Raw genomic sequence first — 112,808 nt, 5'->3', positions numbered from 1 at the left:
CTCGACGCGATGCTGCGCCGACACGGTCTCGTCCCGTCGTGGCATCACCGACTGGTCGATGTCGAGTCCTTGACTGCCGGACATCTCGGATCCATCGGCGATGACGGTCGACTGCTGGGCGCAACTCGATGCGCCGATGCGCTCGGTCTCGACTACGACGCCGGTCAGACCCACACCGCTGAGGGCGATGCACTTCTCGCGCTGCGGATCTATCGCAAGGTGGTGCCGTCATGATCGACATCTTCGTCGCCCGCGGAACCGGAAACGCACGCGGACCACTGAGCGACATGTGCGGGCTCGTGACGCGCAAGCTCAACCCTCAGAAGTTCCGACTCGGCGAGGTCGACTACCCAGCGACCATTGGCCGGATCGGCGCGTCGGACGGCAAGGGATTCCCGCTCGACGTCTGCGTCGACATCGGTGTCCGTGACCTCGCGTGGCGGGTGCGCAAGTCGCCGAACCGTGTTGGTCTGATCTCGTACAGCCTCGGCGGCATCGTGGTCTCACGATTCCTCGAGGGTGTCGAGCGCGGCGACTTCCGCAACGAGAACGGCACCAAGCTCGACGTCGCGTTCGTCGTCAACATCGCCAACCCCTCACGCGCACCGGGTGACTCGATCGTGCCCGCGCCAGGGTTCGGCCTGCACTCGTCGCACGGGAAATGGCCGGCGAGCACCGTCGTCTACGAGCTGGCCAACCCGCGCGACATGATCTGCTCGACCGATCGGTTCAGCCCGGCTCGGCGGATCGCAGCAGGACTGTCCCCGTATGCAGCGTTGCAGCTCAACGAGTCCGATCCGTTCAAGAGTATCGATGCGCTGCAGTCGACGGACTGGCTCGCCCGTCTCCGCGGCGGTTCGTACACCGCAGCGGCCGCCGGTCTGCTCGGCTACCTCGTGCCCTACGGCAACCCCGGTCGCACACAGCACACGTGCTACGGCGTCGAGAACGTGCCCGGCACCAACGTCACGTGGACGGATTGGGCTGCGGCTGAGATCAATCGGGGGTGGGGCCGATGACCGCGGTGACCGTCACGGTGCCGGTGGTCGGACACAAGCCGGAAGGTATGGAAGACGCCGAAGCGTATGCCAGGGCTGCCACCAATCTGCGCGGCAACTATCAGGTCGGCGGCTCGAACATGCGAGCCGCGGTAGCCCTCCTGCTCGACCGCGTTTGCATCGCTCTCGACAGCAACCCCGGCGCGTCAGACTCGGACGTGAACGAGGGCTCGGTGGTGCGCGAGTTCATCAGGCAACGCCACGAGTACGTCGTAGCCGCGCGTAACAGCAACGGATCGGATGCTGACTATTTCCGGTGGCAGGGCCACATGGAAGCTCGTCGGCAACTCGCCCAACAGCTCGGTCTCCCATACGAGTTCGAGGTACGACCATGACCACGAACGACAGCCTCTCTTGGATCCGCGACACGTACAACGTCCCCGCCGAGATCGAGCAGCGCGTCCGATTCACCGGCTACTCAGTCCCGGTCGAAGGGCGCATCATCGGTGCGCAATCGGGCCACCTGCACGTCTTGTTCGACACCGAACCGGGCGTCGTCGCAATGCATCCGACATGGAAGGTCGAATACCTCGGTACGGCGGAGGTGTCCCGATGACCCCCGCGGAGCTCGCGGCGATCGAAGACCGAGCAAGCAAGGTCGACTACCTCGAGCCGTGTCCGAACGGGTGCGGGTGCAAGTACCTGGACGACGCCGACCGTTACGACTGTGCATGCTCCGGACCGTGCTGCACTGACGAGTGGGACGTTGATACCGACATGCTGCGGCGTCCTGAACTCGGAGAACGTATGCACGACATCGAAACCCTGTTGGCTGCGGTGCGGGAACGGGACAACACCATCGCACGAGTACGGGCACTGCACTACATGATCCGCGTCGGCAACAACCAGCCAGTTCGGTTCAAAGCGTGTGGGCATTGCGGTCGGTCATGGCCGTGCGCCACGATCGCCGCCCTCGAAGAACAGGAGGCGCAATGAGTGAGCACATTGTTGACACTGCCGAAGCGCTGATTCGCAAGGCTATGCCAGGTGAATGGTCAGTCGCATACAAGGACGGTGTTCGATACGTCATCGGCTACGAGACGCGCATTGTCGGGGAGATTTTCCAAGCGGACGATGCGGAGTTCATTGCATGGTGCCGAACTGGGGTGCCCGCTCTTATCGCACAGATCCGGTCTCTCGAATCCCGCGCTGCCCTCGACCCACAGGAGACCCCATGAGCACCGAAGTTGGGCTGAAGTGCAAGCACTGCGGTGTCGAGATTGCACCGCACGCCAACGGGCAAGGATGGTTCCACCCCGGCAACTTCCGCGGGAAGAACACGTGCGAGATCGAGCCGTACGGGTACAGCGCTGCTCCCCATGGTGAACCGTGCTCGTTTCCTTGTCGTGGTGTCGAGCCTGGGCTGTCGGGGGTGGTGGTGTGACCACCGAACGCGAGATGCTCGATCTCGTCCATCAACGCTATGCCCAGGCATTCAATGGCACCAGCCCCCGCTACGTAGTTGCCGAGCATGTGCAGTTCAACCCGACGTGGGCCACGCGCTGCCTCGACGCGGTCGTCGCAGACATGTGGCCTTCCGAAGGATTCGCCATGCACGGCATCGAAATCAAATGCAGCCGAGGCGATCTCAAGCGCGAGCTGGATCATCCCGAGAAGGCCGCGACGTTCTCGGAGCATCTCGACTACTTCTGGCTGGCGATCTCCGAGCTGAAGGTTACGAACAACCTGACGGTCCCTGATCAATGGGGAATCCTCATTATCCGATCGGGGAAGCTGTGCGTGAAGCGGCAAGCGCGCCGATTGCGGCCGAAATTGACTGGCTATCAGGAGCGTGATCCGTTGCCGCGGAACGTTCAGGTGGCAATGCTGCGTGCCACCCGCAAGACGTACGAGGCACGGTCAATGGCTGCTTCGGGGGTGATGTTGTGAGTACACCGAACCCCGATTTGGCAGTTGGCGGCAAGGTCACCTTTATCGGTGAACCACGCCGCCCGTACATAGTCCGGGCAACCTCCGAGAACTTCGCAGTCCTGACACGTCAGGCAGATTTCAAGCCTAAAGGCGTCCACTTCTACTGCATCATCGACTGGCGCAAATCAGTCCGGGGCCCATGCAACCTCATCGGCAATGGCTGGGACACGACCACGGATGAATCATGCGAGGAACTGTGCGCTGAACTCGAAACGGGCAGCGTCGAAGTCAGTCGCCGCAACCAAATCGCACTCGACATACAGGCGGTCCGATCGTGAGCACACCGAACCCCACGCACATCGACACCGAGCGTGGTCACCTTCGGGAAGAGCTACGTGCACGAGTGATCGACGGGCTACATGAGATGGGATGGACGCAGAGGGATCTCGCGGGCCGACTGAAGATCACAGAGAAGCATCTCTCGCGGGTGTTGGTAGGCCGTGCTGATGCCTCGATCGAGATGTGGGATCGAATCCTTCAGGCGGTGAACCGATGAACCTCACAAACATCATCGCGGCCGTCATCCGCAGCGGCATGTACGAGCAGCTCCCCGACGTGATCGCTGCGCATGTGGTGTCGAAGCTGACGGACGCCGGCTACAGCATCGTGCCCACGTCAGAGGCGAACGAACCGAAGCGCATTCGTGACGGCATCCACCAATTGGTCGAGGAATCATGCTTCGGCCTGTACGGCGACTACGGCCCGGTGGTCATCGAAGGTAGCGCAGTCGCAGAACTGCTCGACGCTGCTGCCGCTGAGGGGACACCAATGACTGAAAACAGGATGCGTTCGAACCACGACGTATACAGGGTCACCCCTGAGGGTGGCTACTCGGACACCCCATGCTTCTGCCCCGCAAGCCAGAACCACCCTGTAGGGCGCGAAGGGGGTGTTGATCGTGGCTGAACTACGAGACGGACACCCACCCGTGCCGGGACCGGACTATTGGAACTGGCGATGCCTTCGATGCAGCCTGCCTGTGGCCGACCGCCGGAGTTGGTGGCAGCGACGCAAGATCAGGGCCGCCGAGGGGGAGAAGCCGTGAGCGCTATCGATCTCGATGCAGCCCAATTCCTCGCCGACGCCGCGACGCCCGGTCCGTGGACTGCCACACCGCCAATCAAGGCCGACGACCCGTTCGGCAACTACTGGGGCGTCGGCACTGCGGTCGACGGCATGCTCGAACGATTCACCGCCGACGTCGCGCCACATCTCAACGCCGAGAACGACGCTCGGTTTGCGGCCCGAGCACGCGAGTTGGTGCCGGCTCTGATCGCACGAGTTCGCGAGCTGGAGTCCGGCCTCGACCCCGAGAAGGTCGAGGATCAACTGGTTCTGGAGTCGTTCGAGGCCAAGGACGGGAGCATCGACGTCAAGATCGTCACGAACGGTGAGGACGCCGAGCGGGTGATGCTGGCGATCTCGGACTCGATGGGCGAGATGCTCGACACCTACGAGGCCACGAACTACGTCGAGTTCACCGTCAGTAAGCGGGGCCGCCCGACGTTCGTCACCACCATTCGACGGTTCGGGAAACCAACGCCGCACGAGCTGCGACAGCAGGCCGAGGCGGAGCGGGACGAGTGGCGCGCGAGGGCGGAAGCGGCCGAGGCTGCGATGGAGGTGGCGCAGTGATCCTCTATGTCATTTCCGGTCTCGCGATCGCGGTGGCGAGCTATGGCGTCTATCGAGCACTGCAGGAGCCAGACGCGGATCGCGCTCGGGGCTACCCAACTGGGTCCTTCGAGCGCCGAATACTCGAAGGAAGGCAGTAATGGGACTGCCGTGGATACGGCTCGACACAACAATGGCCGATCACCCGAAGATCCTCGCACTCGTCGGGCAGAAGGCATTTCAAGCGATCACGTTGCACACCTTCGCGATGACCTATTCGGGCAAACATGGGACAGACGGCTTCATCCCGCGTGAAGCGCTGCCAATGCTGCACGGCCGCCTTTCGGATGCAAAGAAGCTCGTCAGCGTCGGACTGTGGACGGAAGAGACCGGCGGTTGGTCTATCCACGGGTGGGACGAATACCAGGTTTCGGACGACGAGGCGAAGAAACGCAAAGAAAAAGCAAAGGCTGCGGCCGAAGAACGGTGGAGAAAGGAGCGTGTTCGCCGTGGGTTACAAGCGGACAACACACACGGTATACGCCGTGAATTGGCCTGAACTGGATGTAATCAAAGTCGGTTATTCCTGCAATCAGAGGTGGAGAAACTTTCTGGCACGGGGCGCTCGCCTCGTTCAGATAGTCGAGTTTGCAACGGCCGCCGAGGCTCGTCGATTCGAGTCCGCAACCGACAGTGCGCTCGCCTCGATTTCGTCACGCGCATTTGCATCGTCGCAGCAGGCGGCACCATTCCCAGGGGTCGCAGGTGGTGGCTGGTCGGAGTGCTACTCGATTCCGAATGGAACGACAGCCGAGGGCATTTTACGGCAGTGCAACGAAGAATTGGACCGTGCGTCTCAGTCCACCGAGCAATGCTCGCGAGCATTGCTACCTAGCAGTGCTCGATGCAATGCAACATGCATGTGCACGTACGTAACGGACGGTACTAACGAAGAAATCCAAGACGGAAATCTCTTTGTCGAACCTAAGGGACGCGCACGCGGGTCTCGAGCAGATTCTTCGTCCGTGGTGGTAGCGAAATGACGCAATCCACAACCGTCCTGGTGATCGTCGACCCGACGCACCCCGGTCGTCCGCCGCTCACGATGAACCAATGGCGCAACGCGCACCATCACGTGCAGACCGCGGCGAAGCATCGCAACTACACGCTCGTACGTGCCGCCCTCGGGCCCTCAGCGCCTCGCTACGGCCGCGTGAAGGTCTCGATCACGCAGTGGGCACCAACCAACCGCAAACGGGACGCTGACGGGCTCTCGGCCTTCCGCAAGGACGTTCTCGACGCGCTCGTGCACTACGGCGTGATCGTCGACGACAACTCGAAGTACGTCGTCGACGGCGGGAATCTGCCCAAGGTCGACAAGAGCAACCCGCGGATCGAGATCCGTATCGACGAATTGGAGGCACGAGCATGAGCGAGAACCCGATCGAGAACCTCTTCGACGGCATCGAGTTCGCCAAGGCGGCGGTTCAGCGCGGACCGGCGCATGCAGATCGCAGGATGGACACCGCCCAAGCTGACGCGAATCGAACGCTTGGGCCGCAAGATTCGCCGGGTGCGGTACGAGACCCGCGACCGTCTGCAGCACGCGTGGGGCGCGCTCAAGGGCGAGAGGTGTGAGTGGTGAGCGACGAGATCGAGGCGCTCAAGGCGATGCAGACATGGTCGAACCCGATGCTCCCGCCGGTGTTCCCGGCACGGGAGCCCGAAATGCAGTTCCCTCCACAGCTTGGCCCGACCGTCGTCGACCTGCTCAACGACGCAATTGCCAGGAAGTGGCGCGAGGCGGGGATGAAGGTTCCGCCGAACCCCTTCCCGAGCGTCCCTCAACCATCCACCACGCCGCCGATGTGGGCACAGGATCCGACGCGATCGCGCCGGCCGAGGCGGAACCGAAACCAACCGACGAGGCAGGTGATCGCATGAAGACCTGGAGTGAAATGACCTACGACGAGCAGCGAAATGCGTTGGGGCTCTGGCAGCCGACGCCCGGGTTCCATTTCCAGCGGTTCGCGCGTTCGGTCGGCGCTGCATTCGGCCGACTAGCGGTCTCGTATCGAGAGCTGATGGGCGCACACACCGTTGACGTGAAGACGGCGTACGACCGAGCGTCGGACTACGCGCTCGCCGGATCGAAGGAGGCGAAATGAGCGACGTAGTGCAGGTGGTAGTTCCGGGCCCGCCGATGGTCGATGGCGAGCGTAAGCCGTATTCGGTTGCCGAGCACATCGAGAACGTGATCATCGCGTTCAACGAGGCGCGCGAGCGCGTCTGCGACCGCATCCTCGCCGAGGCCGAGGATCGATTGGCCGAGCGTCGGGATGCGCTCGAGGGGACGCCCGAGATCGAAGAGCACGACGAGCGGATGTCGGCACTGAGGGAGGACCGATGAGTAACGAACATATCTGCGCCGCAACGTCGGTCGACCCGCGCGTAGGCCGTCATCACGAAGCCGTTCGCTGTGAACTGCCCGAAGGCCACGCGGGCGGCCATCGCAGTTCGATTCCGCAGGAGCCTTATCCGCCGATGCTGCTGGGATGGACGACGGCAGTCCCGATCGGCAAATTGGCCGCGAAATGGCGCGAAGAAAGCGAAGGGCTCGCTGATGCGGGATACCAATGCGCCCTGATCAATTGCGCCGACGAGCTCGCATTGGCGCTGAGTGAAGCGCGTCAGCGCCTCGGCATCTCGATTGACTCGGAGGTATCGCTATGACCTGTGCAGCAGTGGTGATCGACCCACGCGAGGGGCATCGAGGCGAGAGTGCGCGTTGCGAGTTGCCGTTCGACCATCTCGGGCATCATCGCGCAGCCGATCTCACCACGGGGCAGATCTGGCTCGGGGACGCGGGCGGGGTGCATTGGCCCGGCCCGTGCTCGGAACCCGTGGCTTCCCGCCGACCACGACCATGGTGGAGGTTCTGGTGACCGACCACCACCTGCTCATCCCGAGGTTCGTCCTCACTGCGATGAGTGACACGCTGCGCAAGATCCCCGCTCTGGCAATCGATGTCGAGATCACCGCAACGCGGCAGGATCGACTCGGCACTCGTCAGGGCGGGGGAGGGTCACCGCGCGAGAAGGTCTACCCGCTGCCGTTCGACGAGGCCGGGTCGGAGGCGAAGTGGATCCTGCACAACGTGCTCACGACGTGGGTCAGACACGTCTGCGAGTACCGACAGAGCGAGTTCATCCCGGTGGGTTACACGCACTGGCGTCGGTACATCGGACCCATGCGCGAGCACGAGCGCGTCGTTCCGCCGGGCTACAACGCCGACACGCCCGCATGTCTGGCGAAGTGGCTCGATGCGCACCTGATCTCGCTCGCGATGACCGAGGGGTGCGAGGAAGCGCCGCACGAGATCAAGGACGCGTACGAGCAGGCGTTCGCGTGCACCGATCGTCCGCCTCGTGAGAGGTTCGCCGCCGTGACCGACAGCAAGATCGAGCGGGCGAAACGTCAGCGACTCAACCAGGCGGGAATCGTCGCTCTTGCAGTGGAATTGGGAGGCGATTGGAAAGGGCTGAACAAGAAGCGGTTCGAGACCCTGCTCGCCGCATCCATGATCCAGCCGGTGCCAGGGCCGTGGCGGCAGGATTGGCCGGCGCTGTACGTCGTGGGCGAGGTATTCGATGCGCACGAGAAGTACCCATCGAGAAAGCGAAATCGGGAGAAGATGAGCGCATGAACGTCACCGAGTTTCTCGAAGCGCGCTTCGACGAGGACGAGCAGTACGTGCAAGAGCTGCTCGAGCACGAAGGGCGGGAGGCTGCCGAGGGGCGGATCACGATTCGCAGGTGGCTTCCGGCGGTGCCTGGTATGAAGCACGCCGATCCGTGGCCGTTTCCGCAGGCACCGAAACGACTGCTCGAGGAGATCCGCGCGAAGCGCGCCGTTATCGCCGCACTTCAAGATCTACCCGCGTTCGATCCCGGGAATGACTCGACCGACGGACCGAGGCTGGCAGAGAAGGTTCTCTGCGCATTGGCTCAGCCGTACGCCGGTCACGACGACTTCGACCCGGACTGGACGAGGACGGTGCTGTATGGGTAATTGCGCGCCGAACGCTTAAGTGCCCACCCGTTTGCTACGCTAACGCGCAGCGAGAGTGGTGACCATTCCCCATCGCTGCTCAATCTCCTCGATCCAGCGTCAAGCCTCCTGCCATCTGGAATCTCCAGGAGAAGCAACCCATGATGCCCACGCGCTAGGTTACGACTGCGCTGGGTCGAGGTAGCCCGTCCATCTGCGCACACAGCTTGCGAGATGGCGATTCACAACTGAATAGGGTCGATGGTCCGTGCGTTGCTTCGGGCGGTTTGGTCACCGCTGCTGTGCGTCGCGGAACTAAGCGCGAGCGTGACTGCTACGCCATTGACCACATGAAGTTCTCCTGTAGTCCAGCGGCCTAAGACGCTGTGATCCGCACGGTTCGAGTCCGGCCATAACGGCAAGCGGCCCCGGCACGGTAACGGTGGTTCGAATCCACCCAGGAGAGCAACTGCAGGTGCACCAGTATGGCAAGGGGTGCATTCAACGACAGGACGGCCCCAGTGTCCTGCGCCTGCCCCGATCATTCACGAGGAGGCGATCGTGCTCGATTGGCTGATCTACAACCTCACCCGAATCATCGTGCGTCTCACAGTGATGCGCCGATAGATGGCAGGGCTGACCACCACTGAGCGCGGTTATGGCTGGTCGCACGAGAAGGTCAGGGCTCAGCTCATGGCCGACCACGTGGACGGTTCACCGTGCTGGTGGTGTGGCCTTCCCGTGTTCCGCGAGAAGACGGCGAACTGGGATGGCGAGTCGCTACACGCTGACCACTCGGAAGAGCGAGCGCGTGATGGTGGTGACGCTGACCGCCTGCTCCATGGCATCTGCAACAAGCAGCGTGGTGGTGGCTCACGTGATGACCAGAGGCCCGCTGTCACTGGCGTGGCCATGGATGAGCGCATGCCCGACGTCGTGGTCTCGCCCGAGGATGAGTCGCTCGACATCGGTACGACGTGGTTCGACTGGCCAGAGATGGCGTGAGAGGAACTCCAATGGAGTGGATGGACTGGCAGATCACCACCGCTGCACAAGCAGAGAGCGAGAAGCTCTTTGTCGCATCAGTGGGCAGGCAGCAGGGTAAGACCGAGATAGGTGTCGAGATAGCCAGGCGTGCAGCCAATCGTGGTGATCGTGTGCTGTATCTGTCGGCACAACTACTCTGTGCCCGTACTGCCCTGCGAAAGCTCTACTCAGCACAGGTCGATGATCGGCCAGAGTCGATCAAGCGCTACGTCCAGTCACCTCCATGGATGAGCGTCGAGTTGAATCACGGCGGTTTCGTCAGGTTCGCCTCGTACCAATCACGCATCGACCTGCTGGGTTACGACCGCATCGTCGCCGACGACTTCGCCGTCCCCGTCGAGTGGGTGCTATCGCGTGTCCATCGAGAGACGTCGGTGTTGCTCCTGCCTCTCGGCCGTCACATGCCTGTCGGTCTCGATGGCCTGTGGTTCGGCATCGAGCATGACGCAGACCCGACAGACGAGACCTTGTGGGCAGATGCCATTCCAGGTCTGGGCACGACCATGACGCTCGATGGGGTGCGGCGGATGCAACAAGCGATGAGCGCAGACTTGTTCGCTGATGAGGTGCTCAACCGACGAGCGCCTTCCCTGGCTCCAGTGTGACGGAGATACCCCTAGCGGGTATGCGCGCATAACGCCTGGTCAGGGCCACCCCCTCGGATATTACAGAGGGGGGAGGGGTACTCCCGACTGCCGGAGTCGGGATGCTTTTTTACAGGCGGGTCTCAAACCCTCGAGCGAGATAGGGGGTGAGCGTCGCCGTGATGGACGAAGTCGACGCACTCGACTACCCCGGTCGCGCTCTCTACGACGCTCTGCACCGCGCCACCGATTCGTACGACATCACCTCGCTGACGATCGAGGCGGCTCGGGTCAAGGATCGGCTCGACAAGCTCGACCTTGTCCTGCGCGGCGACATCGACACCTGGGCCGTGCTCGTCCATGATCTGCGCACCCAGGACTACGAGCTGCGCATCAACAACGCGGCGGCCGAAGCGCGCCAACAGGCCTCGGTGCTGCGGCAACTGATCTCCGAGATCCGCAAGCAGCAGAACGGGAGCGCAGAGCCGCCGAAGGGCGACGAGGACGGGCTCGATGATCTGTGAGGAGTTCCCCACCCTCGAAGGGCGGCAGGAACCGCACGACGAATCGGTATTCCCCGGAGATCTGACCCACGCCGACAAGGCAATCGAGCTCGCTCGCCGAGCCGGTGCCATCTCGATGCCGTGGCAGAAGCGCTCACAGCACGCGATCCTCTCGATGACCCCCGCCGGCCGGTGGACGCACCCCGACTGCTGCCTGATCATCCCGCGCCAGAACGGCAAGTCGGAGATCCTGATTCTCCGCTGCCTGTACGGGCTGTTCAAGCTCGGCGAGACGATCCTCTACACCGCGCAGCGCTGGAAGACCGCGCGAGACGCCTGGAAACGGCTGATGTCGATCATCAAGTCGCGGTCCTGGCTCAGTAAGCGCGTCACGCGGTCGACCTGCTCGCAGGGCGAGGGTGTCATCGAGATCAACGGTGGCGCAGGCGAGCCCGATGGGGCATCGATCTCGTTCGGTACGCGGTCGAACGACACCGGGCGAGGGTTGACCAAGGTCGATCTGATCATCTACGACGAGGCCTACAACCTCACCGACGGTGAGATCTCGGCGATGTCGTTCACTCAGATGGCCGCAGGCAACCCGCAGACCATCTACGCCTCCAGCGCGGTGAACAAGGACGAGCACCCGAACGGCGCAGTGCTGGCCGCTGTGCGAGTTCGAGGCCTGGCTCGTGAACCGGAGCTGTATTTCGCCGAGTACATGGCACCCGAGGGAATGCCGCACGACTCCGAGGAGACGTGGAAGTACGCCAACCCGTCGTACGGCGTGGTCCAGACGGCCGACAAGATCCGCAAGATCATGCGCGGGCTGTCGACACCGGCCGGGCGCAAGGGATTCGGCGTCGAAGCGCTCGGCCGCGGCGATTGGCCGGTGGCCGACACGGTGCCGAAATGGTCGGTGATCGATCAGGACCAATGGAACGACCTGAAGGTGTTCGAGCGGCCCGAATTCGTCGGCCCGAAAGCGATCGGCGTCGATCGCACGATGGATCGCGCACTGTGGTGCATTGCTGCCGCACAGCGCACCACCGCGGGCCGAATCCACGTCGAGGTCGGCTACTTCCGGCCGTCGACGCAGGCGGGAATGGTCGAGAATCTGACCTCGCTCGTTGGGATCTGGGATCCGTGCGCAACCGGCACCGACGGTAAGTCGCCGTCAACCGTCCTCGAACCGCTACTCGCGGCACCGGGCACCGATATCGAACTGTCCAAGTCGAACACCGGTCAGATCGCGGTTGCCTGCACAGGAATGCTCGACGACATCGAGTCAGGGATGCTCTCGATCGCCGATCAACCCGCTCTGGACGCATCCGCAGAGGGTGCGGTCAAACGCGAACTGCCGGGCGGCGATTGGGTCTGGTCGAAGCGCGGTGAGGCGCAGATCGCGCCGCTGAATGCCATCACGCACGCCCGGTGGGCGCTTCTGACGTACGAGTCCCGATGGTCCGGCCCGCCTGTCATGCCCGCATACGAGCGTCGAGAGCTCGTCAGTTCCACGACGTCGTGGAGTTCCTACGACACAGACGACTTCGACGCCCTGGCGGCCGGATTCTGAGAGGCGGTGAGTCGTGGCCGAGGCCAAGATCGTTCCTCCGCAGTACGAAACAGGCTACGTCCGCGACGGCATCACCGACCTCGAGCAGTGGAACTACGACGAGGAACTGCCGGAACTGCAGTGGCCCCAGTGCAATCGGATCTACTACCGAATGACGCACGAGGACGGCCGTGTCGCCTCGGTCATGCAGGCGATCGGTCTACCGGTCCGCCGGACGAACTGGTGGATCGAGCCGAACGGCGCTCGTGACGAAGTCGTGGAAGACGTCGCGATGAACCTCGGACTGCCGATTCTCGGCACCGAGCCGACGTCGTTGCCGCGTACGCGCGGTCGATTCTCGTGGTCGCAGCACCTGCAATGGGCGCTGCTCATGCTGCCGTACGGGCACAGCTACTTCGAGCAGGTCTACACGTTCGACGAGACGACCAAGCGGTTGCGACTCCGCAAGCTGGGCCCTCGGCCGCAGCGGACGATCTCGAAGTTCAACGTTGCGCTCGACGGTGGCTTGGAATCGATCAAGCAGTACGCCCCAGCCAGCACGGACCTGGTCACGTACGGCATCGCAGGCGTCGAGATTCCGGTCTCGCGCCTCGTGGCGTACGTGCGTGATCCCGAGCCGGGCGACTGGAAGGGCACTTCGATGCTGCGGCCGGCGTACAAGCACTGGCTGCTCAAGGATGACCTGATCCGGCTGCAGGCCGCGACCGCTCGACGAAACGGCATGGGAATGCCGGTCGGCACTGCAGCGAACAAGGACGATGCCGAGGTCAAGCATATGCAAGACCTCTCGTCGAACGCCCGCGGCGGCATGAAGTCCGGAATCGGCCTGGCCCCCGGGCAGACGTTCGAGTTCAAAGGCGTCGAGGGCAACCTGCCGGACATGCAGGCAGCGATCAACTACCACGATCGCTCGATCGCGCTGGCCGGTCTCGCTCACTTCCTCAATCTCGACGGCCGCGGTGGCTCTCATGCACTCGCGAGCGTCCAGGAGGACACGTTCACGCAGTCGGTGCAGACCTTCGGCGAGTCGATCCGTGACACGGCGAACTCGCACATCGTCGAGGATCTGGTCGATCTGAACTTCGGACCGGACGAGGTCGCGCCGCGAATCGTGTTCGACGAGATCGGTTCTCGGCAGGATGCCACTGCCGCCGCACTCGGAATCCTGGTCCAGAACGGACTGCTCGAGGCAGACGAGGCGCTGCGCGTATCGCTACGGCAGAAGTTCGGGCTCACCCCGCCCGATCCGAACGACGAGACGGCACCTGCCGTCACCCTGGTCGAAGGAGGTTCCGAAGAGTGAACCCGTTCCTGCGTAACCCACGCGCATTCACGAAGACTCCCGTCCGCGCCGAGCGTCCGGAGCCCAAGACGGACGGCAGTGGCACAACGGCCACGCTCCGTCTGTACGACCCGATTGATGGTTGGGGCGAGTTCTGGGGGATCTCGGCCAAGGAGTTCACGGCCGCCCTCGACGAGTTGCCCGACACCGTCGACGAAATCCGCCTGCTAATCAATTCGCCTGGCGGCGAGGTGTACGAGGCCCTGGCGATCCTGAATTCGCTGCGCGCACATCAGGCCCGAGTCGTGGCGGTCGTCGAGGGCATCGCCGCCTCGGCCGCCTCGTTCATCGCGGCCGGTGTGGACGAGCTCCACATCATGGAGAACGCGCAGTTCTTCGTACACAAGGCAATCGGCGTCTGCGTCGGCAACGGCGAGGACATGACCAAGATGTCCACCGATCTCGATCACCACGATCGCAACATCGCGTCCATCTATGCGCGCAAGGCGGGTGGGTCGGTCGAAGACTGGCTGACCGTCATGAGCGCCGAAACCTATTACTCGGCCGACGAGGCCAAGGCTGCGGGCCTGGCCGATTCGGTGATCGGTGCGGACGCGGACAGCGACGGCGGCGAGGCCGCAGTGGCGAACGCCCGCAATCGATTCGACCTGTCGGCCTTCGCGAACGCGAGCCGACCCACGAACTCCTCTGCCATCGAGGCCGGGGATACCCGAAAGGAGGCCACTATGGCCAATCTCAAGGAAGGCCTCGCTGAGCGGTTCGGTTTCGATCCCGACGCCGACGACGAGACCGTGCTCCAGGCTGTGGACGAAGCTCTGGCCGAACAGACTTCGGACACTCCCACCACCACACCCGCCGCCGACGCAACGCCCGACCAGCTCGCCGCTGTCGCTGCGAAGTTCGGCCTGACGTTGGTGAACTCCACACAGGCCCAGACGCTGGAAGACCTCACCACGTTCCGCAACGACCAGCTCAAGCGGGACCGAGAGTCGTTCATCGACAACGCGATCAGCGAGGGGCGGTTCGCGCCGGCCGTCCGTGATACCTGGCTCGACGCGTACGAGAAGAACCCCGAGGGCACTCGAGCCATCGTCGACTCGCTGCCGAAGAACACGATCCCGGTGTTCGAGTCCGGCCACGGCCAGGAAGACGGCGAGATCACCGACAGCGTCGAAGAAGACCCCAAGTTCAAGCAGTGGATGGAGGCCTGACATGTCCGCAGTCGTACAGGTAACACAGGGCGGTCCGAAGACCGAGATCCCCGGCGAGGTCATCCTCGGCGGCAAGCTCGTCGAGGGCCGCGACAGCGGCCGCGTCTTCATCGCCACCGCAGCCAGCGTGCGGGTTCTCGGCGTGTCGATCACCGACGGCCAGGCTCCCGAAACCGCCCAGGGCGGAACGACGTTCGACTCGATCGGGCGACCGGTCGTCAACGCGATGCCGATCCCGACCGTCGTCGCGGTCGCGTATACAGGAACCGAGGTGAAGATCGAGTACTCGGCTGCGGCCAAGTACGGCGAATTCCTCGTCTCCACCGGTGCAGGCAAGGTCGGCCCGGCCGGCGCGACGCCCGACGCACGCACCCTGGTCGGCAAGTGCACCCAACGAGCAGGAGTCGCGGCCAACGCCGTCGGCCTCATGCGCATCCTCTGACAACTCGACAAGACAGGAAGTATTCACATGGCACCACGTACTGTCGTGAGTTCGTCGGACGGCGCAGCAATGACCGTCGCGGACTTCATGGCCAATCCGCTGTTCATTCCGACCAAGCTCAAGAAGCTGCTCGCGAACCAGTTCATCGCCGAGGCGCTTCTGCGCGACGGCGGAGCGAACGTCTCGGGCGTCTTCGCCTACCGCGAGGGTGACCCCTCGTTCCTGCTCGACGACATCGACGATCTCGCAGAGTTCGCCGAGATCACGGTCAGCACCGCTGCTCGCGGCATCCCGAAGGTCGTGTTCTCGACCAAGAAGGGAAAGGGCATCCGCGTCACACTCGACATGAAGCGGAAGAACCAGGTCGACGACGTCAACAAGCAGATTACCGCGCTGAAGAACTCCTTCATCCGCACGAACGACCGCTCCATCAAGGCGCTGTTCGAGTCCATCCCGTCGTTCCCGGTGTCGACCGCCTGGGACGTAGTGAACAGTCGGCCGCGGCGCGACATCGCCGACGGGATCTACGAGATCGGCAAGGCTGCACCGACAGTCGACCAGGGCGGCAGCGAGGACGAGGGGTACGAGTTCCAGGCGAACACCATCGTCATGAACCCCGCACTCGAGCCGATCCTGCTCGATAACGACGACCTGCTGAAGGTCTACCGGGGCAACATCGCCGACCAGAACATCGCGTACCGCGGTGCACTGGGCGATCGCATCGGCAACCTCGACATCATCCGCTCGCGCGCATGGCCGATGGACAAGGTGCTGCTCCTCGAGCGCAAGACCATCGGGTTCTACGGCGACGCCCGGCCGCTCACGATCACGGAGCTCTACCCGGAGGGCAACGGCCCCAATGGTGGACCGCGTGAGACCTGGCGCTCCGACGCGACCCAGGAACGCGGCGCAGCACTCGACCAGCCGCAGGCCGGTCTCTGGCTGACGGGAGTGACCACGCCGTGAGTGAGTACAAGCTGATCGCACTGCGCTTCGATCAGATCATCAAGCGCAGCCCCGACGGTCGCCCGGTCGAGGTGATCAAGCATCGCTTCGGTTCGATCGTCACCGACCTCGACGAGGTCGAGGCCGAACGACTCCTCAAGGCTGGCGCGATCGTTCCGACAGGGGACGACGAGGACGTCGACGAGGTTCCCGAGCAGACCGAGGCCGAGCGTCAGGCCGCACTCGACGCGCAGCGCGCAGCCGAAGAGGCCGCGAAGCTCAAGGCCGCCAACGGTTCTGCCGGGCAGCGACCCAAGGCGACTGCCACCGAGGCGGTGTGGGAGAAGCATGCAGCATCGCGCGGCGTGCAGACCCAGGGCCTGACCAAGGACCAGCTCATCGCGGCGGTCGACAAGCTCGACCAGAAGTAGCGGACGGGGGTGCGACATGGCCGCATTCGCGACGCCGGATGACATCTCGACCGGCTGGCGCACCCTCACCGCCGCCGAGGAGGTCGACGTCGTCAGCAAGATCGCCGCTGTCACGCAGTGGATCACCGACAAGAAGCCCGATCTCGCAGACGGCCACCCGCAAGCCAAGTACGTCGTGGTCGACGTCGTTCGCGCCGCACTGACGAACGCGAAATACGCCGGCCATACGCAGTACTCCCGAACGGTCGGCGGGGTGACCCGGTCGGGCACGCTCGTCGACCCGGGCGGCTCGCTGGTGATCACCGATTTCCACAAGCAGCTCCTGGGAATCTCGCTGGCGATCATGCCGCAGTATCACTTTGGGGACTGCTGATGGACGAGCTCGGCAATCAGACCGTCAAGGTCGTCGATCGAGTCCGTGGCAAGCGGGGCGTGATGACCGAGGTGGCCACAGCCGAATATCCCGGCTGCTCGGTTCAGCCTGCATCCTCGACCGAGGGTGTTCCGCTGGAGCGATCCGAGCAGTGGATCCTGTTCGCGCCGCCAGGCTTTCCCGAGTCGACCGAGAACGTTCTCGCTGTCGACGGTATCGGGGAGCGCTTGCATGTCGACGGCGATCTCCAGACGTGGTTCGACGAGGACGGCATCGCCGACCATGTCTGGGGAACGCTCGTGGAATGGAAAGGGGGAGTGGCCAATGGCTGACCCGAAACCCGGCACCTTCCGCTACACCTCGCGCGACGAGAAGGCAGTCATGCGATCGAGGGCCGTGCGATCGGCAACGAGCAGGGGAGCGGACCGCGGCATCGCTGCATTCCGCGCCGCTGCTCGCGTACCGGGCGGAACCGGCCAGCTCTCGGCCATGGTCCGCAAGGAGCCGGCCGTCGGCCGCGACGGACGACCGGGACACCGGATCGTTGCTTACTCGCCCGGCAACCTGTCCGCCCTGTTCGGCACCAAGCGATCCAAGAAGGTCCGCGCGGTCGCCGCTGCAGTCCAGGCAATCAAACTAGGGGGTCGCTGATGGTCGTCGAACTCGACGAGACGCTCTACCCGAACATCGAGGACGTCCTGATGTCGTTCCTGTCGCCGCTCGCTGACACCGACACGGAACCGCCGATCGCCGACGACGGCATCGGGATTCAGATCAACCGTGTCGGCGGTAGCGACGATGGCATCACGGACTACCCACGCGTGAGCGTCATCTGCCACCACCCGGACCCGCGTGGTGCGTCAAAGCTGGCGCGGCAGGTCCAGCAGCGATTGAAGAACATCGCGGGCATCGACATCGAAGTCGACGACGAACCGAAACCGGTCTGCGTCGACTTCTGCCGGACGGACACCCCGCCCGAGTCCGAACCGTACGAAAACCCCGACCAGCGGCGAGAGATCGCCTTCTATGTCCTGGGATTGCAGCGACCTCGCTCGTAATCGATCACCCCCCTCTTCCGGCCCATCGCTGTTGCTGTGGGCCATTTTTCATGCCTTAAGGAGGCACCATGCCCAGCAGAGTCGGTCAACTCGAGGTCGCCCGTCACCAGCGCGAACTCATCATCAATCCCAACGAAGCACACGTGTTCGGAATGCCGATGACCGTACCGGTGATCGAGAACATCACCGCAGGCGCACAGTCTGCGCTCGCAGAACTTCCCGAAGGTGCGTACGACTTCGGGTTGCTCAGCAAGGACGACGCCATCACGCTCTCTCGCGAGATGGAGAAGTCCGACATCAACGCGATCGGCTACTCCAACCCGGTGAAGTCCGACTTCACCTCGGATGTTTCGGGCATCAACTTCACCGGCCTGGAGACCAACCGCCACAACATCGAGAACAACCTCGGTGTCGATCTGTCGGCGATGCTGGCCGACGCGGTCACCGGTGAGGTCGCGTTCGACCAGCCGACCGTTGCGCAGATCCGCCAGCAGCGGTACCTGCTGATCTCGAAGGCGAACTCGGGCGTCGACACGATCTACTACGCCCGACTGTTCCTCGCAGGTGAGGTCACCGAGATGGGCGAGCAGACCATCACCGATGGCGAAGGCTCGCTCACGTGGCCGACCGTCGTCAACGGCATGGTCGATACCGAGTACGGAGCATCCATCCGCCACTACTTCGGCGGCCCCGGCTGGGATCGAGTGCTCGAGGATGCCGGATTCACGAAGGCGGTAGTGACCCCTTGACGCCCCTGCTACCGGGGATCGACCTGTTCCCCGGTAGCGACGTGTTCCCCGGCTGAGCGGCGGAGGGGGCGCGGGGGCGATCTCGACCGCTCATCCATCAGGTTTACAGCGAGAAGGAAACGTCGATGCAGTTCACGAAGCGACTTTGGAAGAACAAGCCGGACAACACCACGTCGATCGACGCTGCGAATCTGAATCGTTTCGAGGACGCGCTCGTGACAGCGGCAGAGGAGTTGGGGACGAAGGCGAACGCGCAAGCGGTGGCCACCGCGCTCGCCGAGAAGATCGACGGAGCGGTCGCTGACACTCGCTATGCCCCGGTCGACGATCCCCGTTTCGATGCGATCGGCTCGCCCATCACGGTTGTGGACAACGGCAACGGGACCCTCACCATCGACGACGGCGGGTCGGGTGCGTTGGTCGACAACGGCGACGGCACAGCCACCCTGACGATCTGAGGAGCCTGCCATGACATCGATTACCTTCCCTACCAAAGCAGGCGCAGACGGCGCGTACGCGTCCAAGTCCGTCAAGGTCCGCGAACTCGCGTCCCGGATGAACCGTCCCGGCCGCAGCCTCTACTCGGGTGTCACGTACCTGGCGAACTCGACCGAGCCCACCGGCATGACCGAGGTCGCCTACGGCGGCAATCAGGCCAGGTTCCGTGTCGGGTCCGCCCTCACCGATCTCGGCGGGTTGTGGGCACCGTTGATCAATGGGTCGACGGCATCGCCCGGGACCAGCCCGTCCGGTTTCACCGCCGAAGTCATCCACGCCGCCACACGTTTCGTGTGGCGTCTCGGCTACGGATCGTCCCACCACGTCTACGTCGACGACCAGCCGGTCACTGCGTCACCGCAGCCGAACAACAGCGCCGGATACACGTACGTCTCGCTGACATTCCCCGATGCCACCCCGCGCCGGATCCGCATCGAATGCGTCACCGGAACACTCCTCGCCGGGGCGTACACCACCGCAGCGAACACCTTCCATGCACCACCCCCGCGCGCATTCCAGGCCGCGCTCATCGGTGACTCGTGGGCGCAGCAGGGCATCGCCGAGCACCTGTCGATGGTCTGCGGCTGGAACGTCCAGAACCTCGGCCAGGCCGGCACCGGGTACCTCGCCGACGGGGGCGGTGCCGGTGGCTCGCTCGGGCACACGGCCTTCGGCAGCACGCAGCGGAGGGCAGCGTTGGCTGCTCTCGGCCCGCTGAACCTGATCATGGATCTCGGTTCGACGAACGACACCCCGTTCACTCCAGCGAACATCGTCACCGCGGCGACCGCGCATTGGGCTGCGGTCGCAACGGACCGACCTGGTGTCCCGCTGGTCGTCATCGGCCCGGAACCGGCCCGCGGCGGCGCGGAGGCGACAGCGATCAACACCGCACTCAAAGCGGCGGCGGTCGCCCATCCCGCGGTCGCGGCGTACATCGACTGGCGGACCCTGTCCACCCTCACCGGCACCGGGAAGACGACCGCGAAGACCGGCGACGGCCTGTGCGACTTCTACATGGGTGCCGACGATCTACATCCGATCCCGGACGGATACCTGTATCTCGCTCGCGAACTCTCCGGCCTCATCGGCCCTGTCCTCGTGGAGGCATGACCATGGCCGCATTCAACATCCTCACCAAAGACGGTGCGGACGATCTCTACGCGCCGCAGCGGTACACCCCGCCGATCTCGATCAAGTCGGTTCCCGCTGTCCTCGACTCGTCGTGGGGATACCAGCACGCGGCGTACACGCAGGACAACGTCGTCACCCTGAACGACGGCACGCAGTTCTGGATCGGCATCAACGCGTCCAAGAAAGCTGTGATCTCCAAGCGCAACGTCGATCTCGGCACCGACTGGTCGACACCGTTCGACCTATCGACCATTCCCGGTGACCCGTTTCAGCCGCTCGTCGCGGACTCGCACAACACGTTCGCGATCGGCGTCGACATCAACGGCCGTGTCATCGCCGCAGGCAACATGCACGAGAATCCGCTGCGCTGCGCGTACACCACGAACCCCAACGACCTGACCGCGTGGACGACAATCGCGCCGACGGACGGCACGCAGGATCAGTGCACGTACGTCTCGTTTTTCACCGCGAAGAACGGCACGCTGTACCGGTACTGGCGCGACGGTGCGGCCACGCAGGGCAACGTGTTCTACGACCGGTGGAACCCTGTCACTCTGGCGTTCGAGAATCAGGTCACCTTCATGAACGGCGTCGTGTCCGGGGAGGGTCCGTACCCGTGGCGTGTCGCAATCTCTCGCGCAGGCAAGTGGGGCGTGGCGTTCTGCTGGCGCGGCGAAGCGGGGGCCGACACCAACAACGATCTCTGCTACGTCGAGACCAGCGACAACGGCGCGACGTGGCGGCGGGCGGACGGCTCGGTCCAGCCGCTCCCGATCACACACGCCAATGCACAGATCATCCTCCCGGCGAAAACCGGGTGGGGGCTGCTCAACCAGGGTGGCTGCGACTTCGACATCAACGAGCGAATCAACATCGGCGTCCAGTTGTACGACACCAACGGCAAGACGCAGATTCACAACGTGCACTGGACCGGCACGGCCTTCGCCAACGACAAGCTCACCAACCTGGACGAGACCGTCGTCCAGGCAGGGCAGACGACACTAGACCTGGTCACTGCACGCCCACAGGTGGTGTGTACCGACGCCGGGCGCACTCTCGTGATCACTCGCTCCCGTGGGAACGGCTACGGCAACCGGCCCATCTGTATCGACGCCACCCCAGGCGCAGGAAACAACACCTTCCCGATCCTCGATATGGACCTCGAAGAGTGGGAGCCCGCGATCGACTCGCGGGCTCTGCGCTCTCGAAATGTGCTGACGATGTTCGTCGGCTCGATCCTGTCCCCAGCGAACTCTCGTCGATCGTGGGAGCGGCAGTGGGGAGGCATCCTGACGATCGCCCTGGACAAGATCGACGAGCTGGCTACCAAGCGGGCGAAGCTCCCGACGATCCAGACTCTGCGGACGTACTACGTCGGCCCCGAGGTGACACTGACCAAGACTGCGGACGCGAACGAGATCACGTTCGGCGTCCCGCAGATCTCCCGCCAGCAGATGGGACCGGGCGCGAAGTTCTTCATGCGCTGGTCCGCGCGCATGGCCCTGGTATCTCCCACGGCCAATGGCACGTACTACTTCAACGAGCAGCCCGACCCTGGGGCAACGACCGAGAACACCTACAAGGTGGGCGAGGTCTACTTCCAGGCTGGCATGTATGCGGGGGTGGCAACGCCGTGGGTGCCTCTTGTGGGCACGCCGTACCGCATCGACGGGATCGACCGTGATACCCGCCTGATCATGCGCGGTGCGGCGAACAACGCGGCGGGCATCAAGTTCGGCGCGTGGACGGTTGAAATCGGCGTGCTGGACGCCTGATCTCAGACCTGGCGCTCAATGATCATGAAGTCCGGGAGGGGTTGCTGGTGAACGAACTCGAACGGGATTGAGCCGACCAACTCGCGGTCGATCCGGAGTTCCACTGAGTAGCGTGCTGCGACGTGGAACACCGGGTTCATCCACCACTTGAACATGGTCGGCATCAGGCCGGAGGGGTGCTCGGGGTGCGCACTCGGGTAGGGCTCGTCGCTCATCAGGTTGACGGTGGCTCGAGTAACCATTCGGCGGCGACCCTGAGGCTCGACAGGCACGATACGAACCTCGGTCGGGTGCCGTCGGCCGGCATCCTCCTTGCGCCAATGGAACGCGCCGAGAATAGCCAGATTGGTTGGCATTGGCAAGGCCGCAGTAGTGGCCATTGCCGTCAGGCCACCGCTCTTGACGGAGAATGTCTGAGACTCGTGCTCGTCGAACCAGCTGGCTAGGAACATGTATTCCAGCCGCGGGTTGATGCACGGGCCGAAGCGGGCTGGGGTGGATTCGGGCGAGTCGTACTTCGATCGGAACCACTCGGCCGCCTTCTCGATCGATCGATCCGGGGCGTCGTCGGCCTTCCATACATCGAGTGCGACGGTGTAGACGAACGCCTCCGCTTCGATGTCCGACACGGTCGGAAACGGCACGCCGTTCAGGCGCAGAAAAGTGACTGCGGCAAACCACGCCGTCCGCTTGTTGCCATCGGTGAAGTACTGAGTGCTGGCAATCCCGTGCGCGTACGCGGCGGCTTTGGTCCATAGGTCCGGAAAGGTCTCGTATCCACCGAAGCCTGATTGTGGGCGCGCTGCGTTCTGTTCGACACCGGATCGACTCTGCACACCAACACCGCCCTCTTGCATGGCGTTGATTGTGATGAGCTGTTCTACGGTGAGGTACTTGACCACTACTTCAGTCGTTCGGCGAGCGAAGCCCACCGAGTCGATTCAATGGCAAACGCGATGTTGAACTCATCGTCGGTGGCGAACGCGGCGGAGTCGCGGTCGCCCGAGCGTGGCTCGGTCCGCTGTTCGTCGTCGGTACGCACTTTCCCCATGTCCGCAGGGTAGACGAATGCGGGGATTCCGTCATTCGACAGGGTGTGCGAACCCGCCCATAACACCAAGACTGTCAGCGACTTAGCCGCGTTCGACCCAGATGTTGGGCGGCGGCAGGATCACCTTCGTCACTTGAAGTGTCCTTGGAAATCTCACTCCCGCAGTGAACTTGAGTGGGTCCGCGCCATCAACGTAGTACTCGAAGTCGTAGGCGTCGGGGTGCGTGCTGTCGGGTTCTTCGACACTGCGGATCTTGTGGACCTCGAACTGCCGCGGCCCCCGTCCGTCGTTGGACTCTGTGGTCCAGATCAGAATGTGGTCGTTGACTTCGATCTCACTGGGGTCTACCTGTTTTGTCTCCATGCGGCGACGCTACCGACGGTGGGTCGGATCCTCTGTACAGTTTCGGGCCGATTCATTCGTCCGAATGACTCCCGCCACCCCGCACTTAACACGAAGTCTGTTCGGCTACCGGGCACGGCCGTCGAAGCTCCCGTCGCCGCATTCGGGTCCGGGCGGGGGAGTGAGGATCGTTGCGCCGCACTGTCGGCAGCAATGCGTGCGGTGGTGACCGTGCTCGGCATCGCAGACCTGCGACCCGACGAGCACGCGACCACCGCCTAGTTCGTGCCCAGCAGGGCAATGACTAGGCGCAGGTTCAGCCCATCGATCGCCGATCCGGTACAGCTCCACGACGCCTCCCGAACGTAGTCGCGGGACACGGACCAGGCTTCCCTTCCTGACCGCGTCCCGCTCCCACAATCTAACAGAACTCGAACACCTGTGCGATTCGCATGGGTGTTTTCTCATGCCCGAAAGCGGGCTCACAGATCCCCAACCGAAAGGGGGCTCGCCGTGCTCCGTGAATGGATATGGCGGCTACTCGGCACTCCGCCCGGAGTTGCCGAGCTCGAGATCAAACAGGAGGAATTCATGTCCGCAGTAGACGACGCAATCACCCGGCTTTCGACCGTGATCGGTACCGCCGTGACCCAGCTCCGCGAGGTCAAGGCGAACGCCGAGGCTGTCGTGGCCAACGACGCCACCGAGGATGCCGCTCAGGCCGCGACCCTCGATCTGGAGGCCGCGAACAAGATCGGCGCAGTCGCCGACGCGCTCGAGGCAGCCCTCGCCGCGCCCGCAACCGAGACCGGCAGCGAAGCCGGCACCGGAACGGAGACCGGCGAGACCGGCACCGGGGGCGAATCCACCCTCTGACGCATTCGCGTCACTCACACCACCGGGCAGGCGGAGATCGGCGGTCGACCGCCTGCCCGGTGTTCCAGACCGCCACGACGGCCGCCAACACAGAAGGAGGCTCCCCAATGGGAACCACGAAGACGGAAACCATGAAGACGTTCGACCACGCGAGCAAGTTCACTCCGACCGATCTGGTCGCACCGGACGGCCGCGAGTTCACCGCCGGATCACTTCCGGAGTACAACGAGCTTGTCGCCCAGGGCTACTCGGTCGCACCGGCAGCCGAGGCACCGGCGCAGACCGACGAGGCGACGACGCAGCCCGACCCCGCGCCGCTTACGTCTGCGACACCGGCCGAGACCGACGAGGCGAAGGCGCTCGTGGCCGACCCTGCCGCGGTGTCGACCGATGCCACCACGGCGGAGCCGGTCGCAGATGCGACGCCGGCCACCGGCAAGGCGTCCGCTCGTCGTGACGGCGGTGCCAAGTGAGCGACTCCGCAGACGTCCGCAGCATCGCCAGCAAAGGCACGGTTCGCCAGTACGGCACCGACGCCCGCTCGGCCAAGGAACCGTTCGTGTTCAGCCTGCCCGGCAGTCCCGAGTTCTCGGTGCCCGAGCCCGACGCCGGAACCGTGATGGACATCGAAGAGGCGAAGACCTCGCGGCAGGTGCTCAAGCTGTTCCTCGGTGAGTCGTACCCCGAACTCGAAGAGCACCTCGAGCCGCAGCACCCCGACGTCCTCGTCGAGCTCGCGCGTGACGTGTCCCGTCACTTCGGCCTGTTCGACATCGAGGCCGCAGGAAACCGTGCTGATCGTCGTCGGCGAGCCAGTCGCCGATAGCAGCACCCGACGAAAGCGGGCCGGCAGCAGATGGATTCGTTCTTCCGAACTCTGATCCACGAAGCCGTCGGCCCGTTCTTCGTCACCCTCGATGACGCGCCGGACATCGTCATCGACGTCCCGAACCCGGCCGACGTTCGGGATCTCGACGTCGTGGTGTCACTGACGGACCAGCTCGACATCCTGGTCGGCGAGGACATGGCCGACCACCTCTCGGATCTGCACTCGGATCGACCGATCTCAGAGCTCGCCGATCTGGTCGACGACATACGCGAACACTTCGGCCTGCTGGTTCCGCCAACTCTCGGGTGGGGCGAGCTGATCGACGAGCTCGACAAGTACGGCGCGGACATCGAGCGGGATCTGATGGACATCCCGAACGCACCGCGACTGTACGACTGGGTGCGAGACCACCGAAACACACCGTGGGACCAACTCTTTCGTCTGCTGTCGAGGATGCCCGAGGGCGGCTGGTACATCGCTGCCATTGGCAGCGACGTCGATCGAGCCGAGAAGATGCTCGAACTCGAATCCAAGGGCGAGGTACCGAAACCGTCGTCGCGACCGTCACTGGTCGGCTGGACTGCCGAGCGCGAGAAGCAAACCGAGATGGTCGAGACTCTGCGCCGCATCGAGCACGCCACCTGGGGCGCATCACAAAAGTTCAAGGGTAAGGGCGGCCGACCGCCGAAGAATCTCGCGCGGCCGCTCACCGGCCGATCGCGTGCCGAAGAGCTGCGGTCGTTCCGCGACCACGACGAGATCGGCGCGCAGGTGCTCGGCAGTCGATACAAGCCTCTTCTGGCCTGACCTTTCGTAGGAGGTGCGTGCTTGTGACGAGTCTGCAGGGCGGCGAAACCTTCATCAACGTCCTCCCGTCCATGGACGGGTACTTCAAACGCGTCTCGGCGGCCATCAAGCGTCACCCGGTCACGCAGAAGATCGACGTCGAGCTCGACCGAAAGTCGTTGGCCAAGGCGCGCTCCGATATGGACAAGGCGAGCCGCGACGCGGCCGCCGCACGCAAGAAGGAAGCCGCGGCGGCAGGGTCCGTCATCGCAGCCGAGAAGCAACTGCTGGCACTTCGTCGGCGCGGTGTCACCGACGCCGGCCGCCTCGCAGCAGCCGAGGGCAAGGTGGCCAGGGCGAAGCGCGACAGTCGTGCGGCGGCCGCCGCGCTCAACGCCGCTGAGTCGAAGCGGTCGACTGCGAGCACCCGTGTCACGCGCATCGAAACCAAGCTCGACAACCGGCGTGCAGAAGCCGATAGCGAGTCCTTTCTTCAGCGCATGGGTGGAAAGTTCGGTCGAGGCGGTGAGACCGCGGGCGCTCAGTTCGTCGGCGGATTCAGCAAGGCCGTGGGGTCGAATGCAGGCAACGACGAGGGCCGCAGTTTCCTGTCGGGCTTCGTATCCGCGATCGGCACCGGTATGCGCGCGACGATCGCAGGGTTCACCGTGGCCAGCAGCGCCGCGAACTCACTCATCAGGAACATCAGCACAACCGCGATGGTCATCGGACTCGCGGCGCGAGCTGCACGCTCGTTCAGTGTCGGCATGCTCGCCAGCGCTGTCGCCGTCCAAGCGATCTCCGGAGCGGGCCTCGTCAAGCTCGCCGGCGTCCTGAAACTTGCAGCGCGAGCAGCAAGTTTGCTGGCTCGCGACATCGGCAGGGTCACCGCTGCCCTTCTGGTGATGATGGCAGTAGCCAGGGTGGTCGGGGTTCTTACGCGGCTCGGTCGCGCTCTCGGAATGGTCACCGTCGGTTCCGCGGTAGCCCTCGGCGCAGTCGCGGCACTCGGCTCGGTCGTTGGCAACTTTGTCGCGGGACCCATGGTTCAGGGCCTCACAGCTATTGCGGCTGCCATGGGCACTGTCGCGGCAGCCGCCGCAGGCATCCTCGGCCCGGCAATCGCTGTCGCAGGACTGGCGTTCGCGGGCCTGTCCGCCGGGGCGAAGGCGTGGACCGATGCGCAGAAGTCTGCCGCCGGTACCGCCTCGAAGAGCGCATCGGCGTTCAAGGCGATCGAAAATGCCAAGAAAGCGCAGGTGCGCACCGCCGAGCAGGGCAACCGTCAGATAGTCGATGCCGAAGAGCAGGTCGTCGACGCGCAGAAGGAGGTCAAGCGCGCCCAGGAGGACGTCAACGACGCCCGCAAAGAGGCGAGCCGCGAAGCCGAGGGCTACGCCCGCACGCTCAAGGGAATCGCTCTCGACGAGGAAGGCGCATCGCTGGCACTTGCGGAGGCGCGCGAGAACTTGCGAGAGACCCTGGCGAGCTCCGACTCGACTGCGACCGACAAGTGGCGGGCCGACCTCGGCGTCCGCGAAGCACAGCAGGCGTTCGATGAGATCAAGGCATCCAGCGCCGAACAGCGGGACGAGATCGCCGACGCCCAGAGCAAGGGCATCGAAGGCTCTGACCGCGTGGTCGATGCGAAAGAGCGCGAGGCCGACGCAGAGAAGCAGCTCCAGGATGCGAAGGAGAGCCTTGCCCAGACGCAGAAGGATGTGGCGCAGGCCAACATCGATGCCGCCGAGGCGGTAGCCGACGCGTACGAGAGCCTGGCCGAGTCGCAGCAGTCGTCGGCCGCAGCAGCGGATCCGTTCGCCGCGATGATCGGCGAGCGACTCGCGCCACTCCTGCAGGCCTTCAAGGGGCTGCGCGAGGAGATCACCGACCGATTCAGTGGGGCGATGATCGGCTCGTTCGGCAAGCTCGGCGGACTGATCGGTGCGCTGCAGCCACGCCTGATGGGTCTGGCGGGAACTCTTGGACTCATCGGATCGCAGATCGTCGACTCGATCAGTGGGCCCGCCGCGATGGCGGGTTGGGATCGGATGATCGATGGGTCCAACCGCTTCTTCCAGGGGCTCACCGATGGCGAGAGCGGCCTGGGCTCGGTCTTCTCGGGCCTGATCAGCGTGCTCGGCACGGCAGCGGACACGTTCGCCAACACCGGTGCGTCGCTGAACGATTGGCTGCTCAAGATCGGCGACCGGCTCAAGGGCATCACCGCGGACGATCTGCGCGGCTCGCTCGACAGAGTTCGGCAGGTCTTCGAGAACATCGGTGCCGTAATCGGACCGCTGTTCACGCTGTTCCGTGAGTTCGGGGCAGAAGCGGCATCCGGTCTGGCACCGGGATTCTCGGCGGTCGGTCAGGCCATCACGGATTCACTTCCCGGCCTGATGTCGATGGCGCAGGTGCTGATGCCTGCGCTCGGTGCGGCACTGGCCAATCTCGCGCCGATCCTCCCGGCTCTAGTCGCGGCATTCACTCCATGGGCCGAAATTCTCGCGATCCTGGCTCCGATCCTGGCTACGGTCGTCACTCAACTCGCCCCGATGGCTCCGCTACTTCTGGCGGTCGTGACCGCGGTGAAGCTGATGGGGCTCGCGCTGACCATCTGGAACGCTGCGATGTTCGGTGCTTCGGTGGCTCAGGGCATCTTCGCTGCAGCGACCGGTCGATCGGCGGCCTCGTTGGGTGCCAACACGATCGCGCTCGCCGCGCATCGTGTAGCTCTCATCGCCGGAACGGTTGCGCAGACGGCATGGAATGCCGTGATGAATTCCAGCATCGTCACAGCGGTACGTGCCGCGGCGGCGTGGGTCGCAGGCAGGGCGATCATGGTCGCTACATCGGTGGCGACCGGTATTGCAACTGCAGCACAATGGGCGCTCAATGCGGCCCTAACAGCTAATCCAATCGGGCTGATCATCGCCCTTCTGGCGGGCCTCGTCGCTGCAGTTGTCCTCGCCTACAAGAACTCCGAAACATTCCGGAGCATCGTGCAGGCGGCGTGGCAGGGCATCCAGGACGTCGTGTCGTGGGCGTGGGAGCACGTGATCCAGCCGGTTCTCGGCTTCTTCATGGACAAGCTCCGTGAAGCCGGGGCGGTCGTGTCGTGGCTGTACGACAATATTGTCAAGCCGTACTTCGAGTTCATCGGCTCGGTTATCTCTACCGTCGTCGACGGCGCGATGAGTGCATTCGACGCCTTCATGGGTGGACTGCAGAAGGTCGGCGACTTCGTGAAGTCGATCGCCAGTGGCATCGAATCGGCGTGGAACTCCGTGCGCGGATACCTCGCCAAGCCGGTCAATTTCATGATCGACACGGTGTTCAACAACGGAATCCTCAAGGCTTGGAATGCCATTGCGGGATTCCTGCCCGGTATCGAGCCGATGATGCCGCTCGCGACCATTCCCGAGTTCGCGAAGGGTGGTCAACTTCGCGGACCTGGAACCGGCACGTCGGACGACATCCTCATGTGGGGATCGAACGACGAGCATATGGTCACCGCGAAAGAGGTCGATCGCGCAGGCGGACACAACGTCGTGTACGCGATCCGCGACATGATCGCCCGCGGAATCCCGTTCACCTGGGACAACGGCCAAATCGTGCGCAAGCTGGGTCGGGACAACCTCGATCGCTACGGTGCCGAGGTTGCGGCCAAGGGCATCGGCAATGCCGATCCCGCGGGCATGTTCCAGCAACTGCTCCCGAAGTACAAGGACGGCGGCGAGATCCGTGCCGGGGCTCCATGGGAGAAGGCGCTCGAGGGTGGCCACGAGTTCGCGCAAGCGCACCACGGCGACCCGTACGTCTGGGGCGAGTGGGACTGCTCGGCATTCATGTCGCGCGTGGGCGACAAGGTGCTCGGCGGAACCGGAAACAAGAACTGGTTCACCGGTAGCTTTCCGGGCACTCAGCCATGGGTGAAGGGCCTCGGTCAGGGCATGTCCGTGGGTGTTCACGACAACCCCGGCGGACCTGGCGGCGGGCACGCTGCGGGCACTCTGTCGGCGGCAGGACCGTACCCGACCACGAATATCGAATCGGGCGGCAGTCCGTCGATGGTCAAGTACGGCATCGGCGCTGCCGGCGCGGATTCCGCTCAGTTCTCGGGTGTGACACCCGGGCAGTATCACCTCGCCATCGGCGCGGACGGCTCGTTCGAGTCCGGTGGGGTGACAGCAGGCGGCGGACCGACCGCGCAGAACAAGGAATCGTTTCTGCAGTCGAAGATCGCCGACGTCATGAACAAGGCGCTCAATCCGATCAAGGACACGATCGCCTCGGCCATCGGCTCGCCTCCGCCCGAGTACCTCGGCATCCCACCGAAGTACCTCGATGTGGGTCGCGACAAGGCGTCGGGCTTCCTCGCGGAGACCGCGGGCAAACTCGGCGACAAGCTGTCCGAGGCGTGGGACAAGGCCAAGGACATCGGCAACGTGCTCACCGGCGGCCTGTTCCGTGACCGCGGTGGATGGATCCCCAACGGCCGCTCGCTCGTCAACAACGAGACGGGTCGGCCCGAGGCGATCCTGAACTGGGACCAGGTCATGGCGCTGCGCGACCTGTTCACCGGCGGCACACCGGCACCGGCTCAAACGCCGCCGCCGGCCGACTCTTCCACCGGTGGATATGTCGACACGGCTCCGAACGCGTTCGACGTGGACTGGCTCGGCGTCGGCGGACAGATCGGTTCGTCGCTGCTCGCGGAGTGGGGCAACGACTTCCTCGGAATGCTCGGGTTCTCCGATCAGTTCAAGGGACTCAGCCTCGTCGACGAGAAAGGGAGGGGGACCGGCGAACGCACCGATACCTCGTACGGGATCACCACGGGGCAGGAGTCCGCAGCGCCCGCTGCGACATCGACCCCTGCCGCACCGTCGAGCACCGCCACGCCGGAGCCCGCTAAGGCTGAGGAGCCGTCGACGGACAACTCCGTCGTCGGCAAGGTCAAAGCCGCGTTCAAGCCGTACGGCTGGGACACGGGCGAGCAGTGGGCTGCGGCCGACTGGATCATCGGCAAGGAATCGAGCTGGAATCCGCTGGCACGCAACCCCGAGTCGGGTGCGTTCAGCCTGTTCCAGTTCCTTGGGTCGACCAAGGATCAGTACCTGCCGGACGAAAACCCGGACCCGTACATCCAAGGTCAGGCCGGCGCGAAGTACATCAAGGACCGCTACGGCGATCCGCTCGCCGCGAAGTCGTTCTGGGAGAAGAACAACTGGTACGACCAGGGCGGACGAGCGACCGGCAAGGGCTTCATGCTCAAGAACGTCATCCACCCCGAGCGGGTTCTCTCGCCTCGGCAGACGGAAGCGTTCGAGCAGTTGGTGCCCATGCTCGATCAGATGCAACTCGCGACCACCGCGCCCGGCGATGTCCTGTCGCAATCCAGCAGGGAATCGCTCGAGTACGCACCCGTCAGCAACGGCGCTGTGTACAACGTCAACGGGAAGGTGGATCGAGGAACCATGCAGGAGTTGGGGATTCACGAGCGTGCGGAATCTCGGAAGTACACCTCGAGGCGGCGGTGACGTCGATGCGCGAGTCGATCGCAATTCGGCGCACCGGCGGTGCGTGGTGGCCGCTCGGCGGGCCGGGGCACACCGATCGAGACGCGTGGATCATCCACGGTCTCAACGGAGTGTTCTCGGCCGCGCCGCGCACCCCGACTCGCACCTCACGGGCGTATCAGATCGGCTCGACACCCCGAATGACCAAGATCGAGGAACGCCTGGTCGATTTCAAGGTTCGCCTCGAAGGTCGCACCAGGGCAGATCTCGAAGAGCTCTACGCCGAATGGAACAACACCTGGGAGTTCGAGCAGGATCTCGAATTCCGTACCAAGTCAGAAGTGTTCGGCGATCGCGTACTCAGGCTGCGTCTCGATCGTGAGATGCAGCCTGACGTCACCTCGTTCAACATGCAATCCACCCGCATGGAGATCGAGATGGTCACCGTCGCCTGCTGGCCGTTCCTGGGCTCGGACGCGGTCACGATCGAGAAGGACTTCGGCGTCGGTACGACCAACCTGACGTTCCCCATCGACAACCCCACAGACGTACCGCTGTGGATGGAATGGGGCGGCTCGCCGTTCACGGCACTGCAGCTTCCCGACGCCCTGTCGGGTCGCATGGTGCCGATACCGGCGCAGGCCGACGTCTGGAAAGTGCGCACACGCAAAACCTTCGAGACGTTGTCGTCCGCCACCGATGGAACGAATGAGTGGGCCAAGATGCGCGGCGTCTCGTTCATGTACGAGATCCCAAAGCGCACAACGACGCCGGTGAATCTGCCTGTGGCGATCACCGCGTCGGCACCGGGCAAGATCCGCGCGATCATGCGTCGCAACCACGAAATGCCTTGGGGGTGATCCGTGAGTCGTGATCTCGACGAAGGCCTGCAGATCATCGACCAACGGTTCGCCGAAGACGAGGCCGCAACCAGCGCGCGGCCTCGAATTCACGTCCGCGACAAGTCTCTCGCCTACATCGACGACGTCGTAGGCGAGAACGCGTACTCGTGGGAGGACATCTGCAACGACGCGGGCGAGGCGTGGGTCGACATCCCCGCTGAAGACGACATCGCTCAGTGGTTCCTCGAGCAACCGGTCGATGCGGACATCTTCCTCGTCTTCGAGACGAAGTGGAAGCGCGAGACCTACAAGGTGTTCGACATCGACACCGAGGTCGACGAGAACGGCATCGAGGTAGTCCGGCCGATCGCCCTGCACATCTTCGATGAGACCAAGCATCTGCAGTGCTGGCCGAACACCATGAGCACGATCCTCGTTCAGGTGCCGAAGGTGGACCTGCAGGCAGGCAACGCGATCGGCGTGATCAAGGGGTACGCCCATCGGAACCTCTGGCGCGAACAGGCCCTGTTCTGGATTCCCGGATTCGACATCTGGTCACCGGGCAACTGGCGTCTCAACTTCCGCAATGCCGAATGGCCGATGGTCATGCTGCCACTTCTCGAAAGCGAGAAGCTCTCGGAGTGGACGTGCCTGGGCGCGCGCATGGACAACTTCTACGACCTGGTCAAGCCCACGCTCGAAGGCGCGGGCCTCCAGCTCACAGCGAAGCTCTGGCTCCCCGGCGATCCGCAGCCCGCGCCGAACCACATGACGCTCGACCGTCCGACCATCTGCTTCAATGTTATTCAGCGACGCCCGGCGTCGGGCATCACCGGCACGATCCTGGATCCACTCCTCGATCTGATCCGAATGATCCTGCCTGACGGCACGAGCGAGACGGTCACGATCGCGGACCCGAACACCGATCCGGCCAGCATCGACGGCACCACGCCGTGGGTTATCTGGCGTAAGGATCAGCACCTCGGTTTGCGCTCAAAGATGAGTATTCACAAACCAATTGAGCATACAATTACCTCAGGGGGCAAATCGCCCGACGCTATCAACCAGGGTTCGAAGCTCATCAGCAACATCCTCCTGGGCATGCTCGGCCAGCTGATCGGCATGCCGTGGTTGACGCTCGGCATCTTCGACAAGGCGGTCGAGGACATCATCCTCGCCTGGGCGCTGTTCACCGACTTCAACCGCAAGGCGGCCATGGGCCGATACGCGCACAAGTCGGGATTCGAGGGCGGCGGGGGAGTGGCGGTCTCGCCGTCGGGGCTGCAGGTCGGCCGCGTCGGCCTGTTCAAGGCGCGCGGATACGTCAGTTTCGCAGCCGAGGTCGACGACGGTTCGCCGTACAGCGTTGGCCGTCATGTCGACACGGGACAGCACTGCGGGTTCGAGATCGGCAACAAGATCTGGCTCTCGAACATCGCGTCGGTCAAACAGACCGGCTCGCGCACCGAAGCGAACCCTTGGGAGATCCGCGTCGGCGACTACCGCGCGGCCGAGCCGCCCGGGACTACTGCGCTGCGGCATCTCGAAACATTCTCTGGCGCACTGCGTCAGCACGCCAGCTCGATCTAAGGAGTCCATGTGGTCGACATCGAAGCAGTACTGCGCGACGAAGGTCTGCACCCGCTCGCGTGGGTGTTCATGCACCCGGCATCGCACGGCGAGGATTCGCCGCCGATGAAGTTCGAGCCCGACCAGATGAACTCGCTCGGCCGCCACCTCGAGCGCCTCGGATTCGAGCAGGTTCGGGAGTCGCTGGACCGATACGACCCGCCGAAGTCCGGACCGATCCATCCCCACAACCCGGGCAAGTGGACGGCCAAGACCCGGCCCGAGCCGACGGTCACGGCAGATCCGCTGGCGCAGGCCAGGGCGAAGCTCGACGAGCTCACACCCGCCGATCGAGCGGCGTTGGTCCAGGACGTACTCACGTCGTACGCCGGGCCCGAGCCAGAACTGGAGGTAACCGAATGACCAGGTATCTGCCCGTCGAATTCGGGTTCTACGTGACCTCGACGTTCGCGCCGCGGTGGGGAACATTCCACTGGGGCAACGACTACGGACGCCAGGGCGGGTCCGGCGGCCGACCGATCTACGCCGCGCAGGGCGGCACCGTCACCAAGGCGGGTCCGGCGTCGGGGTTCGGGCAGTGGATCAACATCGACCACTCGGCCGCCGACGGATCGGGACTGACTGTCTACGGGCACATCATCCCCGAGGTCCGTGTCGGGCAGCGCGTCGAAGCCGGTCAGCGAATCGGGTACATCAACCCCGATTCGACGACCAACGGCGGCACCCGCGAGAAGCCGATAGCTCCGCATCTGCATTTCGAGGTACACCGTGCTGTGTGGTCGAACCCCGGCCCTGACCGACTCGACCCCACTCCATGGCTCGCGGGCGCTCTGTGGCCCGGTCAGCCTGCACCGCCGCCCGTGCCAGTCCCGGCCGTCACCGACGACGATGCTCTGTGGTCGGAGATTCTCACGCAACTGATCGGAGCACGACGATGACGCTGTACGGAATCGACGTCAGCAACCACCAGAAGAACTTCGACTTCGCTGCAGCCAAGCGCGAGGGCTTCTCGTTCGCCACGCACAAGGTGACCGAGGGGACTGGCTACCGAGACCCGTACTGGCCGCGCGCCAAAGAGCAGATGGCCGAGCACTTTCCCGGCCGCAACGCCGGATATGTCTTCTGCAAGGTCGATGCCGATCCGCAGCGAGAAGCCGATGCCTACTTCGCGCACGGCGGCACATCACTCGTCCAGATCGACTACGAGGACATGGACCGCGCCGGGTCCGCTCAGGATCTCGCCAAGCGGGTACAGGCGTTCCTCGACCGCGGCGCTCGCCTCCTGCCGGTCTACATCCCGAGGTGGTACTGGTCGAGCCGAATGAAGTCGTTCGACCTGTCATGGCTTCCCGCTCCCTTGTGGAACTCGCACTACGTCGGAGGCTCGGACTATGCGTCGAAGCTGTACCCGGGCGACGACTGGCGCGGACCCGACGGTCGTCAGGGATGGCTTCCGTTCGGGAACAAGGACGTCGCGTTCCTGCAGTTTTCCGAACAGGGTCGGGTTGCCGGCCAATCGATCGACGTCAACGCATTCCGCGGTGACGACTCTCAGCTCGCTGCGCTGTTCGGCGCGGCCACACCAGAATCGGAGTTCGACGTGAGTGACGCATCCGCAGTGGCAGGACAGTTCTTCGGTCCCGAAGGTAAGGGGTTCGACATCCTCGGCCACGCCGTCGAGACCGACCCTGCACGCAACCGATTCCTCACCGAGGCGATTGCCGTCATCCTCACCCAGCTCACAGGTGGGCCGAATTTCGAGGGCTGGGAGCAGCTCGGCGACGGCAAGGACTCCGCTGTCCCACGCCGAACCATCGTCGACGGCATGGCGCACATCAAGCGTCAGAACGACGAGATCCTCGCACTCCTGAAGGGCGGCAAGTGATGACACTTCTCGCGAAGCTGCGCGCGTACGAGCCGATCCGGCTGTACGTCTACCCACTACTGGTCATTCTCGTCGGAATTCTGGTGACGCGCGGTGTCATCGACGGAGCCACTGCTGACCTGGTCCGCGGACTCCTGGAGGCGTTGGCAGTCGGCGTCCTCGGCGTCAGCGCGGCGGAGGCTGCACGCGCTCAGGTGACGCCCGAGGCCAAGGTGATCGAGCTCGGCACCGCGGTCGCAGCCGATGCGATCGACGCCGTCAGGAACGGTCGCGAGGTCGACGTGCAGGCGATCCTGCGAGCTGCGCGCGAGGCCGGGACGTACTTCGGTAATCGCGGCGAACACCAGGCGGGTTGATGCCGCGCAAGCTGATCCCCAAGCCGATCCACCTGGGGGAGACGGCGACCGCGTGGATCAAGTTCACCATTCTGTGGACGGTCACCCTCCGCGGACTCGACTATCTCAGCGGAGTTACCGGCCCCGTTGCGAGCCTCGGAGTCGTGGAACGTGCAGCACCACTATGGCTGTGGGGGGCAATCCTGCTTGCCTCCTGCGTGGTCGCCGTCAGTGGGACCTTTTCGGGTATGCGGTCACTGCTCATCGTCGGCCACCTCGCGGCCGGACTGACGATGATGGCCCTCGGGTTCGGGCAGCTCCTGGTGGTGGTAGGTCCGGACGGAATCTCCGGCTACCGCACCGGTGCCGGAATCATGGGCGGAGGAATCTTGCATATGGTGATCGCATTCTCCGCGTGGTCTCAGGTGATCGTCGAGAAAATGGTGGCCGACGATGCCACCTCCTGAAGTCCCGCAGCATGTCTACGAGAATCCCATTGTCATCTACGCCTTCATCGCGCTCGCTCTGGCGACAATCGCAGTTCTGTTTTCCCGGAAGGTTCAAGAACTGCTGGGCCCCTTCGGCCGGTGGATCAGTGAACGCCAACTGCGCCAGCTTGAGCGCCGCCGCAAATCGCTGGAAGCCCAGGGGCATCTGGACGACCTGCGTTTTCAGCAACAGGAAGTGCGAATTGCATTCCTGGAGAACGAACTCAAGGAAGAGCGAGCCGAGAAGGCGCAGTACGCCGACCAGGCCAGAGAGCTCTCGCGCCAGTTGGCGGATGTCCAGCGGCAACTCGACGCACTCAAGGACGAAGTGGCCGCCACTCGGCGCGCAGTTGAGGGCCGCTCACAGTAGGGGAGGTGACCACAGTTGACCTCACCCGACAATTCCACAGGGGCACAGCCGAACACCGGATGGTCCGATGTCAGCGAGATGGCGACGGACTTCACCAACAACGGCTTGATCGGGCTGATGTTCGGCGGGTTCGCGCGTGGGCTCAACGGGTTCATCTCCTCGCTGGTCTTCGGCCTGAAGGGCATCACTGGTGGTCTGATCGACCTGACGGGCGCACTCAAGGCGACGGACCAGAAGGCCGATACTGCAATCAACACCGCGACGGGTGCGGCGCAGACCGTGGTGCAGGTACAGAAAGTTGTCACGCAGAAGCTCGAAGTATTCGACATACGAAGTTCCACACCGGGATACGTGGCGATCAACGGCACGGAGTGGCCGTCGATTCCGCATTCGGATCTGAAGATGATGCCCGCCGATGTAAACATCACACAGCACCGGCACGGTGAGAACAACCAAACTGGGGCCAGCGCCTTCACCGACTACGACACTATCGGCTCGGTCGCGGTCCGCATGACTCGGCTGCCCGAGAAGCTACTACCCGCCAATCAGCAGTGGTTCGCGTTCATTCGCATTCCGATCGATATAGCGCTGTCCGGATTGAACTTCTACGCCAGAGGCGCTCCGACCGACCTCTACACGCGGGTCTTCTCGGTCTCGCCCACTGGGGACATGACTGCCCTGACACCGGAGAGTCCGAATCTCGCGAGCTTGCTCACGAGTGCCTCGCACACCTCCACTCCGACGAACTTTGCGGATGCGATTGTCGAGGCAGGTACTTGGGTCGCGGTCCGCTTCCGTGCTGTGGGAACGGTGTACCTCGCTGGCACCGAAAACTTCACACCGGAGCGACCGCAGGGCTTCTACCCGCGACAGATCAGCGCCACGACGGCCATCTCGTCCGCGACTGCCGCACCCGACTCGATTCCCGAATCGTCTCTGACGTGGCCGGTGTATCCGTCGGGCTTCGTGGTTTACGTCGCGGTCGGCAACAACATCGTTGTGGCGCAGGCGAAGCGATACCACTCGGACAATTTCGACCGCGATGATGCGGGCGGGCTGTTCGGGATCGGCGGCAAGTGGTCGGTGTCGGGCGCTCTCGGGATCCGCTCCAACGAAGTCGCCTTCACGGACACCAACGACGGCAACGCAACCGCGCTGTGGTCGAGTCCATTGACCACCGACAAACAGGTTCACACGATTCACGTCGGGTCGATTCCGGCCGTCGAGACGCCGAACGCGTGGGCACGGGTGCTGTTTCGGTGCACGCAGAACCGATCGTCGGGTCTCGCCTTGGGTTGGCGGCAAGGAAGTATCCAGCTCCAGGTCATCACCAATGGCGGCGGGTACGCACCGGCGGTGACCATCACCGCAGTGGTGAACTTGGGCGACGAGATCACCGTGCAGCAGGGCGAAATCGTCGACGACGTCTTCTATCCCGAGCGCGTACTCGTTTTCCACAAAGGCATCGAAGTGATCCGTACGAACATCGCGTCGAGCACCGTGCCGTACGGCCCACAGCGGCGGTTCGCGGGCGTCGGGGTGTCACGGACGCCGTTCCAGAACAGCCCGCGCATCGCGGACTGGCTGTCCTACGACGTCCCTGATACGGAGCTGGTCGCATGAGCGATGCGGTCGTGTTCCTGACGTTCGACCGCTTCGTCGAGCTGCTAGAGCACAACAAGGCCAACGCTCGGAACAACGACATCTGGGTGCTGACCGAGAAGGACGGCGTCCAGATCGTCCCGGACCAGAACACGACCGAGCTGATGTCGCCGCGGTCGTGGCCGATGTACATCTGCCGAGCCGAGGCGGTCAACGCGCACATCTCGTACGACAGCGAGAAGGCCAGTGACGCGGTCGACGGGCTGTATGCAGCGCTCGACCACATCAACTGGGCCATCAACCTGCAAGTTCATCCAGTCAAGACCATCGTCCGGTTCGCGATCAACGCCTGGCGACGATAGACCCGCCCCGCCTCACTCCGAGGCGGGGCGTTTCGTCTTTCAGTGGGGGAGCCGGTGGCGAGCGGCGAACTCGCGCAGGAGCTCCACCTCGTCGTCGTCGAGCGCAGCATGGCGGCCGCGGGGGTCGAGCGAGATCTCGGCGTCGCGGAGGAGTGCGGCGAGGTCGTACTCGCTGGGGTCGATGTCGAGAGCGCGAACGATGAGCGTGTGAGTCATGGCGTGCCTTTCGGGTCGGACGGAGAAATCTTTCGTTAGGCGAAGCAAGTAGGTGAGTCACCACAACTCGGGGTGCGACGCTGGGGGTGAGAGGTAGATAGTTCGTTGCGCGTGCGAACTAGACGTCCTCGGGTCCAGCCGGGCCGGGGCCGGGTTTCCCCGGCCCCTCGGGCTCAGTTGGTGCAGTAGAAGCTCTGGGGCGGGGTGCCGGCGTCCAGCTTTCCTCTGCACCACTTGCAGTTGTAGTCGTGGTCGATGCGGCCCATGATCCCCTCGGCCTCTTCGATCAGGAGGGGGAGTTCGGCGGCGGAGGCGAGGGCCAGCGCGGTGATCGCGTGCTCCCAGGCTCCAAGTTCTACGTTCCGGTGCATCTCGATTGCGGCCTCGAGGTGGCTGGTGATGATCTGGTGGTTGGTGGTCATTTTCTTCTCCCTCGTTGTGGTGTACCTAAATACTAGCACGCTAGTAACTCACGCACAACCCCTGGGGGAGAAAAGATTTCAGAAAATTCGGTCGGTCTCGGAACTTGGTCGTTCCGCTAACTAACTACTTCACAGTCGACCCTTGGCTCCGCCGCGCTTGAGCTGAGACAGTCGCTGCTGGGAGAGTCCCGAGTCCTCCATCATCGCCGATGCGGACAGCCCCGAATCGAATCCGGCTGCGACCGTCTCGGCGCGCTCCATGTCCAACTCGGCGATCTGGGCCGTCAGCTTCTCGCGCTTGTCGCGAAGGCGGCGAAGATTACTACGGATCTCGGTCTCGTCCATGCGGTGATACTAGCGCACTAGTGAACCGTCATGCTTCGCACAGGACAGTCGTACCGCTAACTAACTATCTACCCTCACGCTCGAACCCAGCGGGCACGAAACCGTGCCCGCTGGAGGATCTTTACAGACCGACGCTGTCCGCTCCGAACGCAGCCTGCTCCTCGGTGTAGCCGCTGAAGACAAGCTGATCGATCAAGCCCTGACGCGAGAAGCCACTGATGTCCAGGTAGGTCTCGGCGCTCTTCGCTGCCTGTTCGTTGAAGTCGGGCGCGATCTTGTCCACCGCGTATGCCGCGTCCTCTTCCGAGAAGTCACCGAACACCAGCTGGTCGATCAGTCCCTGGCGGGAGAACGCACTGACATCCAGGTAGGTCTCAGCCGACCGCACTGCATTACGCTGCGAGACTGTCTCAGCGGGTGCCGCGGGGGCCGGGGCTGCCGTCTCGACTTCTTCGACCGGCTCAACGGCAGCCGGCGGAGCAGCAGGGGCGGGCTGCGGAGCTGCGGAGGCTTCCGCGGGTGCGACCGGAGCGGCTGATGTCGTTGTCGACGTAGCCGTTGTCTCGGTGTCGGAGTCGCCGCCGCCGCCTGCTATTCCGATGACGACGAACAGCGCGATCACGGCACCGACGATCCACGGCCACTTGCGCTTTTTCTTTACCGGTGCCGCAGGCGGTTGCTGCCCGTAGGGCTGCTGGCCATACGGCTGACCCTGGGGAGCGCCGTACGGCTGCTGGCCGTAGGGCTGATTCGGGTCGTTGGGGTTGGTCACGAGGTCTCCATGTGTTCGAGTGAGTGGTCGTTCGGATTTCTTATCAGACTTTCGGGTATGAATGTTTCATTCGCCCCATACCGGACTGATCACGCGGCGACGTCCGAGGCGGTGTCGTCCTGCCGCGCAGCATCTCGCCACCTCCGCACCGTCCGGTCGTTGGTGCCCACACGCCGTGCGATCTCGCGCATCGACAGACCGCCCGATTCGATCAGTCGCAGAACCTCGGCTCGCTGCATATCGGGCACCGGCTCCGCCTCTTCGGACTCACCGCGCCGTCCGAGTCGAACGGTCAGGTGCGTGACCCACAGCAGGAACACCGGGGGAGTGAGCGCGACACCAACGGAGATCCAAGAGCCCGGCGTCAGCCATGCGTGTATCCCGTTGCCCGCGATCGACGCTAGCGCCGACGCGGCCAGCAATGACCACGCGGTGCGATCGCCGCCGAGCGCGACTACTGCCACGGTGCCGACAACGATGGTGCCGTCGATCATCACCGGCCAGAGGTACGCCTCTGGGCCGAGACCGGCGATGCGTGCGAGATCCGCAAGAGCGATGTACGAGATCGCGAAGCAGACGAGGGACAGGAAGACGGTGCCGCGGCGTGCCGTCGTCAGAGCTGTGGATATGGACATGGGTTCTCCCGGAACCGGACGCCGGCCAGCGACGTCGAAGTGGGTATGGATGCAGAGGAGCGAGCCGCGATCGTCGACGAGGGGTTCGACCCGGACGATCCGGCGGTGGTGGAGGCGATGCTGTGGGTGCGCGTGTTGCTTGCCCAGATCGGATGTATCTGTGACCGTGGGCAAATTGTGGGCAAGACCAGCAATCGAACTATTGCAGGACTGGAAATAGTTGGCCCTGAGCTGGGCGAATGTTGGTGGGGCGGGCGGGGCTCGAACCCGCGACCAATGGATTATGAGTCCACGGCTCTAACCGACTGAGCTACCGCCCCATGCCCGTACCAGGTACGAGCCTGCAGAATCGTACAGAATCACGCCGCCTGGTCGGTGCATCGGGGCAGCTATTTCGCTCGGACCTGCACCGGGACGCCGTTGAGGATCGCGTTCGCCGAGACGGCGTCGACGCGGCTCGGGTCGGTGATGTCGTTGACGCTGGGGCCGGTCACCGTCGTGGCAACAGACAGCTCCACGCCGGGTCGCTGATGTCCGAACCCGTGCGGCATGCTCACCACACCCGGCATCATCTTCTCCGACGCCGCCACCTCGATGTCGACGGTCCCGGCGGCGGAGGTCACCGACACCATCGCCCCGTCCTCGATGCCGCGATGTTCCAAGTCGTCCGGGTGAGCGAGAAGCTGATGTCGCGCTTTGCCTTTGGTGAGCCGGGCGGTGTTGTGCATCCACGAGTTGTTACTACGTAGGTGTCGTCGACCGATCAGCAACAGTTCATCGCCGGTCGCAACGGCGCTCGAATGCATCAGGTCCACCAACGCGGGAAGTTCGGCAACAACGATGTCCTGGATCAGCTGCACCCGCTTGTCCCGCGTTTTCAGCTTCTGAGGGAAGCCTGGCCGCAATGGTCCGAGATCGACACCATGTGGGTTGGCCCGAAGCTTTTTGAGCGACAACCCTTTTCGTTGGCTGCGGAGCAGGATGTCCAGCGTGCGGGCGGGGGACAGCCGCAGGCGTGCCTCGCTGATCGCGCTCTTCGGAGTCAATCGTGACTTCAGTCGGCCGACCGTCGAACCGGCCATCCGGCTCTTGTAGCGGAGCGACAGATCCCGGAAGATCTCCCAATCATGCTTTGCGCCAGCCTTCTTGGACAGCACCGCAGGCATGTACTTGGCAGTGTTGTGTACCGCGAAGGAGTTGAAGATCAGGTCGTAGTGGTCGCGTTCGAGAGACATCGTCGGCGGCAGAATCACGTGCGCGTGACGCGAGGTCTCGTTTATGTAGAAGTCGAACGACACCATGAAATCTAGACCCGCGAACGCGTCGTTCAGGGTGGTGCCGCCGGGCATCGACAACACCGGATTGCCGGACAGGATCGCCATCGCGCGGATCTGGTCCTTGCCCTCGGTGGTGATCTCGTCGACGAGCGTCGAACAGGGGTATTCGCCCGCAAACTCGGGCAGGTCTCGAACACGGCTGCGCCACTTGTCGAAATGGCCGCGGCCGACGATGCCCTGCTTGATCAGATCGATCGCGGGATCGGTCACCATGGCACCGCCAGGTCGATCGAGATTGCCCGTGATGATGTTCAGTACCTGAATCGCCCACTGGCACACGGTGCCGAACTGCTGGGTCGAGACCCCCATTCGGCCGTACGCCACTGCGGACTTCGCCGAGGCGAAATCACGTGCCAGGGTCGAGATCTCTTCCGCAGCAATCCCAACGACCGGAGCGACGGATTCCGGTGTGAATTCGGCGACGAGATCCGCGAGCCGATCGGCCCCGTCGATGTAGTCGGCCACGCTCACAGTGCGATCGGCGACGATGATGTGGATCATCGCGAGCAGCAGCAGTGCGTCGGTGCCGGGGCGAACGAACAAGTGTGTGTCCGCGATGTCCGCGGTCTCGGTCCTGCGTGGATCGACCACGACCAGGCGGCCGCCCCGTTTACGCAGTGCCCGTGCTCTCTTGGCGAAATCGGGGACGGTCATCATGCTGCCGTTCGACGCCATCGGGTTGCCGCCGAGGACGAGGAAGAAGTCGGTTCGATCGATGTCCGGGATCGGCAGCAGCAGTTGGTGCCCGTACAGCAGGTGATCGACGAGCTGATGCGGGAGTTGATCCAACGAGGTGGCGGAGTATCGATTACGCGTCCGCAGGAGCGAGGTGAAGGGAATGCCGTGCGTCATCGCACCCATCGAATGCACGTTGGGGTTGCCCTGATAGATGCCGACGGCATTGCGGCCGTGCTTCTTGCGCGTCGAGATCAGACCGTCGATCACGAGGTCGTATGCCTCGTCCCAGCCGATCTTCTCCCACTTCTCACCCACACGTTTGACCGGCATGGTGAGTCGATCGGTATCGGCGTGCAGGTCGATCAGCGACAGAGCCTTCGGGCAGATGTGGCCACGCGAGAGAGGGTCCTTCTCGTCACCGCGGATGGACGTCACCGCATCGTTCTCCACCGTGAACTCGAGCCCACAGATCGCTTCGCACAGATTGCACGATCCATACACAACCGACATCGCATTCCTCCCACTCATGTGCTGCGAGCGTAGCCCGGCGGGGGACCGGGGCACCGTCATCGACCGACAATTAGGCTCGTGAATCGTGACCACCCTCGATCTCACGTCCTCCTGGCCCGTCGACCATGTCAGTGCAGCAGTCGTCACCGACTCCGGAGTTCGTGAAGAGGTCGGCGACACCGATCGCGTCTACGAGCTGGCCTCGGTCACCAAACTGCTCAGTGCGTACGCGGTTCTCGTCGCCGTCGAGGAAGGCGCGGTGGAGCTCGATCAACCCGCAGGGCCGGAAGGGTCGACGGTTCGGCATCTGCTGGCGCACGCGTCGGGACTGGCGTTCGGCGACCGAACAGTCCATGCACCGGCCGGTACCAAGCGGATCTACTCGAGCGCCGGCTTCGAGGTGCTGGCCGAACTGATCGAAACCGAGGCGGGCATCGCCTTCCCCGACTACTTGGACGAGGCAGTGTGCGGGCCGCTGCAGATGCCGAACACCGCGCTACCGGGCTCGGCAGGCCACGGTGCCACCTCCACCCTGGCGGACCTGAAGAATTTCGCTGCGGAGTTGTTGGAACCCACGCTCCTCGCGCCGCAGACACTGGCGTCGGCGACCGCTGTGCAGTTCCCTGGCCTCAACGGAATCGTGCCCGGGTACGGATCGCACAAGCCGTGCGACTGGGGACTCGGGTTCGAGCTGCGCGGCGAGAAGGCCCCGCACTGGACCGGAAGCACCAACTCTTCGGCCACGTTCGGTCACTTCGGTCAGGCCGGAACGTTCCTGTGGGTGGACCCGTCCGTGCGGACCGCGTGCGTGGTGTTGACCGACCGGGCCTTCGGAGACTGGGCGAAACCGCTGTGGCCCGAACTGTCCGACGCCGTCCTGGCAGGGTGAATACCGACCGTTCACAGATTGCACTGGCGCAACAGGGGTAACTCGGGGCACACTAGTACACATACGTGTTGATTCACTGCAGCCAGCCGAAGCATGTCGAGGTCGTTGGGGAAGACGTCCCTCGTCGAAGCTGGAGGTAGTGCAATGCGTGGATCGAACCAATTCGCAGATGCGACGTCGGGTGTCGTGTACATCCACTCGTCGCCCGCTGCGCTGTGCCCGCACGTCGAATGGGCGTTGACCGACGCCCTCGATTGCCGTGCGAATTTGAAGTGGTCGGTGCAGCCGGCCTCCGACGGGCAGCTGCGCGCCACCACCGACTGGATCGGCCCGGTCGGCACCGGGGCGACCCTCGTCGGCATCCTGCGCTCGTGGCAGATGCTGCGCTTCGAGGTGACCGAGGACCCCAGCGAAGGCGTCGACGGCGAACGGTTCTCGCACGTTCCCGGTCTGGGGCTGTGGCGCGGATCGACGAGCGCGAACGGTGACGTGGTGCTCGGCGAGATGCGACTGCGCGCCCTCATGGAGAACAACCAGGGCAACCTCACCGCGGCCGTGGAGCACGCTCTCGGCACGGACTGGGACGCCGCCCTCGAGCCGTTCCGCACCGGTGGTGCCGGAGCCGAAGTGACGTGGTTGAGCCGCAACGTCGGCTAGTCGTGAGAGTTGCTGGGGGTTCGGTGTCGCGGTAGTTTGCGTCCGTGCCTGGGGTAGGCATGTGGGAACGACCGTGGAGTGGTGAGTTCGATGTTGTCGACCGGAAAAGTGATTCGATTCGACGAGTTCAAGGGGTACGGATTCGTGGCGCCGGACGAGGGCGGCGAGGACGTGTTCATCCACGTCAACGATCTGGATTTCGACAAGAGGCTGTTGGCACCGGGGGTTCGTGTCGAATACGTCGCCGTCGACGGCGATCGAGGACTCAAGGCCACTCAGGTGCAGATCATCGACGGTCCGGCATCGACCGCGCTGGTCACCCGACGCAAGCCCGACGTGCCGTTCCACGACGTTCCGATCAGCGAACACGAGCAGCTCGAAGACGTCATCTGCGACGTGCTCTCCGAGGCGGACTTCACTGCCGAAGTGACCGAGGCACTGCTGACGTCCAACGGAACCGTGACGGCAGCGCAGATCCTCGACATCCGATCAGCGATGCTGCGAGTGGCTCACGACCACAAGTGGATCGAGAACTGACGCTGTAGTTCGCCCGCCCGCTCGGGCCCGTTCGGTTCCGGATGAATGTGGCTTTGTTGCACTCAGAGCGCCTCGGAGCCGCATTGATCCCAACCGGGGGCGGTGCCTTGGGTCAGGGCCGCAGGCGAAGCCGAGCGATCAGAGTGGAATGTTCTTGTGGTTGCCGCGTGCCGCAGGCGCGGCCGCGAGAGCCTTGGCTACGGTGCTGCGGGTCTTGCTCGGCTCGATGACCTCGTCGACGACTCCGATGGCCACGGCACGCTCGACGCCACCGGCGATGCTTTCGTGCTCGACGGTGAGGCGATCGTGCAGTGCCTCACGCTCCTCCTCGGGAGCAGCTGCGAGCGCCTTCTTGTGCAGGATGCCGACGGCGGCCTTCGCGCCCATCACGGCGACCTCGGAGCCGGGCCAGGCGTAGACGGCGGTGGCACCGAGTGCGCGGGCGTTCATGGCGATGTACGCGCCGCCGTAGATCTTGCGCGTCACCAGCGTGACGCGGGGGACGGTGGCTTCGGCGAAGGCGTGCAACAGCTTTGCTCCGCGGCGTACGACGCCTTCCCATTCCATGCTGACCCCGGGTAGGTATCCGGGAACATCGACGACCACGATGAGCGGGATGCCGAATGCGTCGCACAACCGGACGAAACGGGCTGCCTTCTCGGCGCTTTCGGAGTTGAGGCAACCGCCGAGGCGAATGGGGTTGTTGGCGATGACGCCGACGGTGCGGCCGCTGATACGGCCGAGGCCGATGACGATGCTGCGGGCCCAGCCGCCCTGGAACTCCTCGAAGGTCGATTCGCCTTCGACGTTGTCCAGCAGCTCGTGGACAATCGGGTGCACATCGTATGCGCGACGGTTGGATTCGGGCATCAGCGCCCGGAGGTCGGTGTCTCCGTGCTCGGCGGCGGCGATGTCGAATTCGCCCTGTTCGCAGAACATGGACACCAGACGGCGGGCGCGGGTGAACGCGTCCATCTCGCTGTCGGCGACGATGTGGCACACGCCGGACTTCTTGTGGTGGGTGTCGGGGCCGCCGAGCGAGGCCATGTCGACCTGCTCACCGGTGACGCTGCGGACGACGTCGGGACCGGTGACGAACACGCGTCCCTCGGGAGCCATGATGACGACGTCGGTCAACGCAGGACCGTACGCGGCGCCTCCGGCTGCGAAGCCGAGGACGACGGAAACTTGGGGTACGAGTCCGGACGCTCGAACCATGGCCTCGAACACGAGTCCGACGGCGTGAAGAGCTTCGACGCCCTCGGCGAGGCGAGCGCCTCCGGAGTGCCAGACGCCGACGATCGGAGCGCGCTGCTCGATGGCCGTGTCGATGGCGGCGACGATGTGCTTGCAGCCGTCCACGCCCATGGCACCGCCCATGACGGTGGCGTCGGAGCAGTACGCGATGGTGTGGACGCCGTCGATCTCACCGGACGCCGCCAGGATGCCGGACTTGTCCCGATCGTGCAGGGGCACAGTGGTTCCGGCGTCGAACAGACTCTCGAGGCGGGCGAGTGGATCGCGGGGATCGGTGGATGTACCGGATCGTGTGACAGGGGCCAGAATGGTCATCGCTTGTCCTTCTTCAGGGCCCCTGGGGGGCGAGGCCCGAACCGGGGCCGTTCCCTGGGAACGGCCCCAGCCCGGATCATGCACTGCGAGAGCGAGATTCGCTGAGTCGAAGAAACGACTCAGTGCATCACGCCTTTCCGAAGGCGAGCGCTACGTTGTGCCCACCGAATCCGAACGAGTTGTTGATCGCGTAATCGATCTGTCCGACGCGGGGCTCGCCCTTGACGACGTCGAGATCGATCTCGGGATCCTGATTCTCCAAATTCAGTGTGGGAGGGATGATTCCCTCGCGCACTGCCAGCACCGTCAGAACCGACTCGAGAGCGCCGACGGCACCGATCGAGTGGCCCAGAGCGGATTTCGGTGCGTACACCGCTGCGTGATTGCCGACGGCCTTGTTGATCGCCAGCGCCTCGGCGGTGTCTCCGATGGGAGTTGCCGTTGCGTGGGCGTTCACGTGGGTGATGTCGGACTTCTGCAGACCTGCGGTCTCGATCGCACGCTGCATAGCGCGCGCGGCACCCTTGCCCTCCGGGTCGGGAGCCACGAGGTGGAACCCGTCGGAGGTGATTCCGGCACCGAGCAGGCGGGCGTGGATCGTTGCGCCGCGTGCCTTGGCGTGCTCCTCGGTCTCGATGACCATGAGCGCACCCGCTTCACCGAAGACGAAGCCGTCACGATCCTTGTCGAACGGACGTGACGCACCCTTCGGGTTGTCGTTGTTGGTGCTCATCGCCCGCATCATGGAGAAGCTGGCGATCGGAACCGCGTCGATGTAACCCTCGACGCCGCCGGTGACCACCATGTCCGCGTCGCCCATCACGATCATCCGCCACGCGTGTGCGATGGCTTCCGATCCCGAGGAGCAGGCGGAGACGGGGGTGATGACGCCGGCCTGTGCTTTGAGCTCGAGTCCGACGACCGCTGCGGGGCCGTTCGGCATGACCATCTGAACGGCGAGCGGAGACACCTTGCGGTAGCCGCCGGCCTTCATCTTGTCGTTGGCGTCGATCAGTGAATCGCCGCCACCGAGACCGGTACCGATCGACACACCGAGGCGAAGGGGATCGACGTCGGGAGTACCGGCGTTCTTCCAGACCTCACGACCGAGGACGGTGGCCAGCTGCTCCACGTAGCTCAAGCGACGAATCTCGACCCGCGAGAGCAGGCTCTGCGGGTTCACCGCGAGGTGGCCGCCGATCCGCACGGGCAGGTCGTACTCGGCGACGAAATCGTCTTCCAGCGTTGCGATTCCGCTGTCGCCGTTCAGCAGACCCTTCCACGTGGCATCGACGTCACCCGCGAGTGACGTGGTCGCAGCGAGGCTGGTGACGACGACACTGGGGAAGCGTCCGTTGGCGGTGGATGGGTTGGTCATGGGTCGAGTCACTCGCTCGCGGAGTCGTCGAGCTTGGCCTTGATAGCTTCTGCGGCTTCGGGGTTCTCCGCTTCGAGCTTCTGGATGTAGTTCACGGCGTCACCGACGGTGCGCAGACCTGCGAGGTCCTCGTCGGGGATCTTCACGCCGTACTTGTCTTCGGTCTGCACTGCGATCTCGACCATGGAGAGCGAGTCGATGTCGAGGTCGTCCACGAAGGACTTCTCGACGGTCACCTCGGACGGTTCGATGCCCGTGACCTCCTCGATGATCTCTGCAAGTCCGGCGATGAGGTCTTCCTGGCTGGCCACTGTTGTGGGTCCCTTCTCTTCTGTGTCGAACGCCGAAGACATGTGCTTCGAGACGCGATTGTGCATTTCTGCCACTCGGGGAGTGGAAGTTCGATCCGCAGTGCTGTGACTGCGGAGGTGTGGCCGAGCTAACCGAGCTCGGCCAATGCGGGGATGTCCGCCGGTGTCTTCAGGGCGAGATTGGCAACGCCGCGCAGTTCACGCTTTGCGATGCCGACCAGTGCGCCTGCCGGGGGCAGCTCCGCAAGTCCGGTGACCTGCGCAGTGCGCAGGTAGGCGCTGCACAGATCCCATCGCACGGGGCGAGTGACCTGGGCAGCAAGCTTGTTCAGAGCGTCGGCACCCGAGGCCACCGGCTGACCGTCCGAGTTGGACAGCAGCGTTCGCGTCGGCTCAGACGGAGTGATCGCGGCAGCGGCTGCGGCAACGGTGTCGCCCGCAGACGCCATGAACTTGGTGTGGAATGCGCCTGCGACCGGCAGTGCGCGAACCCGAGCCTTCTCGGGCGCGCTCTCGGCCAACTCGGCAAGTTTGGTGAGCAGTCCGGCTGCGACGATCTGGCCTGCAGCGTTGACGTTGGCCGGAGCGAGATCGAGTTCTTCGAGTCGGGCCAGGACGGCAGCTTCGTCGCCGCCGAGCACGGCGGACATCCCGGTCGGTTCGAGTGCGCACGCCTTGGCCATTGCTGCGCCACGGACGGCAGCGAGTGACACGGCGTCGTCGGAGGAGATGACGCCGGCGATCGCAGCGGCGGCGAGTTCGCCCACCGAGTGTCCGGCGATGATGGCGTCCTCGGGGAACAGGCCGCGCGATGCGATCTCTTCGAATGCGAGCAAGGCCGACGCCACGACCAGGGGCTGGGTCACCGCGGTGTCGGTGATCTCCTCGGCGGTGGCAGTGGTGCCGAGGCGAACGAGGTCGAGACCGGAGGCCTTCGACCACAACGCGAGTCGGTCTGCCGCGCCTGGCAATTCGAGCCAAGGCAGCAGCATGCCGGGAGTCTGGGAGCCCTGACCGGGCGCAAGCAACGCAATCACAGGGTTAAGAGAACACCGTCGGGTGCCTGATGAGTGATGTCGCGCTCGATGAACTCTCGACAAGCAATTTGTGGGAACCCTACAAATTGCCTCGTGGGGATGCGCCATCGCCGGAGGGTGGTTCGGTGTTACGTGACTACTTCTCCGAATGTGACCTGTGTTACATATGGGGCAGGATGTCGCGGTTCGTGATGCGTTCGAGCCAACCTACCTACCGTTGCCGCGACCCTGAGCACGTACGCGTCACGCGGGTGAGTGGGGTCGCGACCGGTGACCTCTGCGATGCGCTTGAGCCGATACCGGACGGTATTTGGATGAACAAACAGCTGCCGTGCGCAGGTTTCCACGGCACCGCCACAGTCGAGATACGCATCGAGGGTGTCGGCCAATCCCGAACCTGCCGCCGCCAACGGAACGACCACGTGATCGTTCAACGCCGATATCGCTGCACCGTCGTTGAGCAGTGCGCGTTCGGGCAACAACTCACCTGCGTGCACCGGACGCGGCGCACCTCGCCAACCCGCCACGGCCTGCATCCCGGCGAAGGCCTCCACCGCGCTCGAGTGCGCCGCGCCGAGAGTGCGAGTGGTCGGGCCGATGACGACGGGTCCGTCCGAGAAGTTCTGCAGCATGTCGTCGATGAACGCGCGATGCGTGGCAGTGTCGTCGAGTTGACCGCTGACCACCATCACCAGCCGCGTTCCCTGCACCACGGCAAGTGCCGCACGGCCGTGCTTCTGCGCAACGGCGTGCACGGTTCCGACCACCGAGACGCCTCGATCCTCTGGAGGAGTGCCGACCAGCACCGTCGCAGGCGCAGTGGCGTCCCAGTTCAACGTGGCGGCGCGCGAAAGCATGTCCGAGCCGGTGTCTCCCCGCACGACGGCGTCGACCACGAGGGCCTCGAGGCGCGTGTCCCAGGCTCCGCGGGACTCGGCGGCGCTGGCGTAGACCGAGGCGGCTGCGAAACCGAGCTCGCGCCCGTACCGCAGCACGGCCTCGGTCAGGGCCACCAGCTGCTGGTCGTTACGGGCCAACGCCGGGAGCCATTGCTCGAAGAACTCCATCGCCACCCGCACCATGTCGACGGTCTGGCGCAGAGTGAGGCGTCGGGCAAGGTCTTGGGGGATGACCTGAAATGCGTCGAGGCTGAAGCGAATATCGCTGTTGGGGTTCTTCAACCATTCGAGGAAGTTGTCGACGGCTGTCTGAATCAACAACTGGACGCTGGCACGCTGGGCGGCGTCGAGATCACCGAAGAACGGCAGCTGGCCCTGCATCGTGGTGACGGCCTCGGTCGAGAGTCGGCCGGAGAACTGCTTGACGCGACGCAGCAGGGCATCGGGCAGTGGATCGCGTTTCTGGCGCGAGGGAGCGAGTGAGGCGACCGGAAGGTGCACTTCGTTGTCCGACGTCAGGGAATCGCGGGTCAATGACTCGCGCAACGCTTCACGGTAGGCGTCGCGTCGGGACACATCGCGTGCGGACGCACTGTCCGGTGAACCGGGCTTCGCATCGGACATAAGGAGAACCTACGCCCGACCCCCGCACACATCGCGATGGACGTGCTTCGCGACGTGGGACGGGGGTCGGTCGATCAAGGGTGGAACCTACGCGGAACCGGTATCGGCGAACGAGGTCGGAGCCGCGGTGACGTCGTCGATCTTGTACTTCTCCGCAGCCTCGACGGCCTTGGACTTGTCGATCTCACCGGATGCGGCGAGGGCGGACAACGTGGCGACGACGATCGACTCGGCGTCGACGTTGAACACCCGACGCGCGGCCGGACGGGTATCGGAGAACCCGAAGCCGTCGGTGCCGAGGGTGACGTAGTCGCCCGGAACCCACTGCCGGATCTGGTCCGGAACCGCCCGCATCCAATCCGAGGACGCGACGACCGGTCCGTTCGCGTCGGCCAGCGCCGAGGTGACGAACGGAACGCGCTTGTCGGCACCGGGGTTGCGCAGCGACTCTCGTTCGGCGTCGACGCCGTCGCGGCGCAGTTCGCCCCACGAGGTCACCGACCAGACGGCCGACCGCACACCCCACTCCTCGAACAGCAGCTCGCGCGCCTTGCGGGCCGAGACCATGCCGACGCCCGACGCCAACAGCTGGGCCTCGGGTCCGTCGCCCTCCTGTGGAGCTGCGAACCGGTAGATGCCCCTGAGCAGACCCTCGATGTCGAGGTTCTCCGGCTCGGCCGGCTGCACGTACGGCTCGTTGTAGAGGGTGATGTAGTAGAAGATGTTCTCGCCGCCGAAGCCTTCCACGCCTTCGGTGCCTCCGTACATCCGTCGCAGACCGTCCTTGACGATGTGTGCGATTTCGTACGAGAACGCCGGGTCGTAGGCCACGGCCGCCGGGTTGGTCGACGCCAACAGCAGCGAATGACCGTCGGCGTGCTGCAGACCCTCACCGGTGAGCGTGGTGCGACCTGCGGTGGCACCGAGGACGAATCCGCGAGCCATCTGGTCTGCCGCTGCCCACAGGCCGTCGCCGGTGCGCTGGAATCCGAACATCGAGTAGAAGATGTACAGCGGGATCATGACCTCGCCGTGCGTGGCGTACGAGGTGCCGACAGCAGTGAACGACGCCGTCGAACCTGCCTCGTTGATGCCCTCGTGCAGGATCTGGCCGACCGAGCTCTCCTTGTAGGCGAGCATCAGCTCCGAGTCCACCGACGTGTACAGCTGGCCGTTGCGGTTGTAGATCTTCAGCGACGGGAACCACGAGTCCATACCGAACGTGCGGGCCTCGTCGGGGATGATCGGCACGATTCGGTGGCCGATCTCCTTGTCTCGCAACAGCTCCTTCATGACACGCACGAGCGCCATGGTGGTGGCGACTTCCTGCTTGCCGGAGCCCTTGCGCAGCGTCTTGTACGTGTCGTCGCTCGGCTGCGGCAGCGGCTTGACGTTCACGCGCCGCTCGGGGACGAATCCGCCGAGCTTGTTGCGACGATCGAGCATGTACTGGATCTCGGGAGCGTCCGCACCGGGGTGGTAGTACGGCGGCATGTACGGATCCTTCTCGAGCTCCTCGTCGGAGATCGGGATGTGCTGGATGTCGCGGAACGTCTTGAGATCGTCGAGCGTCAGCTTCTTCATCTGGTGCGTGGCATTGCGACCCTCGAAGTGCTTGCCGAGGGTGTAGCCCTTGATGGTGTGCGCCAGGATGACCGTCGGCTGGCCCTTGTGCGACATCGCGGCCGCGTAGGCAGCGTGCACCTTGCGGTAGTCGTGGCCGCCCCGCTTGAGGTTCCAGATCTGATCGTCGGTGAGGTCCTTGACCAATTCCTTGGTGCGGGGATCGCGGCCGAAGAAGTTGTCGCGGACGTAGCTGCCGTCGTTGGCCTTGTACGTCTGGAAGTCACCGTCGGGCGTGGTGTTCATCAGGTTGACGAGCGCGCCGTCGCGGTCTGCGTGCAGCAACGCGTCCCACTCGCGTCCCCAGACGACCTTGATGACGTTCCAGCCGGCACCGCGGAAGAACGACTCGAGCTCCTGGATGATCTTGCCGTTGCCGCGGACCGGGCCGTCGAGGCGCTGCAGGTTGCAGTTGACGACGAACGTGAGGTTGTCGAGGCCCTCGGTGGCGGCCACGTGCGCGAGTCCACGCGATTCCGGCTCGTCCATCTCGCCGTCACCCAGGTACGCCCAGACGTGCTGATCGGTGGTGTCCTTGATGCCGCGGTCGTTGAGGTAGTGATTGAACCGAGCCTGGTAGATGGCGTTCATCGGGCCGAGACCCATCGATACCGTCGGGAACTCCCAGAAATCCTGCATCAGACGCGGGTGCGGGTACGACGGCAGTCCGCCGCCCTCGGTCTCATGGCTGGCTTCCTGGCGGAAGCCGTCCATGCGCTCGGCCGGGATGCGGCCTTCGAGGAAGGCGCGGGCGTAGATACCGGGGGAGGCGTGACCCTGGATGAAGATGTGGTCGCCGCCGCCCGGGTGGTCCTTGCCCCGGAAGAAGTGGTTGAAGCCGACCTCGTAAAGAGCAGCCGACGAGGCGTACGTGGAGATGTGGCCGCCGACGCCGACGCCGGGACGCTGCGCGCGGTGCACCATGATCGCGGCGTTCCAGCGAATCCAGGCACGGTAGCGGCGTTCCATCGACTCGTCACCGGGGAACCAGGGCTCGTTCTCGGTGGGAATGGTGTTGACGTAATCCGTCGACGTCAGCGACGGCAGCGCTACGCGGCGCTCACCGGCGCGCTCGAGCAACCTGAGCATCAGGTAGCGAGCGCGGTTGGGGCCGGACCTCTCCAGCAAGCCGTCGAACGACTCGATCCATTCGTTGGTCTCGTCGTTGTCGATATCGGGCAGGTATGACGCGACACCCTCGCGGATGACGCGGACCCGTCCGTCCGAGCCCTGTTTTCCTGCAGACGATGTGTTCTGCCGTTCGCCGCTGTTCACTTCGGACAACGTGTGCACTCCTCAATGTGGCGGACGCTCGGTGTGGCGCCCGGTCCCTGTAGCCCGCCCCTGTGACGGCGGTCTACTTTCCTCGTTCTCGTGATTCCTCCCCAATCCTGCCGCATCTCGTCGGTTCTGGTAGTACAGAGGTCCAATACCCACCAGTAGAAATTTATGTACTCAATTTCGGCGCGGTCAGCTTGCGCGAACGGCTTCGACCCTGTTCGCTTTGTCTACTGCACCCACAATTCAAGGAGGTCACCACCGTGGTCGCCGCGGCGGACGCTCAGAACTACGCTCAGAAACTTGGCATCACTCGCGACATGGTCGTACAGGAGCTGGGCTGGGACGAGGACACCGACGATGATCTGCGCGCCGACGTAGAAGATGCGATCGGTGGCGAGACCCTCGACGAGGATTCCGACGAGGTGATCGACGTTGTACTGCTGTGGTGGCGCGACGGAGACGGTGACCTGGTCGATGCACTCATGGATGCCATCGGGCCGCTCTCGGACGATGGAATCGTGTGGGTCCTCAGCCCCAAGACCGGCATGTCCGGTCACGTCGAACCCAGTGAGATTGCCGAGTCCGCCCCGACCGCAGGATTGACGCAGACCTCTGCGGCAAACCTCGGTGACTGGATCGGAAGTCGATTGGTTCAGCCCAAGACCCCTGCCACCAAGCGGTAGGCCGATGCTCGACACAGGAAGACGGTCATAGATGCCGATCGAGGTTGGCGCGGTTGCGCCCGACTTCACTCTGAAGGATCAGAACAACCAACTGGTGACGTTGTCGTCGTACAGGAACGTGAAAAACGTTCTGCTCGTGTTCTATCCACTGGCCTTCACCGGCACGTGCCAGGGCGAGCTGTGCAAAGTGCGCGACGAGTTGCCGACCTTCGAGAACGACGACACTGCGGTGTTGGCAATCTCGGTGGGCCCACCTCCGACCCACAAGATCTGGGCTGCAGAACAGGGTTACACCTTTCCGCTGCTGTCGGACTTCTGGCCGCACGGTGAGGTTGCTCAGGCGTACGGCGTGTTCAACGACAGCGCCGGCTTCGCCAATCGTGGAACGTTCGTGGTCGACAAATCCGGGATCGTCAGGTTCGCCGAAATGAACGGACCCGGCGAGGCCCGCGACAGTTCGTCGTGGGCCGAGGCTCTCGCACAGGTGAGCTGACCTGCGGAATTGTAGTTAGAGATCAGACACGATAAATTTCTCCAAGCGTTCCGGTGGCCCGGGTTTGTCCCCAGGCCACCGGTACTCGGGCGTATAGCTCAGCGGTAGAGCTCTGGTTTTACACACCAGCGGTCGGGGGTTCGAACCCCTCTGCGCCCACCAGAGAAGTGACGTTCGAACCCTTGACCACCGAGGTCATCTTCAATTCAAGGTCATCCTCTCCTCGTTCTATCGCGCGGTTTCCATCCGCCGACGACGTTCTCAACGCCTCGATGAAGTCCGTTGCATCCGCCTCCGTCTGGACAACCTCGAACTCGTCGACATCGACGGCAATCCGCTCGAACCATGCCTGGTTGTAGTCGCGCCGGGTTGGGCCGGGTGCGGATTCGTACGCCGCACCGCACCGACTCAGCAACGAAGTCGCAGCGACGATTGCCGCATTCATGTCGACGGCTGATTGGTCGAAGACCGCGAGGTGGCCTTCAAGCTGGTCGAGTTGCTTCGAGAGGGTCGCCTGCTTATCCCGAGCGATATCTCGCGGCACCGAATCGTCCATCGCCATCTCTGCCCATTTCAGGCGCTCATGCTTCACCGCATTGACGCGCGCTGTGAGTCTGCGGCGTTCTGATTCTGCGTGCGACGTATGGGTCGTTAGGTCGACCTGTAGTCCCGACCGGATCACCGCTAGCGCCGCCGTCGGCAAGGTTTGACGATGCCACAGGTCGGCCACCGCTGATTCCACATTGGATTCCGCAAGGTAGGGGAGATCGCAGCCGTTCTTCGCCTTGTGGCGACCGAGGCAGAGCCAGTACGGATAGTGCACGCCAAGTTTGCCCGTCGAGATTGCGTAAATCAGTTTCGATCCGCAGCGACCGCAGCACAGACTGCCTGCCAGGTGGTGCTTCCGGCGGTAGGAGCGTTCACCGGATCGACGGTGAGAATCCAGGACCTCCTGCGCACGCTCGAACGTTGCTGTGTCCGTAAGTGGAACGTGTTTGCCGGGGTACTCGATACCACGCCAAGTCACGATTCCGATGTAGTACCGGTTTCGCAGAATGTTGTGGAGACTGGACACCGTTATTGGACGCGCGGCTCGTTTCGCTGTCGGTCGTTGTGTCAGTCCCCGAGTTTGGAGCTGGGCAGCCAGCTTCGGGATGCTCCAGTTGCCGCTGGCGTAAGCGTCGAACGCCCACGTGATGTGTTGGGCGCGTTCGTGATCGATCGAGATTGTGCGAGCTTCGCGGCCCGCCATCACTTCTCGGACGTTGAGGTAGCCGAGCGGAGCCAGCGCTGGCGTACCCCCTTCGAGGACTTTCTGCTGAGTGCCCTTGATTACTTCGCCTGCCAAGTTCCGGCTGTAGAACTCTGCAATGCTGGACATAATCCCGTGCAAGAGTGCGCCGCTGGGGGTTTCATCAATGTTCTCGGTCACGCTTACAAGCCGTGCTCCTGAGTTCTGAATTGCCAGCGTGATGGCCACATCGTCCGCTCGGTTTCGAGCCAACCGGTCGACCTTGTGAACGATCACGTACGTGCAGGGGTTCGCCTTGATGTAAGCGAGCATTGCCTGCAAAGACTGCCTATCGGATGACTTAGCGGACTCGCCAGCATCTACGAACTCTTCCGCAACTTGTGCCTTGAGCGCTGCCGCTTTGCGTGTACAAGCGTCACGCTGAGCTGGAATCGAGAACCCTTCGTCCGATCCGCCGCGGCTTGCCTGGTCCTTTGTACTGACTCTCAGGTAGATTACGGCGGTTGTCATATTTGACTCCAAATTGTGTAGGAAGAGTGAGGTGTGTATCCGTGACGGCTTGTATCCGCATCGTCAATCTATGGAGAATTGCCAATACAAAAAAGCCTTGCATTTGGCCAAACTGTTGTCATAATAGAACGTAGTATGAGTCACGATGAATTTACGAAGCTATTCAAGTATATGGAAAAGCGATTTGACGCTATTGAGTCCGAGCTTTCCAAAAAGGCTGACGCAGATGATATGAAAAATCGGTTCGATCAGGTGATCGGCGCTATCGACGACCTTGCAACCGAGCACACTGCGCTTTCCTCTCAGGTCGATCGTCATGACGGTTGGATTCATCAAATCAGTGACCATCTCGATTTGAAACTCTCTAGCGATGGACGATGATGAGTGAATCGATACCGCGCCTTCTTCAGCATAAAGATTTTCCTCGGCTGGCTTCAGTGCTTCGCACTACCAAAGCTGCGATTGAGGGCGGTGAGCGGCTTGATCTCAACGCGGTATATCTCGACGATCCGGCCGCTGTCATTGCGGACCTGGACGCGCTAGCAGCGCTCAAGGTACTTGATTCAGAACTGCGCGAATGGATTGTATGGAATACCAAATCAGTCGACGGGACGCTAGAGGAGGGTTTTCTTCCTATTGAGTCGCTAGAATCAGTGCGGCGGCACTGCGAAACCCTCATCGCTGCGTCCAATCGGTCGTAGTGACATTCCAAGGCCTCGGACGCAGCTCCGGTCGAACGGTCTGTCGGAGCGACTTGACGGCCAAAATTAAGTAATCCTTCACGCCTACTACGCCCTGATCGTATTCTGAATTTTGACGGCTACCGCTGACGGCAACGAAGCCAAGCACGGCCGCGTAAGCCCGTGTTCGTTGATGTTTGATTACAGAGGTCAAAGAGACTTCTCCACCGGCAGGTTGAGGCCTCTTAAGCAGGGTGTCCGGGGTTCGAGTCCCCGCTGGCCCTCCATTAGTAATCCATCCGTTCAGCCCACGCAGAATTGCGTTTGACGGCTGAACCTGACGGCAACGATCGCCGTCAACCCCTGTCAACAGCACTTGGCCAACTTTGGTGAGTGCTGTTTTCTGTCCTTCAATGTCTGCGTGCTGATAAAACTGCTGCGTTGTCGTGATGTGCGCATGGCCCAGAATGAGCTGAGCGTCCCGAGCGGGTACACCCGCATTCTTAAGAATCGTGGCGGCTGTGTGTCGCAAGTGATGAATTGTGATGCGGCGCAGACCAGCTCGTTCACGCAGCTTGTGAAAGCGCTTCACGAAGTTCCGAGGCCATAACGGTGCACCTGTCGTCCCCAAGAAGATGAGTCGGTCGGTATCGTCTCCGGGTGCCGAGACAGCTTCATGTTGCAGAAGCGCTCGGCGTACAACGGGAATGAGCGGCAGGTCGCGAACCCCTGCATCGGTCTTGATCGGTCCCGTCGCAACGCTATTGGCGAGCTGCTGAAGCTGTTGGCGAACATGCACGATGTTCTCGTTGAAGTCGACATCGCTCCACCGAAGACCGAGTAGTTCGCCGCGTCGAAGCCCGTACAGGACAAGCATCAGGAAGGCCGGATACATCCGGTCGTTTTGCACTGTGTCCAAAAAACGCTGCACCTCACTGACCGACCATGGAGTGATGTCTTTTCGCTTCCATGCGGGGAGCTCGACCAGTCTTGCGACGTTTCGGGTGACGATTTCTTCGCGCATCGCGCGTGTGAGCGCCGCGCTGAGGACAGTGCGAGTCAACCTGACAACCCGGACTGAATGTCCATCTTCACGCTGTTTGTTCAGCACCCTTTGGAGCTGCTGGACGGTCAGCTTGGTGAGGGACTGTGATCCCAACCGGGGCTTGATGTGGATCCGAACCGCAGACTCGTAGGACAGAACGGTGGCTGGTCGACGAGTGGTTGGGACGACCTCCGTCATCCAATAGTCCAGGTACTGGCCGACAGTCCACGCACGATCTGGTGTCGGAATCCCTTTGTCGGCTTGTGCAAGTTGGGCAGTCAGCTTCAGTCTGGCCTCGTCGCGCGTAGCCCCGTACACACGGATTCTTTTCCGTGTGCCAGTGTTCGTGACGACGTATGCAGCACCCTCGAATCGGCCGTCCTTGCGTTTGTAGATCGTGCCGTCGCCATTGCTCCGAGTGCCGCTCATCGATCGGCTCCCGGACGCTGAAGAGCTTCGATGAAGTCATCCAGGACGATCTTTGGGACAAACCGCCTCCGTCCGATGGTGACGGTTTCGATTTGATTCGACTGGATCAGTCGATAGACGGACCAGCGGCTGATTCTGAGTTCCGCACATGCCTCCGGGATCGTCAGAAGAGATGGCTTCGGCCTGCGGTCCGGGGTTGAATTGTGGTCTCGACTTTCAAGAAGCTGGTCGGCTTCGGAGATTGCCAGCGACAAAGCGAGATCTGCCAAAACCTGCTTGGCGCGGTCGACGTCCGCATGGCTGGGTTGCTTCGCCTTCATGAGTGTTCCCCGACGCTCAGGTGTCGTGCGCGGGCGTGCATGCGCCGGTGGTCCATGCACCGGGGAGTTGGATCGATAAGACCAACTTGGTGAAGCCGCGTTTCGATCGTTCGCTCGGAGACACCGAAGTGCTGCGCAAGTTGCTGCGGGCGTTGGATCCCCTGCGCAAACGCGCGTTTGAGCGCAACGCGTGGCACGAGAAGGCAACCAGCGAAGTAGTCGGCCGCGTATTCGGAATGATCAAGTTCGTGCGTGCAGGGAGCCGAGGGGTACAGCCAGTCGGTGTACCCGTAGTCGAGGATGTGCTTGTACTCGTGGGCAAGGACGAACCGTTGTCGGACCCATGTGTCCTTTTGGTTGATCTGAACGACCCACTCATGGCCGTCCCAGAAGCAGGTTCCCGCGAGCGGCGTCGTCACGTACTCGACGCGAATGTTGGGGAGTTCGCTGATGATTTGCTCGGGAACAGGTTCTGCGTCGACGTTGCCGAAAGCCAGCAGGTGGTTGGCCTGCAGTTCGGCGATGCGGAGAGCTTCTTCGATCGAGAGGCGTCGTTTCGGAACGACCGATCGCAGCTTGGCGATGACGGACTTCTTTCGGTGTGTTTGAGTTATGTTGTGCGGCATTGAATACCTCCTCTCGGTTTGCTGATGTTGGTGGGTTGCGGTTACTCGTCTTGACCGAGCTTCGGTCCTTCGAGATGAAGTCCGTACTTCGCGATGATCGACTCGAAATGGTCGGCAATCTGCTTGTAGGCTTCCGGTGGCAATGACTTGTACTTTGCCTTCAGATACGGTGTAAACGTTGGTAATTCGCCCTTGGGTAGCCAGTTCGCCGCGGCGAACATATCGGCAAGCGGCACGTCGATAACTTCCGCAATCGCGTGAAGGTTGTCGAGGTGCGGGTGCTCGATTTCCCCTCGTTCGAGCCGAGTCAGAGTTCCTGACGCAATGCCAGCTCGCCGGGCAACTTCGCTGGCGGATAGTCCGCGCCTTTTCCTGGCCGTCGCAATGAATTTTGCTAGATCGTTGGGGTGAATGGATTCCATGAGAGTTTCTCCGTTTCTCATTCCAATTTTACGACGATCGATCAACTCTTTCAACGGTGGAATCTGCTAAATCGGTTTGCTTACAGCCGATTTTGATGATTTATCTTGGTGAAGGTCTGGTTGGCATCACGCTTGGAACAACCAGACGCCGCCTGTTTCATCGGGATAGACGACCACAGATCCATCCAGGTACATGTCTCGGGCCAATGCATCGGTGTCGATGCGAACGTACGGGCGAAGCGAGGCTGGGATGACCTCGTCCACCAGCTGCTGGTAGCCGTGGTCGTCGATGATCTCTTCCGCGTACGCTTCCAGGCTCTCGTAGTGGCCGATGTAGTTCTCGCTGAAGCGTTCGAGCAAGTCGGAGTCGCCTTCATGGGCGTCAGCCCAGGCAGCGAAGGCATGCCCGTGCTGCTCGATCCCCTGCGCGATCGCAGCGACGTGGGGAATGGATTCGTACTCGCCGAGGCGGACCGCGCCGAAGTCATCGAAGTCATGGATGGCGAACTCCTCCGCGTCAGGTTCTTTCGATGTGGCGAGCATGGCTGCGATGTCTGCGTAGATCTCGTCGGCTGTGCGGGCTGCATCGAGCCAGACGCCGTGAAGGCGGCCGTTGTTGTAGTCGGATAGCGAGGCAACGTAGATGCGCGGCGAGGGCGCGGGTGGCTCTTCGTGGCTCGATTCGTGTTCCGGGACTGGGGTCGGCTCGTGGCTTGTTGTTCTGTGTGCGTAGGGATCTGATTCATGGGTCATGACACCTCCTTTCGGTTACTGGTTAATGCGGGTCGTGGATGCGTTGGGATGACGGGAGAAACGAAGTCAGGAGGTGGAGAATCTGGCTGATTCTCAACACATCCCGCTCCGTTCCTTCCGTTCACCGGGGTACTGCCGTGTCGGACGGGTCGTTCTCAGTCCGACGATTCACCTCCCTCCGTGGGTGCCTTCCGGCCGCGACTGCGACCGCTACCTGCGCTGGCCGTCGTCGCGCTGCTGGGTGCAGCGATGACGTCGCCGAACAGCGTGGCGATGGCATCGCGTCGGGCTGCCGCATCACGCTCTATTTCAGCGAGCGCTTCGTCGGCGCGGTTGGCGAGATCGGCCGCGTCCTTTGCGCCCGCGATGTGAGCATGCAGGGCGGTCTTGATCTCGTCGGTGATGGTGCTGCCCCGAAGTCCGGCGATCAGCGTGAGCTGAGCGTGGATGTCCGGATCGAGTCGAATGCCAATGGTTTTGACACCCTTGGCAGTTGTCGTGTCCTCGATATCGGCTGGGTTCGACATGGGGTTCCTCCTCGGTGCTGTGCGGCCGGTGATGTTCTCGGATGAACGTCTCGGTGACGGCCGCATGACACCGACGAGTTACGACCCGTTATGCAGCAGTGTCTTTCGAGTTCGTACGTCGTTGCGTGTCGCTTCGCCGTCGCACGCGGTCATCTGTGATGCGCTCATTGGCGATCGTGACGAATGCTGGGTTGAGCTCAATCCCAAGCCAGTCACGTCCGAGCTGTTCGGCGGCAACAGCTGTGCTGCCGCTACCCATAAAGGGGTCGAGGACCAGGCCCGGCTCACTCGGTGCGTTACAGGAGCAGGTGGCGGCAAGCGAGGAGCGAACTGCCGTTCCGCCGAGTGATCGGATGACGCGGCGCTGCCACGGGAGACGACACATGATGCAACGGGCCTCGGGGCAGCCTGCCTGGATAGCTCGCGATGGAAGCGCAATCGGGAAGGTTGCGTGATGCTCGCTGCGGTACCCGCTGGTCGCAAGCGGCCAGACGTCACCAGGGTTCTTCCCGAGCGGGTGTCCCACTCGTCCTTCAGCTTTCAACTTGTCGAGGCCGGTGACGTCGTCGCCGTTCGGACCGCGCCACGACTCGACGCCGCGATCGACGAGCGTGCCGCCGCGAGCGGCCTTCGAGCGGTGAGGAACGCGGAGGGCGTCGAGATCGAAGAAGTATCGCTGGCTTCTGGCCAGGACGTACACGACTTCGTAGGTGCACGCGAGGCGGTCTTTCGCATTGCTCGGCATGGGGTTGGTCTTGCTCCAGACAATCTTGTTCCTCACGATGAACCCGTCCGCCTGCAGAGCGAGGGCGAGCCGTTCCGGTGCCATGACGAGTGATTTGCGTTGTGCACCTTGGTTGCTGTGGACGGAATAAGAATCTCCGAGGTTGAGCCACAACGTCCCGGTGGGAACGAGGGTGCGGGCGACTTCCTGGCAAATCTGGCGGAGATTAGCGATCCAGTCGTCGACATTTGCTTCGAGACCGATCTGGTCGGCGTGCCCGTAGTTGCGCAGTCGGAAGTACGGGGGACTGGTGATGACGGTGTCGACCGATGCGTCGGGAAGTGATCGCAGGTGATGCAGTGCGTCGCCGACGAGCATCGAATTACGGGGGACCGCTGGTGATCCTGAAGTTGTTGTGTTCGGGGACGTGGTCATGAGGTGCCTCCTTTCTGAATGAGGGGGATGAGTTGATCTGGGGTGATGATGCGAAAGATGGCGTCGCTGAGATCATCCGAGCGGGCGATCTGCGCAGTCAGGCTGTGGATCCGGCGCTGGGCGGTTTCGACATTGGGTGCGCTCATGACCCACACGACGATCGGGAAGACGCCGGCACGATCTTGTTCTGTGCCGCTGCGCCGGTAGGCCTCGTACTCGCGACACTTGCGGATGAGCGTGGGGATGGTCTCGGTACCAAGGTCGATTTCGATGAACCAACTATCCTCGAAGTCGCTGTCGGGTCCTGGCGCGGTGACGGCGTGCAGATCCGGTTTCAGGGTGACAGCTACCCCACCAAGTCCGGGATAGCGCCGCCAACAGGATGGTTCGGGATCGGCTGCGATGAGTTCGATCTGTCCTGCTCGTTCGGCCATGGTCAGCGCAACGGTCGTGTCGGCGATTGCGAGCGTATGTTGCACGAACGTCCGGCTCGGTTCGTGACGCCGCCGCTTACTGGCATCGCTGACAAGCCGAATACCAGCGGTGTCGAGGAAGTACGTCGGCGTGCTGCTACCGCCGTAAATACCTCCGATACGTCGATCCAGCGTCGCAACCAGGCGGTGCTTTCGTAGTCGTTCCAGAACGCTGCGGGTGGCTCTGGCACCAGCGGAGGGACTGGCGTGATCCGCGAAGTGCAGTGTCTGGATGTGACCCGTCGTCAGGAATCGATGGCGCTGAATTGATCCCAGAACTTGACGGTCACGGTCCGACAGTGTGCCCTCAATGGCCTGCAGTACGGCTTTGCCGATTCGTCTGGTCTGGGCTGTTTGTGGGGTCGAATCGGGTGGGGTCGTTCGGGGTGTGGTGTCCGTATGGACACCATCAGTCGGTGACCGTAACTGGGTCGGTGGGACGTTGAGCAGGGGAGGGGCAGGAATTGTCAGAGGAGGGACTGGAGGGTCGGTCGGAGGGGTCGATGAAGATGAACTATTCATTCGGTTCGCTTCCTTCGACGGTTCGATACCGACTCGGTGGTGGGCGAGGGTTGGTCGAGCAGTGCGCGGAAGGCAGCTTCAATCTCGGCGCGCGGTTGGCCGTAGCGGGCTCGGCTACGGCGTCGGACGTCGTCCGGGTCGGAGGTAGCGGGCGGTGGGGGCAGGGTGACGCCGGATACCCACGGCTGCAGACTGTTGTCTCGGATGAGTTGGGCGTAGACGTGATAGGCCGGGAGTGCGCCGAAGTCCTGTGCACTGATCACCGATTGCCCATCGGCCATCGCTTTGGCGTCTTCGCTGGCGAGCTGAAAACAGATGCGGGAGCGAGCGTTGTTGGTGAAGGCCGCGAGCATCGCGCTCGACAGCTGTCGCCGGAACTGGTGCGAAAGGTGAAAGGCGGCTCCGAGCGATCGACTGGTTGCCAGCGCATCCTCCAGATCCGCGGTCGGAAGCTTCAAGTAGTCCTGCACTTCGTCGATGTAGATCGGGACGGGCTTTCGATCACGGGCGGGCGTCCCGGCCCGTTCACGAATCGCTTGCCAGAGTTCGGAAATCACGAGCGCGCCGAGTAGCTGTGCGGATTCTGGTCCGAGGACACCTTTTTGGAGCGGGACGAGCAGAATCTTCTGGTCAGTGAGGACGTCCCGGATGTTGAACTTGGCCGTCGTCTGCGACAGCGTGCTGCGCAGTGACGGCGAGAGCAGCGGACGAAGCTTGTTCTGGAGCGGTGCGATTACCTGCGCGGCTGCATCGGGTGAGAGTCCATCGAACCACTGCCAGAAGGGGCCAGCGGCAATCGGGTCGTCGCGGATGATGGCGGCCGTCAGGCGGCGACGGAACGCCGGATTGGTCAGTAGAACTGGCAGCATGACCAAGCTGCCTTCTGGGTGACGAGCGAGGGCGTCCAGGCTGTTTCTGAGAATGTCTGAGCTGCGCGGACCGAGACTGTCGCCGTAGAGCGTGTGGAAGACGCCGAACAGGGCATCGGCGATGAGTTCCGGCGACCTGATCTCGCCCTGCTTGCGTCGGAGCAGTGGGTTGATGCCGACGGGAGCTTCGTCGAGGGGATCGAGCAGGACGACGTCATCGCGGCGGTTCTCAGGAATTCGTAAGAGCAAGTCGGCAATGAGATCTTTCGGTTCGATGACGACCATGCCGAGTCCACGCTGTAAGTCCTGCACGATGAGGTTGAGTAGCAGGGTGGTCTTTCCGGTTCCGTTGGGGCCGAGGAGCCAACTGTGCCGTGTGGCGTCGGTGATGGAGTAGCCGATTGTGGCGTCGATACCGGGTGCGTCGGACGTCGCGATAACGCGCTCACCGCTTGCGAGTAACGGAGTCGGTCGGATTGGCCGGGGATGGGGCGCGGGCTGCCCGGGGAAATCCCCGTCGCCGATCGGCAGGCCGCTCAGACGGGCGACCTCCTCGACGTTCAGTCTGAGTGGCCACGACCACCCGAAACGGGGCAGTGACGCGTCGTTGATTGCCGTCGCCGGTTGGTGCTTGATGCCCACGCGGATGCCCGCCGCCTCGGTTGTCGCCAGTGCTGCCGCGACGCCGAGCGCCAGTCGCCGACGGCGTTGGTCGGTGTCGGCATGGACGCCGATTCGCGCCGTGAGGGCGAAGCCGTGTTGCGAGACTTTTTCGCGGTGGGCTCGTAGCTGATCTGGTGTCGCCATCCGATTTCCCGAGAGCAGCGTCCGCAGCGGCCCTTGGTCTGGCTTAGACGTGCTGGGCGATACGACGCGGGGTGACCATCGTGGACCCAAAATCAGCTGCAGGACGAGCACTTCGCCGTGGCCCGCTGCAGTGATGGCGGTGAGCACCGATCTTGCCGATCCGACAGGATCTGCCGGTGCAAGTCGCCGCTGGGAGGTTGACATGGTCAGTTGCCGCCCCGTTTGCACCCGGCGGCGGTCGCCGTCGAACTGATTGATGGTGACCCCGCGAACAAGCTGCTCGACCGTGCGGCGGATCGATGTCGCGTAGCGAAGCGGGCTGCCAATGAGGTACGTGACCCGGCCATTCTCACAACGGGTTTCGAGATAGATCGTCGGTTCGTGTCGTTCGGTCGCCCAGTGTCGGAGTACATCGAGCACATCCGACTCCTGGAGAGGGCTGGGCCAGAACACCTGTTGCCAGACCACGCTGTCGGGCCCGAGCGGGGGAGTGCTAGTCATCTGTCGTCTCCGAGTCGCTACGTGGTGCTTCGGGCTGCGCCGAATCTGATTGCTGCGCAGCAGTGTCGGAGCGCTCAGCATCGGCCTGTGCTTCCGCCTCGGCCAGAACGATGCTGAGCACGGCTCGGCTGAAACGCCGAAGGTCGGCCGGCTCGCGGCGGACTGCACGAACGGAAATGTTGCGTTGCTTGCGTCCCTTGCCTCGTGAGTTCGGTGAGTTACGAATGGTTTTGGACATAGGTGTGGCCTCCTTTCAATTACGAATTCTGTGAATCGATCAATACATTGACTGATTTATAGACTCAGTTAACGATGAAGAAGTTGATCGGTCAATACCGCTTGTGTTTATTACAACGGCGGGCGGAGCAGGTCAGGCTGAGGTGGAGTGTCCGAGAAAAGTTGTTACTTACCAACGACTTTGCCGCCATCGAACAATCGCCACGATGGCCGCGACGACTGCCGCAATACCGAGGATGGTGATGAGGATGGGGAGAATTGACGCCAGCACTTCGATGGCGCAGTACAGCGCAACGGCTGCAATGAGGCATGCCACCGCAAACCCAACGATCTGGTCGCCCCACGATTTGGGGTCGCTCGCGCTCATCGGGCCCGTCGCAGTTCCGCGAGGACCCCGCGCTCGAACCCGAGGACAGCGCAGTCGATGCCGAACTGTCGCTGGTCGTCTGGGAACCGCTTTGCGAACGCGTTGATCTGGATCTGCCCGACGAGATCGGCGTGAAACAGGGTCCATTCAAGCGTGCCGCGCTCGTAGCCGGCGTCTTCGAGCTGATCGAGATGCCAGATCGCCAGTTCGAGTTCATCAATCAAGCCGAAGTCGAGTCCGAGTCGGCAGTGATGGACATCGTGGACGAAGCGGTGGGCGATGTTGGCCTCGGGACTGGTGAAGATGACATCGTCGCTGTGCTGGTTGCTGATCGGCAGGGCTTGCCCGGTCTGCTGGCTCGTCGCGTAGGCCTCGCGGAGCCCGTCGTAGGTCGTCGGTGCGTCGGAGGCCGGTTGGTAGCCGAATCCGACGTCAAGGGCAGTCGTCTTGGCTTGGTCGAAGACGAACTGGCTGAGCGTGATTCGTGCCTCGTCGAGTTCGCCTCCGGTGTAGAGGCCGAGGCCTGCGGTGTGGGTTGTCATGGTCATGATTGGTGTGACCTCCTGGTCAGGCTGGTGATGGCTGCGCTGGAGTGCAGGCCGGGGATGGGGTGGGCTTCGATCTGGTCGGCGACGGCGGTTCCGAGGTAGGCAGCGCGGATGGCGTAGTCGCGTCGGTTACGAACGGGCCGTCGCAGCCGGTGTTCGGTGACGAGCGCGGCTCGCCAGTCGGCGTTCAGGAGGCGTCCAGTCACTTCGCCGAGTGTCGGCATGTGTTCGTGCATAAGCGCCAGTGCCGATGTTCCGACGAGAAGGCGGTTGGACGTCGTCAGACTTCGATCGAGGCGCAGGTGGAGGACGGTTCGGACGAACTCGGCATGAGCAGCGATGATGCTGTCCGGGTAGACCGTGTTCCCACAGACCGATCGGTCGATGGGTAGCCAGCGCCGCATCGGCGAGCTGGGTGATTTCGGTAGCGCTGCCGCGTCTTTCAGCTGCTGCAGTGTTCGAGGGGCGCGGTCGGGTTCGGTGAGTAGGAGGTGCAAGCCGGATTCGGTCGACAGTCGAGCGGAGACGAGCGAGATGGCTTGCTGTGCCTGCGTGAGCGTGGCGGCTAGCTCGAACGGTGGGACATCGTGGAGTGAGCCGACCAGCGGTTCGGAGTATTTGGGCATGACGAATTACCCCTTCCGGGGTGCAGGTGAAATGGGAATGAAGTGACTGCGGTATGAAACGCGCGGTAAACGGCTACGGCGTGGTGCACTGCCGATAGGTCATGAGGGCGTCGAAGACGGCTTGTGCTGTCGCGCCCGGTTCTGAGCGGGTGGTGATCATTGATGTCGTCACGTGATCGGCCTGCTGCAGCAGGGCGGGCGGTTCCGCACCGAGCGAGACGGCGTGGACGTGTCCATCGAATGAGATGAGCTGATCGAGCACGGCTCTCGAGTCACGGTCGGTCAGGAAGAAGTCCGTCATGACCACCAGAGTTGCCGCCGCTTCGGGATGTTGTCGGGCCAGGCGTTCGGCCTTGTCGAGCGCGGGACCGAGATCGCTCGATCCTGGCAGCCCATCCGAGCGCAAGCCCGATCGAAGGCGTCGCACGCCTCGCGGATAGAGGCGCTGAGGTGGGACATCCCACTGCGCCGGGTAGTCGAAGTGAATGACCGAGACCAATTCCTTTCCGCAGTCGCAGGCTCGACCGATGTGCTCGATGGCGCGTCGAGCTTCGTCGTAGCGTCGGGCGAGCGGGTCGTTGCCCGCCATTCCGGTGATGCTGGCCGAGTCATCCGTGAGGAACATGTACAGGGCCGGATCCTCGGGGCACTTCCCAGGATGTCCGAGCGTGGGTGAGGCTTTCGAGACCCGAGGGTTGCCCGCTCGTCCTTGTGGCGTTCCGGTCGGTGGGTGGATATCGATGAGTCGAGGTCGGCGTACATCGACGGAATGAAATCCGTGGGTTGTCATGCGGGGTCCTTCCGAAGTGTCCGCCCGATGGCAGGTGCTGCCGGGCCGTGACCGACAACGTCGGGGCTTTCGATGAGGGTCTGGTACGTCTGTCCATGCAGGTGGGCTGCGGCTGCGTCGCCGCGGTGGTGCCGTTCGGCGTGGATCGAGCGAGTTCGGTCGGTCGCTCGCCCGGAAAGAAGCAGCGGCACATGGAGCGGGAGCCGGCGGTGCGCACGCAGTTCTTTCTTGTACGCAGCGTGGGCGTCGTCGATGAGGTCACTGACCTGATCGGCGTGGCAGTACGAATTGATGAAGGATGCGATGGTGACAGCGAAAGCCAGGGCCCCGAACGCCGTACCGGACGCGAAACTGTCGACTGCGGAGCGCAGGCTCAGAATCGCAATGGCGACGAGCAGACCGACTGTGAGGCCGCTGCCGAGCGCGATAGTCGCATATCGGCGGGCACGTTGTCCGCTACCGTCGAAGAGGTGTCGGTACGGCTGTAGGGCATCGTCGAGGCAATCGGGGTCGTCGCGGTGTCGTTCGGCCGACAGCTGCAGGTGCTTGAATTCGGCACCGACCAGTCCTGCCGTGACAGTCGCAGCTCCCGCCGAGACTGCCTGAATGACCGCCAGCAAAGGGATGTCGCCGAACAGAATGGCCGCGTTGGCCGGACCCATGACTTCCCCGGCGAACAACGCGCATGCTCGAAGGCGATATGCCCATCCAGATCCCTTGCGTCGTCGCCACGGTGAGAGGGCGTCAGCCACCCGCTGGTAGTAGCGCGCGGCGGACTCGACAAGAGGTCGGTCGTGCTCGACGAGGAAGGCTGCTTCGGCGCGGTACGGCTCGAGTGCCGCTTGCCGCGAACTGTCTCCCCGTGCTTCATGTTCGGCATCTGCCTTGAAGAGGTCGCGTTGCGAGGCGCTGAGCGCGTCGCCTTCGAGTTCTGCCCAGGTCCGCTCGACTGTGGTCGGACGTGCGATGCTGTCCGCCTTGTCGGTGGGGATCAGTCGACGTGCTTGAGGCTGCTTGCGAGCGATGGACGGGACCGGACGCGAGAGGGGATTTCGGAATGCCATGATCGCTACCGTCCAATCGCGGGGTCGGTGACGACGGTGCATTCTGCGGCATTGGCACGTTCGCAGATCCGGTTCCAGCCAGCTTTCAGGGCGTCGACATGGGCAGTTGCCGCCGGCGTGCCGCTGGAGCTCTTCCCGATACCGATGATCGTCAACTGTGCGCCCGAGAGGTCGGGGACGGTCGCCGCGTCGGCAATCGCAACGGCCGAGGCCGCTGTCAGCGTGGGGTCCGCGAAGTTCAGTTGGTCGGTGTCTTCACCATCGGTCACGATGAGTCCGACGAGCTGCGACTGACCATTGCCGTTGTTCAGCTGTTGGCCGTATTCCGCATTGAGGCCGAGCTGTCCGAGGATGTCGGTTCCGCTTGAACGCGGCGGTGCCGCCACTGCGTCGGTAATTTTTTGGTGAATTTGCGTCATGACTCCCTCGGTCGCCTCCGGCTCGCGACGTAGGCGGGCGTTCTCGGTCGCACCGTCGAGATGAAGTTCGCCGGAGTAGAGAGGCACTGTGCTGGCGACGCTGCCGGAGAATGCCGACACGTCTGCGTTGCCACCGCAGAGAAACGTGCGCCGGACAAGCCCTTGAACTGCTGCGTTCTCGCCGTCGGACAGTGGGACCGACGACCGGGAGCCGGAGATGTCGATCACGGCTTTGAACGCCACGGGTGATTGCGGGCAGTCGGTCGCGCCGGGGTGTTCGTCAGTGGTCGGGTTGATGACGCCGCAGCCTGCGGCGAACGTGGTGGCTACGCAAATCGCCACCAGTGTGCGGTGTGGAGTGCTCGTTCTTGGCGGGATGCCGTTCATTCCGTTGTCCTTCGTTCGGATGATTTTTGAGCCCGTTGTGGGCCTACAACCACTCGAACACGAACCGTCGGGACGGTTCCGGTAGACGATCCGGTGGATATCCGGGTTAAATCCGTCCATGACGGCAGATACTCGGGCACTTCGACACGGGGACGTGGTGGATGAGCTGAAATTGCTTCGCGAGCGGGGACTGGGAGTGGTGCGGAAGCTCCGGCTGGATGCACTGCACGAAGCAACAGAATTGAGCGGGCTTGCACGCCCCAACGATCGCAGTCCGGCGGCGATCGCAGACCTTGTTCGCAAAGCGGTCAAGCATCTCGATGGCGGGGATTACCAGGCCGCCGCGGAATACACGTTCGGGCTAACCGGCGGTACGAAGATGGCACCAGCACACGAACGCCGACGCATGGCAGCCGGAGTCTTCGGTCTTGCGACTGAGACGTTTCGCAAGAAGCACGAGAAGGAAATCGTCGATGACGTCGCTGAAGGCGTGCTGGCGTTGTGTCATGACCAGGCCATGCGCGTCGCGCATCTGGGTATGCAGCAGCGCCACCCTGCCGATACAAGGCTGGCGGTGGCGTGGGTGGAACGGTTTGAGGCCTACTACCGGATCTGGACGCCCGTCTATGCGCTGAAGGCTGACCTGGATGCTGCTCTGGCGACATACAAAAATGAGCCATCCGACCATCTGCCGTGGGATTCAGAGAGCGTCGAGAGTTTCGACCCAGTGAAACAGGCACAGGGCTACGCCCGCAGCGCCCTCTACTGGTACGCAAGATTTCTTCTCGCAGAGAAGCAATTCATCAACGAGCGCGGCGGGATGTGGTTATTCTCCGATCCGAAGGTCGAGGAGACTGTGACCGACGCCGTCTACCGGATCGGATGGCACAACCCGATCAATGAGGAGAACGATTCTTGGCTTCGTCGCAAGCTTGCGGACAGTAGACACCAGGAGGCAGAGCACTTCTATAGAGCGCTTGAGGCAAGCACGATGGGGGAGAATATTCATTCGATTTGGCAGAAGTTCGTCCTCGACGGACACCAAGCAGAACTATCGGGCGACACCAGTGCAAGCCAGGTGCACAGCACAGTCACAGCGTGCGAGGAATATCGCAGCGCGATTGATCAGGACTGGCTCAAAATAGCTGATTGGTATGCACCGGGATCGAAAGCGCCCCGTGGAATTGACGGAAAACATCTGTATGCAGAACACGTGGAGGCGCTTGAAAGAACGCCACAATAAGTTGGATTTATTGTGAAACTAGGTACTGGACTCGGCCTCGGGGACAAGCTCGACGCTCCAACCTGCGGCGAAATCGTCTCCGACAACCTGGTCGATACTCTTCTCGGACAGAACTCTGACTAGGGCGAGTCGCCTGTTTTCAAGATCGCGCAGCGTCGCATCTCTCGTTGAGTCGAGACTGTGAGGTGCCACCACGGCGGTGTCCGCGTCCTCGCTATCGATCAGCAAATAGTTTGATGCCCTGTATCCAGCGTCTGCCGCGTTGTCTGAGGCACCGTGGAGCAGGTCAAACATTCCGATCGTCTCTTTTGTTGCTCGTTCGCTGCTTCGACCCGGTTTAGGTAGATGGTTCACGGCCATTGGTTCTCCCAATTAGTATTGTTTAATTCGATTTTATCACAATTTGTTGTCAAAATCGACAGCCAAAATCTAGCTAACTCTGGCATCATTCATGAACCAGAATCGAAGCATGCGAACTGTGCTGACTGATATCGCAATAGCCGCCATCCATGCGCTGATGCCAACTGCAACATTCCAGAGGATAGTGGAATCAAAGACTGCCATAACCCATGGCAGGTTGTCCACGTTTCGACCGGCTACAACCAGTGCGTATGCGAGAAATTCCAGGGTGAGGCTGACGGCTCCAATTAGCGAGAACGCCAGGGCACTTGCAGATGACACAAGTGAACGTCGCATTCGTGCCAAGTAGATAGTGACGGCCGTTGCTATAAGTAGTGGATACGCCAGAGTTGCGGCAACGAAGTCGCTGCCCGATTCTGAATTAACGACGGCCTGACGGAGCGAGATTGTGATTCCTAGAACGATTGTCAGCCAGAATGCCGAAAGTAGGTCTGAACCAGTCGGCCTCTCAAATACTCTTAGCCGCATGAAGTAGTCGGAGTTTCCGGATTTTGCAGCTTCTCGGCTGTAAAAATGTGTTTGTGATGCACCTCGCTGTGGCAGTCGGAAGTAGCCTGGCGACATTGTCGATGCCGGTCGCGTTGAGCGGGTTGTGTTACCTGTTCGATGCTCGATGGTTATTCGGTCCATAAAGGATCCATCGGGTACAGTTACTGAGAGATGATAACTTTTAGAGCGCTCGGCGCGGCCGAGGCCAATCTGTACGTGGCCGCTTGAGATTTTAAATAGTCGAAGAAACATTTGCGCGGGACGGCTATATTCTGATTCGGATGCTGACTTCTGTATGGCGCTGTTCGGAATGTCAAAGGAATAGTTAATAGAGTAATGTGTCTGAGCTGGAGCCTGGATCACGATAAAAAATCTTGTTACTAGAGCCTGCGCGAATAGCCGAGACAGGGAGTGTGCATTTGGGTCATTTATTGTTGAATTCGAGAATGCGCTGTTGACCCTCCCGAGCAATTGGGCGGAAATGCCTCCGTTATTGCGGGCAAGTACGTGAGCCGGCTGGATGGCTGCGCCGACCAGATCATTCAAGTTTGAGGTGAACTCTTGCGACCAAAGGCTGAGATCGGGGTCAAGATTATATGCTTTTTTGTATAGAGAGATCATAGACGCGACCGCGAGAATGTTGCAATCGGCGAACGGGAGCGATGTTATTGCCAGCCCGCTTCTTTCAGAGACATCGAAATTGTTGTACAGGCGACCTTTTTTAGGCTGGGCAATCGGGATTAGCATTGATGAGGGTGCGGAAAAAGGAGGAGGTGCAGAAGACGTGATGTTGATGTCCAATGACACGGTCTTGCGGGTGTTATTTCTGTCGATATCGATAGATTCCGAGACTCGGCTCCTTGATCCAATTGGGTCTACAGCGAGTGTTACGAAGTCATAGAGCGCAGTGCTTGACAGTTGTGATTCAAGCTTGAGGGCCATCTGAATAGTCTGCGCTATTTCACTTGATAAATTCAAAGGGTTGGCGGTATTGTCGGGAGCGGGGATTGCGTCGCGTTGAAGTGCACGCCAAAAAATCTGAAGGATAGAAAGAAGAACCAATACGATTAGGGGGATTGCCCAGAGCAAGCCAGAAGCCTTACCTGTAACGAGTAAAACGATTGGCAGGACGGCAAGCCCGGCTAATATCGATGCCGTTAGGCTGGAGAGGCCCCTGACCTTCTCGCGATTCAGCCACGACGGTACATGCTGGTTGGGCATTTGACTCCATCTCGAACGCTTCACAGGTTGACAAGACGTCCGGCGATCTTAGGATGTCAAGTCGATGGATTATTGCTCTTGGCTTGGTATCTGTCTAGGTCACTAGCTTGTTGTTGGGCAGTTAGGCGAATTTTTCATTCGACTGAATGACAGAGACCTGTCTTTATTTATTCCACTGCTGGATGTTTCTCAGCTCTGTTTGAGTCCGCTTCGCTGACCCACACGGCGATCACACCTTGTTTAGGCATAACCCAACCGTCGAAGCCAATGCCAACCGTCATCTCTGGCACGGTCCGTGGCAGCCGATAGCTTCTCACCTTCTTGCTACTGGCGATGAAAGGGATCAGGCGCATTTCGTCGATTCCGCAGTCTCCGTACTCCAACTCCACGTCGAGCCCCTTTGACGGCTGCTCAACGTCGACGTGCAGCATGTGCCCGTGTTGTCGCAGAACGGTGCGGTAGGTGTACGAGATATTCACGGGTTTCGCCGCATCGACGATGTCGCTTCCGATCTTGACAGCGTACGACTGCACGCCCGATCGGGTACTGCGACGGATCTTCTGCTCGTCGCCATCGACGGCGAACTGCACCAGCTCGAACGCCTCCCGACTTCCTCCATCGAGCCCAGTTGCAGGGTTGACATACCAGATGGACGTCTCGCTGGGGTCCTCGACGAGTTCGCGGTAGGTCCTGTCATCGGAAACGGCGGTGAATCTTCGGATTGGTGACGACGGAACAACCGTGTACTCGTACCGAGTTGTGAGAACGAAAAGCGGAACACGTTCTGTGGACGTGTTATCCATGGACAACGGAGAGAGATTCATACTGATCTTCGTGTCGTGCCAGCGCTCGGTCGCGGAAATTGCCTGGTCGCGGATATCCTCATAGATGTCGGTTGCGAAGTCTTTGTCGCCGAGCCTGAGGGTAAGGGCGTTGCGGGTTAGCTGGTCGAGGAAGTCGTCGGTCGCAATGACCGACAAGTTGTCGATGTTGTCGGCGAATGCTTGGATCACCGAGTCCCGGAGCGTTGGTGCCAGTTTTGCCATGACGCGGATCATGACCTTCTCGACCAATTTTTCGATTACGGCACCTCGGTCGCCGCTGATCCACAGATCGAGGCCGATTCCGACGATGCCAGCAACAAGAAGCGTTCCTCCCACCTCGCTGATCGGGACGAACGTGATGATTTCTGTCGTACCGGTCGCCACGAGGTACTTGTTCAGCACCATCAATGCAACACCAGCGACCGCAACCGCGAAAGCGAAAAATGCGAGCTTGAGGTTGACGATTCGTTGGTGGGGATCTTGCATAAACTGCTTGCATTATAGCAAGTGAAACTAACTAAGAATAGACCGAAAGTGCAGAGTGGCAACCACTTCCGGGTCGCAAAAGAGGAGCCGGGAGTGATTGCGCACTCTGCGTAGTCGGGGGATCAGTTACCGCCGCCGTTGAAGTTGCCGCCGCCGTTCATTCGTCCACCCCCTCTGCGTAAATCAATTCCTTGCCAGCTGAGTAGTCGGCAGACGTTACGCAGGTGGATCTTGGTCAGATCCGTCCGCGCAACGTCAGGAACAGGATACGCCGTTTGTGCATGGGTGCAATACGCATGGGTACATTCCTCTCTGGCCGTATGGGCGTGGGCCGTATGGGGTTGATATGTGCCCGATGCAGCGAAGCCTCCCCTCAACGCCACGACGCGAGAGTTCGGTGCGCGTATCCGTGCCCGCCGAGAGGAACTTGGTCTCAGTCAGGAAGCTGCGGCGCTAAGGTGTGGCATCCATTGGACGCAGCTCGGCAAGGTGGAACGCGGTCAGCGCAGCCTGCGGCTGGAGAACATCGTAAAGATTGCGTTCGGCCTTGACGTTGCTCCGGGGGTGCTGCTCGACGGCGTGCCAGTGCCGAGTGAAGGTCATTCACTGGAATGACGGATGTCGCAGCGTCCATCCGGTTGTGTTGGCTAGGCTAAATCGGAGGTTCGCGAGGATCTTTGCTCGCTTCGCGACATCGATGGAGGAGGAAGATCGTGGCCTACGACCTGGGCAAGCGACTGGTGATTGGCGTGGCCTCCAGCGCACTCTTCGACTTGTCAGAATCTGACGCAATCTTCCGCAGTCAGGGAGAAGCGGCTTACCGGCAGTACCAGCAGGAAAATTTGGACATCCACCTCGGTCCGGGTGTCGCATTTCCCTTCGTCCGGCGAATTCTCTCTCTTAACGACTTGTCTGAAAGCCAGGCAGATCCTCTCGTCGAAGTCATGATTCTGTCGCATAACGATCCCGACACCGGTCTCAGAGTGATGCGGTCGGTAGCCCATCATAAGCTCGGAATCACCAGGTCGATTTTCACACAGGGAAAGTCGCCGTATGACTACATTCCGGTACTCAACATCTCGCTCTTCCTGTCAGCGAACGCCCAGGATGTTCAGCGCGCAACTGAGAACGGGTACCCGGCCGGTCGTGTTTTGGATAGCGAGTTCGTCGATGATCAGCTGGACCTAGAACTGCGGATCGCATTCGACTTCGATGCGGTACTCGCCGATGACGAATCTGAGCGCGTAATGGAGGGTGCGGATCTTGACGCTTTTCACAGCCACGAGACGCAAAATTTGGCCAAGCCCCACACACCCGGTCCGCTGAAGGAGTTCTTGGTCGGTGTTTCGAGACTTCAGCTAGTCGAGGCCCGACGTAAGGCGGAGGATCCTACTTACATCACCCGGCTACGCGTGTCAATCGTGACCGCGAGGAATGCTCCATCTCACGAGCGGGCATTGGCGACGCTCAAAAGTTGGGAAGTGCTCGTCAACGACGCGTTTTTTCTCGGCGGAATTGAGAAAGCCAAGGTGTTGCAAGTGCTGAAGCCCCATATCTTCTTCGACGACCAAACTGGCCACCTGGAACCGGCAGCCAAGTTCACGCCGTCGGTCCATATCCCGTTCGGCATTCGTAATCTGCTTCAGCCGTCGACACAGACCTCGGGAGATGGGGGAGTCCTCCAGAGTGGTGAGCCGACAGGCGGAAATGAAGCTGGTGAGGTGGATATCGCAGACGGTCTCAATGCTTCAGCGATCGATACTTAGTGAAATTTGAATCATGTCGGCTGGGTTGCAGGCGTTGCCTATCTCAAACGTCCATCAGCTATTTGGGTGCTGTTCGCTAAATAGGTCACGAATGGGTACAAATCCATCTTTGTGTCCGTCGAAGAGCTGACGGTTGATTGTCACCTCAACAACCCTCGCCTTTGCCTCACCTGGCTTTTGGAGTGCCGAAGGGAGGAGGAGAGGAGTGCCAAGCGCTAGGAACGGCATTTCATCACTGAGGATCATATGTCCGTACTGCGAGATATCCGCGTCAGCCACGAGCAGCATATCATCTCGGTTTGTTCTGTACGACGAAATGCGCGCAAGGAGATCTAGGGGACGGCCGACGTAATCGGGAACTGACCGTCCTGTCAACGCTGAACATGGGCCCGAAGTGAGTGCGGCGGAAAAGGTCAATTCTGGAGCGCCGGTTCGGGAATCGATCTGACTCCAGCTTCTACTGAGTGAATCCAGTGCACAACAAATTTCGAGAATTGGCCTGAGCGATAACGATCGTACGATGACGCCATCACCCATCTCTTTGAAGGGTAAAACGTTCGTGTGAGCCTCACTGAGCAATTTGATCAGAGATTGAAATACTTCGCCGCGAATGTAGGCTTGTCGACTGCCCGATATTTGGCGGTACGCTGCGCTGGCCCTGAGGTCCAAAAGGCACCAATATGCATGCTCTTCATAGTTTTCCTGGTATACCGCCTCAAGGTCATTCTGCTTTCGCTTTGCCCAGTCCAGTAACGGGCCAGCCAAGACGTGCATTTCGGAAGTCCGCAGATTCATCAAATTTCCAATCCAAGCAGTGCGTAAACTTCGCTGTCAGCCATGTCGGACAGAGCTGCTATGCAAGCCTGCGCGCGGTGTACGGGTTCGTCGTCGAGCATCTTCAGGGCGCTTTCCAGCTGCTCCGGCGTCCACAGGCGGGTTTTGGCGTGGTCGGTGAGCACGGTTTCAAGGTGCGCGCCTTGGGATCTCCACATCACATCGAGAGCTGAGTTTGTAATGACGTCCAAAGTCTCATTCCGGAACGCCATCCGATTCTCATTGAAGATTTGCTCATCTAGGAAGCGTTTCAGCTGTCGTAGCATGCGGGCCGCGTCGCTCGATAACTGAACCACGGGGTTCGTCTCAGAGGGGGTGCCGGGCCCCGCCTGATCCATGAGGCTTTTTGAATGCTTGACTAGGTTATCGATAAAGTAGGTATAGATTGTACCCACATTGGGCCGCGGCGTTAAAGCCAACTGAAGGGATGGGGGCACTTCCCCTTCTGATAATAAGTGAAGCGCTGCATTGTGAAATACTTTATCTTCAGATTCGGCCGACAGGCGAACTCGCGAAGCCTCGTGGAGATTTTCTATAACCCAGGTAATGTCGTCCGAAAAGCGGACCACCATAGTTTCGTTCGTATGGTGAGTTTCGTCCATCGACAACGAAACCCTTGAGTCATGGAACGTTGCTTGCAGCGAGTGCCTGAAGATGGCACTGTCCGACGCTTTCGACAGAGAATGCCGCCAGATACCGTATGCAGTCTGAGCGACATAAGGCCGCTTTGGGCGCAGGAGAAACGGGTCCAGCGATAGGGCCCAATAGCTCTGCTGGCCCGTTGTATATGCCTCAGCGCTAACTGGACCTGCCGCCCAGGGGACATACTTCATAACTTTGTCGGCCAAGGATTTATCTTTGATATCTTTGATCCAACTAGGAGGCAAAGCCTTTCCTGTCGAATCGACCATCTCCAGTTGTTCAGAAAAATTGGTCTGTCGGCCAGGCTTCTGGACATCCAACGTCGTAATCGTTTCTCGAATCCAAGAATCGGCCGCTACCTTGCTTCTGTGAATAAAGGGAAGGCTTCCAACCTTGATTCCAAGCGCGATCGCTTCGGTTAGGTCGGTATTTAAGCCCAAGCGAGAAGAGATCGAGCGAGCAACCTGTGCAACCCTCATTGTGTGGGTTGCGTAATTTCGTGTTGAGCGATATCTTCCGTAGAATAATGTGTGATATTTGTCAGATTGATTGCGAAACTCATCTGAGTGCAGTATCCGATCGCGTTCCAAAGCGAACGGGGAACGTCCCGATAGACGAGCGCGACCCTCTGGCGTTTGCCATGAGTCTTCAAACTCTTTGATAGCATCTGAGCCGCTGGTGAAGTGTGTGATGTCTGCCGATTTGAATGCAAAATTCCCGAGGTTGGACTCCATGCCTTGGACCTGGCTCAGGTATGTCTCGGCACTCATCGTTCACCTGGGATGAGCTGGTGTGTGCTATCCCTCCAGATCAAGGCATAGAAGTTGGAGTACATAGCGAGCGGCTGCCCTGACGGTCGGCCGACTGTCGCGTTCAGCTGCATCTATGACCTCCAGGGCAATGAGCGGACTTCCTTCATGCAGATGGTATGCCTGGAAGGCTGCGTACACGGCCACTTTCTCAAATCTGCTACCTATGCACTCTCGAAAGTTCGCTAGTGCTGCAGCATTGGAGGGCTCGTCAAGGAGCATGCTGCGGCAATCGTCGGGGTATCCATTGGACCGCGCCTTCAGTACCGAGTTTACGGTATCCGAAAGAGGCTGATTGTAGCTATGTGTTGTAATGGTATCCGCTATTATGGACTATTTAATTGGTAAGTCAATGCTGCAGTTTGGGCATAGGTACACGACATCCGGGAAAGTCAATCATACTTCCACGTTATACGCACCTGTGGGTATCGAGATCAAGGCGGCTGCAAATCTCGTGCGACGCATTTAGGAAAGCGGGTATGCGACGTTTAGGCCGAGCCCCCGAATGCTCTTTTCTGGTACCACGGGCCTTTGAATTGGCCATTCATATGAGTACGGTCGCTGATTCGTCTTTTCCGATTTGCTCGTACGGCACCGATGATGGGAGCCTTCGGTAAGCTGCGCGCCAGCTTTTGGAATTCAGATGGTCATCCCCGCAGTGCATCGGCCTGATGTGTGATTGCACCCCCTCGGAAGCTGTGACATATGACCCGATTGCTTTCATGCCTCTGACAGTGGTTGAATACGGGCGGTGCCGTGTGGCCAACAGTTGTCTCATTCGCCTGGTGGAAGGAAACCCAGATGGCTAAGCAAATCTTCGTTCAGCTTGTTGATGATCTCGACGACAAAGAGATCCCTGATGGTACCGGCGAGAACATCACATTCTCGGTCAATGGCAACGAGTACGAGATCGATCTGAGCGACAAGAACGCCAAGGAGTTCTACCGGAAGCTCGACTACTACATCGGGCATAGCACCAAGGTCGGCGGACGGAAGGCGCGCAAATCGACCAAGGCTGGAGCTACGACAAGCTCGACCGGCGCACCCAAGCGAGACGCAGCTCAGACCCGCGCCATCCGCGAATGGGCACAGGCCAACGGCTATGAAATCTCGACCCGCGGCCGCATTCCCGCATCCGTCGAGGAAGCCTTCGACGCCGCACACTGAGAGGGCTTTGCCCCATTTGGGATGTGACCACGTTCGGAGTGCTACGGACAGGACGCGGTCGGAGTGTTCGTAGCGATGGGTGTTCGATAGTTACGGCAATGTCGATGGTCAACGCACCGCATAGCCTAAAGCCCGCCGGACACCCAGTGCGTCATCCAAACTCGGTTCCTGCGGAGTTCCGTGTAGCTGCAGGTAGATGCCGCCGTCGACTCGTGTGAGTTGCGCGAGTTCGGTGAGTTTCGACTCGTCGAGGGCCACCGAGTTAGCCAAATACGTGAGCCACCCAATCGGGATCTCCATCGCCTTGTCGTCAACGTTCTGTGCCTGCATGAACGAGTACGTCATTGCAGCGCCATACTCTGGCTCCCACGCTTCAGTGAGCGCTTTGAGCGAATCGCGGATGGCAGTTTCGTCGTTTGCCAATGGATCGGCGTGGTCGGGGTGGGGCAACTTCAGCAGTCCGTGGTTGCCGAGACGTGTGCGTTCGACTCCGCACCGGACGCGGTAATCAACTGGACCTTCGCGATGTAGTCGGGTCAGTAGGGGCGAGAATCCGCCACCGCTCATGACTTCACCACGATTGTTCTTGAGAGCAGTCGAATCGACAAGCGCAGCCAGCGAATCCAGGTCAGCCGGTGCGGGAAGTAGATCGTCAGGGCCGTTTGCTCCGCCTGCGGGGTAGACGTACCAGTCTGAGTAGATCTCGTCCTGCGCGGGGAGGCGATTGAGTGAATCAAGTAGCCGCTCGGCGCATCGGGCTGCGGATTCCACACGAGAACCCCATGACACGGTCACGGCGACATGCTCAGACATTCCAAGAGTCCTTCGTGTTAGTTCGGCGCAACATGGACAATCTCAATTCCGCGGATGCCGGCTTCGCGCAGTGTGCTGCGAATCGCATTCGCAGCACGTTCGTCGGCAACCCGCCATTCGATTGGTGTGTCGCCTGCGGCGCTGAGTTGCCGCTCAGCTTGGTCCACCATGGCCTTGTCGCCAGTGAAATAGGGTTTCCAGTTTCCGTTCTCGTCGATATGCCCCTCGTAACCGAGCCCTTTGGCATCGATTAGTACCCCGTCCTTAAATCCGTCGAATGCAACCCCTTCGACAACGTACTCGATCCCACGCGGACTGCCGGTGACCTGCTCCTGGTACTCGGCCGCCCGCTCTGACATGTTGTGATTGCGTGGTTCATACTGGCCTGGCCCATCTTCCGATCGGAACACGTCTGGGATCTTGTCCAGGATGTCCTGTGGTGTGGCGATCCCGGCGAATTTTTCCAGCAGGAGCGCGATAAGCGCTGCGCCAGTGATGACGCCGGCAGCGATCAGAGCTGCCGTGGCCAGCTCTACCGCGACGGCCAGTCCGGCCAGCGCAATCGGAAAGAAGCCTTGCATGCCACTGTTGACGCCGCGCAACTCGCTGGCGGCCCCACGGATGGTGGTGGCTAATGTCGCGTCGGCTTCTGCCAGGCTAGCGAGCCCCACTGTGATCGAGGTCGTCCACTCGGCCAGCTTGAAAGCCGCATCCTGGGCGGCGGGATCGAGCGGCGTCAGTGCCCAGTCGTCGTCGACGACGATGCCTTCCGACTCGGCCAGCTCGGCGAGCCGAAGGAGCCGAAGACGCGCGGAGTCGATGTTTGTCAGGCCGTCGACGACGGAAGACCGGACGGCGCGGATCTGATCGGCCTTCGTCGCGGCCTCCAATGCATTCGACCGCATCGTCTCGGCCGCAGATTTTTGTGCTGCGCCGCTCCATGACCCCGTGTCTGGTAGGTTCGCGACCCGCATGTCTAGCTTCTGTGTCTTGGCCGTCAGCCGCTCGGCAACTTCGTCAAGCATCTTCGCCTCAGCAGCGACGGTGGCGGGATCCCACGAACTGATGGTGCTTCGCAGATACGTCACTCAGCCACTGCTTGAATGCTGCGAGCGTTCGCCGCGTCAGCTTGCTCGTAGTCAGTTGCACATTGAGCTACGCCGTCGCCGAAGATTGCGAGCTGGTCCACAACCACTGAAAGTGCGACGAGCAGACTTGCGTCGATTGCAGACAATTCGTCGGCGACAAAGGAATCTGTCACCAAAGACACGGTGCCTGCCAGATGCTCGTCGGTCGCGTCGGTCGCAATCTCTGTTCGCGCGACTTCGACCTCGGCGGCCACAATTTGCAGTTCGTCTGGCTGCACAATCAGGGGCTCTAGCATCGTTGCTCCAGCAGGTGATGGTGCCGAAGCACTTCGCCGACGACGGAGTCGGCCGACCGAATCGCTAGTTGAGCAGTCCGACCGTGCACCTTCCCGAGAGTGGCCAACTCAGAGCGGACGCGGAGTACCGCCGCAACAACAACCGGATCGTCCGGGGCGAAGCCGGCCTCAATGGTCACCCTGTGCTCTTCATCCATATTGCGTTGGACGGCGTGCAGGGTATTTCGGTTCCGTCGAGTTGCGGCACGGGGCCTGGTGCAGGTGGGGGAGGGCAGGCCTTGGGCGCTCGTCCATGGCGAGGTGAGGCCACTTGGTTCGAGCGTGGGACCTGTGGGAGCCTTCCGGAACGAAGTAGCAGGCCCAGCATGAACGGGCCTTGGGGTTGGAATATCTAATCCATGGCGCCTGTTCCAGCTCCGGTCCGTTCTCCGGTCGTGCCTTCCGCCACGCTCCCGCCCGCATCTGAACCACCATTGACTAGCAGCGAGGTTCCAATCCCCGCCCCGCCCGGATCGCCCACCAGTACACCGACTTCGGTGCCATCTACACGGTAGGACAAGAGCGGGATGCAGTGGGTCGTCGCATCCCGCTCTTGTGCGTCCCGCCGCCTCGCCGATCACGGGGTGGGCGTGACGTCGAGTAGCTGTTCCTTGGACACAATCCGCCAACGGTGTTTCATCTATACGAAAGAGGCGACGCGATGCGATTGGTACAAAGTGTGCTCGGCGTTCTAGTCGGTCTAGCGATCTGCGTTTTCTCGTTCTTGGCTACATCACCGGCAAACCTTTGTTCGGACTACGAACCCGAGTGAACATCATCGGGTCATCTTCGTGGAAGCTTCGAGACCAACCGCGCACCACTTCCTTTTCCCGCGGCTCGGTGTGTTGTCGAGTCTACAAGCGGAGAGCGCAGCGTCGACTACGTAATAGACTGGACCGCGAGCTTGATTTTAGTGCTGGGGATTTCAGTCGTCGTGGTCACCATATTGGCGTACAGGAAGCAGCGGCATGAAACATAAGCCGGTCTGCGTTTGGTTAGAATGCAGCTGTCGAGGTTTTCGGACATAGGATTAGTGACTTATTTCTCTGAGTTCTCAGAGTCGAGAGGGTCGCTCGTGATTCGGGCAAGTGAGCTTCTCATTGGCCGTTGAGTACAGCTGCCCACAATGTTTACACCGATCGGTAACGCGCGGAAGAGCCCGTCACGGCGCGGTCAAACTGCTTTCTTTCCTTCACTAAAGGTGGAATATTGGAGTTGGAAGAGATCCACATTTCCATGCGATGACGTGTGCGAGCGCAGTACCATGACGAAGCTGGGCATCCATGCCCTGACTGATCCGAATATTCCTGTCGCCATGCCTCAAGTGAGGGTTCCTCTCATGCGCTTCAAGCACAAGCAAGACTCCGATTGCGTCGTCGCGGTGTCGGGTGTCAATACGGTTTCATTCGGCATCCTGGCCTCAGCTGCTACCCGGAAGGGTCTGCTCGGCTTCGCAGTAGAGCGGATCGATCCCGCGGAACAGCAGCGCTACTTCATGTACGGCTTCAAGGTGTTCCAGTCGGTCGTCCCAACACCTGCCGAATCCACTCAAGTCAGCACGTTCGACCATCCGGTTCAAAGTTTCATCTGGGACGATTTCACCGCCAAGCCGGACCGCGACTACACCTACCTCTTCTATCCCATCAAAGGCACCCCGAAGAACCTGGACCGCTCAGCGAAACCTGTGCAGATCGACATCCGCACTGAACCTCTCTTCAGCGAGGAAACCCACGACATCTTCTTCAACCGGGGTGTGGCTTCCAGCCAGGCATACACCCGGCGCTTCGGGTCGGGCGCTATCGACACTCTCTCGCCTGAAAAGCGAACGGCCGCCATCGACTGGCTCAGCCGCGACCTTGACGAAGCAATCCTGAGGTTCATCGTAGGATGCGGGCCAGGTGACCGGTTACTCTGCTGCTTCTACGAATTCCGCTACGAACCGGTCGCTCGTGCCCTCGCATCCGCAATCAAGAGGGGCGTTGATGTGAGACTAATCATTGACGCCAAGCAGAACGAGCGTCAGGCGGCTGGCAAAACCATCGGTGCATTCCCTCGCGAAGCCAACCTCGCTCTCCTTAAAAAGGTTCGAATACCCGTGGAGCGCATCATCAAGCGCGAAGCACGGACGTCAGCGATTCAACACAATAAGTTCATGGTCCGAATTCCAAAGGGCGGAAATCCGACTGAGGTCTGGACTGGTTCGACAAACATCTCTCTGGGCGGCATCGCCGGCCAAACTAACGTCGGGCACTGGGTCCGTGACGCCAGTATCGCCCAGATCTACGTCACCTATTGGGAGCTTCTGGCGGACGACCCTGGCGGCACCGACAACGACACCACAGTACAGGTCCGTGTTAAAAACAAGCAGTTCCGTACCGATGTCGAGACGATCAGTCCGGTACCGTCTGATTTACATTCGGTTCCCCGCGGCGTGACTCCGGTCTTCAGTCCGCGGTTGAGTACGAGTGTGCTCGGTTCGTACGCCGAACTACTGGATTCGACGAAACGTCAAGGTTGTATAACGCTGGCGTTCGGCGTCGGGACTGCCTTCAAAGATTTATTGCAGGACAACACTGCCGCCAACGGGTTGGTGTTCATGCTTCTCGAAAAACGCGACGCACCTAATCCGCGTAGTAAGAACGCATTCGTTCGTATCGATAGATCGAACAATGTCTATACTGCCTGGGGTTCGTTCGTTGAAAATCCTGTCTACCATTGGGCACGCGAGACCAATGCCGGACTGCTCGGTCTAAACCGCCACGTCAGCTACATTCATTCCAAATTTATGCTCGTCGAACCGCTGAGCGCTGACCCGATTGTTGTGACTGGCTCCGCAAACTTCAGCGACCCCTCAACCAAAGAGAATGACGAAAACATGTTGGTCATCCGCGGAGACACGCGCGTGGCCGACATCTATCTCACGGAGTTCAACAGGCTGTTCATTCATTACTACTTCCGCAGCGTTTACGAGGACTTAGCGCGGACTGATAGAATCGCCAACGGTTCCAACATATTTCTTGACGAGACCGACAAGTGGCAGTCGAAGTACAAACAAGGCAGTTTCCGCTCAAAGCGTCTGGCGCTGTTTGACTCGATGGTCGTAGGGCAGACGATTTAGGAGTGTGAAGATAGTTTTAGCCATAGGTTCTCCTAGTTCTCGCGAAATCTAGTATTATCCCAGGTATGAGATCATGCTAGTGCGCGCCTACTTCATGAACGAGCATCGAGTGAAGTTCTCGTAACTGGGCCTTCTGGAGGTGCACCTCCTCGCCAGTCCACGCCGCGAAGGCGGGAATTCCTTGATAGATCATCATCCAGATTCCGTCAACGATAACCGCGCCGTTGTCGCCTGCATATTTCAAGAAGGGCGTATTCACGGGATTAAAGACTGCATCGAAGAAGTACTTTCCTGAAAGTGAAATCGTATCGAGCCGCGTCAGATCGAACGGAGTACTATCTTGTCCAGCCATCCCGGTCGACGTCATGTTGCAAACAACTTTTGCTCGGTCGATTCCACCGACTACCTCATCGTAGGTGTGCATAGTGAAGCCGCCAGTCGGTGATTCAGCAGAAAGTCGCTGGGTCTTTTCATCGGCAGGTGTGACGTGGAAAACCTCGACTGTTTCGAACCCTAGTTGCTTGAGTGCGTATATGGCGGCACGTGCTGCGCCGCCGCTACCGAGTACAACAGCTCGGTCATCTGGGCCAACCACAAGACCCGCTGCAATCAGCCCTTGTTCGACCCCGATCCAGTCGGTATTTCTCCCCACGGCACCGTCTGAGTGTAGAACTATAGTATTAACGGCACCGGAACCTTTGGCAGCGTTATCCAATGTGCCGACATACCCTTTCACTTCTTCTTTATACGGCAACGTAACGTTGCAACCGCAAAATCCAAGTTGTTTCAGTGAAGCAAGAGTCGAATGAACCTGACCTTCGGCGACCTTGATCTTCAGATAGCGAAACTCGATATGATGCATCCGCGCCAGGTATTCATGGAGGTATGGGGCAACGCTGTGTTCAACTGGGTTTCCAATTAGCGCCGCGTACTTCATATCCTTAGTCAATCATATTTGCCTACAGAATGCAACACTTTCGTTGCAGAATTTGCCATTTTCATTCTTGCATTCCCTGACTGAACAACTCATCCCAATGAACGAGGTTTCCAAATTCTAAGTGGCACTCGATTATCAGAAAGGCGGACTTGTTTGAAAGGACCTTGCGCAGTCGCCGCTCGCGGCTATGTCTGCTGCTGAGAATGTCATTGAACAAGACATCGCTCGCAGCTCCCGTGCCGTACGTTGTGAATCCGGCGCATACTACTGCCCGACGATTAGCATTGTAGGGGTTCGGCCCGATTGCTATATATGCAATATCTTTCTTCGGAAGTCCTTCGGCGTTGCGTTTCACATCGAAGTCTTGAATTTTTAACCGATTCCCACCCGCACCTCTATCAATCGCGATACTACCGTTCTTGACCTCCAGGGTGAGGTTCAGCTGACGAGCAAGATTGAAACGACTCATAAAATCAGCGCTGTATTCATTTGAGGCGGAACTGCCCAGTATGACCAAATCGTCGTCGAGGCGTCCGCGAACCTTCTCGCTGAGGTGTGTGACGATCTGCTTATCTGGAAAGTTGGTTGAAAGCAGGGCGACCGAGGGTGTCATTGCCAAGATGTCGCCTTCGGGAGCCAGGCCGCGGACAACCGATACGCGCCCGCCGTCCTCTTTCTCTTTTCGTGCGAGCGAAGTCGTGAGAACGATATCGACCCGTCCTGTGCGTTGGAACCGAAGGATGCGTCGCACTCTGCGCCATCGGCTGGTGTATTTCGACCCTGCGGCCAGAACGGGAATGGCCCCCAGAATGCCAAGGAATAGACCGCCGTAGTTCACAGCGTTATGCAGTGTCACCATTTACAGTATCTTCCGTTTGAGATGACAGCGGACCGAGAATCACCACGGCCAACGCCTGCCCCTAGTGAGTGTCTGGCGAAATGGATGTATAGGCGGGGGAGTTTAGGTCGCCAACTTGTCGGCCTGTTGAACGTTCCATGACTAATTGGAATCAGTCTTGGGGTGGCAGTTGATCGATTCGCCCGTCGGGTTGGACGTGTGAGCCCGCGTGCGCCTCTCTTTCTTTCGTCGACTCGCAAACCACTCGCGGTCATACTGCAGTCGTTCGGCGTGTCGGTTCGTTGCCTGGCCTGCGTCTCGTGGTATTTCTGGATGGTCGAACAAATGCACGAGAATTATCCCGAGGAACCAACATGGAGGGCGCGAAATGAACTTCAATTCCTGGGATCTTGGCCAACAGTCACGCGGAGCGATCGTAGAGGTCACTTTGAGTGGCAACGCTGCAAATGTTCGACTGCTCGACGGCTCGAACTATCGGGCCTTCCAAGCTGGTAAGCGGCATCGCTTCACCGGTGGCCACGCCACTCGATCACCAGTACGATTGCAGATTCCGAGCAGCGGCCACTGGCATGTGGTCGTCGACTATGGCGGTTTGCCTGGTCGTGGTCGCGCGGGGGTACAGGTTCTTCCCGGTCAGTTGCCCGCCCTTCGGCGGCGCGACGTGCCACCACTCGACAGCCTTTCGGCATCGGTCGCGGATTTGAACCACGCTGATGGCGAGCTGGTGGTGAAGGAATGGGACGTCTTCGTCTCCCACGCCCATGAAGACAAGGAAGATGTCGTTCGCCCGCTGGCGTACGCGCTGCAGAAGCACGGGTTACGGGTCTGGTACGACGAGACCGAAATGCGCATCGGCGACAGCTTGCGGCGCAAGATCGATCAGGGTATCGCCAAGAGCGCCTTCGGTATTGTGGTGCTGTCCGCACCGTTCTTTGCTAAGAACTGGACGCAGTACGAACTCGACGGACTGGTCACGCGAAGTGTGAGCGGCGAACAGGTCTTGCTTCCGCTCTGGCATAAGATCACCAAGGCCGAAGTGATGGCCCAGAGTCCGACACTAGCGGACAAGGTTGCACGTAGCACCACCGACAGCACGCTGGAAGAGATAGCGGCCGAGATTGCTGCGGTCATTTCGAGCGCAACCGAGTCGACGATTTGATGGCCTTGGTCTGTCGCCTTCGAGGGGCAATCAGTCCTCGGCTCGAGTTTCGGAGTCCGCGAGTCCAGAGCTTGCTCGTACTTAACTCAAGGCGGGTTGGTGTTGTCATTCCTCTCTCGAAGTGGTGAGCGCAGTACGAAGGAACGATCAAGCAGTCGCGAAGGCCATTTGCGGTCCTCGACGTACCCGAGTAGAAGCGTTGCACTGTCTATCCGGACCTTGGCAATCCCGGAATGCTGCCTTGCAAACGATGTCCAAAGTCGCGTATGACCGGCAGTAGCGCGCCCCGTCCTTGGGTCCCCTCACTAGCATGCCGGCACCGATTTATATGCCGCGTAGGGTTTCTCGCGCCTTCCGTTCGACGAACAGCGGCACGAAGTCGCGAATCTTACGGCCATCGAAGCGGGCGAGTTCGCTCGCAACCGTTTCGTCGATAACCGGGCGGGGTATGTCCGAGAAAGTCGACTTGAGACGATCGCGAACGGCGTCGATGTGGTCATGCTCGGTGGCGGTGGTCATCTCGTTATGATCCGCTCGGTTTGAGGTGCGGTCAACCGTTGGTCGTGCATTAGTTCTCTTACGACGACGCGTCGCGCGCGGCACTCGGGAAGCGGCGATGCAGATCGTCGAGCTGACGGTGGAGCTCGTAGAGAATATTCCGGTAAGTTCGATCCCCTTAATCGTGCCATAACCGTGCCGGACCGGGATTGGTACGGGCGGCAGTCCTTGGGAGCTGCTCGGCATGCTCCACGCGAACGGAGACGGTGGCCGATCTCGGCGACAAGGATTGTGGCAGAGGAACGCGCCTGGAGGTCCTCTGAGCTGGTCATCGTCACGCTGCTCATCTTGGCATTGAGTTATCGCCAACGACATGTTGTTTAGCCCCAGAAATTTCCGACAGGCTAGATGCAACTGTGTCGAATCAACCGCCGTGATCGAAGCTCGCACACTTCCTTGCAGGTGCAGTTCCGAACACGCAGCGCATCATTGGACGGCCGGGACCTGATCGCGTGAAATCGCCATCGGGTGAAGTCGCCGTCGACAGACGTCCGACAACGCGCCCACCGTGCGTTGGTCGAGTTCAGCATGCAAATCTGCGTCAGCGAGCATGGTGCGAAGCCTGAGGAAGTACGTCTCGGCGGCAATCCCGAACGTCACCATGATGTCTTCTGCTTGTCCGCCGCCGTAGGGCAACCACCGGAGAGCGAAGGCGAGCATCCGCTCCCGGTCGACGGAATCGGGAGACGTGCTAGTCATGTATCCAGTATTGCTTAAGCCTCCCGAATTCGCATGACCCCAGATGGCGATAGGTGAGACCGGAGGCAATCGAGATGACAACGCAAGTTCAGGGTCCGTACCCGACGACCCGTCATCGGACGGCGTGGCTACCCATGCGGTCCAGTCACCGGCCTTCGTCAGCACCTGCCCGGCGCTGCCGGTCGGACGCGGGAATGGGAGCATAGCTCTGCGTTATGCCGCTTCGGCCCAGTCGGATATTGGAGCTGCGCGAGGAGGCGGTCGTCCACTTTCGACCATGCCAACGGTTGATCTTTCAAAGTATGAGGAAGAGCTCGACATCGAGCGGAACCCCATGGCTGAATTCCAGAACACCCTCAAGGCTGTTGCTGAGCGCGGACCGTACAACGACGATTCCGCGGGGCAATTACAGAGGCGACTTCAGATTGCCGCCGAAATTTCTGTGCAAGATGGGACCTGCTTCTCGACAAGTTCGCCGGCCTCGCCACGCCGCAAGACATACTCGACAAGATTCCTGATGTCTTCCGGTCCGAAGACGGTCCAGGTCAGTACGAACCGTGCAACCACCACATGTCTGAGCGAGCGACGGACTACCAGGAGCAGGTGACCGGTAGTCCCACTGGGATCGAGTACGTGGTCGATGGGGTTGCCTTCGATGGCTACCGCGAAGGCAGGCTGCAGAACGCCAAGGGCCCAGATACGAGCAATTCCTCGATGAGAGCGGCGAGTGGAAACCGTTCTTCAAAGGTGGTGAGGGCTCTTGTCGACCAAGCTCGTCGGCATGCGCTCGGTCACGAGGCTTTCTGAACTAGGCGGTGAGCCAGGATCTCGTTCACGGTGGCAGCGAGATCTTCGTAAACCGCGCGGTAAGGCCAAACAGTGCCGCCGGAACCCATCCACCCCAGAGCACCCTAATCAGGGTGCAGCGTCGAGTGCTCGTTTTACGGCCGCTCGAATGCCGCCGTGTGCGGAGATCTCGTGTCCATTTGCTGGTGCCCATTCGCGGATAGCACTGGCCTGAGCGGCATCACGCTACGGCGACCGTGATGGTTCCGCACGCAGTTGATAACTTCACCTCAGCGCGGTAGAACGCACTACAGCAGTCTGGTGCCGTGTATCCAAATGCTCGGCTATCAGTGTCCTTCGATCGATCCATGAGAGCACCAGCCTCGCGTTGCTGAAAACTGACGGACAACGTGAGGCCCCGGATGCGGTGGTGCAGGCGTATACGACTCCGCACCGGAAGTAAACTTCTGCCGGCAATTCACCGTGAAGTTCACGAGAACCTGACCGTGCATCTGATCGTCGACAACCTCGCTTCATAAGAGATTGCGAAAATCCGTGAGTGGCTGGACAAGCACCCAGATTCCGCCTGCACCCCGACCTCGTAACCGTGACGTAACCTTCTTGAACGATAGTTACAAGGATTGAGCGCAAAGTGTGGCCGCGCAGAGCTTTCACTCCAGTCCTGACGCCGTATCATGTGGTCGGCCAGCGTCGAATCCATTTTGAGAAAGCCACCCGCGTGGGCGGGTCGCGCTAGCAAAGTCAGCAAAATTGGAGGCACGCTATTTGCGTACTAACCCAGCTTGATACCGTCCCGACGCGGCGACTGACCGATGTGACCGGCAAAATCTGAGAATCGCTTAGCAATCCGTTGATAATTGGGCGATCTGGTGTGTGAGCGTTTGAAGCCGAGTGGCTTTGGACGAATCAAAGCTAGGCAGGTCTAGGCTGATGCGGTTCCCTTCGATGAATGCGCTCAGGGGCTCGCTCGGAGGGTCGTCGAGTGTTCTCAGTATCGGGGGAACCGTGGTTTCGACGGGCTGACCAGACCGCTTCATCCTCTCAACGAGTGCGGCTGTGGCTCTATCGAATTCTCCAGCGAAACCGGTGCGCGTCCCTCCTGGGAACCAGAGCACATATCGTGTTCTGAATCCCTTAGCGGCGAAGGAGACTCCTAGTAAATCATTCAACCGGCCACCCTGTCCCATAGCTGCCCAGCCATCGTATCCACGCTCTAATCCAAGATCATTCCATGCGATTTCCTGTGGTCCGACACCGGGTCCAGCGATGTTCAAGACGACAGGGGTCCGCGCGGATTCCATGCGTTTCGCAAGCCCATAAGACAGAAGAAAGCGACTGAGGTAGTACAGAGCGAAGTTGTGTTCAAATCCCTCCGCGGTTACCGCACGATTCGATCGAAAATAACGCGCGCAAAGCACGAGCACATCGATAGCCTTAACCGAAGTATTGAGCCGATCAATTACGCGTCGGTTCTCCTCAACCAGACTTAGGTCTGCTGCAATGAACTCGGCGCGGCCCTCGTGACCGTTGTCGGCTGCTGCGCGCAGGTATTTTTTTCCCTTCTCAGGGTCTGGGCCGACGACGATTACCTTGTCTCCGCGATTAAGGTAGGCGATGGCGAGGGCCTCTCCGATACCCGAGGTCCCTCCCGTTATGACGATGGTCTTCATGCATATCCTTTCGTTAAGTTGATGAATTCGGTCATTACTTACACTGTGCACTGTGCTGATATGACTTAGCAATTAAATTCGGCACTAGGTGGCAAATGTAAAGATATTTCTTGCAAACGAAACCGCTTTGATCTACCAAGTTCGATTTAGGAGCCAACACTACCGGGTGCCAAATGCGAATGGGCGGAGGGATCCTCGGAAGTGGATAGTGTTCGACTCTAGACATTGACAGATTTGGTCGTACTTTAGACATCGGTTACCTTTGGTAGTATGCCAACTCCCCAATAGTAACCCATTCAGGCCGCGGTGGCCAGGACTTGGTTTCAAGTTGACTAATGACTTTGGTTGGGGAATCTAGCGAATTCGTATGTTTGCTTCCGCAGGCTCACTATCTCACAGCTAGCAGTGGATATGCTTCGATCCACACTATCGCTACATTCAGCTCCTGCATTGTCGGTTCTTGTGAGGTTCAAGGATGTCGCTTGAAATCTAGCTAAAGGACAGGTAGTCGTTCCAGGTAGTACGGCTACCGTCAGACCAGCAGCGAATGTCGTGCACGGCGATAGTTCAAATACATTGCACCCACAACACACACGGTAATTGCGCCACCGCCAGACAGAACTACGCGAATCTCCGCGAACTGGATGAGGAAGGCGAGTGCGAGTGCCGCCATCGGAGCTACACCTTGCACGATTGCAGCATAGACGGCGATTACGTGCGTTCGATCGTTGGGATTGGTCGCGAGCTGCAGTTGATGGTTGGTGGACTGTAGGAAAGTTGTCATCGCCGCTCCGCATACGACCAGGAGTGTCATCGCGATCAGCAAGTTGGATGCAAAACCAAGGGCCAACTCGGCAAGTCCCAGGACGGCCGCCGCGGTGAGCGCGGTACGCAAAGTCGGAGTTCCATGACCACCAACCATCAGCGCAGCACAGAGCGATCCTGCTGCTATCGACGCGGTAACCATACCAAAGAGTGTGGGTGTGGCGTTAAATTCAGTCCTGGCGAGTAAGGGCGCGGTGGTACGAAGATTTAGGGCAAGGAGGCCGACGCCGACCAGTAATGCTACTGCGCGCGACAGCTCGGGGTCTGCCAGTATTCGACGAATCCCTCTCGTCGCATCTAGGCGTTCGGGTTTGATGTGGTGTGTGGTAATGTCACCCGGCTTCATTGCCGCGAGACCGGCAATCGTGGCAATATAGGTGACGACATTTATTGTCAAAGCGGTTCCTGGACCGGCTAGCGCAATAAGAATCCCCGCGATAGCGGGCCCCAGCAGTTGCGCGGCGCTGAAGTACATTGCGCTTAGCGACGAGGCAGCGCGGAAATCGCGGTCACCGACAATTTCGCCGACAAAGGCCATGCGGGTGGGAGTTTCGATGGAGTTGAGCACCCCAAGGCAGGCAGCGAATACCCACAGATGCCAGACATCTGCTGCTCCGCTTAGTACTGACAGGGCCTGGATCGTGGTCACGAAGACTGAGGCGGTGTTGACACAGATTAGAAGCGTTCGTTTGGGGAAACGGTCGGCAAGATACCCGACGCCGAATGGAATCATCAGAGCAGGCCCGAACTGACACATGGTCGCTATGGCGAGAGCGACCGGAGAATTGTTGGTCCACTCAAGTATCAGCCAGTCTTGGGTGGCGATCATCATCCAAGTACCCACGGCAGAAGTGACTTGTCCGCCCACGAACAGTCGGAAATTGCGATTAGAGAGAACATCGAAACGGGATCGGGCATTTCGTGTTAGTCGAAGTAGGAGAAGACGGGTCCCGCGTCTTCGTAGCTCGCTCATGCCGTTAGGCGCATCGTCGTGTACTCATAACATGGCCAAGTTGTCGCCGATTGCTAATTTGTAGTTTACGATAGACATTGGTCAGATGAAATTCTACAGTTCGGATGGTCAAGAACATTGACTTTGCGATAGACTTGTTCGACTGGCCGTTCAGGGCCAAGATTGCAATCCGATATTCCTGCGAAGTCAGCGACGCAACGTCGCGATGCTGGTCAACAGTGGCGAGGACCGACCTGGCTCGCTCCAGAAGGAATCTATTATTGATTTTCATTGCTTCCTGAACGGCTCTATCCAGTGCCCGATGCGATTGCACGATATTCCCGTCCGACGCAGATACTTCACCGAGATCGCATAGTGCTAAAATTAGTTCTTTGGCGGTACCGGCGAGCTCAAGCAACTCGATTGCTTGCACAAGGGTATTCGCAGCTATATCAGCATCTTGTGTGTGGGCGAATGCGCGGAGGGCGCGGCCGACGACGCCTGCGGAACCCCAGAGCCGAGCGGTCGACAGTCCTTCCTGGGCCAGCGACAACGCAAGACTAGTATGGCCAATTTTTACGGCCATGGTCGCTGCTGTCGACCTCCACGGAATGACTGCAGGGTTTGATACGCCGAGTGATGTGAGAATTTTCCCCGATCGAATCAAGTCATGCAGACTCCGCCCGTGATCGCCCTGCGCGGCATACAAATGACCGCGCGCAGCGAGGATGTGTGCTTGATCCGGCAGTGGTGGCGATTGCGCGGGCAAATTGAGTAGATGTTCATGGGCGGCGTCAAAGTCCTGGTTATCGGCTAGTGCCTCCACGAGCCAAGCCAACGCTACTCCACGCCGACACGGTGGCACCTTTGTAGGGTAGAGCATCTCCAGTGAGGTGATCGCAGAGTCGAGCCCGCCTGTTTGAGCGTCGATTCTTGCCTGTATCAGTGTGGCGACGTCTTGGACATCTCTGGACGATGCTTCCAGAAGAATCGCACTGTGAGCAGCTGCATCGGAAAACCTGTCTGCGTATAGCAGTGCGAGAAGGGACAGCCAAGCGCAATCGGCATTCGGAGAATCGCGATCATATGTGAGGATACGCTCGGCTTGTTCAATTACGGTTGCGCGCCCCGTGCCGGATTGCAGGAGAGTCATGTTTCGAGCGGCTCCGCACTGGCCGTGTGAACCGCCCGGGCGAACGTGGGACGTTGTCGCGATACCTGTCAAGTACAGACCCCATTGACCAGCTTTGACGTTGTTCTGTAATCCGCTGGTCATCATAGTGTTACCCCAGCGCTTATCAGTGTTGTCCGAAACCTGTTCCCCGGATTGGTCTTTGTGCACAACCACACCCACTCCCCCTAGCAGTAGTGGCGGCAATGGTAGCCAGATCAATTCAAGAAGGCCATCCTGTTTGGAGTCGCTAATCTCGCCCATTGTGCGAGCTGCATCACAATTTGGGTTTCTGATGCCGGATGTCACAGGGCATTCGTAAGGTTAATTTTGCGTGACCCACTGTGCCGTGCGGCCGCGAAGTCACTTCTGCATGCTGGCTTGACCTGCCGGTCTGCAAGAAGAGCACCGCAACCATGACGCCATGCTTTCTGTGATTCCGCGACCGGGTCTGCGTTCGGCTGACTGGTGCAAATGCCCTGACCTGTGGGTGAACCGTAGAAGATTCGTCGGTTTGAGCAACCTGCGGGCTAACCGTAGAGATTGTGGGCTGCCATTGAATTGCGCACTCGGATCGTGCAGATTCACTTTCAGCCGACGCTGACGTGATGGCGGGTCGTCTCCACTGGAATACGTAGAGGAGAAACATGCAGAAGGTACTTGTTGCCAATCGGGGTGAGATAGCGGTCAGAGTGATTCGCGCTTGCCGAGATGAAGGCTTGACATCGGTTGCGGTATACGCAGATCCGGACCGCGACGCCAAGCATGTGCGGATGGCGGATGAGGCGTACTCGCTGGGAGGCGATACCCCGGCGACGAGTTACCTCGACGGCAATGCCATTTTACGTGCGGCTCGTGAGTCCGGTTCTGACTCAATTCATCCCGGTTACGGATTTCTGTCCGAGGACGCTGATTTCGCGCAGTCTGTTGTAGATGCCGGCCTTACGTGGATCGGCCCACCTCCGGCGGCGATTCGGGAACTCGGCGACAAAGTCTCGGCCCGAAGGATCGCCCAGGCGGTCGGCGCGCCTTTGACCGTGGGTACGGCTGAGCCGCTGACCGGTTCGAGCCAGGCCATCGCGTTTGCCGACCAGCACGGCTTGCCCATTGCCATTAAAGCTGCATACGGCGGAGGCGGTCGAGGGATGCGAATTGTTTGGAATCGATCTGAAATATCAGAGCTTTGGGCCGCTGCGGTGAGGGAGGCGGTGGCAGCGTTTGGGCGCGGTGAATGTTTCGTCGAGAAGTACATCGATCGACCGCGCCATGTTGAAACTCAGTGCTTAGCTGACAGATTCGGGAATGTTGTGGTGATTTCGACGCGAGACTGCTCACTGCAGCGGCGGCACCAGAAGCTGGTTGAAGAGGCACCAGCACCGTTCCTGACCGATGCTCAACGTAACGAATTGTATCGCGCGTCGAAGGCAATTCTTGCGAAGGCTGACTATGTCGGGGCTGGCACGTGCGAGTTTTTGATTGGCCAAGATGGGAGCCTGTCCTTCCTGGAGGTCAATACGCGATTGCAAGTTGAACACCCTGTGAGCGAAGAGGTGACCGGCATCGATTTAGTTCGAGAGATGTTCCGAGTTGCGCGAGGTGAGGCAATCGGGTACGAGGATCCTCCCTCCCACGGACACGCGCTCGAATTTCGTGTCAATGTTGAGGATCCCGGACGTTCTTTCTTGCCAGTCCCCGGAACCGTCTCGGTCTTTGACCTTCCATCCGGGCCCGGAGTCCGAGTCGACTCCGGGGTAGAGCCGGGATCTGTTATCGGCCCGGCATGGGATTCCCTGCTGGCGAAAGTGATCGTGTCTGGAGTTACGCGCGACCAAGCGATCGAGCGAGCGCGACGTGCACTCGATGAATTCGTCGTCGGGGGTGTGCCCACCACACTTGCATTCCATCGCGCTGTCCTCAACGAAGCTGCGTTCGTTAAGCAACCGCTCAAGGTGCACACACGGTGGATTGAGACCGACTTCCACAACACCATCCCGCCGCAGATATTCGAGTCAAGTGACTCGATTCCTTCTCAGGACTTGCGGGAAACTATGGTAGTAGAGATCAGCGGTCGTCGACTCGAAGTCTCTCTGCCTTTAGTGCATGCCTCATCGCCGAATAGCTCCACGCGGCGAGTGGCACCCCGCCGGGTTGGGCGAACTGCTGCTAGCGCTGCCGCCGGCTCCGCCGGCCATGACGCACTCGTCTCACCGATGCAGGGGACCATCGTGAATATTGCGGTCACTGAGGGGCAAAGAGTTCAAGCAGGTGACCTCGTGGTGGTGATCGAAGCAATGAAGATGGAGCAACCTATAACTGCGCATCGTGCTGGCATCGTTCGAGATCTCTCAGCGACCCTGGGTACTACCGTCGGCTCAGGTGCGACTGTTTGCCGACTTGACAGCGCCGAAAGCGATGCAGCATGAATTTGAGATATAAGAATTCGACGGTGACCGATGTGGTCGTCGTCGGTGCCGGTCCCACGGGGCTAGCCCTAGCCGGGGAGCTCCGATTGGCTGGGGTAGGTGTGGTGGTGCTCGATCGATTGCCGTTCGCCAGCGGGGAATCCCGCGGAATCGGTCTAACATTGCGCACCACGGAGCTGCTCGACCAACGCGGGTTGTTGACACGATTCGGTGGCCTCGAAACGAGCACCTTCGGACACTTCGGTGGTATTCCGCTCGATCTCTCGGTGTTGGACTCGCCGTTTGCGGCTCCACGGACCGTACCGCAGTCCGCAACCGAGGCGGTGCTCGAATCCCGCGCAATCGAGCTTGGTGCCGACTTCCGTCGCGAGCACGAGGTTTCCTCGTTTAGCGCAGACGACGAACATATCCATATCGAGATTCTTAACCACGACCCAATCACGGCACGATATCTGGTCGGTTGCGACGGCGGGCGCAGCATAGTGCGCAAGATTGGAGGCTTTGACTTTCCCGGAACGGCAGCGACCACAGAGCTCCTCCTCGCAGACATCAAAGGCGTAGACATCGCCCCGCGCCTTCCTGGGCAAGACAGCGTCGATGGCTTGGTAATCAGTGCCCCCTTGCCGGACGGTACGCATCGAATCATAGTCGGCGAACGTGGAGTGCTGCCAAAGAAACGCACAGAGCCACCGAGCTTTGCTGAGGTGGCCGATGTCTGGAAGCGATTGACCGGCATCGACATTTCCCATGGAGAACCCGTCTGGGTCAGCGCATTCGGCGATGCAGCACGCCTAACGACCGAATATCGTCGCGGTCGGGTACTTCTTGCAGGCGATGCTGCTCACGTCCACCTGCCAGCCGGTGGTCAGGGGATGAACACGGGTATCCAGGATGCTGTGAATCTTGGGTGGAAGCTCGCTGCGGTGGTCCGCGGGACCATGCAGGACGATTTTCTGGACAGTTACCACGATGAGCGTCATAAAGTTGGCGAACGGTTGCTGACTAACACACGAGCTCAGAGTCTTTTCATTCTCGGAGGGGAAGAAGTCGCACCCCTTCGGGAAATAATGCAAGAACTCCTTCAGTTTCCGGAGGTCGAACGCCATCTCGCGGAACGCGTCTCAGGCCTGGACATCCGGTATGACGTCGGCGGGGGTTCACACCCGCTCCTCGGTGCCCGGTTCCCAAGTCGCTCCCTTGACTGTAATGGGCGGACCGTGACGACAGGGGAGTTGCTACGAAGTGGGCGTGGTCTCCTACTCGACCTGGCTGACAACGCGGTGATTCGGGAGCGCGCCACCCGGTGGACCGACCGCATTGACGTGCTAACTGCCACTGCCACCGAGCCTATCGACCCAGACACCCGGACCTCCGCAGTTCTTATTCGCCCCGATGGACACGTGGCATGGGTGGCTCCAGGCAGCCACCACGACTTACCGACTGCCCTCCAGCGTTGGTTCGGGCCTCCCCGATGACTACTCCAGAGAAGGAAACGACATTGTTCAGCACACTTATCGTGGCAAGAATGGACCCCGGTTCCGCAAGCGATGTCGCCGGTCTGTTCCGAGAATTCGACACAACTGAGATGCCGCATCGAATGGGTACCCGCCGACGCGAACTTTTCCACTACCGCGGTCTCTACTTCCACCTTCAGAACTTCGATAGCGACGACGGCGATCGTCGCATCGAGTCAGCCAAAATGGACCCGCGGTTCATTCAAATCAGCCAAGACTTACAGCCGTTCATCGGTGCTTACGATCCGGCGACGTGGCGATCACCGGCTGATGCGATGGCCGAGCGTTTTTACGATTGGAATGCATGATGAGCACGGATGAGCGTCGTGTGGTTATAACAGGTATCGGTGTGACTGCACCCGGTGGAGTCGGTGCGAAGAACTTTTGGGATTTGTTGTCGAACGGGCGTACCGCCACCGGACGGATCTCACTCTTCGACCCCACACCGTTTCGTTCGCAGATTGCGGCCGAGGTTGATTTTCACCCGGAGCTACACGGCCTAACACCGCAGGAGGTCCGGCGGATGGATCGTGCCGCGCAACTGGCGGTGGTCAGCGCCCGGGAGGCCCTGGCAGATAGCGGTCTGGAATTTGACGCCCTTGACCCGTTCCGTACAGGTGTCACCATCGGAAGTGCAGTCGGCGCAACGATGAGCCTGGATGAGGAATACCGGACTGTCAGCGACGGCGGACGCCTGGAGTTGGTCGATCACAATTACGCGGTGCAGCATCTCTACAACTACTTCGTCCCCAGCTCGTTCGCCACAGAAGTAGCGTGGGCGGTTGGTGCACAAGGCCCCACTACCGTGGTGTCGACCGGTTGCACATCCGGTCTTGATGCCGTGGGTTATGCCGCCGATATAGTGCGGGAAGGCGGAGCCGACATCATGATCGCCGGAGCCACCGATGCTCCGATTAGTCCCATCACCGTGGCATGCTTCGACGCGATCAAGGCCACCTCGCCACGGAATGACGATCCTGAACACGCCTCTCGACCATTCGACGCAAGCCGCAACGGCTTTGTGTTGGGTGAGGGGTCCGCAGTCTTCGTTCTGGAGGAGTTCAATAGTGCCCGGCGACGAGGTGCCACGATATACGCCGAGGTCGCCGGACATGCCACGCGGTCTAATGCTTTCCACATGACCGGTCTGCGTCCGGACGGTAAGGAAATGGCCGAAGCAATCCGAGTCGTCCTCGATCAGTCGCGGATCGACGGGTCGGAGATTGACTACATCAACGCTCACGGGTCAGGTACCAAACAGAACGACCGGCACGAAACAGCTGCGTTCAAGCGCAGTCTCGGTGACCACGCTTACAAAACTCCGATTAGCTCAATCAAGTCGATGGTTGGCCATTCGCTCGGGGCCATCGGATCAATCGAGATTGCTGCCTCGGCATTGGCATTGGTCAATGACGTGGTGCCACCGACCGCCAACTTGCACAACCCTGACCCCGAGTGCGATCTCGATTACGTACCGATCACCGCACGGGATCACAAGATCGATGTGGTGCTCTCGGTAGGCAGTGGTTTCGGTGGATTTCAGAGCGCGGTCGTGCTGGCGAACCCGTTTCGAGCCGGTCGATGACCGCCGTAGTGACAGGGCTCGGCGTGGCCGCGCCAACGGGGCTCGACGTGACCGAGTACTGGAGTGCAACGCTGGAAGGGCGTAGTGGGATCGGCCGAGTTACCCGGTTTGATCCCCAGTCGTATCCGGCGCAACTGGCTGGGGAAATTTCTGGGTTCGTGGCGGCAGATCACCTGCCGGGGCGCTTGCTACCGCAAACGGACCGCATGACCCAACTCGCTCTGGTCACTGCGGACCGGGCCTTTGTAGACGCTGAAGTTGTGCCTGCAGAGCTTCCCGACTACGCCGCCGGTGTGATCACCGCCAGCAGCTCGGGCGGATTCGAGTTCGGTCAGAACGAGCTCCGCGCATTGTGGAGTAAAGGAAGCGAGTACGTCAGCGCATACCAGTCGTTTGCCTGGTTCTATGCAGTTAACAGTGGCCAGATCTCCATCCGGAACGGTTTGCGTGGCCCAAGTAGCGTAGTGGTCAGCGATCAAGCCGGGGGTCTCGACGCGGTCGCGCAAGCGCGCAGGCAGATCCGTAAAGGTACGCCGATAATTCTGACAGGAGCAATCGACGCGTCGATCTGCCCCTGGGGTTGGGTAGCACAATGGGCGGGCGGCGGTCTCAGTACGGTCAAGGATCCCTCGCGCGCCTACCTTCCGTTCGACGAGGACGCCAGCGGGTACGTCCCTGGTGAAGGCGGAGCACTGCTGGTACTTGAGAGTCTGGCGCACGCCAAACAGAGGGGTGCCCGGGTCTACGGCGAAATCGCCGGCCATGCCTCGACGGTAGATCCGAGACCCGGCACCGGAGAGCCCGGCCTACGTCGTGCCATTGAGATTGCGCTGGCTGATGCCGGAATCGCGCCAGCGGACGTCGACGTGGTGTTCGCTGACGCCGCAGGTACAGCAGAAGCGGATCGGATCGAGGCTGATGCATTGGCGGCAGTGTTCGGACCTCGTGCAGTTCCGGTGACGGCACCCAAGACGACAACGGGGCGGCTCTACTCGGGCGGAGCGCCACTGGATCTCGCTACTGCGTTCCTAGCTATTCGCGACCAGATCATCCCGCCCACTATCGGCACCACCCTGTCGGATGACTATTCAATCGACCTCGTCACCGATTCCCGGTCGGCATTATTGCACAATGCTCTTGTAATCGCCCGCGGTGCAGGCGGTTTCAATTCGGTGATGGTCGTTCGCGGCCCAAGCCGGGAACTCAACTAAGAAAGGGAATTCTATGCCTGCGTTGTTCACGTTTAACGATCTTCGTCGTATTTTCCGCGAAGGATCTGGGGACACTCCTGGTCTGGAAGGCGACTTTTCAGAGATCACATTCGAGGATCTCGGCTACGACTCGCTCGCCATGCTCGAAACCACCGGGCGGATCAGCCGCGAATTCGGTGTCGTGCTCGATGACGATGTCGTGATTGCAGTCACCACATCTGCTCAGCTTGTGGATCTGGTCAATCAACACCTGGCCGAGGCTGACACGTCTGCAGCTCAAGCTCCCGCCTGAGACAACCAATTTGACGAGGAGAACAGCATGACCGAAGACCGGAGAACAGCACTTGTCACAGGCGCAACCAGCGGTATCGGGTTGGCCTCGGCTCGTCAACTGGCCCGACAGGGACACCGAATCTTCCTCTGCGCTCGAAACAAGGAGGCCGTCGTCGCTACGGTCGCGCAGTTGCGCGGCGAGGGCTTCGAAGCAGACGGCACCACAGCCGATGTCCGCAGTTCCGAGGATGTCTCTTCCTTCGTGCGAAGTGCTGTTGAGCGATTCGGCACAGTAGATGTGCTCGTGAACAATGCAGGCCGCTCAGGAGGCGGCGTCACTGCGGATTTGACGGAAGAGCTTTGGGCCGACGTAATCGCTACAAATCTTAACAGTGTGTTCCTCATGACCCGCGCTGTCCTGACTGCTGGGGGAATGCGCGACAAAGACCGAGGTCGCATCATAAATATCGCGTCGACCGCTGGCAAGCAAGGCGTGGTCCTAGGAGCACCGTATTCGGCGTCGAAGCACGGCGTGGTCGGGTTCACCAAAGCTCTCGGGAACGAGCTGGCACCAACCGGGATCACGGTCAACGCAGTGTGCCCTGGCTATGTGGAAACGCCTATGGCGCAACGTGTTCGATCGGGATATGCCGAGGCGTACAAAACCTCCGAGGAGGCCATTCTCGAGAAATTCAGCGCTAAGATTCCGCTTGGTCGGTATTCAACCCCGGAAGAGGTGGCAGGTCTGGTCGGATACTTATCCACCGATCTTGCAGCCTCCATTACCGCTCAGGCTGTCAATGTCTGTGGCGGACTCGGAAATTTCTGAATCGGTGACAAGACCAGAGGAGATCACATGACCGCGGAGACCACCCCGGCTTCGGCAACCCGCGAGGTAGAACACAGCATCAACGTATACGCACCGGCGAGGGAGGTGTACAAACTGCTCGCCGAAGTAGAGAATTGGCCGCGCCTGTTTCCTCCGTCGGTGTATGTCCGGCAACTAGAAGTCGACGGCAACGAGGAGCGAATTCAGATCTGGGCGACCGCAAATGGCGAGCCCAAGACTTGGACCTCACGGCGTGTTCTGGATCCCGAGGCACTTCGAATTACCTTCTGGCAGGAATTGTCAACGCCACCTGTGGCCGAGATGAGCGGGACCTGGATCATCGAGCCGCACGACGACCACACGAAATTGCGGCTCTTGCACTCGTATCGCGCAATCGACAACGACCCAGATGGTCTCGCCTGGATTGACAAGGCGGTAGACGACAATAGTACTGCCGAGCTGCCCGGTCTCAAAGCTGCAGTAGAGAACGCCGTGCACACCGGCGATCTGACGATCTCCTTCGTCGATTCGATCGAAATAGTTGGGTCGGCATCGGATGTGTTCGACTTTGTTGATCGGGCGGATCTGTGGATGGAACGGCTCCCACATGTGGATACCGTTGAACTAACCGAACCGACACCGGGACTTCAGATCCTACGGATGGACACCAAGACCAAAGACGGCGATACGCACACAACTGAATCGGTCCGTGTGACATTCCCGCATCACAAGATCGCCTACAAGCAGACTGCGCTGCCGGCACTGCTAGACCTCCACACAGGAATTTGGACATTCGAGGAGGACGATCACGGCACTACTATCGCCTCATCGCAACACACTGTAATTCTCCGCGCAGATCGCATCACCGACATTCTCGGTGCGGGAGCGGGTGTACCGGAGGCCCGCTCCTTTATCCGAAATGCATTGGGAACAAATAGTCTTGCCACACTCACGCACGCGAAGAAATATGCCGAAGACCGTCGATGACGACGGCGGGTCCGCCAAAATCGATGTGATGGTCGTCGGCGCAGGCCCGGTTGGCCTTTTGTTGGCGGGTGACCTCGCTGCGGAAGGCGCGAGGGTGACAGTGGTGGAGCAGCTCACTGAACCCACGACTGAGTCGAGGGCATCAACTTTGCACACGCGCACCATGGACTTGCTCTCGGACCGCGGCATTCTCGGTCGTCTCGGTCGGTTGCCGAACGGGGGTGCTGGGCATTTCGGCGGAATTCCACTGGACCTTACCGCCGCAGATCCCGACCATCCCTTCCGTGGACAATGGAAGTGCCCGCAAACACGTTTAGAATCTGTCCTGCAGCAAAGGGCCATCGAATCGGGGGCCCGCATCTATCGTGGTCACCGTCTTACCTCAGTCACCGATTCGGGAGCCTGCGTCGAGCTCAAGACGGTCTCCGTAGATGGAGGTCGACAACATACTTGGACGGCAACGTATCTCGCTGGCTGTGACGGTGAGCGAAGTTCCGTGCGTGACCTCGGCGGATTTGAATACGCAAGGGTACCGGCCACTCAAACGATGTTGCGGGCCGATATCGCAGGCATCGACGTCAGACCTCGTCGATTCGAGCGCTTACCGAACGGACTCGCAGTAGCGTCAAAGTGGCCGGACGGCAGTACCCGCATAATGGTGCACGCCCTCGATGCACCCGCCAGGCTGAGTGACGACGCACCCACGTTCGACGAAGTGGTGGCTGCCTGGGAGCTAGTAACCGGGGAGTCGATCGGGCAGGGAACACCTCTGTGGCTCAATTCCTTCGACAACGCCAGCTGTCAAGTCACCAGGTACTGCCGTGGCCGGATCGTATTAGCAGGCGATGCAGCCCACCAGCAAATGCCAGTTGGCGGGCAAGCGCTTAATCTTGGACTGCAGGATGCGGCGGCGCTTTCGGGCGCGCTGCGCGACTGCATCGCGAACCCCAGCACTGGCGAAGGTCTCTCCGGCTATCACAGCGACCGTCATGCTGCGGGGGTTCGCACTTTGGCAAATATCCGGGCACAGACTGTTCTACTGCTGGGCGGGCCGGAGGTGGATCCATTGCGTGCCATCGTCACCGAACTCCTGCAGTTCCAGGCCGTTCAATCGCACCTTGCCGGGTCAATTAGCGGCCGTGCGCAAACAAAGACACGTGTCGTCGAAAGTTCAACGATCGCCACCGCACCAAATACACCTAAGGAGAGCCCAGACATGAGTTCCTTGACCGGAAAGACTGCACTGGTAACAGGATCCAGTCGTGGCATCGGCCGCGCAATCGCGAGACAACTGGCTGCCAAGGGTGCCCTCGTCGTGGTCCACTACGCTGGTAACGTCGAAGCAGCCACGGAAACGGTAGAGCTCATCGAGATCGACGGCGGTCGCGCCTTCTCGGTTGCCTCAGATCTATCTACACCGGGCGGCGTTCACGAACTATTTCTTGGCCTTGAGCATGGACTCAAAGAACGTACGGGGCGGACTACTCTCGATATCGTAGTCAACAATGCGGGAGCGACCACTCCGGAGGGAGTTGCGCCCGAAGACGTCACACCAGAAGAGTTCGATCGGCTGTTTGCGATCAATGCAAAGGCACCGTTCTTCATTGTTCAACGGGCCATTGGACTTCTCCCCGAGAACGGTCGAATCGTCAATATTTCGTCTGGACTGACCCGCTTTGCTAATCCGGGTCAGGTTGCCTATTCGATGACTAAAGGAGCCGTGGAACAAATAACACTCCACTTCGCTCGGCACCTCGCCCCGCGCGGAATTACCGTCAACAGCGTCGCGCCCGGGATCACCAATAATGGCAGCGCAGTATTCGACATTCCGGAGGCCGTGGAGCAAATGTCCCAGCTCTCGGCGTTCAAACGGGTCGGCGAGGCAATCGACGTCGCCGACGTCGTGACTTTTCTGGCCACCGATGAGGCCCGCTGGATCACGGGAGCCTTCATTGACGCAACCGGCGGCACATTACTCGGCTGAGAACGGCCACACTTGCCCGCTCGGCGAGAGCCGCTTCCAACCTCCAACCACAACAGGAGTGCTTGTGACCACTGTGTACGACACCGGAGAATACTCACAGCTAGTGGATGGGCTGGTCTCTATTAAGTCGCAAGCCCGACTCGGACTGGATCCGAAGGCGACGGAACGGCAGCACGCCAAGGGAAAGTTGACCGCGCGTGAACGGATCGACCTGTTGCTGGACCCTGGATCCTTTCTCGAAGTGGAAGCGTTGCGTCGCCACCGTGCCACCGGCTTCGGGTTGGAGGACCGTCGCCCATACTCTGACGGGGTGATAACTGGATGGGGCACTGTCGATTCTCGCACGGTCTTCGTCTACGCCAGCGACTTTCGGGTCTTCGGTGGCGCTCTCGGTGAAGCTTATGCGGCCAAGATCCACAAGATCATGGATATGGCGATCAGCGCGGGTGCGCCCTTAGTATCGCTAAACGACGGTGCAGGCGCTCGCATCCAGGAGGGTGTCTCAGCCCTGGCTGGGTACGGGGGCATCTTTCGCCGTAACACCAAGGCGTCGGGAGTTATACCTCAAATTAGCGTCATGCTCGGTCCGTGCGCAGGCGGCGCTGCATATTCTCCCGCGTTGACCGATTTCGTATTCGTGGTCCGCGAGATCGCGCAGATGTTCATCACTGGCCCCGACGTGGTACGCGCAGTCACCGGAGAAGAGGTGACCTTAAACGAACTTGGCGGAGCCGACGTCCACGCATCCGTCTCTGGTGTAGCACATTTCATCTATGACGATGAAGCGTCATGCCTCTCGGACGTCGCGGCACTGCTGTCGATGTTGCCAGCGAACAATCGTGAGCTACCGCCACCTGCTTTCACCGCCGATCCCGCGGACCGACTTAATACGGCCCTGACTAACGTTGTACCAATTGACGGAAGTCGGCCGTACGACGTCCGCGATGTTATTACCGAGATTGTCGATGACGGCGACTACCTTGAGGTTCACGCGTCATGGGCCGCGAATCTTGTTTGCGTGTTAACACGGTTGAACGGACAAGTGATCGGTGTGGTGGCCAGTCAGCCAATGATTTTGGCCGGCGTGCTCGACATCGACGCGAGCGAAAAGGGCGCTCGTTTTGTCCAATTCTGCGATGCCTTCAACATTCCGCTGCTCACGCTGGTTGATGTTCCGGGGTTCCTGCCCGGACTCGATCAAGAACACGCTGGGATCATTCGGCATGGTGCGAAATTGCTGTACTCGTATTGCAATGCCACTGTTCCACGAATCTCGCTGGTTCTGAGGAAGGCATACGGCGGCGCTTACATTGTGATGGATTCGCTGTCAATCGGTACAGATCTCGCATTGGCTTGGCCGTCCAATGAAATCGCGGTTATGGGCGCGGCAGCGGCGGCTGATGTGGTGTTTCGGCGCGAGATCGCGGAGGCGGAGGATTCCGATGACACGCGAGCACAAAAAATTGCCGAGTACCGAAGCGAGCTCGTGCATCCATATTACGCGGCCGAACGGGGACTAATCGACGATGTGGTGGATCCTCGGGACACGCGCAGTGTATTGATTCGTGCCTTCGCGATGCTGGCAAATAAAGACTCCGATCTTTCGCGCCGTAAACATGGTAATCCACCGCAATGATATGCACACATAATACCTTTCTCCGTCTTGAGAAGGGACATATTGACCTCGTGGAGCTTTCCGCTTTGACGGTTGTTCTACGTGTGTGTCGCGCGGTGGCCGTCGAGTCAATAATCCCACTGGCGAGCGAAACACATTTGCGCCGAACAAGTCTCGTGTCAACATTCAGCAATCCCAGAGCGTGGTCTACCCGCACGATTCGGTGACGTGATTGCCGACGAATGGAGTCAGCAAGAATGAAAATTGGATTTCTATTCGATCTTCGAAACCCCGCAAAATGGGAGCGCCCCTGGGCTGAGCACTATGCGCGCAGCCTTGAGCTATGCGAGGAGGCGGATCACCTTGGTGCGGGTGGAATATGGTTCACTGAACATCACCGCTTCGCCGATGGGTATTTACCTCAACCGCTTACGTTCGCCGCCGCTGCTGCTGCCCGCACCCGGCACGTGAGGATTGGAACTGCAGTAGTGCTACCTGCATTGCGCAAACCTGCGCAGCTTGCGGAGGAGGCCGCACTTGTGGATTTGATCAGTGGAGGCCGCCTGGAGTTGGGACTGGGTGCAGGGTACCGAACGCCGGAGTATCGACTATTTGATGTAGATTTCGGACGACGCTTCTCGCTTACAGGAAAGAATATAGCGGAAGTTCAGCGCCTGTGGACGACCGGCGAAATAACTCCACTGCCAATTCAAGATCCCGTTCCTTTATGGGGTGGTTTCTATGGCCCGCGAGGCGCAAGACTTGCAGGACGCCTTGGCATCGGTTTCTTGCATTTTTCCCATAAGCTATTTCCCATTTATCGCGCCGGACTGATCGAGGGTGGGCACGATCCAGCGTCGGCAAGGGTATCTGATTTACTTCCCGTGCTGATAGCAGACGACCCCGAACGCGCATGGAGCCGGGTGATTCCGCATCTAGCGCACCAAATGAACTCTTATCGGCAGCTTTCGGTAGAGGATACAGACGCGTCCGTGCCACAGCTGCTGGAGGATTCGGAAATGCGGCATCAACCGTCTGACGGCAGCTGGGGGATGCTGGAGATACTGACACCGGAGCAGGCAGTTGAAAGAATCCACGAGCGAATAGCCGGACTCCCGGTCCACCACCTCATCTTCTGGGCGAGCATAGCGGGAATGCCAGAGGATCTAGTTTTGCGTCACCTTGAATTGGTTAGTCAAACGCTACCGTCGTTATTGGAGGCCAGATTCAATGCCTGCCAATGACCCGGTGTCAACTGCCAATACTGCAAAGGGCAGTAGGTGGGGTCGCCGGCAGTGGATCCTCCTCGTCGTATTGTCGGGCAACATGATTCTCGATGCGGTCGAGGGTTCGATTTTGGTGCCGTCGCTCGTCTCGATCGCTGATAATCTAGAGCAGTCGACGTTCAAAACTCAGTGGTTGATGAGTGGCTTCGCTCTCGGTTTTGCAATGCTATTGCCCGTTGGCCCGGCCCTTGCAGCTCGGTATGGCCGCCGAAATGTGTACCTCGTCGCGATGGCATGCTTCGCGGTTGCTTCTATTCTCGGAGGCCTCAGTGGGAACCTATCGGTTTTGGTTCTAACCCGCGTAGTCAAAGGGGCTGCGGCCGCTCTCACGGCACCAGCCGGACTTGCGGTTATCGCCGAGGCCTTCCAAGCGGGCTCCCAGCGACGGCGGGCGATTTCGGTGTACGCGACACTGGGTGCCGCTGGTTTCACGGCCGGGCTATTGCTGTCTGGGTTATTGGAACAGGTGACTTGGCGATTGCTCTTCTTCTTGCCCGGTCTGGTCGCTACTTTGCTGCTTGTAGCCGCATGGCGGGTAATTCCGTCCGCATCAGCAGAGCCGTTGAAAGCGTATCGCGTAAACATTTTCCGCAACGAAACACTTGTTCGATCCACAATCGGTGCGGCCGCAATCAATGGCGGATATATTGCGTTGATTTTGGTCCTGGCGATCCATCTCTATGGGACCGTCGGATGGTCGACGTGGCAAATTGGTCTTGGGTTGCTCCCTGCAAGTGTTCCGCTGATCTTTTCTTCTCTGTTAACTGAGCGACTGATGGCCGCGTTTGGTTCTGCGTGTCTCATTTTTATTGGAGCGTCGGTGACTGTAGCGGGTCAGTTGCTGTGGATTGTCCAAGCGGATGGCGATAATTATGTTACAGACATATTGCCCGTGCTGTTGCTGGTAGAGGCCGGCTTTGTTCTATCGTTCGCGGCACTCAACACTCAGGCTGCGGCGGCCCTGTCCGTCTCATCTCGGGCGCGGGGTGTGTCGATCTACCAGACCGGTGTTCAAGCCGGTGCGGCAGCGATGCTGCCGGTGGCGGTTGGGCTGTCAGCTGTGCTCTCAAGCCGATATGCAGCTGTGGTCGTCCTCCTGGCGGGGATGGTGGCCGTAGTCGCGGCCGGCATGGAGCTGGGGTCGGGTCGAAATGGAAGGAAACTGCAATGACGTCGCCTCGCATTATGACCATGTTCCCAGGGCAGGGTTCACAGCGCCCCGGAATGGCAAGCTGGGTTAGGAACTACAGGATTGCGATGGACCTGTTTGAGCGGGCAGAGAGCATTCTCGGAATGCCTCTCCTCAAACTATGTACCGAGGGTACGGTTAGCGAGCTTCGTTCAACTGATGTGGCTCAGCCTGCAATTGTGACCACGAGCCTGGCACTTGCTGCGGTGCGTCGAGCAAGAGGCATTCGAATCGACGCTGTTGCGGGCCACAGCTTGGGCGAGTTCACAGCGCTGGCAGTTTCTGGTGTGCTCGACGAGGAGTCGACACTCAATCTAGTTCGGACGCGCGGGGAGCTAATGGCTGGAGCGTCTCAGCGTAGCGACGGAGCGATGAGTGCGATCATCGGACTAACCTCAGATCGGGTTGATGCTCTTTGTGCGTGCGTAGTGTCAGGAAATGTGAGCGTAGCGAACTATAATCAACCCACCCAAACTGTGGTTTCTGGAGATGTCAAAGCAGTCGCGAAATGTGAAGACTTGGCCTACGCTGCCGGCGCAACAAAAGTAGTTCGTCTTAAGGTTTCCGGCGCGTTCCACAGCGTATTGATGGCCGATATCTCGGAAGAGTTGGCTGTGGCCATTGCGAAGTGCGATATGAAGGCACCGGAAATACCGCTGCTGAGCGCCGTTACTGCCGACTATGCTTCCGATCCTGCACGGATCAGATCCCTTGCGTGTGAACAGTTGATGGCTCCAGTTCGGTGGGTTGAAACGATTAATCGTGCGGTCGCTGACGGTTACAGCGAGATGTTGGAGTTGGGGCCAGGCAATGTGTTGACGGGTTTTGCTCGTCGTATCGCACCCCAAGTCACGTCTACATCGGTTGCTGTGTTGTGACCGCACATTGATCGGCTGGCTTGGTTGGTAGGTGAACAAATGTTTTCCGTATATGCCTGCTATTCTATACGCGACTCGTAAAAATCCGACAGAATCCGGAGAATGATCTCAAATGAAGAGCAAGCGATTATCCAGTGAGGACATGCCGGGGCTAGAAGTACGCATTCGGGATATCGAGAACCGGCAACGGATAGTGGATTTGCGTTCCGGCTTTCATCACCATTTGAATAGCCAAGATTGGCATGAGCTTGCAGGATTATTCAGTGTATCGGGTGTACTTGATTACGGCGATTTTGGCTTCGCCCAGGGTCGTGGAGAAATCTACGAATATTATTCTGCGTTAATTGGAAAGATTGTAGAATTTATGCCTGGCGCTTCACATGCTGTCCTCAAAAATGTTCCGACAGCTCACAAAATTGAGCTGTCGGCTGACGGCAGCTCTGCAATAGGCTCCTGCTATTTTCAAGAAATGGTTCGGTTCGATGACAACAATTTTGTGCATCTCAGTATGGGCCGATTCTTCGACAAATACGTCTTAGTTGGCGATCAGTGGGTTTTCGACTCAATCGAACTAGAGCATTATTGGGTAGTTCCCAAAAATGAGGGTTGGACAGCCGACTGGTAGTTTGCGCTTGCTGGTTCTGGCGTGATAGGCCGGGCGTTTAACCTGAATGCACCGATGAGCTGACTCGCTTTTTCTGAATGATGTTGCACGGTATCGACCTGGACGCGGGCGTGATTGT

General features: G+C 60.8%; 124 protein-coding genes and 2 tRNA genes (1 of these 126 running past the window's edge). 79 read left to right on the top strand and 47 right to left on the bottom strand.

From position 1 onward, the window contains the following. From R4P57_RS11270 to R4P57_RS11090, 37 genes are all read left to right on the top strand, one after another. Positions 1 to 234 carry the final stretch of a hypothetical protein gene (locus tag R4P57_RS11270; protein WP_317802938.1) on the top strand. It extends 348 nt beyond the left edge of the window, so 234 of the gene's 582 nt are visible here — the last part of the coding sequence; the start codon falls outside the window, past its left edge; the stop codon is at positions 232 to 234. Continuing rightward, positions 231 to 1,019 carry a hypothetical protein gene (locus R4P57_RS11265; protein WP_317802937.1) on the top strand — a complete coding sequence of 263 codons (789 nt, stop codon included), beginning with the start codon at positions 231 to 233 and terminating at the stop codon, positions 1,017 to 1,019. The genes R4P57_RS11270 and R4P57_RS11265 overlap by 4 nt, the downstream gene beginning before the upstream one ends. Next, a complete protein-coding gene (locus R4P57_RS11260) occupies positions 1,016 to 1,393 on the top strand; it encodes a hypothetical protein (protein WP_317802936.1) in 378 nt (125 codons plus the stop codon). Before R4P57_RS11265 ends, R4P57_RS11260 begins: the two co-directional genes overlap by 4 nt. Further along, positions 1,390 to 1,614 carry a hypothetical protein gene (locus R4P57_RS11255; RefSeq protein WP_317802935.1) on the top strand — a complete coding sequence of 75 codons (225 nt, stop codon included), beginning with the start codon at positions 1,390 to 1,392 and terminating at the stop codon, positions 1,612 to 1,614. Before R4P57_RS11260 ends, R4P57_RS11255 begins: the two co-directional genes overlap by 4 nt. Further along, positions 1,611 to 1,994 carry a hypothetical protein gene (locus R4P57_RS11250; protein WP_317802934.1) on the top strand — a complete coding sequence of 128 codons (384 nt, stop codon included), beginning with the start codon at positions 1,611 to 1,613 and terminating at the stop codon, positions 1,992 to 1,994. The genes R4P57_RS11255 and R4P57_RS11250 overlap by 4 nt, the downstream gene beginning before the upstream one ends. Further along, complete coding sequence (locus R4P57_RS11245) at positions 1,991 to 2,236, top strand: hypothetical protein (RefSeq protein WP_317802933.1); 246 nt, start codon at positions 1,991 to 1,993, stop codon at positions 2,234 to 2,236. Before R4P57_RS11250 ends, R4P57_RS11245 begins: the two co-directional genes overlap by 4 nt. 202 nt (positions 2,237 to 2,438) lie before the next feature. Further along, on the top strand, positions 2,439 to 2,948 hold the full coding sequence (locus R4P57_RS11240; RefSeq protein ID WP_317802932.1) for a hypothetical protein: 510 nt from the start codon (positions 2,439 to 2,441) through the stop codon (positions 2,946 to 2,948). Further along, positions 2,945 to 3,268, top strand: a complete 324-nt coding sequence (locus R4P57_RS11235; RefSeq protein WP_317802931.1) for a hypothetical protein — start codon at positions 2,945 to 2,947, stop codon at positions 3,266 to 3,268. Before R4P57_RS11240 ends, R4P57_RS11235 begins: the two co-directional genes overlap by 4 nt. Further along, on the top strand, positions 3,265 to 3,486 hold the full coding sequence (locus R4P57_RS11230; protein WP_317802930.1) for a helix-turn-helix domain-containing protein: 222 nt from the start codon (positions 3,265 to 3,267) through the stop codon (positions 3,484 to 3,486). The genes R4P57_RS11235 and R4P57_RS11230 overlap by 4 nt, the downstream gene beginning before the upstream one ends. Then, positions 3,483 to 3,896, top strand: a complete 414-nt coding sequence (locus R4P57_RS11225) for a hypothetical protein (RefSeq protein WP_317802929.1) — start codon at positions 3,483 to 3,485, stop codon at positions 3,894 to 3,896. Before R4P57_RS11230 ends, R4P57_RS11225 begins: the two co-directional genes overlap by 4 nt. A gap of 135 nt (positions 3,897 to 4,031) precedes the next feature. Further along, entirely contained in the window at positions 4,032 to 4,625 is a 594-nt protein-coding gene (locus tag R4P57_RS11220) for a hypothetical protein (RefSeq protein WP_317802928.1), read from the top strand. A gap of 139 nt (positions 4,626 to 4,764) precedes the next feature. After that, positions 4,765 to 5,163, top strand: coding sequence for a hypothetical protein (locus R4P57_RS11215; RefSeq protein ID WP_317802927.1), 399 nt, complete (start codon positions 4,765 to 4,767; stop codon positions 5,161 to 5,163). A gap of 480 nt (positions 5,164 to 5,643) precedes the next feature. Further along, complete coding sequence (locus R4P57_RS11210; RefSeq protein WP_317802926.1) at positions 5,644 to 6,036, top strand: hypothetical protein; 393 nt, start codon at positions 5,644 to 5,646, stop codon at positions 6,034 to 6,036. A 72-nt stretch (positions 6,037 to 6,108) separates the two neighbouring features. Then, on the top strand, positions 6,109 to 6,249 hold the full coding sequence (locus tag R4P57_RS11205; protein ID WP_317802925.1) for a hypothetical protein: 141 nt from the start codon (positions 6,109 to 6,111) through the stop codon (positions 6,247 to 6,249). Beyond that, complete coding sequence (locus R4P57_RS11200; protein ID WP_317802924.1) at positions 6,246 to 6,548, top strand: hypothetical protein; 303 nt, start codon at positions 6,246 to 6,248, stop codon at positions 6,546 to 6,548. The genes R4P57_RS11205 and R4P57_RS11200 overlap by 4 nt, the downstream gene beginning before the upstream one ends. Next, complete coding sequence (locus R4P57_RS11195; RefSeq protein WP_317802923.1) at positions 6,545 to 6,772, top strand: hypothetical protein; 228 nt, start codon at positions 6,545 to 6,547, stop codon at positions 6,770 to 6,772. The genes R4P57_RS11200 and R4P57_RS11195 overlap by 4 nt, the downstream gene beginning before the upstream one ends. Beyond that, a complete protein-coding gene (locus R4P57_RS11190) occupies positions 6,769 to 7,014 on the top strand; it encodes a hypothetical protein (protein WP_317802922.1) in 246 nt (81 codons plus the stop codon). Before R4P57_RS11195 ends, R4P57_RS11190 begins: the two co-directional genes overlap by 4 nt. Then, positions 7,011 to 7,337 (top strand): hypothetical protein, encoded by a 327-nt coding sequence (locus R4P57_RS11185; RefSeq protein WP_317802921.1) that lies wholly within the window; start codon positions 7,011 to 7,013, stop codon positions 7,335 to 7,337. The genes R4P57_RS11190 and R4P57_RS11185 overlap by 4 nt, the downstream gene beginning before the upstream one ends. Before the next feature lie 157 nt (positions 7,338 to 7,494). Beyond that, entirely contained in the window at positions 7,495 to 8,310 is an 816-nt protein-coding gene (locus R4P57_RS11180) for a hypothetical protein (protein ID WP_317802920.1), read from the top strand. Beyond that, positions 8,307 to 8,675, top strand: coding sequence for a DUF6221 family protein (locus tag R4P57_RS11175; protein WP_317802919.1), 369 nt, complete (start codon positions 8,307 to 8,309; stop codon positions 8,673 to 8,675). Before R4P57_RS11180 ends, R4P57_RS11175 begins: the two co-directional genes overlap by 4 nt. Before the next feature lie 606 nt (positions 8,676 to 9,281). Beyond that, positions 9,282 to 9,659, top strand: a complete 378-nt coding sequence (locus R4P57_RS11170; RefSeq protein WP_317802918.1) for a hypothetical protein — start codon at positions 9,282 to 9,284, stop codon at positions 9,657 to 9,659. An 11-nt stretch (positions 9,660 to 9,670) separates the two neighbouring features. Further along, positions 9,671 to 10,306 carry a hypothetical protein gene (locus R4P57_RS11165; protein ID WP_317802917.1) on the top strand — a complete coding sequence of 212 codons (636 nt, stop codon included), beginning with the start codon at positions 9,671 to 9,673 and terminating at the stop codon, positions 10,304 to 10,306. Between the two features lie 146 nt (positions 10,307 to 10,452). After that, positions 10,453 to 10,809, top strand: coding sequence for a hypothetical protein (locus R4P57_RS11160; protein ID WP_317802916.1), 357 nt, complete (start codon positions 10,453 to 10,455; stop codon positions 10,807 to 10,809). Further along, on the top strand, positions 10,799 to 12,364 hold the full coding sequence (locus tag R4P57_RS11155) for a hypothetical protein (protein ID WP_317802915.1): 1,566 nt from the start codon (positions 10,799 to 10,801) through the stop codon (positions 12,362 to 12,364). The genes R4P57_RS11160 and R4P57_RS11155 overlap by 11 nt, the downstream gene beginning before the upstream one ends. 13 nt (positions 12,365 to 12,377) lie before the next feature. Continuing rightward, entirely contained in the window at positions 12,378 to 13,667 is a 1,290-nt protein-coding gene (locus R4P57_RS11150) for a hypothetical protein (protein ID WP_317802914.1), read from the top strand. After that, entirely contained in the window at positions 13,664 to 14,878 is a 1,215-nt protein-coding gene (locus R4P57_RS11145) for a head maturation protease, ClpP-related (RefSeq protein WP_317802913.1), read from the top strand. Before R4P57_RS11150 ends, R4P57_RS11145 begins: the two co-directional genes overlap by 4 nt. Position 14,879: 1 nt before the next feature. Continuing rightward, complete coding sequence (locus R4P57_RS11140; RefSeq protein WP_317802912.1) at positions 14,880 to 15,320, top strand: hypothetical protein; 441 nt, start codon at positions 14,880 to 14,882, stop codon at positions 15,318 to 15,320. A 27-nt stretch (positions 15,321 to 15,347) separates the two neighbouring features. Next, on the top strand, positions 15,348 to 16,286 hold the full coding sequence (locus R4P57_RS11135; RefSeq protein WP_317802911.1) for a hypothetical protein: 939 nt from the start codon (positions 15,348 to 15,350) through the stop codon (positions 16,284 to 16,286). Further along, on the top strand, positions 16,283 to 16,696 hold the full coding sequence (locus R4P57_RS11130; RefSeq protein WP_317802910.1) for a lipase chaperone: 414 nt from the start codon (positions 16,283 to 16,285) through the stop codon (positions 16,694 to 16,696). Before R4P57_RS11135 ends, R4P57_RS11130 begins: the two co-directional genes overlap by 4 nt. Before the next feature lie 16 nt (positions 16,697 to 16,712). Beyond that, positions 16,713 to 17,069 (top strand): Gp19/Gp15/Gp42 family protein, encoded by a 357-nt coding sequence (locus R4P57_RS11125; RefSeq protein ID WP_317802909.1) that lies wholly within the window; start codon positions 16,713 to 16,715, stop codon positions 17,067 to 17,069. Then, the gene (locus tag R4P57_RS11120; protein ID WP_317802908.1) at positions 17,069 to 17,401 is read left to right on the top strand and encodes a hypothetical protein; all 333 of its coding nucleotides are present in this window, start codon (positions 17,069 to 17,071) and stop codon (positions 17,399 to 17,401) included. Before R4P57_RS11125 ends, R4P57_RS11120 begins: the two co-directional genes overlap by 1 nt. Further along, positions 17,394 to 17,720, top strand: a complete 327-nt coding sequence (locus tag R4P57_RS11115) for a hypothetical protein (RefSeq protein ID WP_317802907.1) — start codon at positions 17,394 to 17,396, stop codon at positions 17,718 to 17,720. The genes R4P57_RS11120 and R4P57_RS11115 overlap by 8 nt, the downstream gene beginning before the upstream one ends. Then, complete coding sequence (locus R4P57_RS11110; protein WP_317802906.1) at positions 17,720 to 18,127, top strand: hypothetical protein; 408 nt, start codon at positions 17,720 to 17,722, stop codon at positions 18,125 to 18,127. The genes R4P57_RS11115 and R4P57_RS11110 overlap by 1 nt, the downstream gene beginning before the upstream one ends. 68 nt (positions 18,128 to 18,195) lie before the next feature. Beyond that, positions 18,196 to 18,876: a hypothetical protein gene (locus R4P57_RS11105; RefSeq protein ID WP_317802905.1), complete on the top strand. Its 681-nt coding sequence runs from the start codon at positions 18,196 to 18,198 to the stop codon at positions 18,874 to 18,876. 125 nt (positions 18,877 to 19,001) lie between these two features. Further along, entirely contained in the window at positions 19,002 to 19,334 is a 333-nt protein-coding gene (locus tag R4P57_RS11100) for a hypothetical protein (RefSeq protein ID WP_317802904.1), read from the top strand. A gap of 10 nt (positions 19,335 to 19,344) precedes the next feature. Next, a complete protein-coding gene (locus tag R4P57_RS11095; RefSeq protein WP_317802903.1) occupies positions 19,345 to 20,487 on the top strand; it encodes a hypothetical protein in 1,143 nt (380 codons plus the stop codon). A 2-nt stretch (positions 20,488 to 20,489) separates the two neighbouring features. Beyond that, entirely contained in the window at positions 20,490 to 22,283 is a 1,794-nt protein-coding gene (locus R4P57_RS11090) for a BNR-4 repeat-containing protein (protein WP_317802902.1), read from the top strand. Positions 22,284 to 22,285: 2 nt separating this feature from the next. Here R4P57_RS11090 and R4P57_RS11085 read toward each other — a convergent pair whose 3' ends face one another. From R4P57_RS11085 to R4P57_RS11075, 3 genes are all read right to left on the bottom strand, one after another. Then, positions 22,286 to 23,185 carry a type II toxin-antitoxin system death-on-curing family toxin gene (locus R4P57_RS11085; RefSeq protein ID WP_317802901.1) on the bottom strand — a complete coding sequence of 300 codons (900 nt, stop codon included), beginning with the start codon at positions 23,183 to 23,185 and terminating at the stop codon, positions 22,286 to 22,288. Further along, entirely contained in the window at positions 23,185 to 23,334 is a 150-nt protein-coding gene (locus tag R4P57_RS11080) for a hypothetical protein (protein WP_317802900.1), read from the bottom strand. The genes R4P57_RS11085 and R4P57_RS11080 overlap by 1 nt, the downstream gene beginning before the upstream one ends. An 82-nt stretch (positions 23,335 to 23,416) precedes the next feature. Next, positions 23,417 to 23,698, bottom strand: a complete 282-nt coding sequence (locus R4P57_RS11075; protein WP_317802899.1) for a hypothetical protein — start codon at positions 23,696 to 23,698, stop codon at positions 23,417 to 23,419. Between the two features lie 570 nt (positions 23,699 to 24,268). On the opposite strand from R4P57_RS11075, the gene R4P57_RS11070 reads away from it, so the two are divergent. The 15 genes from R4P57_RS11070 to R4P57_RS11000 all read left to right on the top strand — a co-directional run bounded on the left by R4P57_RS11070 (position 24,269) and on the right by R4P57_RS11000 (position 39,167). Further along, positions 24,269 to 24,553: a hypothetical protein gene (locus tag R4P57_RS11070; RefSeq protein ID WP_317802898.1), complete on the top strand. Its 285-nt coding sequence runs from the start codon at positions 24,269 to 24,271 to the stop codon at positions 24,551 to 24,553. 107 nt (positions 24,554 to 24,660) lie between these two features. Beyond that, positions 24,661 to 25,026: a hypothetical protein gene (locus tag R4P57_RS11065; RefSeq protein WP_317802896.1), complete on the top strand. Its 366-nt coding sequence runs from the start codon at positions 24,661 to 24,663 to the stop codon at positions 25,024 to 25,026. Continuing rightward, positions 25,023 to 25,379, top strand: coding sequence for a hypothetical protein (locus tag R4P57_RS11060; protein ID WP_317802895.1), 357 nt, complete (start codon positions 25,023 to 25,025; stop codon positions 25,377 to 25,379). Before R4P57_RS11065 ends, R4P57_RS11060 begins: the two co-directional genes overlap by 4 nt. 30 nt (positions 25,380 to 25,409) lie before the next feature. After that, a complete protein-coding gene (locus tag R4P57_RS11055; protein ID WP_317802893.1) occupies positions 25,410 to 26,189 on the top strand; it encodes a hypothetical protein in 780 nt (259 codons plus the stop codon). A 23-nt stretch (positions 26,190 to 26,212) separates the two neighbouring features. Continuing rightward, entirely contained in the window at positions 26,213 to 31,714 is a 5,502-nt protein-coding gene (locus R4P57_RS11050; protein WP_317802892.1) for a hypothetical protein, read from the top strand. A gap of 5 nt (positions 31,715 to 31,719) precedes the next feature. After that, entirely contained in the window at positions 31,720 to 32,553 is an 834-nt protein-coding gene (locus R4P57_RS11045) for a hypothetical protein (RefSeq protein WP_317802891.1), read from the top strand. A 3-nt stretch (positions 32,554 to 32,556) separates the two neighbouring features. Continuing rightward, positions 32,557 to 34,125 carry a hypothetical protein gene (locus R4P57_RS11040; RefSeq protein ID WP_317802890.1) on the top strand — a complete coding sequence of 523 codons (1,569 nt, stop codon included), beginning with the start codon at positions 32,557 to 32,559 and terminating at the stop codon, positions 34,123 to 34,125. Between the two features lie 9 nt (positions 34,126 to 34,134). Next, a complete protein-coding gene (locus tag R4P57_RS11035; RefSeq protein ID WP_317802889.1) occupies positions 34,135 to 34,527 on the top strand; it encodes a hypothetical protein in 393 nt (130 codons plus the stop codon). Further along, the gene (locus tag R4P57_RS11030; RefSeq protein WP_317802888.1) at positions 34,524 to 35,063 is read left to right on the top strand and encodes a M23 family metallopeptidase; all 540 of its coding nucleotides are present in this window, start codon (positions 34,524 to 34,526) and stop codon (positions 35,061 to 35,063) included. The genes R4P57_RS11035 and R4P57_RS11030 overlap by 4 nt, the downstream gene beginning before the upstream one ends. Continuing rightward, the gene (locus R4P57_RS11025; protein WP_317802887.1) at positions 35,060 to 36,010 is read left to right on the top strand and encodes a glycoside hydrolase family 25 protein; all 951 of its coding nucleotides are present in this window, start codon (positions 35,060 to 35,062) and stop codon (positions 36,008 to 36,010) included. Before R4P57_RS11030 ends, R4P57_RS11025 begins: the two co-directional genes overlap by 4 nt. Further along, positions 36,010 to 36,366, top strand: coding sequence for a hypothetical protein (locus tag R4P57_RS11020; protein ID WP_317802886.1), 357 nt, complete (start codon positions 36,010 to 36,012; stop codon positions 36,364 to 36,366). The genes R4P57_RS11025 and R4P57_RS11020 overlap by 1 nt, the downstream gene beginning before the upstream one ends. Beyond that, complete coding sequence (locus tag R4P57_RS11015) at positions 36,366 to 36,812, top strand: hypothetical protein (protein WP_317802885.1); 447 nt, start codon at positions 36,366 to 36,368, stop codon at positions 36,810 to 36,812. The genes R4P57_RS11020 and R4P57_RS11015 overlap by 1 nt, the downstream gene beginning before the upstream one ends. Further along, positions 36,799 to 37,203 carry a hypothetical protein gene (locus R4P57_RS11010; RefSeq protein ID WP_317802883.1) on the top strand — a complete coding sequence of 135 codons (405 nt, stop codon included), beginning with the start codon at positions 36,799 to 36,801 and terminating at the stop codon, positions 37,201 to 37,203. The genes R4P57_RS11015 and R4P57_RS11010 overlap by 14 nt, the downstream gene beginning before the upstream one ends. Before the next feature lie 15 nt (positions 37,204 to 37,218). Continuing rightward, complete coding sequence (locus R4P57_RS11005) at positions 37,219 to 38,826, top strand: hypothetical protein (RefSeq protein ID WP_317802882.1); 1,608 nt, start codon at positions 37,219 to 37,221, stop codon at positions 38,824 to 38,826. Beyond that, positions 38,823 to 39,167, top strand: coding sequence for a hypothetical protein (locus tag R4P57_RS11000; protein ID WP_317802881.1), 345 nt, complete (start codon positions 38,823 to 38,825; stop codon positions 39,165 to 39,167). Before R4P57_RS11005 ends, R4P57_RS11000 begins: the two co-directional genes overlap by 4 nt. A gap of 39 nt (positions 39,168 to 39,206) precedes the next feature. Here R4P57_RS11000 and R4P57_RS10995 read toward each other — a convergent pair whose 3' ends face one another. The 7 genes from R4P57_RS10995 to R4P57_RS10965 all read right to left on the bottom strand — a co-directional run bounded on the left by R4P57_RS10995 (position 39,207) and on the right by R4P57_RS10965 (position 44,082). After that, positions 39,207 to 39,383, bottom strand: coding sequence for a hypothetical protein (locus R4P57_RS10995; RefSeq protein WP_317802880.1), 177 nt, complete (start codon positions 39,381 to 39,383; stop codon positions 39,207 to 39,209). A gap of 173 nt (positions 39,384 to 39,556) precedes the next feature. Further along, positions 39,557 to 39,805 carry a hypothetical protein gene (locus R4P57_RS10990; RefSeq protein ID WP_317802879.1) on the bottom strand — a complete coding sequence of 83 codons (249 nt, stop codon included), beginning with the start codon at positions 39,803 to 39,805 and terminating at the stop codon, positions 39,557 to 39,559. Between the two features lie 129 nt (positions 39,806 to 39,934). Further along, positions 39,935 to 40,150, bottom strand: coding sequence for a hypothetical protein (locus R4P57_RS10985; protein WP_317802878.1), 216 nt, complete (start codon positions 40,148 to 40,150; stop codon positions 39,935 to 39,937). A 121-nt stretch (positions 40,151 to 40,271) separates the two neighbouring features. Further along, on the bottom strand, positions 40,272 to 40,922 hold the full coding sequence (locus tag R4P57_RS10980) for an Ltp family lipoprotein (RefSeq protein WP_317802877.1): 651 nt from the start codon (positions 40,920 to 40,922) through the stop codon (positions 40,272 to 40,274). An 89-nt stretch (positions 40,923 to 41,011) separates the two neighbouring features. Next, positions 41,012 to 41,557: a DUF2637 domain-containing protein gene (locus R4P57_RS10975; protein WP_317802876.1), complete on the bottom strand. Its 546-nt coding sequence runs from the start codon at positions 41,555 to 41,557 to the stop codon at positions 41,012 to 41,014. 243 nt (positions 41,558 to 41,800) lie between these two features. Beyond that, positions 41,801 to 41,877 (bottom strand) — tRNA-Ile (locus R4P57_RS10970). Positions 41,878 to 41,946: 69 nt separating this feature from the next. Continuing rightward, entirely contained in the window at positions 41,947 to 44,082 is a 2,136-nt protein-coding gene (locus R4P57_RS10965; RefSeq protein ID WP_317802875.1) for a molybdopterin-dependent oxidoreductase, read from the bottom strand. A gap of 85 nt (positions 44,083 to 44,167) precedes the next feature. On the opposite strand from R4P57_RS10965, the gene R4P57_RS10960 reads away from it, so the two are divergent. From R4P57_RS10960 to R4P57_RS10950, 3 genes are all read left to right on the top strand, one after another. Next, entirely contained in the window at positions 44,168 to 44,971 is an 804-nt protein-coding gene (locus R4P57_RS10960) for a serine hydrolase domain-containing protein (RefSeq protein ID WP_317802874.1), read from the top strand. Positions 44,972 to 45,115: 144 nt separating this feature from the next. Further along, positions 45,116 to 45,628 (top strand): DUF3145 domain-containing protein, encoded by a 513-nt coding sequence (locus R4P57_RS10955; protein WP_317802873.1) that lies wholly within the window; start codon positions 45,116 to 45,118, stop codon positions 45,626 to 45,628. 90 nt (positions 45,629 to 45,718) lie between these two features. Beyond that, positions 45,719 to 46,165 carry a cold shock domain-containing protein gene (locus tag R4P57_RS10950; protein WP_317803241.1) on the top strand — a complete coding sequence of 149 codons (447 nt, stop codon included), beginning with the start codon at positions 45,719 to 45,721 and terminating at the stop codon, positions 46,163 to 46,165. A gap of 138 nt (positions 46,166 to 46,303) precedes the next feature. Here R4P57_RS10950 and R4P57_RS10945 read toward each other — a convergent pair whose 3' ends face one another. From R4P57_RS10945 to aceE, 6 genes are all read right to left on the bottom strand, one after another. Then, on the bottom strand, positions 46,304 to 47,737 hold the full coding sequence (locus R4P57_RS10945; protein ID WP_317802872.1) for an acyl-CoA carboxylase subunit beta: 1,434 nt from the start codon (positions 47,735 to 47,737) through the stop codon (positions 46,304 to 46,306). Positions 47,738 to 47,864: 127 nt separating this feature from the next. Next, complete coding sequence (locus R4P57_RS10940) at positions 47,865 to 49,115, bottom strand: KasA/KasB family beta-ketoacyl-ACP synthase (RefSeq protein WP_032403883.1); 1,251 nt, start codon at positions 49,113 to 49,115, stop codon at positions 47,865 to 47,867. An 8-nt stretch (positions 49,116 to 49,123) separates the two neighbouring features. Beyond that, on the bottom strand, positions 49,124 to 49,468 hold the full coding sequence (acpM, locus tag R4P57_RS10935; RefSeq protein ID WP_317803240.1) for a meromycolate extension acyl carrier protein AcpM: 345 nt from the start codon (positions 49,466 to 49,468) through the stop codon (positions 49,124 to 49,126). 86 nt (positions 49,469 to 49,554) lie between these two features. Then, complete coding sequence (locus tag R4P57_RS10930) at positions 49,555 to 50,463, bottom strand: ACP S-malonyltransferase (RefSeq protein ID WP_317802871.1); 909 nt, start codon at positions 50,461 to 50,463, stop codon at positions 49,555 to 49,557. Between the two features lie 128 nt (positions 50,464 to 50,591). Beyond that, entirely contained in the window at positions 50,592 to 51,986 is a 1,395-nt protein-coding gene (locus tag R4P57_RS10925; protein ID WP_317802870.1) for a PucR family transcriptional regulator, read from the bottom strand. Between the two features lie 87 nt (positions 51,987 to 52,073). Next, positions 52,074 to 54,893 carry a pyruvate dehydrogenase (acetyl-transferring), homodimeric type gene (gene aceE / locus R4P57_RS10920; protein ID WP_317802869.1) on the bottom strand — a complete coding sequence of 940 codons (2,820 nt, stop codon included), beginning with the start codon at positions 54,891 to 54,893 and terminating at the stop codon, positions 52,074 to 52,076. A gap of 257 nt (positions 54,894 to 55,150) precedes the next feature. Between aceE and R4P57_RS10915 the strand changes: the two genes are divergently transcribed. The 3 genes from R4P57_RS10915 (at position 55,151) to R4P57_RS10905 (ending at position 56,228) form a co-directional block, all read left to right on the top strand. Continuing rightward, positions 55,151 to 55,573 (top strand): DUF3052 domain-containing protein, encoded by a 423-nt coding sequence (locus R4P57_RS10915; protein ID WP_032379129.1) that lies wholly within the window; start codon positions 55,151 to 55,153, stop codon positions 55,571 to 55,573. A 31-nt stretch (positions 55,574 to 55,604) separates the two neighbouring features. Next, positions 55,605 to 56,066, top strand: a complete 462-nt coding sequence (locus R4P57_RS10910; protein ID WP_317802868.1) for a peroxiredoxin — start codon at positions 55,605 to 55,607, stop codon at positions 56,064 to 56,066. Positions 56,067 to 56,153: 87 nt separating this feature from the next. Next, positions 56,154 to 56,228 (top strand) — tRNA-Val (locus R4P57_RS10905). Here the strand turns inward: R4P57_RS10905 and R4P57_RS26810 are convergent. Next, positions 56,185 to 57,828 (bottom strand): recombinase family protein, encoded by a 1,644-nt coding sequence (locus R4P57_RS26810; protein WP_411742354.1) that lies wholly within the window; start codon positions 57,826 to 57,828, stop codon positions 56,185 to 56,187. The genes R4P57_RS10905 and R4P57_RS26810 overlap by 44 nt on opposite strands. A gap of 135 nt (positions 57,829 to 57,963) precedes the next feature. On the opposite strand from R4P57_RS26810, the gene R4P57_RS10900 reads away from it, so the two are divergent. Beyond that, positions 57,964 to 58,209, top strand: a complete 246-nt coding sequence (locus tag R4P57_RS10900; protein ID WP_317802867.1) for a hypothetical protein — start codon at positions 57,964 to 57,966, stop codon at positions 58,207 to 58,209. Positions 58,210 to 58,503: 294 nt separating this feature from the next. Here the strand turns inward: R4P57_RS10900 and R4P57_RS10895 are convergent, their stop codons facing one another. The 16 genes from R4P57_RS10895 to R4P57_RS10820 all read right to left on the bottom strand — a co-directional run bounded on the left by R4P57_RS10895 (position 58,504) and on the right by R4P57_RS10820 (position 71,354). Continuing rightward, positions 58,504 to 59,982 (bottom strand): site-specific integrase, encoded by a 1,479-nt coding sequence (locus R4P57_RS10895; protein ID WP_317802866.1) that lies wholly within the window; start codon positions 59,980 to 59,982, stop codon positions 58,504 to 58,506. Continuing rightward, positions 59,979 to 60,302, bottom strand: coding sequence for a helix-turn-helix domain-containing protein (locus tag R4P57_RS10890; protein ID WP_317802865.1), 324 nt, complete (start codon positions 60,300 to 60,302; stop codon positions 59,979 to 59,981). The genes R4P57_RS10895 and R4P57_RS10890 overlap by 4 nt, the downstream gene beginning before the upstream one ends. Beyond that, positions 60,299 to 60,928 carry an ImmA/IrrE family metallo-endopeptidase gene (locus R4P57_RS26805; RefSeq protein ID WP_411742348.1) on the bottom strand — a complete coding sequence of 210 codons (630 nt, stop codon included), beginning with the start codon at positions 60,926 to 60,928 and terminating at the stop codon, positions 60,299 to 60,301. Before R4P57_RS26805 ends, R4P57_RS10890 begins: the two co-directional genes overlap by 4 nt. Positions 60,929 to 60,969: 41 nt before the next feature. Beyond that, positions 60,970 to 61,350, bottom strand: a complete 381-nt coding sequence (locus tag R4P57_RS10880; protein WP_317802863.1) for a helix-turn-helix transcriptional regulator — start codon at positions 61,348 to 61,350, stop codon at positions 60,970 to 60,972. Between the two features lie 126 nt (positions 61,351 to 61,476). Then, a complete protein-coding gene (locus R4P57_RS10875; protein ID WP_317802862.1) occupies positions 61,477 to 62,103 on the bottom strand; it encodes an antirestriction protein ArdA in 627 nt (208 codons plus the stop codon). Positions 62,104 to 62,258: 155 nt separating this feature from the next. Beyond that, a complete protein-coding gene (locus R4P57_RS10870; protein ID WP_317802861.1) occupies positions 62,259 to 62,630 on the bottom strand; it encodes a hypothetical protein in 372 nt (123 codons plus the stop codon). Positions 62,631 to 62,718: 88 nt separating this feature from the next. Beyond that, positions 62,719 to 63,789, bottom strand: coding sequence for a site-specific DNA-methyltransferase (locus tag R4P57_RS10865; protein WP_317802860.1), 1,071 nt, complete (start codon positions 63,787 to 63,789; stop codon positions 62,719 to 62,721). Next, positions 63,786 to 64,784, bottom strand: a complete 999-nt coding sequence (locus R4P57_RS10860; protein WP_317802859.1) for a replication-relaxation family protein — start codon at positions 64,782 to 64,784, stop codon at positions 63,786 to 63,788. The genes R4P57_RS10865 and R4P57_RS10860 overlap by 4 nt, the downstream gene beginning before the upstream one ends. Beyond that, entirely contained in the window at positions 64,781 to 66,961 is a 2,181-nt protein-coding gene (locus R4P57_RS10855) for a type IV secretory system conjugative DNA transfer family protein (protein WP_411742347.1), read from the bottom strand. The genes R4P57_RS10860 and R4P57_RS10855 overlap by 4 nt, the downstream gene beginning before the upstream one ends. Further along, a complete protein-coding gene (locus R4P57_RS10850; RefSeq protein WP_317802857.1) occupies positions 66,954 to 67,199 on the bottom strand; it encodes a hypothetical protein in 246 nt (81 codons plus the stop codon). The genes R4P57_RS10855 and R4P57_RS10850 overlap by 8 nt, the downstream gene beginning before the upstream one ends. 168 nt (positions 67,200 to 67,367) lie before the next feature. Then, complete coding sequence (locus tag R4P57_RS10845) at positions 67,368 to 67,565, bottom strand: hypothetical protein (RefSeq protein WP_317802856.1); 198 nt, start codon at positions 67,563 to 67,565, stop codon at positions 67,368 to 67,370. After that, complete coding sequence (locus R4P57_RS10840; RefSeq protein WP_317802855.1) at positions 67,562 to 68,113, bottom strand: hypothetical protein; 552 nt, start codon at positions 68,111 to 68,113, stop codon at positions 67,562 to 67,564. The genes R4P57_RS10845 and R4P57_RS10840 overlap by 4 nt, the downstream gene beginning before the upstream one ends. Next, complete coding sequence (locus R4P57_RS10835; RefSeq protein ID WP_317802854.1) at positions 68,110 to 68,739, bottom strand: hypothetical protein; 630 nt, start codon at positions 68,737 to 68,739, stop codon at positions 68,110 to 68,112. The genes R4P57_RS10840 and R4P57_RS10835 overlap by 4 nt, the downstream gene beginning before the upstream one ends. Before the next feature lie 73 nt (positions 68,740 to 68,812). Beyond that, positions 68,813 to 69,529: a hypothetical protein gene (locus tag R4P57_RS10830; RefSeq protein ID WP_317802853.1), complete on the bottom strand. Its 717-nt coding sequence runs from the start codon at positions 69,527 to 69,529 to the stop codon at positions 68,813 to 68,815. Further along, a complete protein-coding gene (locus R4P57_RS10825) occupies positions 69,526 to 70,593 on the bottom strand; it encodes a hypothetical protein (RefSeq protein ID WP_317802852.1) in 1,068 nt (355 codons plus the stop codon). The genes R4P57_RS10830 and R4P57_RS10825 overlap by 4 nt, the downstream gene beginning before the upstream one ends. 5 nt (positions 70,594 to 70,598) lie before the next feature. Next, on the bottom strand, positions 70,599 to 71,354 hold the full coding sequence (locus R4P57_RS10820) for a hypothetical protein (protein WP_317802851.1): 756 nt from the start codon (positions 71,352 to 71,354) through the stop codon (positions 70,599 to 70,601). A 163-nt stretch (positions 71,355 to 71,517) separates the two neighbouring features. Here R4P57_RS10820 and R4P57_RS10815 point away from each other — a divergent pair, with 163 nt between their 5' ends. Next, positions 71,518 to 72,642 carry a hypothetical protein gene (locus tag R4P57_RS10815; protein WP_317802850.1) on the top strand — a complete coding sequence of 375 codons (1,125 nt, stop codon included), beginning with the start codon at positions 71,518 to 71,520 and terminating at the stop codon, positions 72,640 to 72,642. A gap of 18 nt (positions 72,643 to 72,660) precedes the next feature. Here the strand turns inward: R4P57_RS10815 and R4P57_RS10810 are convergent, their stop codons facing one another. The 3 genes from R4P57_RS10810 to R4P57_RS10800 all read right to left on the bottom strand — a co-directional run bounded on the left by R4P57_RS10810 (position 72,661) and on the right by R4P57_RS10800 (position 76,082). Beyond that, positions 72,661 to 73,002, bottom strand: a complete 342-nt coding sequence (locus tag R4P57_RS10810) for a hypothetical protein (RefSeq protein WP_317802849.1) — start codon at positions 73,000 to 73,002, stop codon at positions 72,661 to 72,663. Positions 73,003 to 73,071: 69 nt separating this feature from the next. Beyond that, entirely contained in the window at positions 73,072 to 74,772 is a 1,701-nt protein-coding gene (locus R4P57_RS10805; protein ID WP_317802848.1) for a hypothetical protein, read from the bottom strand. A gap of 167 nt (positions 74,773 to 74,939) precedes the next feature. Further along, complete coding sequence (locus tag R4P57_RS10800; protein ID WP_317802847.1) at positions 74,940 to 76,082, bottom strand: hypothetical protein; 1,143 nt, start codon at positions 76,080 to 76,082, stop codon at positions 74,940 to 74,942. Positions 76,083 to 76,430: 348 nt separating this feature from the next. Between R4P57_RS10800 and R4P57_RS10795 the strand changes: the two genes are divergently transcribed. Then, positions 76,431 to 76,697: a helix-turn-helix transcriptional regulator gene (locus tag R4P57_RS10795; RefSeq protein ID WP_317802846.1), complete on the top strand. Its 267-nt coding sequence runs from the start codon at positions 76,431 to 76,433 to the stop codon at positions 76,695 to 76,697. Between the two features lie 98 nt (positions 76,698 to 76,795). Continuing rightward, positions 76,796 to 77,848 (top strand): 5'-nucleotidase, encoded by a 1,053-nt coding sequence (locus tag R4P57_RS10790; RefSeq protein WP_317802845.1) that lies wholly within the window; start codon positions 76,796 to 76,798, stop codon positions 77,846 to 77,848. Between the two features lie 794 nt (positions 77,849 to 78,642). Here the strand turns inward: R4P57_RS10790 and R4P57_RS10785 are convergent. Beyond that, positions 78,643 to 80,094: a hypothetical protein gene (locus R4P57_RS10785; RefSeq protein ID WP_317802843.1), complete on the bottom strand. Its 1,452-nt coding sequence runs from the start codon at positions 80,092 to 80,094 to the stop codon at positions 78,643 to 78,645. A gap of 840 nt (positions 80,095 to 80,934) precedes the next feature. On the opposite strand from R4P57_RS10785, the gene R4P57_RS10780 reads away from it, so the two are divergent. Then, entirely contained in the window at positions 80,935 to 81,300 is a 366-nt protein-coding gene (locus R4P57_RS10780; protein ID WP_317802842.1) for an Lsr2 family protein, read from the top strand. Between the two features lie 108 nt (positions 81,301 to 81,408). Here the strand turns inward: R4P57_RS10780 and R4P57_RS10775 are convergent, their stop codons facing one another. Genes R4P57_RS10775 through R4P57_RS10765 form a run of 3 tightly spaced genes read right to left on the bottom strand, consistent with a single transcriptional unit; the run spans position 81,409 to position 83,497 of the window. Next, entirely contained in the window at positions 81,409 to 82,113 is a 705-nt protein-coding gene (locus tag R4P57_RS10775; protein ID WP_317802841.1) for an Imm52 family immunity protein, read from the bottom strand. A gap of 17 nt (positions 82,114 to 82,130) precedes the next feature. Next, entirely contained in the window at positions 82,131 to 83,201 is a 1,071-nt protein-coding gene (locus tag R4P57_RS10770) for a Tox-REase-5 domain-containing protein (protein ID WP_317802840.1), read from the bottom strand. Then, entirely contained in the window at positions 83,198 to 83,497 is a 300-nt protein-coding gene (locus tag R4P57_RS10765) for a hypothetical protein (RefSeq protein ID WP_317802839.1), read from the bottom strand. The genes R4P57_RS10770 and R4P57_RS10765 overlap by 4 nt, the downstream gene beginning before the upstream one ends. Before the next feature lie 1,303 nt (positions 83,498 to 84,800). Here R4P57_RS10765 and R4P57_RS10760 point away from each other — a divergent pair. Beyond that, positions 84,801 to 86,654 (top strand): phospholipase D-like domain-containing protein, encoded by a 1,854-nt coding sequence (locus R4P57_RS10760; RefSeq protein WP_317802838.1) that lies wholly within the window; start codon positions 84,801 to 84,803, stop codon positions 86,652 to 86,654. A gap of 76 nt (positions 86,655 to 86,730) precedes the next feature. On the opposite strand, the gene R4P57_RS10755 is transcribed toward R4P57_RS10760, so the two are convergent. Then, positions 86,731 to 87,591 (bottom strand): shikimate dehydrogenase, encoded by an 861-nt coding sequence (locus R4P57_RS10755; RefSeq protein ID WP_317802837.1) that lies wholly within the window; start codon positions 87,589 to 87,591, stop codon positions 86,731 to 86,733. A gap of 61 nt (positions 87,592 to 87,652) precedes the next feature. Then, positions 87,653 to 88,447 carry a hypothetical protein gene (locus R4P57_RS10750; RefSeq protein ID WP_317802836.1) on the bottom strand — a complete coding sequence of 265 codons (795 nt, stop codon included), beginning with the start codon at positions 88,445 to 88,447 and terminating at the stop codon, positions 87,653 to 87,655. 370 nt (positions 88,448 to 88,817) lie between these two features. Here R4P57_RS10750 and R4P57_RS10745 point away from each other — a divergent pair, with 370 nt between their 5' ends. Next, the gene (locus R4P57_RS10745) at positions 88,818 to 89,609 is read left to right on the top strand and encodes a DUF1883 domain-containing protein (RefSeq protein ID WP_317802835.1); all 792 of its coding nucleotides are present in this window, start codon (positions 88,818 to 88,820) and stop codon (positions 89,607 to 89,609) included. A 324-nt stretch (positions 89,610 to 89,933) separates the two neighbouring features. Here R4P57_RS10745 and R4P57_RS10740 read toward each other — a convergent pair whose 3' ends face one another. From R4P57_RS10740 to R4P57_RS10720, 5 genes are all read right to left on the bottom strand, one after another. Further along, positions 89,934 to 90,128 carry a three-helix bundle dimerization domain-containing protein gene (locus R4P57_RS10740; protein ID WP_317802834.1) on the bottom strand — a complete coding sequence of 65 codons (195 nt, stop codon included), beginning with the start codon at positions 90,126 to 90,128 and terminating at the stop codon, positions 89,934 to 89,936. A gap of 465 nt (positions 90,129 to 90,593) precedes the next feature. Further along, the gene (locus R4P57_RS10735) at positions 90,594 to 90,866 is read right to left on the bottom strand and encodes a hypothetical protein (RefSeq protein WP_317802833.1); all 273 of its coding nucleotides are present in this window, start codon (positions 90,864 to 90,866) and stop codon (positions 90,594 to 90,596) included. Between the two features lie 1,646 nt (positions 90,867 to 92,512). Then, positions 92,513 to 93,343: an SDR family NAD(P)-dependent oxidoreductase gene (locus R4P57_RS10730; protein WP_317802832.1), complete on the bottom strand. Its 831-nt coding sequence runs from the start codon at positions 93,341 to 93,343 to the stop codon at positions 92,513 to 92,515. Between the two features lie 532 nt (positions 93,344 to 93,875). After that, a complete protein-coding gene (locus R4P57_RS10725; protein ID WP_317802831.1) occupies positions 93,876 to 95,141 on the bottom strand; it encodes an MFS transporter in 1,266 nt (421 codons plus the stop codon). Between the two features lie 4 nt (positions 95,142 to 95,145). Then, positions 95,146 to 96,273 carry a helix-turn-helix transcriptional regulator gene (locus R4P57_RS10720; RefSeq protein ID WP_317802830.1) on the bottom strand — a complete coding sequence of 376 codons (1,128 nt, stop codon included), beginning with the start codon at positions 96,271 to 96,273 and terminating at the stop codon, positions 95,146 to 95,148. A gap of 665 nt (positions 96,274 to 96,938) precedes the next feature. Here R4P57_RS10720 and R4P57_RS10715 point away from each other — a divergent pair. The 14 genes from R4P57_RS10715 (at position 96,939) to R4P57_RS10650 (ending at position 112,690) form a co-directional block, all read left to right on the top strand. Continuing rightward, positions 96,939 to 98,714, top strand: coding sequence for an acetyl/propionyl/methylcrotonyl-CoA carboxylase subunit alpha (locus R4P57_RS10715; protein ID WP_317802829.1), 1,776 nt, complete (start codon positions 96,939 to 96,941; stop codon positions 98,712 to 98,714). A 23-nt stretch (positions 98,715 to 98,737) separates the two neighbouring features. Further along, positions 98,738 to 100,189 (top strand): FAD-dependent monooxygenase, encoded by a 1,452-nt coding sequence (locus R4P57_RS10710; RefSeq protein ID WP_317802828.1) that lies wholly within the window; start codon positions 98,738 to 98,740, stop codon positions 100,187 to 100,189. Next, the gene (locus R4P57_RS10705) at positions 100,186 to 100,536 is read left to right on the top strand and encodes a TcmI family type II polyketide cyclase (protein ID WP_317802826.1); all 351 of its coding nucleotides are present in this window, start codon (positions 100,186 to 100,188) and stop codon (positions 100,534 to 100,536) included. Before R4P57_RS10710 ends, R4P57_RS10705 begins: the two co-directional genes overlap by 4 nt. Then, positions 100,533 to 101,813, top strand: a complete 1,281-nt coding sequence (locus R4P57_RS10700) for a beta-ketoacyl-[acyl-carrier-protein] synthase family protein (RefSeq protein WP_317802825.1) — start codon at positions 100,533 to 100,535, stop codon at positions 101,811 to 101,813. The genes R4P57_RS10705 and R4P57_RS10700 overlap by 4 nt, the downstream gene beginning before the upstream one ends. Beyond that, positions 101,810 to 103,024, top strand: a complete 1,215-nt coding sequence (locus R4P57_RS10695) for a ketosynthase chain-length factor (RefSeq protein ID WP_317802824.1) — start codon at positions 101,810 to 101,812, stop codon at positions 103,022 to 103,024. Before R4P57_RS10700 ends, R4P57_RS10695 begins: the two co-directional genes overlap by 4 nt. A 13-nt stretch (positions 103,025 to 103,037) precedes the next feature. Next, complete coding sequence (locus tag R4P57_RS10690; protein WP_317802823.1) at positions 103,038 to 103,316, top strand: acyl carrier protein; 279 nt, start codon at positions 103,038 to 103,040, stop codon at positions 103,314 to 103,316. Between the two features lie 27 nt (positions 103,317 to 103,343). Further along, a complete protein-coding gene (gene fabG / locus R4P57_RS10685) occupies positions 103,344 to 104,126 on the top strand; it encodes a 3-oxoacyl-ACP reductase FabG (RefSeq protein WP_317802822.1) in 783 nt (260 codons plus the stop codon). Between the two features lie 27 nt (positions 104,127 to 104,153). Then, a complete protein-coding gene (locus R4P57_RS10680) occupies positions 104,154 to 105,113 on the top strand; it encodes an aromatase/cyclase (protein ID WP_317802821.1) in 960 nt (319 codons plus the stop codon). Continuing rightward, positions 105,094 to 107,097: an SDR family oxidoreductase gene (locus R4P57_RS10675; protein WP_317802820.1), complete on the top strand. Its 2,004-nt coding sequence runs from the start codon at positions 105,094 to 105,096 to the stop codon at positions 107,095 to 107,097. Before R4P57_RS10680 ends, R4P57_RS10675 begins: the two co-directional genes overlap by 20 nt. 64 nt (positions 107,098 to 107,161) lie before the next feature. Then, positions 107,162 to 108,733 (top strand): acyl-CoA carboxylase subunit beta, encoded by a 1,572-nt coding sequence (locus tag R4P57_RS10670; protein ID WP_317802819.1) that lies wholly within the window; start codon positions 107,162 to 107,164, stop codon positions 108,731 to 108,733. 221 nt (positions 108,734 to 108,954) lie between these two features. Further along, on the top strand, positions 108,955 to 109,956 hold the full coding sequence (locus R4P57_RS10665; RefSeq protein ID WP_317802818.1) for an LLM class flavin-dependent oxidoreductase: 1,002 nt from the start codon (positions 108,955 to 108,957) through the stop codon (positions 109,954 to 109,956). A gap of 82 nt (positions 109,957 to 110,038) precedes the next feature. Next, positions 110,039 to 111,169 carry an MFS transporter gene (locus tag R4P57_RS10660; RefSeq protein WP_317802817.1) on the top strand — a complete coding sequence of 377 codons (1,131 nt, stop codon included), beginning with the start codon at positions 110,039 to 110,041 and terminating at the stop codon, positions 111,167 to 111,169. Next, complete coding sequence (fabD, locus tag R4P57_RS10655) at positions 111,166 to 112,065, top strand: ACP S-malonyltransferase (RefSeq protein ID WP_317802816.1); 900 nt, start codon at positions 111,166 to 111,168, stop codon at positions 112,063 to 112,065. The genes R4P57_RS10660 and fabD overlap by 4 nt, the downstream gene beginning before the upstream one ends. 112 nt (positions 112,066 to 112,177) lie before the next feature. Then, positions 112,178 to 112,690 carry a nuclear transport factor 2 family protein gene (locus R4P57_RS10650; RefSeq protein WP_317802815.1) on the top strand — a complete coding sequence of 171 codons (513 nt, stop codon included), beginning with the start codon at positions 112,178 to 112,180 and terminating at the stop codon, positions 112,688 to 112,690. Positions 112,691 to 112,808: the final 118 nt, after the last annotated feature.

Source organism: Rhodococcus sp. IEGM 1330, from assembly GCF_033142445.1.
Lineage (GTDB): Bacteria > Actinomycetota > Actinomycetes > Mycobacteriales > Mycobacteriaceae > Rhodococcoides.
Note: the sequence above shows the minus strand (reverse complement) of the source record. Positions and strands in the feature narration are given on the sequence as shown.

Coding starts and splice junctions, on each gene's coding strand:
- R4P57_RS10660 (WP_317802817.1), top strand. CDS start 110,039: ATGATTCTCGATGCGGTCGAGGGTTCGATTTTGGTGCCGTCGCTCGTC.
- R4P57_RS11140 (WP_317802912.1), top strand. CDS start 14,880: ATGTCCGCAGTCGTACAGGTAACACAGGGCGGTCCGAAGACCGAGATC.
- R4P57_RS10925 (WP_317802870.1), bottom strand. CDS start 51,986: ATGTCCGATGCGAAGCCCGGTTCACCGGACAGTGCGTCCGCACGCGAT.
- R4P57_RS10825 (WP_317802852.1), bottom strand. CDS start 70,593: ATGGCATTCCGAAATCCCCTCTCGCGTCCGGTCCCGTCCATCGCTCGC.
- R4P57_RS10785 (WP_317802843.1), bottom strand. CDS start 80,094: ATGAGTGCCGAGACATACCTGAGCCAGGTCCAAGGCATGGAGTCCAAC.
- R4P57_RS10845 (WP_317802856.1), bottom strand. CDS start 67,565: ATGAGCGCGAGCGACCCCAAATCGTGGGGCGACCAGATCGTTGGGTTT.
- R4P57_RS10780 (WP_317802842.1), top strand. CDS start 80,935: ATGGCTAAGCAAATCTTCGTTCAGCTTGTTGATGATCTCGACGACAAA.
- R4P57_RS10705 (WP_317802826.1), top strand. CDS start 100,186: ATGACTACTCCAGAGAAGGAAACGACATTGTTCAGCACACTTATCGTG.
- R4P57_RS10730 (WP_317802832.1), bottom strand. CDS start 93,343: ATGAAGACCATCGTCATAACGGGAGGGACCTCGGGTATCGGAGAGGCC.
- R4P57_RS10680 (WP_317802821.1), top strand. CDS start 104,154: ATGACCGCGGAGACCACCCCGGCTTCGGCAACCCGCGAGGTAGAACAC.
- R4P57_RS11065 (WP_317802896.1), top strand. CDS start 24,661: ATGGGAACCACGAAGACGGAAACCATGAAGACGTTCGACCACGCGAGC.
- R4P57_RS11025 (WP_317802887.1), top strand. CDS start 35,060: ATGACGCTGTACGGAATCGACGTCAGCAACCACCAGAAGAACTTCGAC.
- R4P57_RS11265 (WP_317802937.1), top strand. CDS start 231: ATGATCGACATCTTCGTCGCCCGCGGAACCGGAAACGCACGCGGACCA.
- R4P57_RS11170 (WP_317802918.1), top strand. CDS start 9,282: ATGGCAGGGCTGACCACCACTGAGCGCGGTTATGGCTGGTCGCACGAG.
- R4P57_RS10810 (WP_317802849.1), bottom strand. CDS start 73,002: ATGGCCGTGAACCATCTACCTAAACCGGGTCGAAGCAGCGAACGAGCA.
- R4P57_RS10755 (WP_317802837.1), bottom strand. CDS start 87,591: ATGAAGTACGCGGCGCTAATTGGAAACCCAGTTGAACACAGCGTTGCC.
- R4P57_RS10675 (WP_317802820.1), top strand. CDS start 105,094: ATGCCGAAGACCGTCGATGACGACGGCGGGTCCGCCAAAATCGATGTG.
- R4P57_RS11205 (WP_317802925.1), top strand. CDS start 6,109: ATGCAGATCGCAGGATGGACACCGCCCAAGCTGACGCGAATCGAACGC.
- fabG (WP_317802822.1), top strand. CDS start 103,344: ATGACCGAAGACCGGAGAACAGCACTTGTCACAGGCGCAACCAGCGGT.
- R4P57_RS26810 (WP_411742354.1), bottom strand. CDS start 57,828: ATGACAACCGCCGTAATCTACCTGAGAGTCAGTACAAAGGACCAGGCA.
- R4P57_RS10895 (WP_317802866.1), bottom strand. CDS start 59,982: ATGAGCGGCACTCGGAGCAATGGCGACGGCACGATCTACAAACGCAAG.
- R4P57_RS10715 (WP_317802829.1), top strand. CDS start 96,939: ATGCAGAAGGTACTTGTTGCCAATCGGGGTGAGATAGCGGTCAGAGTG.
- R4P57_RS11155 (WP_317802915.1), top strand. CDS start 10,799: ATGATCTGTGAGGAGTTCCCCACCCTCGAAGGGCGGCAGGAACCGCAC.
- fabD (WP_317802816.1), top strand. CDS start 111,166: ATGACGTCGCCTCGCATTATGACCATGTTCCCAGGGCAGGGTTCACAG.
- R4P57_RS11165 (WP_317802917.1), top strand. CDS start 9,671: ATGGAGTGGATGGACTGGCAGATCACCACCGCTGCACAAGCAGAGAGC.
- R4P57_RS10995 (WP_317802880.1), bottom strand. CDS start 39,383: ATGACTCACACGCTCATCGTTCGCGCTCTCGACATCGACCCCAGCGAG.
- R4P57_RS11105 (WP_317802905.1), top strand. CDS start 18,196: ATGCCCAGCAGAGTCGGTCAACTCGAGGTCGCCCGTCACCAGCGCGAA.
- R4P57_RS11070 (WP_317802898.1), top strand. CDS start 24,269: ATGTCCGCAGTAGACGACGCAATCACCCGGCTTTCGACCGTGATCGGT.
- R4P57_RS11120 (WP_317802908.1), top strand. CDS start 17,069: ATGGACGAGCTCGGCAATCAGACCGTCAAGGTCGTCGATCGAGTCCGT.
- R4P57_RS11195 (WP_317802923.1), top strand. CDS start 6,545: ATGAAGACCTGGAGTGAAATGACCTACGACGAGCAGCGAAATGCGTTG.
- R4P57_RS10975 (WP_317802876.1), bottom strand. CDS start 41,557: ATGTCCATATCCACAGCTCTGACGACGGCACGCCGCGGCACCGTCTTC.
- R4P57_RS11190 (WP_317802922.1), top strand. CDS start 6,769: ATGAGCGACGTAGTGCAGGTGGTAGTTCCGGGCCCGCCGATGGTCGAT.
- R4P57_RS11110 (WP_317802906.1), top strand. CDS start 17,720: ATGGTCGTCGAACTCGACGAGACGCTCTACCCGAACATCGAGGACGTC.
- R4P57_RS10850 (WP_317802857.1), bottom strand. CDS start 67,199: ATGTCCAAAACCATTCGTAACTCACCGAACTCACGAGGCAAGGGACGC.
- R4P57_RS10760 (WP_317802838.1), top strand. CDS start 84,801: ATGACGAAGCTGGGCATCCATGCCCTGACTGATCCGAATATTCCTGTC.
- R4P57_RS10815 (WP_317802850.1), top strand. CDS start 71,518: ATGACGGCAGATACTCGGGCACTTCGACACGGGGACGTGGTGGATGAG.
- R4P57_RS10695 (WP_317802824.1), top strand. CDS start 101,810: ATGACCGCCGTAGTGACAGGGCTCGGCGTGGCCGCGCCAACGGGGCTC.
- R4P57_RS10650 (WP_317802815.1), top strand. CDS start 112,178: ATGAAGAGCAAGCGATTATCCAGTGAGGACATGCCGGGGCTAGAAGTA.
- R4P57_RS10665 (WP_317802818.1), top strand. CDS start 108,955: ATGGAGTCAGCAAGAATGAAAATTGGATTTCTATTCGATCTTCGAAAC.
- R4P57_RS10890 (WP_317802865.1), bottom strand. CDS start 60,302: ATGAAGGCGAAGCAACCCAGCCATGCGGACGTCGACCGCGCCAAGCAG.
- R4P57_RS11045 (WP_317802891.1), top strand. CDS start 31,720: ATGCGCGAGTCGATCGCAATTCGGCGCACCGGCGGTGCGTGGTGGCCG.
- R4P57_RS10950 (WP_317803241.1), top strand. CDS start 45,719: ATGTTGTCGACCGGAAAAGTGATTCGATTCGACGAGTTCAAGGGGTAC.
- R4P57_RS10965 (WP_317802875.1), bottom strand. CDS start 44,082: ATGTCGGTTGTGTATGGATCGTGCAATCTGTGCGAAGCGATCTGTGGG.
- R4P57_RS10725 (WP_317802831.1), bottom strand. CDS start 95,141: ATGAGCGAGCTACGAAGACGCGGGACCCGTCTTCTCCTACTTCGACTA.
- R4P57_RS11075 (WP_317802899.1), bottom strand. CDS start 23,698: ATGGAGACAAAACAGGTAGACCCCAGTGAGATCGAAGTCAACGACCAC.
- R4P57_RS10870 (WP_317802861.1), bottom strand. CDS start 62,630: ATGTCGAACCCAGCCGATATCGAGGACACGACAACTGCCAAGGGTGTC.
- R4P57_RS10830 (WP_317802853.1), bottom strand. CDS start 69,529: ATGACAACCCACGGATTTCATTCCGTCGATGTACGCCGACCTCGACTC.
- R4P57_RS10745 (WP_317802835.1), top strand. CDS start 88,818: ATGAACTTCAATTCCTGGGATCTTGGCCAACAGTCACGCGGAGCGATC.
- R4P57_RS11215 (WP_317802927.1), top strand. CDS start 4,765: ATGGGACTGCCGTGGATACGGCTCGACACAACAATGGCCGATCACCCG.
- R4P57_RS10985 (WP_317802878.1), bottom strand. CDS start 40,150: ATGGACGAGACCGAGATCCGTAGTAATCTTCGCCGCCTTCGCGACAAG.
- R4P57_RS10775 (WP_317802841.1), bottom strand. CDS start 82,113: ATGTCTGAGCATGTCGCCGTGACCGTGTCATGGGGTTCTCGTGTGGAA.
- R4P57_RS10800 (WP_317802847.1), bottom strand. CDS start 76,082: ATGCAAGATCCCCACCAACGAATCGTCAACCTCAAGCTCGCATTTTTC.
- R4P57_RS11210 (WP_317802926.1), top strand. CDS start 5,644: ATGACGCAATCCACAACCGTCCTGGTGATCGTCGACCCGACGCACCCC.
- R4P57_RS10835 (WP_317802854.1), bottom strand. CDS start 68,739: ATGCCCAAATACTCCGAACCGCTGGTCGGCTCACTCCACGATGTCCCA.
- R4P57_RS11015 (WP_317802885.1), top strand. CDS start 36,366: ATGCCGCGCAAGCTGATCCCCAAGCCGATCCACCTGGGGGAGACGGCG.
- R4P57_RS10900 (WP_317802867.1), top strand. CDS start 57,964: ATGAGTCACGATGAATTTACGAAGCTATTCAAGTATATGGAAAAGCGA.
- R4P57_RS11135 (WP_317802911.1), top strand. CDS start 15,348: ATGGCACCACGTACTGTCGTGAGTTCGTCGGACGGCGCAGCAATGACC.
- R4P57_RS10765 (WP_317802839.1), bottom strand. CDS start 83,497: ATGCTAGAGCCCCTGATTGTGCAGCCAGACGAACTGCAAATTGTGGCC.
- R4P57_RS11020 (WP_317802886.1), top strand. CDS start 36,010: ATGACACTTCTCGCGAAGCTGCGCGCGTACGAGCCGATCCGGCTGTAC.
- R4P57_RS10740 (WP_317802834.1), bottom strand. CDS start 90,128: ATGACCACCGCCACCGAGCATGACCACATCGACGCCGTTCGCGATCGT.
- R4P57_RS11100 (WP_317802904.1), top strand. CDS start 19,002: ATGCAGTTCACGAAGCGACTTTGGAAGAACAAGCCGGACAACACCACG.
- R4P57_RS10955 (WP_317802873.1), top strand. CDS start 45,116: ATGCGTGGATCGAACCAATTCGCAGATGCGACGTCGGGTGTCGTGTAC.
- R4P57_RS10865 (WP_317802860.1), bottom strand. CDS start 63,789: ATGACCACGTCCCCGAACACAACAACTTCAGGATCACCAGCGGTCCCC.
- R4P57_RS11255 (WP_317802935.1), top strand. CDS start 1,390: ATGACCACGAACGACAGCCTCTCTTGGATCCGCGACACGTACAACGTC.
- R4P57_RS10840 (WP_317802855.1), bottom strand. CDS start 68,113: ATGACCATGACAACCCACACCGCAGGCCTCGGCCTCTACACCGGAGGC.
- R4P57_RS10735 (WP_317802833.1), bottom strand. CDS start 90,866: ATGACTAGCACGTCTCCCGATTCCGTCGACCGGGAGCGGATGCTCGCC.
- R4P57_RS10860 (WP_317802859.1), bottom strand. CDS start 64,784: ATGAATAGTTCATCTTCATCGACCCCTCCGACCGACCCTCCAGTCCCT.
- R4P57_RS10875 (WP_317802862.1), bottom strand. CDS start 62,103: ATGACCCATGAATCAGATCCCTACGCACACAGAACAACAAGCCACGAG.
- R4P57_RS11095 (WP_317802903.1), top strand. CDS start 19,345: ATGACATCGATTACCTTCCCTACCAAAGCAGGCGCAGACGGCGCGTAC.
- R4P57_RS11250 (WP_317802934.1), top strand. CDS start 1,611: ATGACCCCCGCGGAGCTCGCGGCGATCGAAGACCGAGCAAGCAAGGTC.
- R4P57_RS10855 (WP_411742347.1), bottom strand. CDS start 66,961: ATGACTAGCACTCCCCCGCTCGGGCCCGACAGCGTGGTCTGGCAACAG.
- acpM (WP_317803240.1), bottom strand. CDS start 49,468: ATGTCTTCGGCGTTCGACACAGAAGAGAAGGGACCCACAACAGTGGCC.
- R4P57_RS11225 (WP_317802929.1), top strand. CDS start 3,483: ATGAACCTCACAAACATCATCGCGGCCGTCATCCGCAGCGGCATGTAC.
- R4P57_RS11090 (WP_317802902.1), top strand. CDS start 20,490: ATGGCCGCATTCAACATCCTCACCAAAGACGGTGCGGACGATCTCTAC.
- R4P57_RS11010 (WP_317802883.1), top strand. CDS start 36,799: ATGCCACCTCCTGAAGTCCCGCAGCATGTCTACGAGAATCCCATTGTC.
- R4P57_RS11030 (WP_317802888.1), top strand. CDS start 34,524: ATGACCAGGTATCTGCCCGTCGAATTCGGGTTCTACGTGACCTCGACG.
- R4P57_RS10990 (WP_317802879.1), bottom strand. CDS start 39,805: ATGACCACCAACCACCAGATCATCACCAGCCACCTCGAGGCCGCAATC.
- R4P57_RS11260 (WP_317802936.1), top strand. CDS start 1,016: ATGACCGCGGTGACCGTCACGGTGCCGGTGGTCGGACACAAGCCGGAA.
- R4P57_RS10690 (WP_317802823.1), top strand. CDS start 103,038: ATGCCTGCGTTGTTCACGTTTAACGATCTTCGTCGTATTTTCCGCGAA.
- R4P57_RS10700 (WP_317802825.1), top strand. CDS start 100,533: ATGATGAGCACGGATGAGCGTCGTGTGGTTATAACAGGTATCGGTGTG.
- R4P57_RS11115 (WP_317802907.1), top strand. CDS start 17,394: ATGGCTGACCCGAAACCCGGCACCTTCCGCTACACCTCGCGCGACGAG.
- R4P57_RS11125 (WP_317802909.1), top strand. CDS start 16,713: ATGGCCGCATTCGCGACGCCGGATGACATCTCGACCGGCTGGCGCACC.
- R4P57_RS10940 (WP_032403883.1), bottom strand. CDS start 49,115: ATGACCAACCCATCCACCGCCAACGGACGCTTCCCCAGTGTCGTCGTC.
- R4P57_RS10880 (WP_317802863.1), bottom strand. CDS start 61,350: ATGGAATCCATTCACCCCAACGATCTAGCAAAATTCATTGCGACGGCC.
- R4P57_RS10805 (WP_317802848.1), bottom strand. CDS start 74,772: ATGCCCAACCAGCATGTACCGTCGTGGCTGAATCGCGAGAAGGTCAGG.
- R4P57_RS10910 (WP_317802868.1), top strand. CDS start 55,605: ATGCCGATCGAGGTTGGCGCGGTTGCGCCCGACTTCACTCTGAAGGAT.
- R4P57_RS11245 (WP_317802933.1), top strand. CDS start 1,991: ATGAGTGAGCACATTGTTGACACTGCCGAAGCGCTGATTCGCAAGGCT.
- R4P57_RS11055 (WP_317802893.1), top strand. CDS start 25,410: ATGGATTCGTTCTTCCGAACTCTGATCCACGAAGCCGTCGGCCCGTTC.
- R4P57_RS11080 (WP_317802900.1), bottom strand. CDS start 23,334: ATGGGGAAAGTGCGTACCGACGACGAACAGCGGACCGAGCCACGCTCG.
- R4P57_RS10720 (WP_317802830.1), bottom strand. CDS start 96,273: ATGACTCTCCTGCAATCCGGCACGGGGCGCGCAACCGTAATTGAACAA.
- R4P57_RS11000 (WP_317802881.1), top strand. CDS start 38,823: ATGAGCGATGCGGTCGTGTTCCTGACGTTCGACCGCTTCGTCGAGCTG.
- R4P57_RS10945 (WP_317802872.1), bottom strand. CDS start 47,737: ATGACCATTCTGGCCCCTGTCACACGATCCGGTACATCCACCGATCCC.
- R4P57_RS26805 (WP_411742348.1), bottom strand. CDS start 60,928: ATGCCGCACAACATAACTCAAACACACCGAAAGAAGTCCGTCATCGCC.
- R4P57_RS11185 (WP_317802921.1), top strand. CDS start 7,011: ATGAGTAACGAACATATCTGCGCCGCAACGTCGGTCGACCCGCGCGTA.
- R4P57_RS11175 (WP_317802919.1), top strand. CDS start 8,307: ATGAACGTCACCGAGTTTCTCGAAGCGCGCTTCGACGAGGACGAGCAG.